Below are 115,343 nucleotides of genomic sequence, written 5' to 3'. Positions count from 1 at the left end.
CCAACGGCTGATATCGCCCGGCGTTGCGGCCCGAGCTTGGTCAGCCTCCAGCTCCTGACTGTATAACCTCAGGCGCACATCGCTCATACCGTTCATTTTTGCTGCCCCTCATTTGTCGGTTGCCATGAGTGACTAGAATGAGCGAGTGGACCAAACCATTACAGATTCAACAAGCGCTTATTAAATCCATACAGATACTGCCACTTGAAAGTTGAATCCTGTATTTTCCCAGGATCTGTACTGGTCCCCGGGAGCGACCGCCATGACCCTCTACGTCAACCTCGCCGAGCTGCTGGGCACTCGCATCGAACAAGGCTTCTATCGCCCAGGCGACCGGTTGCCCTCCGTACGGGCGTTAAGCGTGGAACATGGGGTGAGCCTGAGCACCGTGCAACAGGCCTATCGCCTGCTGGAAGACCACGGCCTGGCGACACCTAAACCCAAGTCTGGTTACTTCGTGCCCGCGAGCCGTGAGCTGCCTGCGTTGCCGGAGGTAGGACGGCCGGCACAGCGCCCGGTGGAAATCTCCCAGTGGGACCAGGTGCTGGAACTGATTCGCGCTGTGCCGCGCAAAGACGTCATACAGATGGGCCGTGGCATGCCCGATGTACTGTCGCCCACCCTCAAACCCTTGCTGCGCAGCCTGGCCCGCGTCAGCCGGCGCCAGGATCTGCCGGGGTTGTACTACGACAACATCCTGGGCTGTATGGAACTGCGCGAGCAGATCGCCCGGCTGTCATTGGATTCCGGCTGCCAACTGGGCGCCGAAGACATCGTGATCACCACCGGCTGCCACGAAGCGCTATCGGCCAGCATCCACGCCATCTGTGAGCCGGGCGACATCGTCGCGGTGGACTCACCGAGCTTCCATGGCGCCATGCAGACCCTCAAGGGGCTGGGCATGAAAGCCCTGGAGATCCCCACCGATCCGCTCACCGGCATCAGCCTCGAAGCCCTGGAGCTGGCCCTCGAACAATGGCCGATCAAGGTCATCCAGCTGACCCCCAACTGTAACAACCCCTTGGGCTACATCATGCCGGAAGCGCGCAAACGCGCGCTGCTGACCCTGGCCCAGCGCTTTGACGTGGCCATCATCGAAGACGATGTGTATGGCGAATTGGCCTACAGCTACCCGCGCCCGCGCACGATCAAGTCCTTCGACGAAGACGGCCGCGTGCTGCTGTGCAGTTCGTTCTCCAAAACCCTCGCCCCAGGCCTGCGCATTGGCTGGGTTGCGCCGGGCCGGTATTTGGAACGCGTGCTGCACATGAAATACATCAGCACCGGCTCCACCGCCACGCAGCCGCAGATCGCCATCGCGGAATTTCTCAAGGGTGGCCACTTCGAACCGCATTTGCGGCGGATGCGTACGCAATATCAGCGCAATCGCGACCTGATGCTCGATTGGGTCAGCCGCTATTTCCCGGCTGGCACACGCGCCAGTCGGCCACAGGGCAGCTTTATGCTGTGGGTAGAACTGCCGGAGGGCTTCGATACCCTCAAGCTCAACCGCACGTTGATGCAGCAAGGGGTACAGGTGGCGGTCGGCAGCATTTTTTCCGCGTCGGGCAAGTACCGCAATTGCCTGCGCATGAATTACTCGGCCAAACCCACCCCGCAGATTGAAGAAGCGGTGCGCAAGGTCGGAGCGGCCGCGACGGCGATGCTGGCAAGCGACTGACCCTCACTCCAGCTCAAAGCGCCCCACTGTTGCAAACCGCGTGATATCCCTGACATTCGCCGCCTGCCGAGGCACCAGTGGCTCGACCTCCAGCTCCAACTGCAAATGGCGACCTGCCAGCGCCTGGCCATTGTGCCAGGGCCGCACGCGGTCGCCTGGGCGCAATACGTTGTCCCGTGCAGCTGCATCCGCGTCGCGCCAGTCTTCGATCAAGCGCCCATCCACTCGCGCGGCACGCACGCGCACCTGCAAACGACCCACGCCGAAGCGATAGGCCTGGGCGTTCGCTGCAGGAGCCTCGAACCGCAAGCTCATCGGCTGCGATTGCCGGCACTGCGCGTTCAACCACACACGCCGCACGCCAAAACTCAGGTCACCGCCAGCGCTGCCGGGTCGCAGCGCCGAACGCGGGCCTGGTTCGAACACCACCTGAGGCGAACTCAACAGCAAGCTGCACTCAGCCTGGACTTGCGCAGCCGGGCCGTAGCAGAGCGCCACGGCGCAGAGGACGCCCTTCATCGTTGTGCCTGTCATTAGGGGCTCCTTTGGCTACAGGTCGTTTCGGCGCTTTGATACGGCGCCGCGGTTTGCGCAATGCGCCGGGTATCCAACTCGATAACGCAGCGCCGGTCGTCGGCCATGGAGACGTACAGCTTCAATTGCTCCGGTGCGTCGGCCAGGTACACCAGACCGGCGTCAACCACGTTGGTAAGGTAGGCACCCGTGGCACTGTCATACACCGCGCCGCCCTTGGGCACCCAACCCCCCGCGTCGGTGCGCACGCGCAGCAACAGGCGCCGGGCACTGGCCAGGGCAAATTCGACCCGTGGCACAGCGCCACGCCCGGCCTCGATCTCCCGGAACCCATTGAGCACGTCGGTGTTCCGTTTGAGGCTGCGAGGATCGACCTCCAACCGGCTCGCGGAAAATGCCGGCAGGCTCGCCGCCACGGCATGCCCCGAGCTATCGGTCCAGACCGGCCCCTGGGGTGTATTGACTTTGACGCCGGCGCCCTCGCCGACCTTGATCACACCAAAGGTATCGCGCACGGCGTATGGCGAAGGCGTCACGCCGTGCGCGTGCAGCGCCAGGCCGCCATTGAGCGACAGGTCATAGCTGCGTTGCCCCAGACCGCCGCGCGCATGCCCCAGCTCAACACTGGTGTAGCGCGGCAGCAGGCTCAGGCGCGCGGAAAGATCGGTGCGGCCGGTATCGCTGCGATCCGCGGCAAGGCTGTAGCTGGCGGTATCGCTGATGTGCTCGTTGTAACGCGCGCCGGTGCGCGTGCCCTGCCGCTCGTCATGGCGCGCCGAAACGCTCACGCGGCGATGCCCGAACGGCAGGGTCAGGCTTGTGTAGACACCGATCCCCCGGTCATCGCCGCCGCTGTCATGGCGAACGCTCAACGACAGGCTGGCGTCGGCAAAGGCGCGTGACCAGGCGACATTCACGCTCGTGCGATCCGCGGCGCCTGCCAGGCGGTACTGCGACACGGAAGACGTCAGGGCACCCCACGCCTGATCGGAATAGCTCAACGACGCCCCCCATTGTTGCTCCGCCCGCTCATAGGGATTGCTATCGCGGGCATCCAGCGCGACGTCATCCAGAGCCCGAAACCCCTGGCTGCGTCGCGTCCAGGTCAAGCCGGCGGAAACACCGGCGCCGAGCGATGTGTTCACGGCAGCATTAAGACTGTGCCCCGCCCCCGCCGTCGCGACATGAGAGCCCAGGTGCTGCGCGCTCACCGTGGTGTCGCGGCCCAACGCGTGCTGAACGCCAAGGCCGAGGGATTGATAGTCACCGGCGCCCATCCATCCTCCCGTCAGCAACGTCGAAGGGCTCAACAGCCAATCCTTGCTACCGACCGCAAACGACGGCTTTTCGCGCGTATCGTCGGCAAATCGGCGAACCTGCCCCGCCGCCAGGGCAAACCCGGGGGACGCCGCAATCGCCAGTGGGCGCAGGCTGTCGACGGGCACCCAGAAACGGCGGGGCTCGGCACCGTCCTCTATCACGCTGACTTCAAGGTCCAGCCGCCCGCTCAGCAGGGGCACATCGCGCAGGACGAAAGGCCCGCTGGGAACCAGCGTGGTGTGGATTAGCGCACCGCTTTGACGCACCTCGACACGGGCAGGCCCGTAGGCAATGCCTTCGACCTGCGTGCCATCGCCCAACTGCCCATCGAACCGTTGGGCGAGGCCTGCTTCGGGCAACATCTGGATCCCGGTGAAGGCCCCGCCTGCAAACAGCGGCGAGCGCAGTGTGAGCTGGCCCACCTGGACAGTGGCCTGGTAGCGCTCCAAGGTCCTTGAGGCGTGGGTGTAAAGGTTTTCGACCTGCGAGGCGTCGTTCGATCGGGTGTAACTTTGGCGGCTGCGCACCACCCAATCATTGGCGTTGAAGCCCCATTCCACCCCCACGTGACGAAACTGGCTGGAATAGGCAGGCCCTGCGCTGGCGGACACCAGCGCCGTGTAGTTCACCACCCCGGCCGTGCCGCCCGTCGTCCAGGTTTTGGACGCGCGCGCGCCGTTGCGCAGCAGTCCCGTGGGCACCAGCAACGACACCTGCTGGGTGCCAGGATCAAGCTGCACTTGTACGCCGGCAAGCGTCTCGGCCGGCAGCGCGCATTGCGTCGACGCGGCGTACGGTATGAACGCCTCATCGATACCTGCCTGCTCAAGCAGCGCGGCATCCAGGCACAGCCGGCCTTGCTCATCGAAGGTGGTCAGCACCTGTCCGGCGGACACACCGTTGACCCTCAGGGCGACCCGACTTTGCCCGGCGGTGAAGCGCGGGGCTGTTCTAAAGTACTCGGCGAGCTTCGGATCAAGGCCGCGCGCCTGCACCACCGAGAGGTCGAATTCCACCGCTGTTTCACCGAATGCATTCGCTGTGGTGCCGATAAACATCGCCACCGCCAGGCGCGAGACCGGCCAAGGGCCAAACCCACGTGGCATTACTGCGTGCTCAGCGGCGCGTCATGGCTGCTGACCGCGAACCCATAAGTGGTCGCCGGAAACAGTCGCACGTGGGTGCCCAGAAAAGCGTCACCTGCCGGCGTCAGCACCTCCCCCGGCAGAATATAAGTGCGCCGCAGGTCCAGCACTTCGCCACCCGGCAGCAGGCTGACGGATTTGGATAAACGAACCACATAGGGGCTGGGATTGCTCACCTGTACCTTGCCCTCGGTCACGCGCCAGACCAAGAGCTTCCAGGGCGCGCGCTCGATGGGCAGGTTGGCGGGCCGCAGGATCACCGGGATGTTCTGCCGCACGCCCAGGCTCACATGGGCACCCTCGGCGCTCTGGCGCGGCTTGATGCCCTCGAATACCGCGCGCTTGAGGCGCTCGGTGGTCAGTGGCGTTTCGCTGTGCAGGACAAACCTGACCTGCTGGCTCTGCCCGGCTTCGACCCTGATCACAGGCGGCGTCAGCAACAGGATCGGTGCCGGGTCCTCAGCGATGTGTTCGATGCTGCTGTAAAGCAACGCCGGCTGGTCATCGGTGTTCTTGACGATCAACGTAGCGTCCCCCGTCCCTTCGTCCACGATGACAACCGGGGTTTGCGGCACCATGCCTGCCGCCATCGTCGACAGACTGGCAAACGCCAGGCACGACAGGGCAACGGCGCTCAACGCGCGAAAACAATCATGGGATTTCATGCAGTGCTCCAGGGCACGTCAAGACGGCGTAACAGCCATGCCGCCCGACGTGTTTCGTTTGGCTGAGTCGCGTATTCAGGCCGACCGGGTCAGCGCCCCGTCATGCCTGGCGCGCGCTGCCTCAGAGGTAGAAGACGTTAAACGTGACGGACCCGGAGAGCTCGTACGAATCAGTGGTCTCCGGCAGCGCCGACGCACGGCGAATCGCTGGGAGAACCTGCATCGGGAACGAATGCAGACGCGCTGCCGCCGGCCCCGCAGCCGCACTCTCACCCCAGGAGTAGGACGTCGGCGAATTGGATACCAGGCCGCTGGTCGGCACGCGCCATACCGGGTTTTCCGGCGTACGCACCAGGAACGTCTGGGCCGTGCCGTCGGTGGTTGGCTGCCCCACCGACAGACCAAACCCGCCGATCGGCACGCCCTGGACACTGCCCAGGCCGTAATACAGGCCCACGCTCGGGTTATTTTTGAAGAGCATGCCGGGGGCCTTGGTTTCCGCGCGGTTATCCACGACGGCAATTTCCACCGGCGCCGGGGCGTCGCAGGCAATGATCAGGTTGATATCGCGCGGCGGCAGATCGGTCTGGCGCTCCTGGTTCAAACGGGAAGCTTCGACCTGGCCCAGGTTCACATGGGAGCCGCCCGCAAAGGACGGTACGCAGGAGGTGGGCACGACCGTACCGCTGACGGTCAGGTCGACACTGGCGGCATTGGCCGCAAGCGGCGCCATCGCGATGATGAGGGCGGTCAAGATACGTTGTTTTTTCATGTTGGTTTTTTCTTGATTGGATTAGTCGGACGCGCCGCACTCCGTCGGCCCAGATGCGCCGCGGGGCATCGGCGACGTCGAAATAATCCGGGCAGCGCCCCGCGCTGATCTGTAGGGAATGTCTCCAAATCAAAGGCAGGTGTGCTGCCTGGGCAACCTGCGCGTTCCAATCAACGCCCATGACATTTCGCAAAGCGTGTTGTCCAACGCCGCGCCCCCTCAGCGAGACACATCCCCTTGAGATTGCGACCTGCCCAGCTGTTCACATTGGTACTCGCCCTGGCCTTGGCTGGCTGCGCAACGGTGCATGCCCCGCGCATCCCCAGCGACGCCCTGCCCGCGACGGCGTCTTCGTTCGGCCGTTCGATCCAGGCCCAGGCCGCGCCTTACCAGGGCCGTTCGGGTTTTCGCCTGCTGCCCAACAGCAGCGAAGCGTTCATGGCCCGCGCCGAACTGATCCGCAACGCCCAGACCAGCCTCGACCTGCAGTACTACATCGTGCACGACGGCATCAGCACTCGCATGCTGGTGGACGAGCTGCTCAAGGCCGCCGACCGTGGCGTGCGCGTACGCATCCTGCTGGACGACACCACCAGCGACGGCCTCGACCAGATCATCGCCACCCTCGCCGCCCACCCCAAGATCGAGATTCGCCTGTTCAACCCGCTGCATCTGGGACGGAGCACGGGGGCCACGCGGGCCATGGGGCGCCTGTTCAACCTGTCGCTGCAACACCGACGCATGCACAACAAATTGTGGCTGGCGGACAACAGCGTGGCGATTGTCGGCGGGCGCAATCTGGGCGATGAGTATTTCGACGCCGAGCCCAATCTGAATTTCACCGACATCGACATGCTCAGCGTGGGGCCGGTGGCCGAGCAACTGGGGCACAGCTTCGATCAGTACTGGAACAGCGCCCTGAGCAAGCCCATCGACGACTTCGTTTCCAACCCGCCGTCAAAAGGCGACCTGGCCGTCGCACGCGTGCGCCTGGAGGCGTCGCTCGCCGAATCACGCCAGCAGAACCACGCGCTGTACAACCGCTTGCGCACCTACAAGACTCAGCCACGCATGGACATCTGGCGCCGCGAACTGATCTGGGCCTGGAACCAGGCGCTGTGGGACGCACCGAGCAAGGTGCTGGCCAAGGCGGACCCGGACCCGCAACTGCTGCTGACCACCCAACTGGCGCCGGAGCTGGAACGAGTCAACCGCGAACTGGTGATGATCTCAGCGTATTTTGTGCCCGGCCAGCCCGGCCTGGTGTACCTGACTGGACGCGCCGACGCCGGGGTTTCGGTGCGCCTGTTGACCAACTCCCTGGAAGCCACCGACGTGCCGGCCGTACACGGCGGCTACGCGCCCTACCGCAAAGCGTTGCTCGAACACGGCGTAAAGCTGTACGAATTGCGCCGTCAACCCGGCGACCCCAGCGCCGGCAGCGGACCGCACCTGTTCCGGCGCGGCACGTTCCGCGGTTCGGATTCGAGCCTGCACAGCAAGGCGATGATCTTTGATCGCGAAAAATCGTTTATCGGCTCGTTCAACTTCGACCCACGGTCGGTGCTGTGGAACACCGAAGTCGGCGTGCTGGTGGACAGCCCCGAACTGGCCGAGCACGTGCGTAACCTGGCGCTGCAGGGCATGGCGCCAGCACTCAGTTATGAGGCGAAACTGCAAGACGGCCAGGTGGTGTGGGTAACCGAGGATAACGGCCAACTGCACACCCTGACGCGCGAGCCAGGCAGTTGGTGGCGGCGTTTCAACGCATGGTTCGCCACCTCAGTCGGCCTGGAGCGCATGCTTTAAGAACACGGTTGTGTGGCGCCGAAAGCGCCTTGGCGCAGTAACAGCAGCACCAGCCCCACTGCCCCGGCCGCCATCAGCAACGGCAGCGCGTGTCCGCTGATCCACTGGCTGCCGGCGCCGGCCACCAGCGGCCCAATCAGACACCCGATGCCCCACAGCTGCGCGATATGGGCATTGGCCCGCACCAGCGCATCATCGCGATAGCGCTCGCCGATCAGAATCAACGACAGCGTGAACAATCCGCCGGCACTGGCGCCGAACAGCACCCACACCGGCCAGATCAACAGCGTGTGCATCAACGCAGGAATTGCCAGGCTCGACACCAGTAACAGCAGCGCACAGCCCAGAAACAATGTTCGGCGCGGCAGGTAATCGGCCAGCGCGCCGATGGGCAACTGCAGCAGCGCATCGCCAACGACAACGGCGCTGACCATCGCCAGGGCAGTTTCAGCGGTGAACCCCTGCTGCAGGCAATACACCGGCAGCAGCGTCAGGATCATTGCTTCGAACGCAGCAAACAGCGCCACCGCCCACGCAATCGCCGGCAGGCTGCGGCAAAAACGCCACAGGTCGACAAAGGTGACGCTGAACGCTTCGGCCGTGGGCGCGCCGGAGCGCCCCAGCAACAGCAGCGGCGCAACCATCAGAAGCCCCACGCCGACCCAAAAGCCGTAGTCATGCCCGGTGCCGATCACGCCCAGTAACAAAGGCCCCGACAACTGGCTCAACGCATAGCTGCAGCCGTACAACGCCACCAGCCGTCCACGCCACTGCTCGACCACCAATTGATTGATCCAGCTTTCGCCGAGGACAAACACGATGGTCAGGATCACGCCGATCATCAAGCGCAGCACCAGCCACACCGGGTAACTGGGCAGGATCGCCAGCAACCCGATGGACACCGCACCGGCCCACAGGCACAGGCGCATCAGGTTGGCGGTGCCCAGCCACGCCGCCAGGCGACTGGAGAGTTTGGCGCCGAGCAGTACACCAAATGCTGGCATCGCCGCCATTACGCCAATGGCGAAGCTGCCATAGCCCCAGCCTTCCAGGCGCAAGGACACCAGCGGCATGCTGACGCCCAGCGCCAGGCCCACGCTGAGTACCGAAGCCAGGACGGCAAAGTAAGTCGCCCAACGCATTGCCACGCTCCTGTGGATATCTACGGGTTCGTACAAAACAGTGTGGGAGCGGGCTTGCTCGCGAATGCGCTGTATCAGACGCGACAACGGCGACTGTCATACCGCATTCGCGGGCAAGCCCGCTCCCACATTTGGCCTGCAGGGGTGCTCAGAGCTTGATCCAGGTGGCCTTCAGCTCGGTGTACTTATCGAACGCATGCAGCGACTTGTCGCGACCGTTACCCGATTGCTTGAAGCCACCGAACGGCGCGGTCATGTCGCCGCCGTCGTACTGGTTGACCCACACGCTACCCGCGCGCAGCGCCTTGGCGGTCAGGTGCGCCTTGGAGATGTCCGCAGTCCACACCGCCGCGGCCAGGCCGTATTGGGTGTCGTTGGCGATCTTGATCGCTTCGTCGGCGTTGTCGAAGGTGATCACCGACAGCACTGGACCGAAGATTTCTTCCTGGGCGATTCTCATCGCATTGGTCACACCGTCGAAAATCGTCGGCTCGACGTAGGTACCGCCGGTCTCTTCCAGGGTGCGCTTGCCGCCCGCCACCAGCTTGGCGCCGTCGGCGTGGCCCGCCTCGATGTAGGACAGCACCGTGTTCATCTGCTGGGTGTCCACCAGGGCACCGACGTTGGTCGCCGGGTCCAGCGGGTTGCCGGGCTTCCAGCCTTTGAGGGCCTCGATCACCAGGGGCAGGAAGGTGTCCTTGATCGAACGCTCCACCAGCAGGCGCGAGCCGGCGGTGCACACTTCACCCTGGTTGAAGGCGATGGCACTGGCGGCCGACTCGGCGGCGGCCTGCAGATCCGGAGCGTCGGCAAACACGATGTTCGGGCTCTTGCCGCCCGCTTCCAGCCATACGCGCTTCATGTTCGATTCGCCGGAACGAATCAACAGTTGCTTGGCAATCTTGGTGGAGCCCGTGAACACCAGCGTGTCGACATCCATGTGCAACGCCAAGGCGTTACCCACAGTGTGACCGTAGCCTGGCAGAACGTTGAACACGCCTTTCGGGATACCGGCTTCAACGGCCAGGGCCGCGATGCGGATGGCGGTCAGCGGAGATTTTTCGGACGGCTTGAGGATCACCGAGTTACCGGTGGACAGCGCCGGACCGAGTTTCCAGCAGGCCATCATCAACGGGAAGTTCCACGGCACGATGGCGCCCACCACGCCGACCGGCTCACGGGTCACCAGACCCAGCTGGTCATGAGGCGTGGCCGCCACTTCGTCGTAAATCTTGTCGATGGCTTCCCCGCTCCAGCTCAAGGCGTTGGCGGCACCGGGAACGTCGATGTTCAGGGAATCGCTGATGGGCTTGCCCATGTCCAGGGTTTCGAGCAGCGCCAGCTCTTCGGCGTTGGCTTTGAGCAACGCGGCGAAACGGATCATGGTGGCTTTGCGTTTAGCCGGTGCCAGGCGCGACCACACACCCGAATTGAAGGTGGCGCGGGCGTTTTCCACGGCGCGCTGGGCATCGTCGGCGTCACAGCTGGCAACGGTGGTCAGCAGGCGGCCGTCCACCGGGCTGATGCACTCGAAGGTACTGCCGGAAACGGCGGTGGTGTATTCGCCATTGATATAGGCGCGGCCTTCGATCTTCAGATCCTTGGCGCGTTGTTCCCAGTCGGCACGGGTCAGGGTGGTCATGCGAGTGTCCTCCTCTTATTGAATACGAGGGCCAGGTGATGTCGCCCGGCAGCCTCAAAGAATTCTTGCCCGCCAGCCAACTGCTCGGCTCAAAGGCAGCTGCCACCCTAAACCAGCGGCCAGGGATGTTTCAATATATTTGACATAACGGCGGCAAACGCCCTTGCGATGTTCATTTTAATAAACATAGACTTTGGGCTCTCCAACCGCAGGCCAGACGGGACACGCATATGAGCATCCAGGACATCGTCGACTTCAGCCAGGCCAACACCGCCCCAGACCGCTACCGCCCTGCCGCAGAAAAAATCCTCAAGGGCGATCCCGAGCAGACCGTCTACAACCATTACAACAGCCCCTGCGGCCAGATGAATGCGGGCGTCTGGGAAGGTGAAGTGGGGCAATGGGCGGTTAATTACACCGAACATGAGTACTGCGAAATCGTGCAGGGTGTGTCGGTGCTGCGCGATGGCAAAGGCAACGCCAAGACCTTGCGCGCCGGTGACCGTTTCGTGATCCCCGCCGGATTCAGCGGAACCTGGGAAGTGCTCGAACCTTGCCGCAAGATCTATGTGGTATTCGAACAGAAAGCCTGATCAATAAATCGGACGCAAAAAAAAGCCCGTATCGTGAGATACGGGCTTTTTTTCACAAGGAAGCAAATCAATTACTTGATTTTGCCTTCTTTGTAGATCACGTGCTTGCGAACGCGCGGGTCGAACATTTTCTTTTCGAGCTTGTCCGGGGTAGTACGCTTGTTCTTGTCGGTAGTGTAGAAGTGACCAGTACCGGCGCTAGAGATCATTCGAATCAATTCACGCATGATATAGCTCCTTAAACCTTGCCAGCGCGGCGGATGTCGGCCAGCACGGCAGTGATGCCACGCTTGTCGATGATACGCATGCCTTTGGCGGATACGCGCAGACGCACGAAACGTTTCTCTTCTTCAACCCAGAAGCGGTGATGCTGCAGGTTCGGCAGGAAACGACGACGGGTTTTGTTATTTGCGTGGGAAATGTTATTCCCAGTCACCGGACCCTTACCGGTAACTTGACAGACTCTCGACATGCCTCAGCCCTCTAAAACCACATGCCCAACCCGGCATGGGTTGGCCGCTTAATCTCTCAGTCATTTGGCGCCAGGCGCCGCGTTTCTTTAGGGTCTTACCGGCTACACCTACAAGCGAAGGAACCGGGCCCCTAGAAAAGAGCGCTGCTTTATACCAGAAAGACCCAGGCGCAACAACAGCCCGTGTGTTTTTCCCAGCTTAATTCAACGCCACTGGCGCCCGAACCGCTGCCAGGAGGGGCCGCCCTTACCGCTGACCGCTCGTCGCACAGAATCAGTTTATGCCCTCATGCACGGTGCCGAGCGCACGGCGAAACGAACCGAGGCGCCATCAAAACAGCATTTGCCGCAAAAGCACAGGCAAAAATGGGCTAGTCATTTATCAATCAGACCTCTACGGTAGGACTTTTCCAGACTGCACTCGCAGATGGGCCTACGATCTGCAAAGGAAACCGAATATGCGCCTCGCAGCCCTGCCGCTCTTGCTTGCCCCTCTCTTTATTGCGCCGCTGGCCTCTGCCGCCAGTAATCTGAGCGTCTGCACCGAGGCCAGCCCCGAAGGGTTCGATGTGGTGCAGTACAACTCGCTGACCACCACCAACGCCTCGGCCGACGTGCTGATGAACCGTCTGGTCGACTACGACGCCGCCAGCGGCAAGCTCGTGCCAAGCCTGGCCGACAGCTGGGAAGTCTCGCCCGACGGCCTGACCTATACCTTCAAGCTGCATCCCGATGTGAAATTCCACCGCACCGAGTATTTCACACCGAGCCGGACGCTGACGGCCGAAGACGTACGCTTCAGCTTCGAGCGCATGCTCGACCCGGCCAACCCTTGGCATAAGATCGCCCAGAGCGGTTTCCCCCATGCCCAATCGCTTCAATTGCCCGCTCTGGTCAAGAAGATCGATGCTCTGGACCCACTCACCGTGCGCTTCACCTTGGACCACGCCGACTCCACGTTCCTTGCGGCCTTGAGCATGGGCTTCGCCTCGATCTACCCGGCGGAGTACGCCGACAAATTGCTCAAGGCCGGCACGCCGGAAAAGCTCAATAGCCACCCTGTCGGCACCGGCCCGTTCGTTTTCGTGCGGTTTCAGAAAGACGCCGTGGTGCGCTACAAAGCCAACCCGGACTATTTCGCCGGCAAACCGGCTGTGGATAACTTGATCTTCGCGATCACTCCGGACGCCAATGTGCGACTGCAGAAGTTGCACCGCGACGAATGCCAGATCGCCCTGTCGCCCAAGCCTCTGGATGTGGCGCAAGCCGAAAAGGATGCCGCCCTCAAAATCGAGAAAACCGCCGCGTTCATGACCGCCTTTGTGGCCATCAACAGCCAGCATCCACCGCTGGACAAACCCGAAGTGCGCCAGGCCATCAACCTGGCATTCGACAAGGGCAGTTACCTCAAAGCCGTGTTCGAAGGCACCGCCGAAGCCGCCAACGGGCCTTACCCGCCGAACACCTGGAGTTTTGCCAAGGAGTTGCCGGGCTATCCACAGGACCTCGCCAAAGCCAAGACGTTGCTGGACCGCGCCGGCCTCAAGGATGGCTTCAAAACCACAATCTGGACGCGCCCTACCGGCAGCCTGCTGAACCCCAACCCCAACCTGGGCGCGCAATTGCTGCAGGCCGACCTGGCCAAGGTCGGCATCCAGGCCGAGATCCGCGTCATCGAATGGGGCGAGTTGATCCGCCGCGCCAAGGCCGGCGAGCACGACCTGCTGTTCATGGGCTGGGCCGGCGACAACGGCGATCCGGACAATTTCCTGACCCCGCAGTTTTCCTGTGCAGCGGTGAAGTCCGGCACCAACTTCGCACGCTATTGCGACCCGACCCTGGACAAGCTGATCAATGCTGGCAAGACCACCAGCGAACAAGGCGTGCGCAGCAAGCTGTATCAACAGGCCCAGGCCCAGATCCAGCAACAGGCGCTCTGGTTGCCGCTGGCGCACCCCACCGCCTTCGCCCTGACGCGCAAAGGCGTCGAGGGGTATCAGGTCAGCCCGTTCGGGCGCCAGGACTTCTCCAAGGTCAGCGTCAAGCCTTGAGCCTGTGCCCCGCCCTTACCGGGCGGGGTCACATCCATCCATACTCGGCCATCGACAGCGGGTCGCCATCCCCGACGATGATGTGGTCCAGCACCCGCACATCCACGACTTCCAGAGCCTTTTGCAGCAGCTTGGTCAATTTTCGATCAGCCGCGCTGGGTTCAAGGCTGCCGGAAGGATGGTTGTGACACAGGATCAGCGCCGCCGCGTTATAGGCCAAGGCGCGCTTGACCACTTGCCGTGGATAAACCACCGCCGCATCGATGGTGCCTTCGGACAGCGCCTCGAAACCCAGCACCCGATGCCGCGAGTCGAGGAACAGGCAACCGAATATCTCGTGGGGCTCATGCCGTAACAGCGCCTTGAGGTAGTCGCGCACCGCTACCGGACTTTCCAGCACCGAGTCATGGCGCAGCCGTTCGGCCATGTGCCGCCGGGACATTTCCAGCACGGCCTGCAGTTGCGCATACTTCGCCGGCCCCAGCCCCAATTGCTGGTTGAACAGCGCCTGGCTGGCCTCGAGCAACGGGCGCAGGCCGCCGAACTGCGCCAACAAATGGCGCGCAAGGTCCACAGCGCTGCGCCCCGCCACCCCCGTGCGCAGAAAAATCGCCAGCAGTTCGGCGTCCGACAGACTCGCTGCGCCCCATTCCAAAAGTTTCTCCCGTGGTCGCTCTGCCGCCGGCCAATCGCGAATACTCATCCCACCTCCCTGTGCATGTGCGCCGCTGTTGCGTGGCGGTCGCTGTGTTATCGTAGGCCCTCTTTTTTGCCTGCGATTTCACCTGGGGAGGGGGCATCGCAGGCGTCACTGAACTGGCTTCACTGAACTGGAAAGGCAAACCAATGCAGCGTCTGTATCGGAAACGCATCGTTCTCGGCGTCGGCGGCGGCATTGCCGCTTACAAGAGCGCAGAGTTGGTTCGCAGGCTTCTCGACCAAGGCGCCGAAGTGCGCGTGGTCATGACCCGCGGCGGCAGTGAGTTCATCACCCCGCTGACCATGCAGGCCCTGTCCGGCCACCCGGTTCACCTGGACCTGCTCGACCCCGCCGCCGAAGCCGCCATGGGCCATATCGAGCTGGCCAAATGGGCCGACCTGGTGTTGATCGCCCCGGCCACCGCCGACCTGATCGCGCGCCTGGCCCAAGGTATCGCCGACGATCTGCTCACCACTCTGGTACTGGCCACCGACGCCACCGTTGCCATCGCTCCGGCCATGAACCAGGCAATGTGGCGCGACCCGGCAACCCAGTCCAACACTCAACTCCTGCAAAGCCGTGGCCTGAAGGTGTTCGGCCCGGCCTCCGGCAGCCAGGCCTGCGGTGACGTGGGCATGGGCCGCATGCTCGAAGCCACCGACTTGGCCCTGTGTGCCGCCGAGTGTTTCCAACACCTGGCCCTTACCGGTAAGCACGTGCTGATTACCGCAGGCCCGACCCAGGAAAACATCGACCCGGTGCGCTACATCACCAACCATAGCTCAGGGAAAATGGGGTTTGCCCTGGCCGAAGCAGCGGTTGAGGCAGGCGCGCGTGTCACGCTCATCACTGGCCCGGTGCATTTGCCGACGCCGGATCGCGTGACGCGCATTGATGTGGTCAGCGCCCGCGACATGCTGGCGGCCTGCGAAGCGGCCATTCCATGTGACCTGTTCATCGCCTCGGCAGCGGTTGCGGACTACCGTCCAGAAGTCGTCGCCCCGCAAAAACTCAAGAAAGACCCTACCAGCGGCGATGGCCTGCTCCTGCAAATGGTGCGCAACCCGGACATTCTGGCCACCATCGCCACACGCCCGGACCGCCCGTTCAGTGTCGGCTTTGCCGCCGAGACCGAAAACCTGCTGGACTATGCCGCGCGCAAGCTGAAAGACAAAAACCTCGACTTGATCGTTGCCAATGATGTCGCCAACCCGAGCATCGGCTTCAACAGCGAGGAAAACGCTTGCAGCGTGATCGACCGCGAGCTGCACGCCACCCTTTTCGCCCAGACCAGCAAGGGCAAGATTGCCCGCCAACTGATCTCTTTTATCGCCCAACGGCTGAACCAGGTTTAATTTCCATGCACGCTTTGCAAGCCAAGATCCTCGACCCCCGCCTCGGTACCGACTTCCCATTGCCGGCCTACGCCACACCAGGCTCCGCCGGCCTGGACCTGCGCGCCATGCTCAAGCAAGACACCGTGCTTGAACCGGGCCAGACCCTGCTGATCCCCACCGGCCTGTCGATCTACGTGGGCGATCCGGGCCTGGCGGCACTGATCCTGCCGCGTTCCGGCCTGGGCCATAAGCACGGCATCGTGCTGGGCAACCTGGTGGGCCTGATCGATTCGGACTATCAGGGCGAGCTGATGGTGTCGTGCTGGAACCGTGGGCAAACCGCCTTCAACATCGCCGTCGGCGAGCGCATTGCCCAATTGGTGCTGGTGCCGGTGGTGCAGGCGCACTTCGAACTGGTAGAGGAATTCGACGAAACCCAACGCGGTGCGGGCGGTTTTGGGCATTCCGGCAGCCACTGACTAAGCTGAATCGGGCCGGACACTGACGTCCGGCTTAACGCCCCTGGCAAGGTCATTCAGGACGAAGAATGCGTGAAGTTAAATGGCAATATTTTTCCATTAAAATCAAAGCATTATGCGGATACGGCGACGATGGGCGAGCGGCGATGGCATTTTTGCACCACGAACTCTCTGCCGAAAACGCCGTCATACCCTTCAGCTTGAGCCTGCCGGCCACCCCCAATTAGGCCAGCCTTGCCCCCCCTTCAGATGGAGTTTCCCCCCGCGATGAGTACCGCAGCCCGTGTAGCCCCGACGTTCCCAGACAGCATTTTTCGCGCCTACGATATTCGCGGCGTCGTACCCAAAACCCTGACCGCCGAAACCGCTTACTGGATTGGCCGCGCCATCGGTGCCCAAAGTCTGGCCCAAGGCGAGCCCAATGTCTGCGTCGGCCGCGATGGGCGCTTGTCCGGTCCGGAGCTGGTGGAGCAACTCATCCAGGGCTTGGCCGACAGCGGCTGCCATGTCAGCGATGTGGGCCTGGTGCCGACACCGGCGCTGTACTACGCGGCAAACGTCCTGGCCGGCAAGTCTGGCGTAATGCTCACTGGCAGCCACAACCCGTCGGACTACAACGGCTTCAAGATTGTCATTGCCGGCGACACCCTGGCCAATGAACAGATCCAGGCCCTGCACACACGCCTTAAAACCAATGACCTGACCAGCGGTCAGGGCAGCATCACCAAGGTCGACATCCTGCAGCGCTACTCCGATGAAATCACCGGCGACGTCAAACTGGAGCGCCGCCTGAAAGTGGTGGTGGACTGCGGCAACGGCGCGGCCGGTGTAATCGCCCCGCAATTGCTCGAAGCCCTGAACTGCCAGGTCGTCCCGCTGTTCTGCGACGTGGACGGCAACTTCCCCAATCACCACCCGGACCCGGGCAAACCTGAGAACCTGGTGGACCTGATCGCCAAGGTCAAGGAAACCGGCGCTGACGTCGGCCTGGCCTTCGACGGCGATGGCGATCGTGTGGGCGTGGTGACCAACACCGGCGTAAACGTGTTCGCCGACCGCCTGCTGATGCTGTTCGCCCGCGACGTGGTCAAGCGCAACCCCAACGCCGAGATCATTTTTGACGTGAAGTGCACCCGCCGCCTCACGCCGCTGATCAAGGAATATGGCGGTCGCCCGCTCATGTGGAAGACCGGTCACTCGTTGATCAAAAAGAAAATGAAGGAAACCGGCGCCCTGCTCGCCGGCGAAATGAGCGGCCACGTGTTCTTCAAGGAACGCTGGTTCGGCTTTGACGACGGCATTTACAGCGCCGCGCGCCTGCTGGAGATCCTCAGCAAGGAAAAATCCACCGCCGAAGAGCTGTTTCAGACCTTCCCGAACGATATTTCCACGCCAGAGATCAATATCCATGTGACCGAGGAGAGCAAATTCAGCATCATTGACGCTCTGCACGATGCGCAATGGGGTGAAGGCGCCAACCTGACGTCCATTGATGGTGTGCGAGTCGATTACGCCAAAGGCTGGGGCCTGGTTCGCGCCTCCAACACCACACCGGTGCTGGTGCTGCGTTTCGAGGCGGATACCGAGGCTGAGTTGCAGCGCATCAAGGACGTGTTCCACGCCCAGTTGAAACGTGTTGCCCCTGATCTCCAATTACCGTTCTGATTTTTACCGGAGCCCTGAATGACCCTCGAACGCGAAGCCGCTGCCAACACCGCCAAGGTCCTGTCCGAAGCGTTGCCTTACATTCGACGCTACGTCGGCAAGACGCTGGTGATCAAGTATGGCGGCAATGCCATGGAAAGCGACGAGCTCAAAACCGGCTTCGCCCGCGACATCGTGCTGATGAAGGCGGTGGGCATCAACCCGGTGGTCGTGCATGGCGGCGGCCCGCAAATCGGCGACCTGCTCAAGCGGTTGTCGATCGAGAGTCACTTTATCGATGGCATGCGCGTCACTGACGCGCAGACCATGGACGTCGTGGAGATGGTCCTCGGCGGCCAGGTAAACAAAGACATCGTTAACCTGATCAACCGTCACGGCGGCAGCGCCATCGGCCTGACCGGCAAGGACGCGGAGCTGATCCGCGCGAAAAAACTGACGGTGACCCGCCAGACGCCGGAAATGACTCAGCCGGAAATCATCGACATCGGTCAGGTGGGCGAAGTGATCGGCATCAATACCGATCTGCTGAACCTGCTGGTCAAAGGCGACTTCATCCCGGTGATCGCGCCAATCGGCGTAGGTGCCAACGGTGAGTCCTACAACATCAACGCCGACCTGGTGGCCGGCAAGGTGGCCGAGGCCCTGAAGGCTGAAAAGCTGATGCTGCTGACCAACATCGCCGGCCTGATGGACAAGCAAGGCAAGGTGTTGACCGGCCTGACCACCCAGCAAGTGGACGACTTGATCGCCGACGGCACCATCTACGGCGGCATGCTGCCCAAGATCCGTTGTGCACTGGAGGCCGTGCAGGGCGGGGTTGGCAGCTCGCTGATCCTGGATGGCCGGGTGCCGAATGCGATCCTGCTGGAAATTTTCACCGATACCGGTGTGGGCACGCTGATCAGTAATCGCAAGCGTCCTTAAACCGCTGACAACAAAAAGCCCCGCTCAACCTGATTGAGCGGGGCTTTTTAATGGTTCGGCGATTACTGAACGCCGAACTGCTCGCGGTATGCACGAACAGCAGGCAAGTGCTGCTTAAGCTGCGGATCATCTTCCAGGAACTGCAACACCTGGTTCAGCGACACGATGCTTACCACTGGAATGTCGAAATCGCGCTCCACTTCCTGGATCGCCGACAATTCACCGTTGCCGCGCTCCTGGCGGTTCAGTGCGATCAGCACACCGGCGGCCTTGGCGCCTTCCTGGGACGCGATGATCTGCATCACTTCACGGATCGCCGTGCCGGCAGTGATCACGTCGTCGATGATCAGCACATCACCGGTCAGTGGCGCGCCTACCAGGCTGCCGCCCTCGCCATGGGCCTTGGCTTCCTTACGGTTGAAGCACCACGGCAAATCGCGCCCATGATGCTCGGCCAGAGCCACGGCCGTAGCGGCAGCCAAAGGGATGCCTTTGTAGGCAGGGCCAAACAGCACGTCGAAGGCAATACCGCTTTCAACGATGGCCGCCGCGTAGAAACGACCCAGCTGCGCCAGGGCGGAACCGGAGTTGAACAAGCCGGCATTGAAGAAGTACGGGCTGGTGCGCCCGGACTTGAGGGTGAACTCACCGAAGCGCAAAACCCCGCGATCGATGGCAAAACGAATGAAATCGCGTTGATACGCCTGCATGAAAAAAGCCTCAGATACCACGGATTTAGCTAATTAGGTAGACGGCGTGTATCATACACGCACGCGATTTTTGGGGCCATTTATGCGGATCATCAGTGTGAACGTTAATGGTATTCAGGCTGCAGTCGAGCGTGGTTTGCTCAGTTGGCTGCAAGCCCAGAATGCCGACGTCATCTGCCTGCAGGATACCCGCGCCTCCGCCTTTGAACTGGACGACCCAGCCTTCCAATTGGATGGCTACTTCCTTTATGCCTGCGATGCCGAAGTGCCCACTCAAGGTGGCGTGGCTTTGTACTCGCGGTTGCAACCCAAGGCGGTCATCAGCGGCCTCGGCTTCGAGACAGCCGACCGCTACGGGCGCTACCTGCAAGCCGATTTCGACAAGGTCAGCATCGCGACCTTGCTGCTACCATCAGGGCAGAACGGCGATGAAGACTTGAACCAGAAATTCAAGCTAATGGACGATTTCGCCCGTTACCTGGATAAGCAGCGGCGCAAACGTCGCGAGTACATTTATTGTGGCTCGCTGTACGTGGCGCAACAGAAGCTGGATATCAAGAATTGGCGCGACAGCCAGCAATCTCCAGGCTTCCTGGCGCCGGAGCGGGCCTGGATGGACGAGATTGTCGGCAACATGGGTTATGTCGATGCCCTGCGCGAAGTCAGCCGTGAAGGCGACCAGTACAGCTGGTGGCCGGACAACGAACAGGCCGAAATGCTCAACCTGGGCTGGCGTTTCGACTACCAGCTGCTGACCCCAGGTCTGCGCCGGTTCGTTCGCAGCGCGCGCTTGCCGCGCCAGCCGCGTTTCTCGCAGCATGCGCCGTTGATCGTGGACTACGACTGGACACTGACCATCTAAGGTCTTTTTCCAGGCACAAAAAAACCGACATCACTGTCGGTTTTTTTGTGGGCGGTCATTATTTAACCAGACGCCAGGTCAGCGGATAGCGATAAGCGATGCCGTTGTTGGCCTTGATGCCGCCGATGATGGTCAGCACCACCGTGGCAATCGCCAGGGCCATCATCAGGAAAAACCCAATCACGGCGAACGCGAGCACGATGCAGACCAACCAGGCGATAGCCACGGTGATCTGAAAGTTCAAGGCTTCCTTCCCCTGATCGTCGATGAACGGGTCCACTTCCTTCTTCATCTGCCACAGGATCAGCGGCCCCACGACACTGCCGAAAGGGAACACAAACCCGAGGAACGCCGCGAGGTGGCACAACATTGCACTCTGCCGAACCTCGTAGGAAGGCGTAGGTACCGGCATTTGGCTGTCATTCATGGCGCTTCTCCTTGAGGCGGTTTCAGTCGGCCAGGGCGGCGTTCTGCAGTTCGAAAATTTCGCTCATGCCTTTCTGGGCCAAGGCCAGCATGGCGTTCAGGTCGGCCGGCTGGAATGGCGCGCCTTCAGCGGTGCCCTGCACTTCGATGAAACCACCGGTGCTGGTCATCACCACGTTGAGGTCGGTTTCGGCGGCAGAGTCTTCCAGGTAATCCAGGTCCAGCACAGGCTCGCCCTGGTACATACCGACCGACACCGCGGCAATCATCTGTTTGAGTGGATCGCCGGCCTTGAGGCCGCCACGCTTCTTGATCACTTTCAGGGCGTCGACCAGGGCCACCATGGCGCCGGTAATGGACGCGGTGCGAGTACCGCCGTCGGCCTGTATTACGTCGCAATCGACATACAGGGTCACGTCGCCCAGCTTGGACATATCCAGGGCGGCGCGCAGGGAGCGACCGATCAGGCGCTGGATTTCCAAGGTACGACCGCCCTGCTTGCCTCGGCTGGCCTCCCGCTGGTTACGCTCGCCGGTCGCGCGCGGCAACATGCCGTATTCGGCGGTCAACCAGCCCTGGCCCTGACCCTTGAGGAAACGCGGCACGCCATTTTCGACACTGACGGTGCAGATGACCTTGGTATCGCCAAACTCGACCAGTACGGATCCCTCGGCGTGTTTGGTGTAGTTGCGGGTGATGCGGATCGAGCGGAGCTGATCGGCAACGCGACCACTTGGACGTTTCATAGGGGATACCTGTACTGAGGACGAAAACTGCCGGGCATTATAGAGCCGCGAACCGCTTCGGGGCACTTCTAAAAATTCAGTTACGAATGCTCGGCCCGTCGCCCTTTGTTTGGGCGCATTCGTCCCACTGCGCTACAATCCTGCGCCTTCGCAGCCTGCCTGCTTCATTTACCCATCAGCCCGTGATCGCGGGACTGCAACGCGAGGTACCCGCATGGTGCACAGCATGACCGCCTTCGCCCGCGTCGAAAAAGCCGGCGTCCAGGGCACCCTGAGCTGGGAATTGCGCTCGGTCAACAGCCGCTACCTGGAGCCGCACCTGCGCCTGCCGGAGTCGTTCCGCGACCTCGAAGGCGCCGTGCGCGAAGCGCTGCGCCAGGGCATTTCCCGCGGCAAGCTGGAATGCACCCTGCGCTTTACCGAAGAAACTGCCGGCAAACCGCTGCAGGTCGACCGCGACCGCGCGGCACAACTGGTCGCCGCCGCCGAAACCATTGCCGGCCTGATCCAGCGGCCGGCCCCGCTCAACCCTCTGGAAGTGCTGGCCTGGCCCGGTGTATTGGTGGCCGACGCTGCCGACCCGCAGGCCCTCAATGCCGAGGCCCTCGCCCTGTTCAACCTGGGCTTGAAGGAGCTCAAGGCCGGTCGTGAGCGTGAAGGTGCCGAGCTGGCGCGCCTGATCAACGAGCGCCTGACCTCGATCGAGGAGGATGTGCTGATCCTACGCGACCTGGTGCCACAGATGCTCGCCACACAGCGCCAGAAGGTGCTCGACCGTTTCGCCGACATGAAGGCTGACCTCGATCCGATGCGCCTTGAGCAGGAAATGGTGCTGCTGGCACAGAAGAGCGACGTTGCCGAAGAGCTCGACCGTTTGAGTACCCACATCCTGGAAGTGCGCCGCGTACTCAAGTCCGGCGGTGCCGCTGGTCGGCGCCTGGACTTCCTGATGCAGGAACTCAACCGCGAAGCCAATACACTGGGCTCCAAAGCCTTCGATCCGCGCAGCACACAGGCGGCGGTCAACCTCAAAGTGTTGATCGAGCAGATGCGCGAACAAGTACAGAATATTGAGTAAGGCAACCTCCATGACCCATAGCACCGGCACCCTTTACATCATTTCCGCCCCTTCGGGCGCGGGCAAGAGCAGTCTGGTCAAGGCCCTGACCGACACCAACGATCAAATCCGCATCTCGGTTTCCCACACCACTCGTGCCATGCGCCCGGGTGAAGTGAATGGCGTGCACTATCACTTCGTCGAGCGCACCGAGTTCGTGAAGATGATCGAACACGGTGACTTCCTGGAGCGTGCCGAAGTGTTCGGCAACCTCTATGGCACCTCGCAAAGCCACCTGCAGCAGACCCTGGACGAAGGCCACGACCTGATTCTGGAAATCGACTGGCAGGGCGCCGAGCAGGTGCGCAAATTGATGCCCAACGCGCGCTCGATCTTTATCCTGCCGCCCTCGCTGGAAGCCTTGCACCAGCGCCTGACCAATCGCGGCCAGGACAGCGACGAGATCATCGACGGCCGTATGCGTGAGGCGGTCAGCGAAATGAGCCACTACGTCGACTACGATTACCTGATTATCAACGACGATTTTTCCCACGCGCTGGATGACTTGAAGGCGATTTTCCGTGCCAATCAGCTCCAGCAGAAGCGGCAACAGCAGCGTTTTGGCAAATTACTGGCCGAATTGCTCGGCTGATTGACGCTTCCCAAAACCCCTGCAAGGGCTTTACATTGGCGCTTGCAGCGGTTTGGCGAAGTTCCGCGAAAAATCAGCGCTTCCCTAAACGCTGGTGATTTTTTAAACTGCTCAGTCCGCTCGCCCAACCGGGCAGCGCGCATCTTGCATTCGCTCCGAGGAATACCATGGCCCGCGTAACCGTTGAAGACTGCCTAGAACACGTGGATAACCGCTTTGAGCTGGTCATGCTCTCTACCAAGCGTGCCCGTCAACTGGCCACTGGCGGCAAAGAGCCCCTGGTCCAGTGGGAAAACGACAAGCCGACCGTTGTCGCCCTGCGTGAAATCGCCGAGGGCCTGATGAGCTACGAGTTCATCGCCAACGCCGAAATCGTTGAAGACGAACCGCTGTTCGCAGCGTTCGAGGACGAGTCCAACGAGGCCGTCTAAGCCTATGCCTGGTCGACGTAGCACGGCGCGGGGTCACAGCCATCGGCAGGAGTTCACACTTTGCCGAGCATAGACGCCCTCGCCGATCGCTTATCGGCCTACCTCGGCCCAGACCAGGTCAATCTGGTCCGCCGAGCGTATTTCTACGCCGAACAAGCCCACGACGGCCAACGCCGCCGCAGTGGCGAGGCGTATGTCACCCATCCTCTTGCGGTGGCCAATATTCTTGCGGACATGCACATGGACCATCAGAGCCTGATGGCCGCGATGCTGCATGACGTGATCGAAGACACCGGTATCGCCAAGGAAGCGCTCAGTTCCCAGTTCGGCGAAACCGTGGCCGAACTGGTCGACGGGGTCAGCAAACTGACCCAGATGAACTTCGAGACCAAGGCCGAAGCCCAGGCGGAAAACTTCCAGAAGATGGCCATGGCCATGGCCCGCGATATCCGCGTGATCCTGGTCAAGCTGGCCGACCGGCTGCACAACATGCGCACGCTGGAAGTGCTGTCCGGCGAAAAACGCCGGCGCATCGCCAAGGAAACCCTGGAAATCTACGCCCCCATCGCTAACCGGCTGGGCATGCACGCCATTCGCATCGAGTTCGAAGACCTCGGCTTCAAGGCGATGCACCCGATGCGTTCGGCGCGCATCTACCAGGCGGTCAAGCGCGCCCGAGGCAACCGCAAGGAAATCGTCAACAAGATCGAAGAGTCATTGAGCCATTGCCTGGCGATTGACGAGATCGAAGGCGAGGTCAGTGGCCGACAGAAACACATCTACGGCATCTATAAGAAGATGCGCGGCAAACGTCGGGCCTTTAACGAAATCATGGACGTGTATGCGTTCCGGATCATCGTCGACAAGGTGGATACCTGCTACCGCGTACTCGGCGCTGTACATAATTTGTACAAGCCCCTGCCCGGCCGCTTCAAGGACTACATCGCCATTCCCAAAGCCAACGGCTATCAGTCGCTGCATACCACGCTGTTCGGGATGCATGGCGTGCCGATCGAGATCCAGATCCGCACTCGGGAAATGGAAGAGATGGCCAACAACGGCATCGCCGCCCATTGGCTGTACAAATCCAGTGGCGACGAACAGCCCAAGGGCACCCACGCCCGTGCTCGCCAGTGGGTCAAAGGCGTGCTGGAAATGCAGCAACGCGCGGGCAACTCCCTCGAATTTATCGAAAGCGTGAAAATCGACCTGTTCCCGGACGAGGTCTACGTGTTCACGCCCAAAGGCCGGATCATGGAGCTGCCCAAGGGCTCCACAGCGGTCGATTTCGCCTACGCGGTGCACACCGATGTGGGCAATAGCTGCATAGCCTGTCGGATCAACCGGCGCCTGGCCCCGCTGTCGGAGCCGCTGCAAAGCGGCTCCACCGTAGAGATCGTCAGCGCACCGGGCGCCCGCCCGAATCCGGCATGGCTCAATTTCGTGGTCACCGGCAAAGCCCGCACACACATTCGCCATGCTCTCAAACTGCAGCGCCGTTCCGAGTCCATCAGCCTGGGCGAACGCCTGCTGAACAAGGTGCTCAACGGCTTCGACAGCGCCCTGGACAAAATTCCCCAGGAGCGCGTGCAGGCGATGCTTCACGAATATCGCCAGGAAACCATCGAAGACCTGCTCGAAGACATCGGCCTGGGCAACCGCATGGCCTATGTGGTCGCCCGCCGCCTGCTGGGCGAAGGCGAACAACTGCCAAGCCCGGAAGGCCCACTGGCGATTCGCGGCACCGAGGGCCTGGTGCTCAGCTACGCCAAATGCTGCACACCGATCCCGGGCGATCCGATCGTCGGCCACTTGTCCGCCGGCAAAGGCATGGTGGTGCACCTGGACAACTGCCGCAACATCTCCGAAATCCGCCACAACCCGGAAAAATGCATCCAGCTCTCGTGGGCCAAGGATGTCACCGGCGAGTTCAATGTCGAGCTGCGCGTAGAGCTGGAACACCAGCGCGGCCTGATCGCTCTGCTGGCCAGCAGCGTCAATGCGGCCGACGGCAACATCGAGAAGATCAGCATGGACGAACGCGATGGTCGCATCAGCGTGGTCCAACTGGTGGTCAGCGTGCACGATCGCGTGCACCTGGCCCGCGTGATCAAGAAGCTGCGCGCCTTGACGGGAGTCATCCGCATCACCCGCATGCGTGCCTAGTGCGTCATACCCCGCCACTGCCTATTACAAGGAGTCATTCATGACCAAGACTGTTATCACCAGCGACAAAGCCCCGGCCGCCATCGGTACTTACTCCCAGGCAATCAAGGCAGGCAACACCGTCTACATGTCCGGCCAGATCCCACTGGACCCAAAGACCATGGAACTGGTGGAAGGCTTCGAAGCCCAGACCGTGCAAGTCTTCGAAAACCTCAAGTCCGTGGCCGAGGCCGCCGGCGGTTCGTTCAAGGACATCGTCAAGCTGAACATCTTTCTCACCGACCTGAGCCACTTCGCCAAGGTCAACGAGATCATGGGCAAGTACTTCGAACAGCCTTACCCAGCCCGCGCCGCCATCGGCGTGGCAGCTCTGCCAAAGGGCGCGCAGGTTGAGATGGACGCGATTCTGGTCATCGAGTAAAACACCCGGCGCAGCCCCCACAGGCTGCGCCGACTTCGTTTTAAAAGGATTTCATCATGCGCAAAGCGCTTGTAGCCTCTTCATTGCTCGCCCTGTTGCTCGGCGGCTGCGCCAGCAACCCCGCCGATCAGGATGTAAGCGGTACCTGGATCAACCAGGCCGCCATCGATGCGGCAGCCAAGGGCGGCCCTTTGCGTGAAGCGCTGCAAAGCTTCGGCCCGAATCTGGAATGGGAGGTCAATACCAAGGCCTCCCAAGCGCGCTACTACAACGGTTTTGAAGTGGCGGAAGGCAAACTGCTTGCGGAACAATCCGGCGCCTGGAGCGTAGGCTTCTACGGCAGCTCCGCCACCGAACTCAAGCGCAAAGGCAAGCAACTGCTGCAGGTGGCCAACGATAACGAGCCCGAGCAATTGTTCGCTCGCGCCAAGGACCCCGCCCCGGAAGGCGCGCCACTGGGCGCCAACTTCGAACGGGCGTTGTACGCCGCCTACCTGGGCGGCGACTGGAAGATCACCGACGGCTTCGGCAACGGCGCCATCGTGCAGTTCCAGGCCGATGGCAAGGTTGTCGGCCTGCCCAGGGTCGATCGGTATTCACTGTGCCTGGCCGGCGATTGCGCTTCCATGAGCGGCGGCTATGACAGCATCTGGCTGCAACTCAATGGTCAGGGCAACCCCTGGATTTTCATGCGCAAAGACAAGCAGTTGGAGATTTTCCAGGCGGTCAATACGGCGCAGGCGGACGAAGTACCTTCGTTTACGCCGGGCCCTCGCCAATGGCTGCTGGAAAAACAATAACCGCCCTGAATGAAAGTGAATGTGGGAGAGGGCAAACCCCTTCCCACCATTTTCAGACCGTGTTTCAGCCCTTGAGGATCGCCGCGTAGCCTTCCCGATACGTCGGGTATGTCGGCGTCCATCCCAAGGCCTTGATGCGCGCATTACTGCATTGCTTGCTCCCCGCACGCCGCACGCTCGCCTCGTCGGACCACTGCGTCACGCCCAGGTAATCGCGCAACCAGGCCACCACCTCGGCCAGCGGCGCCGGCGCGTCGTCCACACCGATGTAGACCTTATCCAGCGAACCGCCCTGCTCCACATGGCGCAGCAGGAATGCGAGCAAGCCCGCCGCATCATCCGCGTGGATCCGGTTGCCATATAAGGGCGGATCGACCGCCACCCGGTAACCCTTGCGCACCTGGGTCAGCAACCATTCGCGGCCAGGGCCATAAATACCGGTCAACCGCACGATGCTGGCCGCAATGCCGCTGTTCAAGGCGACCTGCTCGGCTTCGAGCATGATCTGGCCGGAGTAGCCTTTGGCCTGAGTTTCAGACGTTTCGTCGACCCACTCGCCGTTCTGCTGCCCATACACACTGCTGCTGGACACAAACAGCAGATGTTTGGGTTGCTGGCCATAATCGCCGAGCCACTCCAGCACATGCTGCAACCCTTGCACGTACGCCGCGCGATAGCCGGCTTCATCGTGATCGGTCGCGGCAGCGCAATACACCAGGTAATCCACTGCGCCGATCGGCCAGGTGTCCGGGCAGTCCTTTTTGAACAGGTCGCCGGCAATGCCGATCACTCCGTCGGGCAAGCGCGAAATGTCACGCCGCAGACCATGCACCTCCCATTCCGAGGCGAGCAATTGGCTGGCTAACCGACTCCCCACATCGCCACATCCGACAATCACAACAGAAGGCGCGGACATCATAAAACTCCGTATCGAAAGGTCTAGGTTAGCGCTGCCGGTTGACCGACGGCCAGAAAAACGGCAAATAAAGTTACTGTATTACTTCTGTTAACAAGAATTACTTGCAATAATGACCGCCCATTTGTCCTCGACCCTTGCTCAGGGTCTGGCAGGACAATCACTCATTCTTTCTCTCAGGTCCGGCCAGCATGACACGTAATACAACCCCCGCTTCGCCAACCAAGCCTCACAGTCCTTCCCGCGCCTGGCGCGCGATTGCTGCGGTGCTGTTCAGCGTTCTGCTGGCACCGACCGCCGCATTCGCCGACGCCACCGCGCCAGCCACGCCCACTGCCGCCGAGCAGAGCGCCGCCGCACCGGCTGCACCGGTTGCCGCGCCGGCCGCCACCGATCCGGCCGCAGCGGCCGCGGACGACACCGGCGTAGTGCTTGAAGAGAACAACACCCTGGGCATGGCCCATGACCTGTCGCCATGGGGCATGTACCAGAACGCAGACGTGGTAGTGAAGGCCGTGATGATCGGCCTGGCCATTGCCTCGATCATCACCTGGACCATCTGGATTGCCAAAGGCTTCGAGCTGTTGGGCGCCAAGCGCCGTCTGCGCACTGAAATCGTCCATCTGAAAAAGGCCGCCACCCTCAAGGAAGCCAGCGAAAGCGCCACCAAGAAAGGCACCCTGGCCAATACCCTGGTGCACGATGCGCTGGAAGAGATGCGCCTGTCGGCCAACACCCGCGAAAAAGAAGGCATCAAGGAGCGCGTAGCGTTCCGCCTGGAGCGCCTGGTGGCCGCCTGCGGTCGCAACATGAGCAGCGGCACCGGCGTGCTGGCGACCATCGGTTCAACCGCGCCGTTCGTCGGTCTGTTCGGCACCGTGTGGGGCATCATGAACAGCTTCATCGGCATCGCCAAAACCCAGACCACCAACCTCGCCGTCGTTGCCCCCGGCATCGCCGAAGCCTTGCTGGCAACCGCCCTCGGGTTGGTTGCCGCGATTCCTGCGGTGGTGATCTACAACGTCTTCGCCCGTTCGATTGCCGGCTACAAGGCTCAGGTATCGGACGCGTCGGCGGAGGTTCTGCTGCTGGTCAGCCGCGACCTCGATCACCTGCCTACCGAGCGCAGCTCGCAACCGCACATGGTGAAAGTGGGGTAATCGGCCATGGGCCTGCATTTGAATCAAGGCGACGACGAACTCGTCGAGAACCACGAAATCAACGTCACGCCGTTTATCGACGTGATGCTGGTGCTGCTGATCATCTTCATGGTGGCCGCACCGCTGGCAACTGTGGACATCAAGGTCGACCTGCCCGCCTCCAGCGCCAAACCGGCGCCACGCCCGGAAAAGCCGATCTTCCTCAGCGTCAAGGCGGATCAACGCCTGTTCCTGGGTGAAGAAGAAGTCAAGACCGAAACCCTGGGCCCGGTGCTCGACGCCAAGACCCAAGGCAAGAAAGACACGACGATCTTCTTCCAGGCTGACAAAGGCGTGGACTACGGCGATCTGATGAGCGTGATGGATGCCCTGCGCGCGGCCGGCTACCTCAAGGTTGGCCTGGTTGGACTTGAGACGGCAGCCAAGAAATGATCACGACGCGCCACAAACTGACGCGTTATGGCACCAGCCTCGCCGTCGTGCTGGGCGTGCATGCCATCGCGATTGCCATCGCACTCCATTGGTCGGCGCCGCGTACGGTGCAATTGCCGCCGGCGGCCATGGTCATCGACCTGGCGCCTGCGCCTGCGCCACCACCACCGCCGGCCCCGCCGAAGGTGGTGACGCCGCCGCAACCGCCCGCGCCGGTGGAAGAGTTGCCGCTGCCGAAAATGGCCGAGGCGCCCAAGCCGACGATCCAGGTGCCCAAGCCGGTCAAGCCCAAGCCCAAACCCCAGCCGCCCAAGCCGGTGGAAAAAAAGCCCGAGCCACCCAAGGAGAAACCGTCCGAGGAGCCGCCGAGCGATACGCCGCCGACCCAGGCGCCACCGCAGAAATCGGCACAGCCTGCTCCGGGGCCGTCGCCGCAACAGCTCGCGGCCAAGGCGTCCTGGGAAGGCACCTTGCTGGCGCATTTGCAGAAATACAAGAAGTACCCGCCAGGCGCGCAGGCACGTGGCAAGGAAGGCTTGAACCGCCTGAAGTTCGTGGTCGACGCTGAAGGCAATGTGCTGTCGTACGAGTTGGTGGGGCTCTCCGGCAACGCCGACCTGGACCGCGCCACTCTGGACATGATCCGTCGTGCCCAGCCGCTGCCCAAACCGCCGGCCGATATGGTCAAGAGCGGCAGCATCGAGATCGTTGCACCGTTCGTGTACAACATCGAAAAGCGTCGTCGCTGAACATGAGCATGGCGAGGGGTAACCCTCGCCACTTTCAGCAAAATCCTCGGCACTTCCCACTCAATCCCTTACAAACTTCTGATAACGTGCGTCTATCGATTGCAGCCGGTATGCTTGGCTCGCAACCTCATGGACGCCCGCTATGACTCTTACAGAATTACGCTACATCGTGACCCTCGCCCAAGAGCAACACTTTGGCCATGCGGCCGAGCGCTGCCATGTCAGCCAGCCGACGCTGTCGGTGGGCGTGAAAAAGCTTGAAGACGAACTCGGTGTGCTGATTTTCGAGCGCAGCAAGAGCGCCGTGCGCCTCACGCCAGTAGGCGAAGGTATCGTCGCCCAGGCCCAGAAGGTGCTGGAACAGGCGCAAAGCATTCGCGAGCTGGCCCAGGCCGGCAAGAACCAGCTCACCGCGCCGCTCAAGGTCGGGGCCATCTACACCGTCGGCCCGTACCTGTTTCCGCACCTGATCCCGCAACTGCACCGCGTCGCGCCGCAGATGCCGTTGTATATCGAAGAAAACTTCACCCACGTACTGCGCGACAAACTGCGCAACGGCGAGCTGGACGCAATCATCATCGCCCTGCCGTTCAACGAAGCGGATGTGCTCACCCTGCAGCTCTACGACGAGCCGTTCCAGGTGCTGATGCCCGCTTCCCACCCGTGGACCAAAAAAGCCACCATCGACGCCGCTCTGCTCAACGACAAGAGCCTGCTGCTGCTCGGCGAAGGCCATTGTTTCCGCGACCAGGTGCTGGAAGCCTGCCCGACCCTCACCAAAGGCAACGACGGCGCCAAGCACACCACGGTGGAATCCAGCTCCCTGGAAACCATTCGCCACATGGTCGCTTCGGGCCTGGGCATCTCGATCCTGCCGTTGTCGGCGGTGGACAGCCATCATTACGCCCCTGGCGTGATCGAAGTGCGCCCACTGACGCCACCGGTGCCGTTCCGTACCGTGGCGATCGCCTGGCGCGCCAGTTTCCCACGGCCCAAGGCGATTGAGATCCTCGCCGACTCGGTCCGCCTGTGCTCGGTGGCCAAGCCGCCTGCCGCCGCGAGCTGATCCGTCGTATGACTGAGCTGTCGCAGGTGTCGGTGACGGCACTCAAGGGTGTCGGGGACGCCATGGCCGAGAAGTTGGCCAAGGTCGGCCTGGAGAACCTCCAGGACGTACTGTTCCACCTGCCCCTGCGTTATCAGGACCGCACTCGCGTGGTGCCCATCGGCCAGCTTCGCCCTGGACAGGACGCGGTGGTCGAAGGTACGGTCAGCGGCGCCGACGTGGTGATGGGCAAGCGCCGCAGCCTGGTGGTGCGCCTGCAGGATGGTACCGGCGGCCTTAGCCTGCGCTTCTACCATTTCAGCAATGCACAGAAAGAAGGCCTTAAACGCGGTACTCGCGTGCGCTGTTACGGCGAAGCCCGCCCCGGCGCCTCGGGCCTGGAAATCTACCACCCGGAATACCGTGCAATCACCGGCGACGAACCGCCGCCGGTAGACACCACCCTCACTCCGATCTACCCGCTCACCGAAGGCCTGACTCAACAGCGCCTGCGCCAGTTGTGCATGCAGACGCTGACGATGCTCGGCCCGACCAGCCTGCCGGACTGGCTGCCCCTGGAGCTGGCCCGCGATTATCAACTGGCGCCGCTGGCCGATGCGATTCGCTACCTGCATCACCCGCCCGCCGACGCCGACGTGGACGAGCTGGCCCTGGGTCATCATTGGGCCCAGCATCGCCTGGCCTTCGAAGAGCTGCTGACCCACCAACTGTCCCAGCAACGCCTGCGCGAAAGCATGCGCTCGCTGCGCGCGCCGGCAATGCCCAAGGCCACGCGCCTGCCCGCGCAATACCTGGCCAACCTCGGGTTTGCGCCGACCGGCGCCCAGCAGCGCGTGGGCAACGAAATCGCCTACGACCTCAGCCAGCAGGAACCCATGCTGCGCCTGATCCAGGGCGACGTCGGCGCAGGCAAGACGGTGGTCGCCGCCCTCGCCGCGCTGCAGGCGCTGGAAGCCGGTTACCAGGTGGCGCTGATGGCGCCTACCGAGATTCTCGCCGAACAGCACTTCATCACTTTCAAGCGCTGGCTGGAGCCGCTGGGCCTGGAAGTCGCCTGGCTGGCCGGCAAGCTCAAGGGCAAGAACCGCGCCGCCGCGCTGGAGCAGATCGCCGCTGGCGCACCGATGGTGGTGGGCACCCACGCACTGTTCCAGGACGAAGTGCAGTTCAAGAACCTGGCCCTGGTGATCATCGACGAACAACACCGCTTCGGCGTGCAACAGCGTCTGGCCCTGCGCCAGAAAGGCGTGGGCGGGCGCATGAGCCCGCACCAACTGATCATGACCGCCACGCCGATCCCGCGCACCCTGGCGATGAGCGCCTACGCCGACCTCGACACCTCGATCCTCGATGAACTGCCGCCCGGCCGCACGCCGGTCAACACCGTGCTGGTCACCGACACGCGGCGGGTCGAGGTGATCGAACGCGTGCGTGGTGCCTGCGCCGAAGGCCGCCAGGCCTATTGGGTCTGCACCCTGATCGAAGAGTCCGAGGAACTGACCTGTCAGGCCGCCGAGACTACCTATGAAGACCTCACCAGCGCCCTGGGCGAGCTCAAGGTCGGGCTGATCCATGGCCGTATGAAACCGGCGGAAAAAGCGGCGGTGATGGCCGAATTCAAGGCCGGCAACCTGCAACTGCTGGTCGCCACCACGGTGATCGAGGTTGGCGTGGACGTGCCCAATGCCAGCCTGATGATCATCGAGAACCCCGAACGCCTGGGCCTGGCGCAGTTGCACCAGCTGCGCGGGCGCGTGGGCCGAGGCAGCGCCGCCAGCCACTGCGTGCTGCTGTACCACCCGCCGCTGTCGCAGATCGGCCGCCAGCGCCTGGGCATCATGCGCGAAACCAACGACGGTTTTGTGATTGCCGAAAAAGACCTCGAACTGCGCGGCCCCGGTGAAATGCTCGGCACCCGCCAGACCGGCCTGCTGCAATTCAAGGTAGCCGATCTGATGCGTGACGCCGACCTGCTGCCCGCCGTGCGCGATGCCGCCCAAGCCCTGCTGGAGCGCTGGCCGGATCACGTCAGCCCGTTGCTGGACCGCTGGCTGCGACACGGCCAGCAATACGGCCAGGTTTAACGCTGTCGAAGGAAAAACCGTCGCGGATCACCAACCTGGTCACAAACAGCACTTATCCGACCAACACTTGTACCAAGCTGGTTATACTTCGATGACTGTACGAAATTGGATCAGGCCATGTCAGAAGTTGCCCACGCCACAGCCCCACTGACCGCTCCGCCGGTCATTCGGGACCTGCTCGCCAAGCTAGCCGTCAGCTACACGGAAGTCGCCGAACAACCGGGCCTGAATCCTGCGCAAAAGGTCCAGGCCGTGCTGCTCGAAGATGCGGTGGGCGCATTGATGGTGCTGTTCCCGCAGAGCCAGTTACTGGACCTCAACCGCCTCGCCGAACTCACCGGCCGTCGCCTCACCGCCGTGGCGCCGGAGCGCGTCAAGCGCATGCTGGATAAACACAACCTGAGCCTGCTGCCAGGCCTGCCGCCGCTCACCAGTTCGCCCTGTCTGTATGAAGGCAGCCTGCTCAATCAACCGAGCCTGCTGGTGCATTCGGGCGAAGCCGGGCTGTTGCTGCAAATCGACACTGCAGCCTTCAAGACCCTGCTCACCAAGGCCAGCGCCGCGCAGTTCGGCGAGCCACTGAGCAACATTCGCCCGAACCTCGACCGCCCCAATGATGACCGCGAGGAAATCACCCAGGCGATGCAGGCCTTCACTGCGCGCCGTATCCAGCAACGCCTGGAAGCAACCATCGAGATTCCGCCGCTGGCCGACACCGCGCAGAAGATCATCAAGCTGCGGGTCGACCCCAACGCGACCATCGACGACATCACCGGCGTAGTGGAAACCGACCCCGCCCTGGCGGCGCAAGTGGTGAGCTGGGCCGCGTCGCCGTACTACGCGTCGCCGGGCAAGATCCGCTCCGTGGAAGACGCTATCGTGCGCGTGTTGGGTTTCGATCTGGTGATCAACCTGGCGCTCGGCCTGGCCCTGGGCAAAACCCTGAGCCTGCCCAAGGACAACCCACACCAGGCCACGCCGTACTGGCATCAATCGATCTACACCGCCGCCGTGATCGAAGGCCTGACCCGCGCCATGCCAAGGGCGCAGCGCCCTGAAGCCGGCCTGACTTACCTGGCCGGCTTGCTGCACAACTTCGGCTATCTGCTGCTGGCCCACGTATTCCCGCCGCACTTCTCGCTGATCTGTCGGCATCTGGAAGTCAACCCGCATCTGTGCCACAGCTATGTGGAGCAGCACCTGCTGGGCATCAGCCGCGAGCAGATCGGCGCCTGGCTGATGCGCTATTGGGACATGCCGGACGAACTGTCCACGGCCCTGCGTTTTCAGCATGACCCGACCTACGACGGCAACTACGCCGAGTACCCGAACCTGGTGTGCCTGGCCGTGTGCCTGCTGCGCAGCCGGGGGATCGGTTCCGGGCCGGACGAAACCATCCCGGATGCGCTGCTTGAGCGTCTGGGCTTGAGCCGGGACAAAGCTGACGAAGTGGTGGGTAAAGTACTGGACGCCGAAGTCTTGCTGCGCGAATTGGCCTCGCAATTCACTCAGGCTTGAATGTGGCGCCTGTCATATAGCAATCGGGGGCAAGCCCCCTCCCACATAGGAATGCATTCCAAATGTGGGAGGGGGCTTGCCCCCGATGAATCCAACTCGGCCTAGCTGAAAAGCCCTACTTCTTTTTCTTCGGCTTCAAGTACTTGGTCAAGCCCTGGAACCAGATCACCAGCGCCGGGTTGCCCTTGATCTGGATCGACTTGTCCTGAATCCCCGTCATGAACGCCAGTTGCTTATTCTTCGCCTGCATCGTGGCGAAGCCGTAGGCGGCATCTTTAAAGGCAATGGCAAACGCCGGCGCCGGGTGAACACCCGAACGGCTGGTGATGCGCTGGTCTTTAACAATGAAGTGACGGGCAACCTTGCCGTCGAGGGTCTGCAACTGAAACGCCAGGTCTTTGTCACCCAGCTGTTGCTGAAAGGCAGGGTTGGTGCGGCTGGCTTTGCCCATCATCAGGCCCAGCACCCACAACAGAAGACGAAATTTCATGCACACGGCCTCGGTGTAATTATTGAATGGCCGCAGCAGTGTAGCGATTTGCCGGAAGAACGCCACCGATCTCACGCTTTAGCGGGAGATCGGCTGGCGTTTAACGCTTATAGCAACATGTTACTTAAACGTTAGGGCAAGGCACCGGCGCCCAGTCGGCCAGGTTTGGATCGCGGCAGGTGCCTTCGATCTGTGCCTTACCGGCGTTGGCGACCTGCTTGCTTTCAGCTTGCTTGGTCTGCGCGGTCTGCAGGGTTTTCTCGGTCGCGACGGCTTCTTTCGGCACCACCGGCAATACCGGTTTCTTGGCCGGTTTGACAGCCTTCTTGCCCTTGGTCGGAGCAACGACCGGGGTGGTATCGGCGGTGGCCACCGTCACCACGTCGTTGCGCTGCACGCCCACCTGTTGCAGGTCTTTCTCGTAGGCCTGGGTGTAGTTGTTCAGGTCTTCAGCAGCTTTGCCGTTGACTGCCACGATCAGGTCGTTGGATTCCTTCAGGCCGGCGACGATTTCCGCCAGGCGCTTGCGGCCTTCGGTGTCGTTGACGGTCTTGGCCTTGCGGTCCGCGACGAGCTTGGTGAACGCGCTCTGGTAGCACTGCTGCGACGCTTTGGCGTAGGCGGTGCTGCGGTCGATGTCGGACGCGCTCTTGTTGACGTCAGCCGCGTAGGACGCAATGCGCTGGTTGTCGTCGGCAATCTGCTTCTGACGCTCGGTGTAGTAACCCGCCGCGCCGCCGGCCAGGGCACCGCCGGCAGCGCCGATGGCCGCGTTACGGCCACGTTTTTCCTTGTCACCGCTCAACACGCCGAGCAGTGCACCGCCGGCGGCACCGATGGCCGCGCCGGTCACAACCGACTTGGTCATGTCCGAATCGGTCGCACGCAGGTGCTGCACCGGCTCGTAGCAGCTCGGGTAATACTCGACCTTGGTGCTGGACGCGACCTTGGAGGCTGGCGACGTGGCGCAACCTGTCAGCACGGTGCTGAAACCGGCTGCGATCAGCAGCAGGTGACGCTTGGAAACCGCCTTACGGGAAAAAAGCATAAGTTGTGTTCTCTTCTAAGTTTGACTTGCCCAGCACGGCCCATGCCGCCTGAGTCCCTTCCAAGCTCGCCATACAGCCAACGATCAAGACCGCTGACCGCTCGCTGCGAGCAATTCCTTCAAGATCGTTGCCGGGTCGGCCCGCTGTTGCTTGCGGTAGTTGCCGACATGGCGAACGAACAGTGTTGCGCGCGTCACCAGGCTCTTACCGAGCACCGGCTTGCGATCCAACTCTTCCTTGATCCTTTGAAACTGCGCCTGGATCACCGCATCGGTATAGCGCGTGCCGGTGGCCAGGTTGTCAATATAGATCGCCACTGCGCCATCGAGCGCGCTGCGGCCGTTATCGATGGCCGTGGCGAACAGCTGCGCACTGGCGTCGTCCTTGGCGTCGACGGCCTGCTGACGACTCTTCTGCAGGTTCATCAAACGAATGTTGTAGTTACTGATGGTCTCGGCCACCAGGGCCGCCGACTGGATCAGATTACCCGCCGCCTCTTCGCGTTGCTGGGCGATCAGCGACACGTTGCGCTTGAGCTCCTCGTTGACCAGCCCCAATTCGGCTTGCAACTTGGGGTCGACGCTGGCGGCGATGATGCTGTCCAGGCGCTTGGTCGGGTCCTGAGCGTCGTCGATGGCGTCGGTCAGCGAAGCCAGGCGGCCTTCTTTCTGCCACTGCGCAAACAGCTCCTTGTAGCGCGAACGCGGCGCCGACAGTGCACCAATCGCCACGCGGAAACCGGTGGTCTCGTTGCTTTGCTCGGTGCCATCGGCGGCGAACAACGGATACTCGCGGCGCATGCCGGTGAACAACGTGCCCTCGCCTTCCAGGTAGTTGCCGCCCTTGACCACAAACCCGCCGTAAGTGCCCTGGCGGCGCCCGGCGTGGACCAGTTGGAAGGATTCCTGGACCATTTCCGCAGCGTTGCCAATCACATCGAACATGCCGATCGGGTTGGGCAGTTTGGTGCCGATGGGCATCAACCGCGCCGCCTGGCCGGTACCGCCGGCCACTTGGTTGAAGACGGCGTAGTCGCCCAGCGGGCCGTCACTGTCGCTGCCTTCGGCGCGGCGCGGGAACAGGCGGCCTTCCAGGTCCTGCCGGCTCACGGCCTGGGCGCCACGGGCGGCAAATTCCCACTCCACTTCGGTGGGCAGGCGCACAAATCCTACACCGCCATCATCCTCGGACGAACCGCGACCACTGACCGGCAGCGCATCGCGGTGATATTTGAGCAGCCAGGCGCTGTAGACCGCCGAGAACCGTTCGGCCTCGAACCTCGATAACTTCACCTTGGGCAAACGCGCGGCCATGCCGGTCGGCGCATCACAGGCCGGAGCCGGTTCGCCGCTGGCCAGGGATTGCGCCTGGGCCATCACCTGGGCGTACTGGCGCGCCGTCACTTCGTACTTGCCGATGAAGTACAGCATCGGCTTGAGCGGCGTCTTGGCGTCGGTCTTGGGCATCAACGGCGTGATGACCTTGCTCCAGTCCTTGGGCAGGTCCTTGAGGGTGAACTGACCGTTGATAAAGTCGCGACGGTAGCCGGAAATAAACGACTGTTGATAACCCGCTTCGCCTTCACTGAACGGATAGCCAAGGCTGATCTCGCGGTCGTCCAGAGTGCCTTGGGCCAGCACATAGGCGTAGCGGAAGACCATATTGCCTTCGCACGGCAGCGGCAGGCTCACGTCATCCGGCAACGGTTTGGGGTTGTCGAGTTTGTCGCTGGCTTCATCGGCCCAGGCCAGCGAGGCCAGGCTCAGCGCCACACAGGCGCCCAATAACTTATACATCTCTGATCCCTTCAGAAGCCTGGATACGCGCCACGCGCCAACCGCCACACGCCGCCGCCACGGCGCTGATGCCGAGCACGGCAACCAGGGCCAGGCCATAGTGATGCGCCAGCAGGCGGCTGGCGTGTTCGCCCGGCACCTGCACGAATAATTGATTCAACCCCGCCTCGGCCAGGCCATATAACCCGGCGCTGAGCACGGCGGCAAGGCTTGCGCTGTACAGCGCCTGCAGCACTACAAACAGCAACAGCGCGCCGGTGGAAAAACCCAGCAGGCGCAGCACCGACAACTCCCGTCGCTTGCGCGCCACAGCGGCCAGGGCGCCGGCAAAGATCGCCGCAAACGCCCCGGCCAAGGCCAACCCGGCGATGATCCAGAACACGATGGACAGGTTACGACTCAGAGATTGCACCTGAGCAATGTTCAATGCCTGGGTCGACACCAGCATGTTCTGTCTGGCAAAAAACACCCGTAACGGTTCCACGTCGTTGAGGCTACGCGCATACAAACGAAACGCCGGGTAGACGCGCTGCTCATTCGTGCCCACGGCCTCGCCCTCCCATCCCAGCGCCGGCACCGCCCGGCCGTCGCGATAATCTTCCGCCGCCTCGAGCAGGCCCAGCCCGGCGAACAATCCGTCGCGGGCAAACGCCTCCAGGGGCAACACCGCCAGCACCTGCAGCCGTGTATGGCGGGCCTCGACACGCCCGGCCACTTGCCGCGCGAAACTGGTCTCCAGCCAGTCACCGGGCCGCGCCGCAAGTTTCTCGGCGGCGGTGTGGCTCAGGACGATCTGCTCCAGCCCCCGAGGCACCGGCAAGCCGCCGAGCAGGGGATCGCCCGGCGCGGTCGGCAGCATCTCCAGCACCAAAGTGCCCACCTGCGCCGTCGCCGCAATCTGCCGCGTACGCGGGATGGCGAACGCCACGTCCGGCCGTTGACCCAGTTGCTCGATAAACTCGCTGCTGAATCGACCACCGCCCAGCGGAATAATTTCACGGGTGGCCGGGTCCGTCTCCAAACGTTGGGTCAAACTGCTGACCAGTCCGAATTTCAGGCCGAACAACACCAGCAACGGCGCGATCACCGCCACCAGCGCCAGCACCGAGCAGGCCGACAGCCAGGTGTCGTTGCGGTAGTCCTGCCAGGCGAGCGACGCCACCAAAGGAAAGCGCATCAGCCGGCCTCCCCCAGCGTGGCCGTGACGCCGCCGTCGCTGTCGCGCCGGCAACGAATACGCCGCACCTGCAAGCCACTGGCGCGCGCCAGGGGCTCATCGTGGGTGGCGATCACACAGGCGGCACGGTGTTCGCGGGCCTGGGCCAGCAACGCTTGCATGACCCGCTCGGCATTCAGCGGGTCGAGAGACGCCGTGGGCTCATCCGCCAATACCAGTTGCGGCGCGTGGGCCAGGGCCCGGGCGCAACTGACGCGCTGGCGCTGGCCCACCGACAATGCCGAGGGTTTCTTGGCCAACTGATCGCTGATCTCCAAGTGTTCGGCCAGGCGCGCCACGCTGCCGTCGTCCTTCAGGCCGAGCAGTTGGCGGGACAACGCGATATTGCCGCGCACATCCAGGAACCCCAGCAGCCCACCGGTCTGCAGTACATAACCCAGGTGCTGACTGCGCAACCGTGCCAGGGCCGATTGCTGATCGGCGCGCCACAACCCGGCGATATCCTGCTGATTGAACTCAAACCGGCCCACCTGATCCGGCGCCAGCACCAGTGCGAGCAGGTCCAGCAAGGTGCTTTTGCCGCAGCCGCTGGGCCCGACAATCGCCACTTGCTCGCCCGCGCGCAGGTGCAGTGCCGGAATCACCAGGCTGTAGCGCTGGCTGCCGGCGCCCCGGCTCTTGTGCACCGCGCTCAGGTTCAGCATCACGGCAGCGTCGACAATGGCACGCGGTACAACGCATCACCCGGCTCGGCATCGCCAAAGCGGACCCAGTTGGCCACGTCGTTGTGGAAGGTTTCGTAGAGGCGGATTTTCGAATCCAGCTCGTCGATGAAGTCTTCCTGCTCGGCCACGCTCAATGACAACCACAAATCCTGGGTCATGTTCAGCGACTTGCTGCGGTACGGCAGGCCTTCCAGGTATTCGCCGAGGATGCCGCCGTCGGCCAGATTGCCGCCCTTGCGCAGGGCCTGCGGGTCGCGGCTCATATAAGCCGACGCACTGGCGATTTCCTGGAAGAAGTCCTTGGGCGAGGTCTGGGTTTTGCGCGCCGCGTCGACGATCAGTTTCAGCGATTGCTGCAGGTCGTTGAGCTGCAGTTTGGTCAGCATCACGCACACCTGGAACGCCGGCAGCGCCGGGTTGGTCAGGTCGCGGTCGGCGGTCCAGGCGCTGACCAGTTGCGGCGCCTGGCTCGCGGTTTTGCGGCCGAGAAAGTCCATGTGCATCGCATAACCGACCGCCGCGGATTTGTCCGCCAGGCTCGGCGCGGCGCTGAGTGTCGGCACCGCTTGCGGCGTATTGCTGCGCACTTGGTGCACGAGGTTGGCGAACACCGTGCCGATCTCATCCACACGCTCGCCCAGCTTGCGCACATCGCCGCCGGGCACCGGTGTGTAAAGGTCGCCGATCTGTGGGTTGGCGTCGGCGGTAAGGATGCGGTACTGGCTTTCGGCGCCGGCGTGGGTTTTCTTGCCGGCGTCGGTGCGCAGGTGCAGGGCGTAGATTTTGATCTGCTTGCCCAACGCGGCCTGGCGCACTTCGGCTTCGTTCATCTGGGTGGCGGCGAACGGGTCGTTCTTGCGCAGCGCGCCGGCGTCGGTTACCAACAGGATGATGCGGCCACCGTAGCCGGACCAGTCCATGCCTTCGACCGCCTGCATCACCCCGGCAAACGCGTCCTCGTTGAACGAATGGCTGGAAACCGTCGAGGCCTTGACCTGGCGCGCCATGTCGAGAAAACGCTGCGGGTCGCGGCCCTGGTCGAGGGTGATCAGGGTCTTGGCCACGTATTCCAGGCCGGGCGTTTTCTTGATGCTGTTGCGAAAACCCACCAGCCCGAAGCTGACGCTGTCCAGCTCGCCGCGTTCGGCGATACGGGTTTGCAGTTCGTGCACCACGTCGCGGACCTGGTCGATATAGGGCTGCATCGACACGGTGGTGTCCACCACCAGTACCACGGCGGTGCGAAATGCATCGGCGTTGGCGTTGAGCACCGGCGTCGACGGCTTGGCCACCGGGCTGTTGCCTGGGTCGATGGAGGCCACGTTAAGCAACTGCACCGGCTGGCCGTTTTCGTCGAAACTCTCTTTGGAATCGAAGATCGGCAGCAGGTAGAACTGGTTCTGCGGCACGGCGCTGGCGGACGGTTCCAGGGCCAGCACCTGGCCGTTGTCTTCGCGGTTTTTCTGCGCCTTGACCAGCACGCCTTTGGCGGCGGCGGGGTCGGCGAGCAACTTCTCGACTTCGCCGGATTGACGCAGGAACATCACCGGCGCACGGCCCGAGCGTTCGGTGAACTTGAGCACCAGGCTCTGCTTCCAGTCGCTGACCTGGGCAGCCGGTAACCACCCGTCGCTGCGACCATCGGTGGCGGCGCCGACGCGCACCCACGGTTGGCCGTCGATGTCTTTACGCTGGTACACGTAGAGCACGGAGAACGCCGGCAGCGTTTTACCCGGTGCACCGCCGGCATCGCTGGAGAGTTTCGCGCCAGGCTTGCTCAGCACGCGCTGGAACAGGGTTTTCTTGCCCGCCATCAGCAACGGGCGGCCGCCGCCGTCCGCTTCGGCCACTGCCGGTTTCGCCTCTGGCGGCGCGGTCGGCGTCGCTGGCGGTTTCGGCAGGCTGGCGGTGGGCGCGGCCGCTGGCGTATCGCTGCGACTCATCCACCAGTAACTGCCCCCGCCGATGGCCAATGCCACCGCGACCGCCACGGCCGCCAAGGCCAGCACCGGTCCACGCCGCTGCTCGCCGTGCTGGGTTGGCGTGACCACCGGCTGACGCACCGGAGGCGGCGCGGGCTGGGGCTTGTCGGTGGGGATTTCGATGGATTGCGGCGTGATCCCCGCCAGATCGAAACTGAGCGGCAGCGGCGCCGGGCGCACCAGGGTCGCCTCCGGCGAATCGGCCGGCAGTTGATCCAGCGCCAGCAGCAACGCCGCCGCATCCGGGAAGCGATCGGCGGGGTCCTTGGCCAACAGTTTGCGCAACACCGCTTGATAACGGCCGTGGTGCACCGGCAACTCCGGCAACGGTTCGGTCAGGTGCGCCAGGGCGGTGGAGAGCGCATCGGTGCCGTTATACGGCAGCTCGCCCACCAGGATTTCATACAGCACCACGCCCAGGGCGTAGAGGTCGGCGCGCCCGTCGATCTCCTGCCCGCGTGCCTGCTCGGGGCTCATGTAGCTCGGGGTGCCCACGGCGAAACCGGCCTGGGTGAACTGGGTGCGGTCGTCAAGGGATTTGGCGATGCCGAAGTCGGACAACACCGCCGTGCCGTCGGCGCGGAACAGGATGTTCGCCGGCTTGACGTCACGGTGCACCAGGCCCTGGGCATGGGCGTAACCCAACGCCGAGGCGATCTGGCGGATCAACGTCACGCCCTGCTCCGGCGTCATGCCGGCGGCGATGCGCTCCTTGAGCGTGCCGTTGGGCAGGTATTCCATGGCCATGTAGTACAGCTCACCGACATTGCCGATGTCATGGATGGTCACGGTGTGCGGGTGCGAAAGGCGCGCCAGGGTCTTGCCCTCGCGCAGGAAGCGCTCGCAGAAACTCGGGTCGGCCGCCAGGGCCGCCGCCATCACCTTCAACGCCACCTTGCGCTCCAGTGAACGCTGGGTGGCAAGATACACATTGGCCATGGCGCCTTCGCCGATCTCGCCTTCGATGTCATAACCCGGAATCAGGATGTTCATGCCGATACCTTCACGACAATGGCGGTGATGTTATCCGGCGCGCCTCGGTTGAGGCCCAGATGCACCAGGCTGCGCACGATTTCATCCGGCGCGTCATGGCCCAGCACTTCGCGGATCTCATGGTCTTCGACGGTTTTGTTGAGGCCGTCGCTGCACAGCAGGTAAGTGTCGCCGGGGGCGATCAACAAGTCGACCACCGCCAGGTCCAGGTGCGCCTCCACACCGATGGCGCGGGTGACGATGTTGGCGCGCGGGTGCACACGAGCGTCGGCTTCGCTGAGCAAACCGCTGTCTTGCAGGTCCTGCACGTAGCTGTGGTCGCGGGAAATGCCTTCGAGCACGCCGTCGCGCAGGCGATACAGGCGACTGTCGCCGGCCCACAGGCACACGCCGCGCAGGCCACGGGCAGCGAAAACCACCACCGTGCTGCCCATCATGGTCACGCCACGGTTGGCGGTTTCCTCGCGCACGGCGGCGTTGATACGGACCAGGTCGTTGCGCAGCGCCGCCGTGTATTCATCCAGCGAGCGACCCAGCGGCACGTTGCGCAGGCTGTCGACGATCAGGCTGCTGACGTAATCGCCCGCCGCATGCCCGCCCATGCCATCGGCCACCACCCACAGGCGGTTCTCCGGCAGGTCCAGGCACGCATCTTCATTGACCTGCCGCACCATGCCCACATGGCTTTTGCTCGCGGATTTGTACGTCGACCCCATCTACACCACACCTTCTTGTCCGAGCAAAAACTGCGCAAAATCGCTGGCGGCAGGCAGGCCCTGACACCGCAATAAACCAGGAGAAATCTGTTGCGAGCCGCGCCCCCACCACAGGCTGGCGCCTTCGCATGCCTGTTCGGCCAGCGCGGCCAGGCGGCCTTGGGGCTCGGTCGCGACGACGCGCTGCAGACCGGCGAAACGGCCGTCGAGGGCGCGCGGCTCGGCGGTCGGCACACCCAGACGGTCGAGCCCCTCGTTGAAGCCTTCAAAGGTCGCGCCGCTGTCCAGGGTACCCAGCAGCAACGCTTCGACCTGCTCGAACCAGGCGTCCGGCCCGCCCACCAGCGAGGCGGGGTTGGTGTTGTGATCCAGCAGCGCCACCACCGCCAGCGGGAAGTACCGCCCGACCCGGTCGATGCTCGGCATCACTACCCCTGCGGCCGCGTCCGGCCCGCAGACGCCCGGCGCCAGCACAAAACGCCACAGCGGGCTGACCAGGTACGCATTGAGCCAGCCAGCGCCCAGGCTGTTCTGGCTGGCGAGCAACCCCGCCGCCAGCCAGCTGTCCCACGGGCCGATAAAGCTCTGGGGCAAGGCGCGGCTGACGAAATCGCCACGGCTGGCCAATTTGCCGTAGAAGCCCAACGTCGTCATAGCCGCTCCGGCAGGCTGAAGCCGCTGAGCACGCGACTCTTGAACGGGTTGAAGGCACTGTTGGCGCGCAGCTCGTAAGCGATACTCGCGCCATCGACGCGCAGGCGCAGGTTGAAACGGTCCGGTGAGTTGCCGGGGGTCAGGTCCGACTGTTCCAGCAGGCGGAACCAGGCCCACGGGCCGTCGAGGGTTACGCCGGAACGGCCACTGGCCGACGGCGGCATGATGGAGATACGCACCACGCCAATACTGCCGGGGTTCGGCCATTGCATCGCCACCGGACGACTCGGGCCATGGTCGTAGCTCAGTTGCTGGCCGTCCAGGTCGAGCAGGAACTGGGTGATGCTTGGGTCCATCGACACCGGCTTAAGCTCGAAACGCACAATCGGTTGGGTGCCCCCGGAGCGGAAGAACGCATCGCGAATCGTCGCGGCGCGCTGGAAGGTCTGCAGCACGCCCGGCGCGATCCCCAGTTTCTGCGCCGCGCCCGGCTGCCAGCGCCAGGTTTGCGCGGAGGTGTCCACGTAGGGCTGCAGGTATTTGCGGAAATAATTGTCCATCACCCCGCCGACGCCGAAGAACTGGCCGAAATCATCCAGCGTGGCGTCCCGCGCGCTGCCGGGTGACATCGGATAACGCCCCGCCAGCGACTGGCGATACACGTTGACCACTTCGCTGACCCAGGCCGCGTTCAGTTGGTTACGCACCCCGCCCATCATGCTGTTGGTGGTGGAGTTGACCACCGACTTGACCATGCCCTGCACCAGCGGCGGCTGGCGTTCGGCATTCAGGCTGACGCGCGTAGCCGCAGCCGCTGCCTGGTTCTTGGCCTCGCCGAGCAGCGCGTCGCCACTGGCGCCGACCATGGCGCTGACCTGCACATACAGCGCATTCATGTCCGCCAACAGGCCGTCGATGGCCGCCGGCTCGCCTTCATTTTTACTGACGATGCTGTTGAGTTCGGCGAAGTGCGCGGTGACCGGATCGTCCGTCGCCGCCGGCGCGTTGGTTGTGGGTTGCTCCTGACCCAGCAAGCTGCCGAGGCGCTCCTTGAGCTTGTCGACGCCGCCTTCCACCGGCGCGCCTTTGGCCGCCAATTGGCGTTCTTCGGCTTGCAGGTCGGTTTCCTTGGCCACCGCCACCAGCAGCTTTTTCAGCGGCGAGGTCGGCCCGGAAATCACCCGCAGCACATCGGCGGCCTGGGCCACGCTGGTGATCGGCACAAAGTCGATGTCGGCGAGCAAGGCGTCCCATTGGCGCTGGTAGTCCTGGAAATACAGGCGGCGCACATCGGCGGCCAGGCTCACCACGTTCTGCTGATCGGCCTGCTCGCGGCCCAGCACCCACTGTTCTTCGGCCAGCGTGCCGGTCTGGTTCAGGCTGCTCAGCAGGAACGCCTGACGATAACCCTTGGCGGTAAAGAACCCACTCAACGGCTCGCCCAGGGGCTTGCCGCTCTTGCGGCTGAACACCAGCGCGGCATCACGCCCGGCGGCTTCGTTGATGCGAAAGTCCGGGATGCCTTCGGGCAGTTTCTGGCGTTTGACCCGGTCATACACACGCTGCGCCACCGGCAACTGTTGCAGTTGGCGGCGCAGGTCGTCGATCAGGCGTGGGTCCAGGCGTGCGTTCGGCGGATGCCGTTCGAACAGGGCCTGCAAATGCCCGGCCAGTGCCTGGCGTTGATCGGCCGGCAGATCCCGTGGCAGGTTGCGGTCCCAGTCCAGGGCGATCCACGCCTTGATGAAATCCGGGTCGTAATGCTCGCTGTCGGCAAGCATCAGGTAAGCCTTGAGGCCTTCGTAGAGGAAGTCGGAGTTGCCGCCGCCGTGCAGTTGCTCCTCGATGCGCGTCACCAGTCGCGGGGCGAATACGGCGATCAACAATTTGCGGTAGACGCTGGCGGACTCGGCTTCGAGCATGTCGCCCTGGTACAACCCCAGGCCCTCGGACCAACTCGGCGAATCCCCCGCCAGGTTTTTCACCGCATTGAGCAGCGGCAGCACCGCGAGCACGTCGCGCTGCGCCGGGCTGAGGTTCTGTACGGTCTGGCCCAAGGGCGCGACCTTCTGGTCGACCTGGGCGATATAGGCCTGGTTGGCGCGATAGCTCACCCACCACAGGCTGCTGACCACGATCACCAAAGCCACGGTGGCCGCGAGTACACCGCGCGCAATCCACTTGCGCCGGCGTTCGACTTTCGGGTTCACACCCACCAGCCCACGCTCGGCAAAGGCCACGGCGGTAAAGAGTTTTTCGATGAAATAACTGCGCCCGGTGCCGCTCTGGCGCGCCAGGTGCTGGCGGTCCAGGTTCATGCTCTGGGCCATGGCGCCGATCAGGCGGTCAATCGGGCTGCCTTCCTGGGTGCCACTGGTGAAGTACACGCCACGCAGCAATACACGCTCTTCAAAGGCGTTGGGTTTAAACACGCCCTCAAGGAAACTCTGCAGGCAATCCTTCAAGGCGCCGAATTGCTGCGGGAAGCCGTAGATCAGGTCGCGCCGCGCCGGGTCGCGCTCTTGTTGCAGACGTTCCACCAGGCGCTCGTTGAGACGCTGTTCGAGTCCGGCGAACTCGCTCTGCAGGTGCGCCAGCGGGCTGTCATTGTTTTTACCGTCGTCCAGGGCAAAGGTCATGCCCCACACCTGGGCGCGCTCTTCCTTGCTCAGGTTGTCGAAGAACTCCATGAAGCCGGGGACCAGATCGAGCTTGGTCAGCATCAGGTAGATCGGAAAGCGCACGCCCAATTGCGTATACAGCTCCTGGATCCGCAGGCGAATCGCCGCCGCGTGGGCGGCGCGCTCGGCGTCGGTGCCGAGCAGCAGATCCGAGAGGCTGATCGCAATGAATGCGCCGTCGATGGGGCGGCGCGAGCGTTGTTTTTTCAGCAGGTCGAGAAAGCCCAGCCACGCAGCTTTATCCACCGTGGAGTTGCTGTCCTGGGTGGTATAGCGACCGGCGGTGTCGAGCAGTACGGCCTGGTCGGTGAACCACCAGTCGCAGTTACGCGTACCGCCGACACCGCGCACCGCACCGGCGCCCAGCTGCGCGGCCAGCGGAAAGTGCAGGCCGGAGTTGACCAGCGCGGTGGTCTTGCCCGAACCCGGTGGGCCGATGATCACGTACCACGGCAGTTCGTAGAGGTTGCGCCGCTCGTCGCCGCCCAGTTTGGCTTTCTTGAGCAGCGTCAGGGCCTCGTCCATGCGCTGGCGCAGGGTGGCGAGTTCTTCGGCGGTGGCCACGCTGTTGGGGTCCACCGGCGTATCCGCCGCCAGGCTGCGCATCACTTCGGCGGCCTGGCGGCGCGCCTGGATAATGCGGAACACGCGGTAGGCGATCCACACCGCGAACATCAGGACGATCAACGCCCAGCGGCGGCCTTCCGGCACCAGCACGTCGAGCAGCGGCCCGACAAACCAGATGATCAGGCTCAGGGCGATCAGGCCCAGCACCGGGATCACCCAGCGAATCATGAAACTGAAAAACGCCTTCACTCGACGCCCTCCGCCAATACGGTGATTTCAACCCGACGATTGCGGGCGCGGCCTTCGGCTGTGCTGTTGGTGGCCAGCGGCTCGGTGTCGCTTCTGCCCTCGGCACTGAAGCGTTCGGCCTGGCCGGTCTTGGCGGCAAGAATCTCCAGCACCGACTTGGCCCGCGCTTCCGACAACGCCCAGTTGGACGGGAAGCGCAGCGTGGCAATCGGACGGTTGTCGCTGTGGCCCGTGACGCGGACCTGGCCCTTGACCTTACGCACGGCGTCGGCAATGCGCAGCATCAACGGCTGGTAGTCATCGACGATGCTGGAGCTGGCGGACGCGAACAACTCGTCGCCACGAATGGTCACCACGGAGCGGTCGACCTTGTCTTCCACCGCGACGCGCCCGGCCTTGATGTCTTCCGCCAGGAAGCCGGCCAGACGCGGCCGCTCAATGACCTTGGGCTGCGCCACCGGACGGTCGATGGCCTGCACCGGGATCTCGCCCAGGGCATGGATATTCTTGAACACCGGTTCGGCCTGCGCCGCCAGCAGCATGCGCAACACGAACAGCAGCGCCAGCAGCAGCGCCAGGCCGATGGCCACGGCGATCCACGGCGGCATGAATTGCGCCAGGCGATCTCGCGCCACGGTCACACCGCGCCAATGCGGCGACAGCTCGCGCTCGTGCTCGCCACGGGCACTGCGAATGGCCGCGGCGGTGCGTTCGCGCAGGGCTTCCAACTGGCTGCGGCCGTCGTTCATCACGCGGTAGCGACCTTCGAAACCCAGGCACATGCACAGGTACAACAGCTCCAGCAGGTACAAGCGTTCCCGTGGGCTTTGCAGGCAATGGTCGAGCAACTGGAAGACTTTTTCGCCGCCCCAGGCTTCGTTATGCACGGTGATCAACAGGCTCTGCTTGCCCCACTCGCTGGTGCTGCCCCACGGCGTGCTCAACACCGCCTCATCCAGAGCGGTGCACAGCGCGTAGCGCGCCAGCAGCACTTCGTTGCGCGCCACGCCGGCGGCCTCGGCACGTTCTTCGAACTGGCGCAGGTAGGCCAACAGTTGCGCGCGCAGGCTGGCCGGCGCCGGGTGGGCGATGGTGTTGCGCAGCCGCGTCAGCAATGCCAGCAACGGGCCGGCGGCGCTTTCCAGCGGGTTGAGGCCCTGGCTCTTGCCGGTGAGCATCGGCGCGGCCGGCACTGACAAAGGCGCGGGCTCTGCACGCGCGGGTTCCGGCGCACGGCCCCCCGGGCGCGGCATGAACTGGGTGCGGTCGTCATCATTGGGATGCATCGCGGATTATCCTCGGATCGCCCAGAAGGCCAGGTTCAAGCCCGGGAACTGCCCGGCGATGTGGAAAGCAAAACCACCGGAGTTGCTCAGTTGCTGCCAGTGCTCGCTGCCCCGGTCCAGCTCGTAGTAAGTCGAGCCTGCGTGATACGGCAGTTGGCGTGGCGCCACCGGCAACGGCACCAGACCGATGCCCGGCAACTGCAGGTTGACCATGTCGCGGATGTGTTCAACCGACCCTACCTTGCTCTGCTGGCCGAAGCGCGCGCGCAGGGTTTCGCCGGGTACATCGGCACGCACCACCAGGATGAAACTGGCGTTGTCGAGCAGGGTTTTGTCGGCCAGCATTGCCACGTGGATGCCATAAGCTTTTTCCACAATCGGGATTGGCGTGGCTTTACTGTCAATCAGCATCGACAACGCTTCGCGCAATGCCGCCATTACCGGGGCGAAGCTGACGGCCAGATCGTCGTGCTGGTATTGCGGGTATTCCTGAGGACGACGGCCCGAGGTGGAGAACGTGGAAAACTCCCCGGCCAGGCCCACCAGTTCACTGAAGAAACGCTCCGGGTGCAGCGGGCTCAACTGGCTGAAATGCTGGATCAGCGGCTGGGCGCGGTTGACCAGTTGCAGCAGCATGAAGTCGGCGATCTCCGAGGCGCCGCCGGCGCCCGAGGCCACCACGCGGCCGGCCAGGGCCTCGCCACGCTGGTGCAGCAGGCCCAGCAATTCGCTGCGAAACGCGGTGAGCGGTTTGCTCGCGGCCACGTCCAGCACCGGTGGGATGTAGCTGTCATCGAGCACCAGCGCGCGGTCGGCGCGTTTTTCCTTGATGCGTACCACACCGATGGCGGCGTAATCGCTGATGCCATCCTGGGCGGTGAGCAGGCGCAGCGCCCGAGAACCCACGGCCACCGGCGCGCGGTTTTCGAACGGTGCGTTGTCATCGCGTACTTCGCGCACCTGGCTCACGTAACGCGCGGCTTCCAGGGCTTCGCCCTCGTCGACGGTGTCGCGCACGCCGGCCCGCTTGAGTGGCAAGGCCAGGTAGACCAGGCCGTCGCGCAGGTTGTCATCGATGTTCAGCGGGCTGGGCGCCAGGTCGTCCTGGGGAATATTGAACGGTGTGCCGTCAGGCAACAGGCCCCGCGCCGAGACGATGGCCAGCTTGCCCTGGGCCAACAGGCCTTGGTCGATCAGCAACTCGGAAAAGCCCCAGGCACCGGCGGACAGCGGGCGGCTGCGGGCGTCGATCAGGTTTTCCAGGTAACGGTCATGCTGCTGGAAGTGCTGCGTTCCGATGAACATGCCTTCCGACCAGACCACGCGATTGTTCCAGGACATGGGGGCTCCGATTGCTTATTGGGCAGGGCTGGATGGGGTAACCACGACGTCGGCGCGCACCGCGCGCACATCGAGGCTGATCTGGTATTCGGTGTATTGACGCGCCGGCACATTGATCACCGTGCGCCACTGCGCGCGATCGAGTTCGCGGTAGCCCACCAGCAAGCCGATCTGGCGCGTCGACGGGTCGAGGTCACGCTGAATGCTCAGTTGCTGACCGGGCTGCACCATCACTTCGTCCTGGTCCAACAAGTCCAGGCCCAGGGTCGATTGCGCACGGTCGGCCAGGGCGAAATAGTCGGAGCGGGCAAAGGTGGCGGCATTCTTCAGTTCGAAAATCCGCACGCGCACCGGGGCGGCCTGGCCATTGGCGCCGGGGTTGAGCCCGGCAATGGCGTGAAAGTGCAATTCGACCGCAGCCGTATCCGCTTCAGCCTCGGCGGCGGCTTCGGGTTTGGCGGCGTCTTTGGCACACGCCGTCAGCAGAAGCGCGGTGGCGACTGCGAGTAAAAACCTGGGAATCATCCTGCGTCCTCAATGACGTACTTAGCTATCCGTTAATCCGTGTGTGCGGTTCAGCGCCGCTGTCGTGCGCTGTGTTCTTCATAGGCCCGACTGAACTCGCGGCCGAACAGGTCCTGGAAGTCTTCCTGGGCCTCACGGGAAATATTGCCGTAGAGCTCGGTGAACTGCTGCCAGTACTGGGCCTGGCGTGACCCGTTGAAAATACTCGACAGCCCACCGGGCTTGCCCATGCGTTCTTCCAGTTGCGCCGGTTCGAAGCGCTTGAGCAGGTGTTTGATCGCCGCTTCCACACCGGCCATCACCGCCAGTTGGTGGGCGCGCAGGTCGTCGAAACTTTCCTTTACCGCGACATCGGGCGCCATAAACGCCTGGTTGCCGTGACGCAGCAGCAGCAGTAACGCTTCGTCGGCATTCGGTGCGAACTTCAACGGATTGTTTTCAGCGGGCTGGATCATGGTCTGCTGCATGCGGAACTCGCCTTTGAGGCTGGCCCGGGCGCGCAGGACGTCGATCAAGCCTTCGACCATCAGCCGGTAGCTGCGACCGATGCTTTCCATCTGCGCGCAGGCGTCGGCCTTGTCCAGGCGCAATTGGTCGAGGCCGGCACCGCGCAGGAAGGCTTGCAGCAGGTCCGGTTGCCCGGCATTGACCACCGGCGGTGCCACCTCGGGCATGGGCGCGGATGGCGTCACTGGCGGTGGCGGTGGCGGTGGCGGCGATGGAGTCGGTGCCGGCGCGCTGATAATCGGCGGCGGCGCGTCGCTGAGCAGGTCCCAATCTTCGGGGATCACTGAACCGGACGCCACCGGCGCCTCGGGCACCGGCACGCTCACCGGCGTCGGCGGGCGGAAGTCGTGTTGTTCACTGGGCACATGATCGGCCACGGTCGGCGGCGGCACGGCGGTGGGGCTGAGGAAGTCGAACAGGTCCGGCAGGGTGTCCATCGACGACGCACCCTGGAACTGCGGCGCGATCGCTGGCTGCGGCATCGGCGCGGGCGTCACGGGGCCGGCCACGGCGCCCATCAGCGCTTCGAAACTGTTCGGCGACTCACCGGCAAAGGGCTGGCTTTCAACGCCTTGCACGCTGAAATCGATGCGTGCCTGGATTTCGTAATCGCCGATACGGATCAGTTCGCCATCCTGCAGCAGCTCGCTGTTGCCGCGGCGCATGCGGATGCCGGCGTTGACCAACTCCACGCCGTTGGTGCTGTTATCGGTTAAATAATAACGGCCGTCTTTGTATTGAATAACGCAGTGTTGCGAAGACACGAGGCGCTCGGGGTCGGGCAATACCCAGTCATTATCCGAGCTGCGGCCGATCGCCATCGAGCCCTGGTTCATGGACTTTTCGGGGCACTGCCCGGGGGTAATCTTGTGATAACTAGTGATAGTCAAACACAGCGACATCTTGCCTCCTTGCTGATACTTCGCGCGCAGTCGATTCCCGGGCTGAACATTCCCGGGAAATCCCATCGGGCCATGCAATCGACCCTTTACAACCCGCTGTTGTCAGCATGATCGCTGATGTTAACTGGGCCGCATGACAAAAATCCTGCCTCGGTGCGTGCTTCGACCCGTCAGTCGCACAGGTTGTTAAGCACCGCACATCTGTCACAGAGGGCGAATAGCTTACCTTGACAAGGCATAAGTACTACACCAAAAATGCACAACTTCTTGAACACCAATGATGGCACATTAATAGCACTGTGCTTATATGACCAAGAAAACATGCAAAGTTCCTTGCGCAACTAATGCATGAATAGCCCGTCATCTTAACGGGCGGATAGGGAGATCGATTTCAGTGGATGTGCCTTTGCTGCTCGCCGCCGTTTCCGCGAACTCGCCGTGTGGCGAAGACATGGAATATGACGCGGACTTTCTCCAGCTTGAGCGTGACGCCAAGGGGCAACCCGAGCGCAGCATGGGTGATGCCATCCTGCCCGCCGAACCGCCGGAATGGCGCAGCATCCAGCAGCAGAGCCTCGACTTGCTGCAGCGCAGCAAAGACCTGCGCATCACTCACTTTCTGCTGCAAAGTTCCCTGGCCCTGCAAGGCGTGGCCGGGCTGGCCGAAGTCCTCACACTGATCGACGCGTTGTTGCGCCAATACTGGGCCGACCTGCACCCGCGCCTGGACGCCGACGACGATAACGACCCCACCGTGCGCATCAATGCACTGGCCGGCCTGACCAGCGACGCAACCATCCGCCTGCTGCGCGAAAGCATCCTCACCCGCTCGCGCACGTTCGGCCCGGTGAGCCTGCGCGCGGCGCTCAACGCCAGCGGCCTGATGCACTTCCCGGATGAACAACTGGGCGCCCAGCAACTCAACGCGGCGTTCCTCGACAGCGACCCCGATCACCTGCAAGCCACCCGCGAGGCCTTGAGCGCCGCGCGGGCTGCCTGCGAAGCCATTGAACAACAGGTCAACGAGCAGGTCGGCTCCGCCCAGGGCGTGGACCTCAGCGCGTTGAAGCAGCCGCTCAAGCAAGCGCTGCAAATACTCAATCAAGCGGTGCCGGGCACCGACAGCAGCAGCGAACCCGAGGCCGTCAGTGAAGACAATGCCCCCTCGGCCGACTTCGCCCCTGCCCCAGCGGCGCCACGCCCGGTCGGCGATATCGCCAGCCGCGACGACGTGCTGCGCAGCCTCGACAAGATCCTCGCGTACTACACCCGGCACGAGCCTTCGAGCCCGCTGCCGGTGTTATTGAACCGGGCCAAAAATCTGGTCCATGCCGATTTCGAAGCAATCGTGCGCAACCTGATTCCCGACGGCATGTCCCAATTTGAAAACCTGCGTGGCCCGGACGGCGAATAAACCGCCCGGCTGTGCAGTAACAACACCGTCGCTCAAGCGACCAGGAGCAGCAACGTGGCGAAGCAAAGTTCTCAGAAATTCATCGCGCGCAACCGCGCGCCTCGAGTGCAGATCGAGTACGACGTCGAGCTCTACGGCGCCGAGAAAAAGGTCCAGCTGCCCTTCGTGATGGGCGTGATGGCCGACCTCGCCGGTAAGCCTGCCGAGCCTCTGGCGCCGGTGGCCGACCGCAAATTCCTTGAAGTGGATGTCGACAACTTCGACTCCCGCCTCAAGGCCATGCAGCCGCGCGTGGCATTCCACGTGCCGAACGAACTGACCGGCGAAGGCAACCTGAGCCTGGACATGACCTTCGAAAGCATGGACGACTTCAGCCCGGCCGCCGTGGCCCGCAAGGTCGACGCGCTGAACCAGCTGCTCGAAGCCCGCACTCAGTTGGCCAACCTGCTGACCTACATGGACGGCAAGACCGGCGCTGAAGAAATCATCATGAAGGCAATCAAGGACCCGGCACTGCTTCAGGCACTTGCCAGCGCGCCGAAGCCTGCAGGGGATCAGTAATCATGACCGACAACACCGCACGCGAAGGCGTCCAGAGCCTGGGCGCTACTGAAGAAACCAGCGAGTTCGCATCCCTGCTGATGCAGGAATTCAAACCCAAGACCGAACGTGCCCGCGAAGCCGTAGAAACCGCCGTGCGCACCTTGGCCGAACAAGCCCTGGCGCAGACCGACCTGGTGTCCAACGATGCGATCAAGTCGATCGAATCGATCATCGCCGCGATCGATGCCAAGCTGACCGCCCAGGTCAACCAGATCATCCACCACCCGGACTTCCAGCAGCTGGAAAGCGCCTGGCGTGGCCTGCACTATCTGGTCAACAACACCGAGACCGATGAGCAGCTCAAGATCCGTGTGCTCAACATCTCCAAGCCGGACCTGCACAAGACCCTGAAGAAATTCAAGGGCACTGCGTGGGACCAGAGCCCGATCTTCAAGAAAATGTACGAAGAAGAATACGGCCAGTTCGGCGGCGAGCCATACGGCTGCCTGGTGGGCGACTACTACTTCGACCAGTCGCCACCCGACGTCGAACTGCTCGGCGAGCTGTCGAAAGTCTGCGCGGCCATGCACTCCCCGTTCATCGCCGCGGCGTCGCCGACCGTGATGGGCATGGGCTCGTGGCAGGAACTGTCGAACCCGCGCGACCTGACCAAGATCTTCACCACTCCGGAATACGCCGGCTGGCGTTCGCTGCGCGAATCGGAAGACTCGCGCTACATCGGCCTGACCATGCCGCGCTTCCTGGCGCGCCTGCCGTACGGCGCCAAGACCGACCCGGTGGAAGCCTTCGCGTTCGAAGAAAACACCGACGGCGCCGACAGCTCCAAGTACACCTGGGCCAACGCCGCTTACGCGATGGCGGTGAACATCAACCGTTCGTTCAAACACTACGGCTGGTGCTCGCGCATCCGTGGCATTGAATCTGGCGGTGAAGTGGAAAACCTGCCGGCCCACACGTTCCCGACCGATGACGGCGGCGTGGACATGAAGTGCCCGACCGAGATCGCCATCAGCGACCGCCGTGAAGCGGAACTGGCGAAGAACGGTTTCATGCCGCTGCTGCACAAGAAAAACACCGATTTCGCCGCCTTCATCGGCGCGCAATCGTTGCAGAAACCGGCCGAATACGACGACCCGGACGCCACCGCCAACGCCAACCTGGCCGCGCGCCTGCCGTACCTGTTCGCCACTTGCCGTTTCGCTCATTACTTGAAGTGCATCGTGCGCGACAAGATCGGTTCCTTCAAAGAGAAGGACGAGATGCAGCGCTGGTTGCAGGACTGGATCCTCAACTACGTGGACGGCGATCCGGCGCACTCCACCGAAACCACCAAGGCCCAGCACCCATTGGCAGCCGCCGAAGTGATCGTCGAAGAAGTAGAAGGCAACCCGGGTTACTACAACTCCAAGTTCTATCTACGCCCGCACTACCAGCTCGAAGGGCTGACCGTGTCGTTGCGTCTGGTGTCGAAGCTGCCTTCGGCGAAAAGCGCCTGACCCACGGATGAGCTGGCTCTTCTGTGGGAGGGGGCTTGCCCCTCGATAGCATCACCGGGGTGTGGCTGACACACCGAGGTGCCTGCATCGGGGGCAAGCCCCGCCCGCACAAAAGCATTGCCCATTTGGAGTCACTCAAATTCAGTGGCAAGAGCCACACAGGGAGAAAACATGGCTGTTGATATTTTCATCAAGATCGGCGACATCAAGGGCGAGTCCATGGACAAGGCCCACAAAGACGAAATCGACGTGCTGAACTGGAGCTGGGGCATGTCCCAGTCCGGCAACATGCACGTTGGCGGTGGCGGCGGCGCGGGCAAGGTGAACATCCAGGACCTGTCGCTGACCAAGTACGTCGACAAGGCGTCGCCAAACCTGATGATGCTGTGCGCCAGCGGCAAGCACATCGACAAGGTCAAGCTGACCGTGCGCAAGGCCGGTGGTGAAAGCCAGGTCGAGTACATGGTGATCAACCTGGAAGAAGTGCTGGTAACGTCGCTGAGCACCGGCGGTTCGGGCACCGATGACCGCCTGACCGAGAACGTCACCCTGAACTTCGCCCAAGTGATGGTGGACTACCAGCCGCAGAAAGCCGACGGCACCAAAGACGGCGGCGCGGTGAAGTTTGGCTGGAACATCCGTTCCAACACCAAGCGCTGATAGCCCTTGTGCCGTGGCCCCGCGCCACGGCACTACAGCCTCACATGCAGCATCTTGTTCCTCTCGCAATCCGTCCGTGGAGCTGCTTTGGTGGTAACTGAAATCGCTTCCCGCGACCGTCTGCAACCGTCCCTGCTGGATCGGCTGACCGACGACGACCCAACCAACCCCAAGGAAAGCGCCGACAAACGCGTGCTGTCCCTGACTCAATTGAAAGCCTCGGTGCTGCGCGACCTGGCGTGGCTGCTCAACACCACGTCGTTGCTCGACGCCGATGCAACGCTGCACACCCCGGCCGGCACCTCCGTGGTCAATTACGGCCTGCCGGCGCTGGCGGGCAACAGCGTGTCCAGCGTGGATATCAAAGCGCTGGAGGCCCTGATTTATCAGGCTATCGCCACATTCGAACCGCGCATTCTGCGCCATACCCTGCGCGTCAAAGCCCGGGTCGGCCAGGGCGAGATGAACCACAACGCCCTGAGTTTCGAAATCGAAGGCGACCTGTGGGCACAACCGGTGCCGTTGCGCCTGCTGCTGCAGACCGACCTGGACCTGGAATCCGGCCATGTACGCGTGGTCAATGCCGACCAGCGGAGGCGCCCATGAACCCGCGCCTGCTGGAGCTGTACAACCAGGAATTGCACCACGTGCGCGAAAGCGCCGCCGAGTTCGCCAAGGAATACCCAAAGATCGCCAGTCGGCTGACCCTGTCCGGTATGGACTGCGCCGACCCGTACGTCGAACGCCTGCTCGAAGGCTTTGCCTACCTCACCGCCCGCGTGCAGCTCAAGCTCGACGCCGAGTACCCGACGTTCACCCACAACCTGCTGGAAATCGCCTACCCGCACTACCTGGCGCCGACGCCGTCGATGACCGTGGTGCAGTTGCAGACCGACCCCGACGAAGGTTCCCTGGTCGGTGGTTTCCCGTTGCCGCGCGACACCGTCCTGCGCGCCGCCCTGGGCCGCGAGACCCAGACCTGCTGCGAGTACCGCACCGCTCATCCGGTAACGCTGTGGCCACTGCAGGTGAGCAACGCCGAGTACTTCGGCAACCCGGCCACCGTGCTCGGGCGCCTGGCCGCCAGCGAGCCGAAGGCCAAGGCCGGTCTGCGCCTGACCTTGCGCACCGGCGCCGAACTGCCGTTCAACAGCCTCGATCTGGACAGCCTGCCGCTGTACCTCAGCGGTGCCGACGAGCAACCGTTCCGCCTTTACGAACAACTGCTGGGCAACGCCTGCGCGGTATTCGCACGCAAGCCCGGTGGCGATTGGGTCGAGCGTCTACCGCAGGACGCACTGCGTTCACGCGGGTTCGACGACGCCGATGCGGCCATGCCGGTAGTGGCGCGAGCGTTCCAGGGTTATCGGTTGTTGCAGGAATACTTCGCCCTGCCCCAGCGGTTCCTGTTCGTGGAGTTCGCCGAGCTGAGCCGTGCGGTCAAGCGCTGCGACGGCCAGGAGCTGGAATTGATCGTACTGTTTGACCGTCACGAGCCGAGCCTGGAAGGCAGCGTCGGCGCGGCGCAGTTCCTGCCGTTCTGCACCCCGGCGATCAACCTGTTCCCCAAGCGCCTGGACCGTATTCACTTGTCCGACCGCGTCAACGAACACCACGTGATCGCCGACCGCACCCGGCCGATGGATTTCGAGGTGCATTCCCTCACCGGCCTGACCGGCCATGGCACCGGGCCGGAGCAGCCGTTCCTGCCGTTTTATGCGGTGCGCGACCCATCGCGCTATGGCCGTGACAAGGCGTACTACACGGTGCGGCGCGAGCCCCGCGTGCTCTCCAGCGACCAGCGCCGCAATGGCCCGCGCTCCACGTATGTGGGCAGCGAGACCTTCGTCAGCCTGGTGGACAGCCAACAAGCGCCGTATCGCCACGACCTGCGCCAACTCGGCGTGACCGCGCTGTGCACCAACCGCGACCTGCCGCTGTTCATGAGCGTGGGCAACGGCAAGACCGACTTCACCCTGGCCGACAGCGCGCCGGTACTGGCCGTGCGCTGCGTTGCCGGCCCGAGCCGCCCGCGTGCCAGCCATGCCCATGACGCCAAGGCGTGGCGCCTGATCAGCCAGCTGTCGCTCAATTACCTGTCCCTGAGCGAACAGGGCCAGGGCGCCGGCGCCTTACGCGAACTGTTGCGCCTGTATGGCGACAGCAACGACGCCGCCCTGCAGTTGCAGATCGAAGGCCTGCGCGAAGTCAGCAGCAAAGCGGTGACCCGGCGCCTGCCGATGCCCGGCCCGATCGTGTTTGGCAGAGGCTTGGAAATTACACTGGAATTCGATGAAAACGCGTTTCGTGGCACCGGCGTATTCCTGCTCGGTGCGGTACTGGAGCGCTTCCTGGCACGCTACGTGTCGATCAACAGCTTTACCGAGACGGTGATCCGTACCACCGAACGCGGCGAGATCATGCGATGGAAAGCCAAGCCCGGACGTCGTCCGACCCTGTGAGTACCCTGGAAGCGATGCACCAGGAGCCCTGGGAATACGATTTCTTCCAGGCCCTGCGACGCATCGAATGCGAGTCACCGCACCTGCCGCGCCTGGGCCATTCCCTGCGTCTGGCGGACGACCCGTTGCGCCTTGGGCAACAGGCCGACTGCACCTTCGCCCCGGCAACCCTGGCCTCGGTGGCGCCGGGCGGCGATGGCCGGCCGGCGCGGCTGGAGCAGTTCTTTTTCGGCCTCGGCGGCCCCAACGGCCCGCTGCCGCTGCACATCACCGAATACGTGCGCGAGCGTCAGCGCAACAACGCCGACAGCACCAGCAAAGCGTTCCTGGACGTGTTCCACCATCGCCTGCTCAGCCTGTTTTACCGGGCCTGGGCCGAGGCGCGGCCGACGGTCAGCCACGACCGCCCGGACGATGACTACTGGTCCGCGCGCCTCGCCGCCTTGAGCGGTCGCGGCATGCCGAGCCTGCTCAACCAGGGGCTGATTCCCGACACGGCCAAGCTGCATTACAGCGGCCACCTGTCGGCACAGACCCGCTATCCGGACGGGCTGAAAGCCATCCTCAGCGAGTACTTCGGCCTGCCGGTAGAGATCGAGGAATACGTCGGCCAATGGCTCGAACTGCCCGAACGCAGCCGTGTGGGCGTCAACGCCACCCGGCTGGGCGTGGACCTGTGCCTGGGCAGCCATGTATGGGACCGCCAGCATAAATTCCGTATCCGCCTGGGCCCGCTCACGCTCGATGACTACATGGGCATGCTGCCCGGCCACCAGCCGTTCAACGAACTGGTGGCATGGGTGGCCGAGTACCTGGGCCACGAATTGGACTGGGACCTGAACCTGGTCCTGCAACAACCCGAAGTCCCGGCGCTGCGGCTTAACGGCCAGTTCCGCCTGGGCTTCAACACGTGGCTCGGCCAACCTGCGGTTGACGCCAACGACCTAATCCTGGCCCGGCATTACGCCGATCAAGCCACCACCTCAAGGAATCCAGAGCATGGGTGAAATCAGTCGCGCCGCACTGTTCGGCAAACTCAACAGCGTGGCCTACAAAGCCATCGAAGCCGCCACCGTGTTCTGCAAGTTGCGGGGCAATCCTTACGTGGAACTGGCCCACTGGTTCCACCAGTTGCTGCAACTGCAGGACTCGGACCTGCACCGCATCATCCGCCAGTTCAACGTCGAACCGGCGCGCCTGGCCCGCGACCTGACCGAAGCCCTGGACCGCCTGCCGCGCGGCTCGACCTCGATCACCGACCTGTCGTCCCACGTGGAAGAAGCCGTGGAACGCGGCTGGGTGTACGGCAGCCTGATGTTCGGCGAAAGCCAGGTGCGCACCGGTTACCTGGTGCTGGGCATTCTCAAGACGCCGAGCCTGCGCCATGCGTTGCTGGGCCTGTCCGGCGAGTTCGACAAAATCAAGGCCGAGGCCCTGAGCGAGCGCTTTGACGAATACGTCGGCGACTCGCCGGAAAACGCCCTGACCGCCAGCGACGGTTTCAACGCCGGAGCCGTCCCAGGCGAAGCCAGCGGCGCCATGGCACCCAGCGCAATGGGCAAGCAGGAAGCGCTCAAGCGTTTTACCGTGGACCTGACCGAGCAGGCGCGCAGCGGCAAGCTCGACCCGATCGTGGGGCGTGACGAAGAAATTCGCCAGTTGGTCGACATCCTCATGCGTCGCCGCCAGAACAACCCGATCCTCACCGGTGAAGCCGGCGTCGGCAAGACCGCCGTAGTCGAAGGCTTCGCCCTGCGCATTGTCGCCGGTGACGTGCCGCCCGCGCTCAAGGACGTGGAACTACGCAGCCTGGATGTGGGCCTGCTGCAAGCCGGCGCCAGCATGAAAGGCGAGTTCGAACAGCGCCTGCGCCAGGTGATTGAAGACGTGCAGGCCTCGCCCAAGCCGATCATCCTGTTCATCGACGAAGCCCACACCCTGGTGGGTGCCGGTGGCGCCGCCGGGACGGGCGACGCGGCCAACCTGCTCAAACCCGCATTGGCGCGCGGCACCCTGCGCACCGTGGCCGCCACCACCTGGGCCGAGTACAAGAAGCACATCGAGAAAGACCCGGCCCTGACCCGCCGCTTCCAGGTGGTGCAGGTGGCCGAGCCGTCGGAAGACAAGGCGCTGCTGATGATGCGCGGCGTGGCCTCGACCATGGAGAAGCACCACCAGGTGCAGATCCTCGACGAAGCCCTGGAAGCCTCGGTGAAGCTGTCCCACCGCTACATTCCGGCGCGCCAGTTGCCGGACAAATCCGTAAGCCTGCTGGACACCGCCTGCGCCCGCGTCGCCATCAGCCTGCACGCGGTACCGGCGGAAGTGGACGACAGCCGTCGTCGCATCGAAGCCCTGGAAACCGAGCTGCAGATCATCGCCCGCGAGCACGCCATCGGCATCGACACCGGCGCGCGCCAGAGCAACAGCGAAGCCTTGCTGAGCGCCGAACGTGAGCGTCTGGCCGCTCTCGAAAGCCGTTGGGCCGAAGAAAAAACCCTGGTGGATGAGTTGCTCGCGACCCGAGCAACGCTGCGTGAAAAGGCCGGGGTGGTGGACAGTGGCAACGACGAATTGCGCGCTCAATTGGTCGACTTGCAACAACGCCTCACTGCGCTGCAAGGCGAAACTCCGTTGATCCTGCCGACCGTGGATTACCAGGCCGTAGCCTCGGTGGTCGCCGACTGGACGGGCATTCCGGTGGGCCGCATGGCACGCAACGAATTGGAAACCGTGCTGAACCTGGATCAGCACCTGAAAAAACGCATCATCGGCCAGGACCATGCCTTGCAGATGATCGCCAAGCGCATCCAGACCTCCCGCGCCGGCCTCGACAACCCGAGCAAGCCGATCGGTGTGTTCATGCTGGCCGGCACCTCCGGCGTGGGCAAGACCGAAACCGCCCTGGCCCTGGCCGAAGCCATGTATGGCGGCGAGCAGAATGTGATCACCATCAACATGAGCGAGTTCCAGGAAGCCCACACCGTGTCGACCCTCAAGGGCGCGCCACCGGGCTACATCGGCTACGGCGAAGGCGGCGTGCTGACCGAAGCGGTACGGCGCAAGCCCTACAGCGTAGTGCTGCTGGACGAGGTGGAAAAAGCCCACCCGGACGTGCATGAGATCTTCTTCCAGGTGTTCGACAAGGGCGTGATGGAAGACGGCGAAGGCCGTGTGATCGACTTTAAGAACACCTTGATCCTGCTGACCACCAACGCCGGTACCGAGTTGATTTCCCAGGTCTGCAAAGACCCGGCGAACATCCCCGAGCCGGAAGAAATCGCCAAGGCCCTGCGCCAGCCGCTGCTGGAGATCTTCCCGCCTGCCTTGCTCGGCCGTCTGGTAACCATTCCGTACTACCCGCTGAGCGATGAAATGCTCAAGGCGATCACCCGCCTGCAACTGAACCGCATCAAAAAGCGCGTGGAGAATACCCACAAGGTTGCCTTCGACTACGACGACGCGGTGGTCGACCTGATCGTCTCGCGCTGCACCGAGACCGAAAGCGGCGGACGCATGATCGACACCATCCTCACCAACAGCCTGCTGCCGGACATGAGCCGTGAGTTCCTCACGCGCATGCTCGAAGGCAAGGCACTGGCGGGGGTGCGGATCAGCAGTCGGGATAATGAGCTGCACTACGACTTCAACGACGCCGAATAACGACTGTTGAAATAAGGTTTAAATGTGGGAGGGGGCAAGCCCCCTCCCACATTTGGACTGGGTTCCTTCAGTTATTAGGGTACTTCGATGCTATTCAACCAAGCCTCACGCCTGGCCAAGATCACCAGCCCTCTCGGGCCGGATGTGCTGCTGCTCAATGAAATGGGCGGCGGTGAAGAGCTTGGCCGCCTGTTCAATTACGAGCTGCAGCTGACGTCCCTGGACGCCAACATCGACCTCAACCAGTTGCTCGGCAAACCCATGAGCGTCGGCCTGCAATTGGCGGACGGCGGCGAGCGGCACTTCCACGGTATCGTCGCGCGCTGCAGCCAGAACATCGACCAAGGCCAGTTCGCCAGTTACCAGGTGACGCTGCGCCCGTGGCTGTGGCTGCTGACCCGCACCTCGGATTGCCGGATTTTCCAGAACCTGAGCATCCCGCAGATCATCAAGCAGGTGTTCCGCGACCTGGGCTTTTCCGACTTCGAAGACGCCCTGAGCCGGCCGTACCGCGAGTGGGAATACTGCGTGCAGTACCGCGAGACCAGCTTCGATTTCGTCAGCCGCCTGATGGAACAGGAAGGCATCTACTACTTCTTCCGCCATGAACAGGACCGCCATGTGCTGGTGCTGGCCGACGCCTACGGCGCCCACACCACGGTGCCGGGCTACGCGTCGGTGCCGTACTACCCCAAGGACGAGCAGCAGCGCGAACGCGACCACATGCATAACTGGCACCTGGCGCAGGAGGTACAGCCGGGCTCGCTGGAGCTCAACGACTATGACTTCCAGCGCCCCAGCGCCAGCATCGACGTGCGCTCGGCCATGCCGCGCCCGCACACCGCCGGCGACTACCCGCTGTACGACTACCCCGGCACCTACGTGCAAAGCGAAGACGGCGAACACTACGCGCGCACCCGCATCGAAGCGCTGCAAACCCTGCACGAACAGATCGAGTTTGCCGGCAATGCACGCGGCCTAGGATCGGGCCACCTGTTCAGCCTCACCGGCTTCAGCCGCCAGGACCAGAATCGCGAATACCTGATCGTTGGCATCCGCTACTACATCGTCCAGGAAAACCTCGAAAGCGGCGGCGGCTCGGCCTCGGCGCAGTTCGAAAGCAGCCTGACCTGCATCGATGCCCAGCAAAGCTTCCGCCCGTTGGCCACCACTCACCGGCCCATCGTCAAAGGCCCGCAGACCGCGCTGGTGGTCGGCCCCAAAGGCGAGGAGATCTGGACCGACCAGTACGGCCGCGTGAAAGTGCATTTCTATTGGGACCGTCACGACCAATCCAACGAAAACAGCTCGTGCTGGATTCGGGTGTCGCAATCCTGGGCCGGCAAGAACTGGGGCTCCATGCAGATTCCACGGATTGGCCAGGAAGTGATTGTGAGCTTTCTGGAAGGCGACCCGGACCGGCCGATCATCACCGGCCGCGTGTACAACGCCGAGCAGACCGTGCCCTATGACTTGCCCGAGAACGCGACCCAGAGCGGCATGAAAAGTCGTTCGAGCAAGGGCGGCACGCCGGCCAACTTCAATGAAATCCGTATGGAGGACAAGAAGGGGTTGGAGCAGTTGTATATCCATGCCGAGCGTAACCAGGACATTGTGGTGGAGGTGGATGAGAGCCACTCCGTCGGGCATGACCGCAACAAAAGCATCGGCCATAACGAGACGGTGACCATCGGCAACAACCGCCTGCGCATCGTCAAGCAGGAAGACATCCTCTCGGTGGGCCAGCGCAAGACCGACAGCATCAGCCAGAGCTATGTGATCGAGGTGGGCGAAAACCTGCGCCTGGTCTGCGGCGAAAGCATCCTGGAGTTGAATGCCAGCGGGCAGATCAACCTCACCGGCGTGAACATCAGCTTCTATGCCAGCGGCGACGCCGAGTTCAATACCAAGGGCGTGCTGCACCTCAATAACGGCGGCGGCCCTGGCGCCACGCCCGATGGACAGGGCCAGAAAGCCAGCATCGACGCCAATATCAAAGCCGCGTTCCCCGCGCCGAAAAGCTCCTGACGAGACCCGTTTGCCATGACGTACCGAATCAACGAATTCCAGTTCCAACTGCCGGCGAGCGAGCTGCAGGACGCGACGATCAATATCCTCAAATTCCCTGAGCTGGGCACATCCCTGATCGTCAGCCGCAGCCTGCTGGCCGACGGCGAAACCCTGCACAGCAACTTCAACGATCAACTCCAGCGCCTGGAAAAACAAGTGCAGGAGCTGCGCTATCAACCGGGCGTGGACGTGCGCTTGGGCGCCGCGCAGGAAGTGGAAGGCATCGAGCTGCGCAGCCAGTTCAACAAGGGCAACGACAAGGTGTTCCAGTATCAGCTGGCGCTGGTGATACCGGGCACGCGCAAGATGCTCGCCTTGAGTTATGTGAAGGCGGACAAGCTTGGGGATGCCGAGGCGGCGCATTGGGCGCTGATTAAAAATTCGCTGTCGTTCGACGCTATTTCCTGATGAGTTGCCTGCATGTCTGACGCACTCTGGGCCGCCCGCATGGGCGATGCGCTCTCCCACACCTCGATGATGGCCGACATCCTCGGCGGTGTGCTGGAAGTGGCGGCTAACATCGCGATCACGGCGGTGGCGACTGCGGCGGTGGTTGCCGCCACCGGGATTACCGTGGCCACTGGCGGGCTCGGTTGTTTCCTGCTGGGCGCCGTGGTGGGCACGGTTGTCGGCCTGGCCATGAGCAAGACCGGCGCGGACAAAGGCTTATCGAATTTATGCGAGAGCTTCAGCAACGCCCTGTTTCCGCCCACGGTGCAGGCGAACATCCTCACTGGCTCCACCAACACCCTGACCAATAATATTCCGGCCGCGCGCGCCGCCGGGGCGATCACCTCTCACGTCGCACCCGCCGGCACTGAGCTGGAAGAGCCCGCGCCCGAGCCGGAAGCCAGCTTCCTGGACATGGCCGAGAGTTTCTTCTCGCAGATGTGGCGCCCCACGGTGGCCACGCCCGCCCCCGGCGCCGAACCCAAGCCGCTGGATCAGGTGACGTGCACAAAGCATCCGCCGATGCCGCCGCAGTTTCTGGCCGAGGGGTCGGAAAAAGTCACCATCAATGGCCAGCCGGCGGTGCGCAGCGGTGACCGCAGTACGTGCGACGCGACGGTGGTGTCGTCGGGGCTGATCTCCTCCAACGTGACGATTGGCGGGGGTTCGGTGGTGGTGCGTGAGATTCGCAGCGGCAAGACACCGGGCGTCGGGCTGGCGGTGACGGCGTTGCTGATGCTCAAGGGCGGCAAGGGCAAGTTCTTCAGCAAGTTGCCCTGCATGTTGATCAGCAGTGCGAGCTCGATGGCTGTCAGCAGCGCGATGGGAGCGATGGCCAATGCAGCCATGGGCTCGTCGAACCCGGTGCATGCAGCGACGGGTGCGAAAGTATTGGGAGATGTCGAAGATCGGGATTTTGTGCTGCCGGGCATCTTGCCGATTGAGTGGCAACGCGTCTACAACAGCCGCGACGAACGCCAAGGTAGCCTGTTCGGCCCAGGCTGGAGCGTGACCTACGAAATGTGTGTAGAGCTTCGGCATTATCCCGAAGGCGGCAATACGCTGGTCTACACCGACGAACAGGGGCGGCCTATTGATATGGGCACCATTCCCCTGGGCGGCGCAGTGTTCAGCTCCGGTGAAGGGCTCGCCGTAAGGCGGCACCTCAACGGGCAATTGTTGATTGAAAGCGACGACGGTCTGTACCGCCTGTTCGAGCCCTCGCCGGCCAATACCTCCCTGCTACGCCTGATTCAGCTCGGTGACCGCAACAATAACCGCATTTATATGGACTATGACGAAGCCGGGCGTCTGGTACGGCTGCGCGATACCTTCGATCAGGTACAGATCGAGCTGGCCCGCGACGGCAGCCGCCTGACCCAAATCGAACGCCTGTACCCCGATCAAAGTCGCGAAGTGCTCGTGCGCTATGGCTATGACACCATTGGCAACCTGGTTGAGGTACGCGATGCCACTGAACAGGTGCAGCGTCGCTTCAGCTACGACGGTGGCCGGCGCATGGTGGAGCATCAGTTGCCTACTGGTTTGCGCTGCTTCTACGAGTGGGCCTTGATTGAAAATCAAGAATGGCGGGTTGTTCGGCACTGGACCGACGAAGGCGATGCGTACCAGTTCGACTATGACTTGAACGCCGGTCTTACTCGCGTCACCGACGGCTTGCAGCGCGTCAGCACGCGGCATTGGAACACGCAACACCAGATCATTCGATACAGCGACAACCTCGGGCAAACCTGGCTATTCGAGTGGAATGACGAGCGCCAGTTGCTCAGCGCCACCGACCCCCAGGGCGGTCGCTTTGAATACAGCTACGATGAGGCCGGCAACCTGATCGGCGAGACCGACCCTCTGGGCCGCAGCGACTCCACCCTATGGCTGGAGCACTGGGCATTGCCACTGGTGGAAACCGACGCCGCCGGTAATAGCTGGCAGTATCGCTACGATCCGCGTGGCAACTGCATCGCCGCGATCGATCCGCTGGGCTACGTCACCCAGTATCGCTATGACGCCCATGGCCAGCCAGTAGAGATCATCGACGCTACCGGCAAAAGCAAAAAACTGCGCTGGAATTCGTTCGGACAGTTGATCGAGCACATCGATTGCTCGGGTTACGCGACACGCTTCAACTATGACGAGCGCGGCTATTTGCAGGTGATTACCAACGCCCTCGGTGAGCGTACGCAGTTCAGCTACGACGCCCAAGGGCGTTTACTCGGCAGCTTACTACCGGACGGTCGTACGGAGCAGTACCAGCGAAATATCCGCGGTCAATTGGTCGGTTACACCGACCCGGCCGGACACACCACGCTTTACCAGCACAATCGTCGCGGCCAGGTCAGCCAGCGCACTGACGCCCATGGTCGGCAAGTTCAATTCGGCTATGACAGCTATGGACGCCTGCAGACACTGACCAACGAGAACGGCGAACGTTATCGGTTTGCATGGGATGCCGGGAATCGGATGACGGAACAACAAGATCTCGACGGCAGCGCCAAGCATTACAACTACGACCAGCTGGACAACATCACAACAGTAACTGCCGTTCCCGCGCCTTACGGCAACGGCTTGGCGGTAGTGCCCGAAACACCACCGGCCCCCATCGTTCATCGGCTGGAGCGCGACGCGGTTGGTCGACTGGTTGCAAAAACCACCGACGATGGTCGAACCGACTACTGCTACGACGCAGTGAACCAACTCACAGCGGTAACTTTCACCGACCTACAAGGCAATGCACAAGCCTTGGGCTTCGCTTACGACGCCCTCGGCCAGCTAGTTGCCGAACAGAGCTCAGCAGGTAACCTGAAACACCACTACGACGAACTCGGCAACCTGATCCAGACCCAACTGCCCGACGGCCGCTGGCTCAACCGCCTGTACTACGGCAGCGGCCACCTGCATCAGATCAACCTCGACGGTCAGGTGATCAGCGACTTCGAACGCGACCGCCTGCACCGCGAAGTGCTGCGCACCCAAGGCCAGCTCAGCACCCGCAGCGAATACGACCGCAGCGGCCGTCTGCGCGCACGTCAACGTCGTCTGGCGGGCCAACCGTCGCTGCTACCGGCAGCCGCACAGAAACAATTCGAATACGACCCCGCCGACAACCTGATCGGCAAACTCGACCAGCAACCCGCCACTCAACACCGTCAGTTGCTGCACTACGACGCCACCGGCCGCATCATCGCCAGCCAGGACAACCTGCACGGCCAACGCGAAACCTTCGCTTACGACGCCGCCGCCAACCTGCTCGACGGCCCGCAGGCCGGTGCAGGGTTGGTGGTACATAACAAGTTGCTGACGTATCAGGACAAGCGTTATCGCTATGACGCGTTCGGTCGGACTATCGAAAAACGCAGCGCCGCGAGGGGTTTGCAGCGTTTTGCCTACGACGCCGAAAGTCGGTTGATTGAAGTACGTAATGAAAATGGCAGCGTGGTCAGGATGACCTACGATCCGCTGGGCCGACGCATTGAGAAAACTGAGCATGGCAGTAACGACTATCCACTAGGGGCAACCCGGTTCACGTGGAGCGGCCTGCGCCTGTTACAGGAGTACAAACACAGCCAAACCAGCCTTTACATCTACGAAGACGAAGGCTATCAGCCCATGGCCCGTGTAGACGGTACCGGGCCGCTGCAAAAAATTCGCTACTACCACAACGACCTGAACGGCCTTCCGGAACAGCTGACTGAGGCTGACGGTCACCTTATCTGGCGAGCGACTTATCGTGTGTGGGGCAACACCTTGGAGGAGACGCGCGAGCCGTACTACATCGAAGAGCAGAATCTAAGGTTCCAAGGGCAGTATCTGGATCGGGAAACAGGTTTACATTACAACCTGTTCCGCCATTACGACCCTGACATTGGACGATTCTCAACCCCGGACCCAATCGGTCTGGAGGGTGGGTTCAACCTGTACGCATTCGTTCTGAATCCGTTCACTTGGACGGACCCGCTAGGCCTTGCCGGGTGTACCGTGAGCAAGGCGCGTTCGAAGCAGTACGACTACAAGTTACGCTTAAAACGCTCGGAATATCCGGAAACATTCGGCCATATCGAAGGCGCCATCAAGAAAGGCCACCCTTACATTGTGACCATTCAGCGTGATACCGCTAAGCTCAATCGCAAACTCAGTCTGAAAGACATCAAAACCAAAACAGGCAAGGATCGGGACGAATGGCCGATGGCGATGTTCAAGGAAGGTGGTAGCGGCGCAAGCGTTAAGTACATCGACCCTAGTGATAATCGGGGGGCTGGCTCGAGCATTGGCAACGCTCTGTCCGACCTCCCCAACGGAACCAGAATCAAGATCGAGGTTTATTGATGAAAAATACCACCCAATCCGTGGATCTACTGATCTCCCACAGCCAAATCCAGTTTCGTTCGCGCCCCTTCGACGAGGCGTCAAGTCAATGGGGCAAGGTCAACCTGGCGCAGGGTGCGGTCCTGCATAGCGACTACGTTGTCTTTGACCCTCTGCCCGAAGACGCTTTCGGCGCGAATGTGAACCTGAATCTCACAAACCATTTCACCCCTGATGAAACCGCCCAGCGCTGCATCGTCGTGCCATTTCATGTCACAGACCCCAATCAGGTGGAAGTAGCCTCGGCGTCTGAAAAATTCAACGTTACGCTGGATCTGGAGAAGCGCGACTATGCGTTGTACTTCGAGGTCTGCGAAGGCGACGAGATTTTCTACAAGATCACCTTGGTCCCAACTGACACCGAAGTCGCTGCCAAGTATCTGCTGGACGATCCGTGGGGTGGCGAGAAAGACCAGGAACTCGTCGAAGGCATTCGTTAAAGCACTTAGTAAGCGTCCATAAAAAAGGGCACCCGACCCAGTCGGCGTGCCCATTTTCCTACTGCCCCGCCCCCTGTCGAGACGGCACTGTTTACGCGTTAACGGTGTCTTTAAGCGACTTACCCGGCTTGAACGCAACAGTGTTGCTCGCCTTGATCTTCACAGGCTCGCCGGTTTGCGGGTTTTTGCCGGTGCGGGCGCCGCGGTGGCGTTGCAGGAAGGTGCCGAAGCCCACCAGGGTGACGCTGTCCTTGCGGTGCAGGGCGCCGGTGATTTCTTCGAGAACGGCGTTAAGGACGCGGTTGGCCTGTTCCTTGGTGAGATCGGCTTTTTCAGCGATGGCGGCTGCGAGTTCTGGTTTACGCATAAGTGAAGCCTCTTTGACGGTTTTTTGTTGTTATGTCCGTGCCGCTCTCTGACGGAGCGGCGCCCAAAGCGCCGCAGGCTCTACTCTGCGGCAGACGGAAGTGAGGATGGCATGCCCTCGAACGCCGCGCCAGTCTGGCGGCGACCTTTCTAAGTGGAAAAATGTGCTGAATCCGACAGAACGACCGGTATTTATGCCAGCAACGGCGGAAGCTCTTTGTTGAGCGCGAGTTTTTCCATCACGGCGGTGCCCGTCAGCGCGTAGCCCAGCAGCCGGCCGCTGGCGTCGCGGCACAGCGCCTTGATATCAGCGCCCTGCCCTTCGACGCTCCACACGCCCTCGGCGCCGCGTGGCGGAGGGGAGACCACCAGCGGGCAGACCGGCGTTTTCACGGTGACGGGCATCGGCCCGTAGCTGACGGCCGTGGCGTTGCCGGCCAGCGTCTGGGCCAGGGCGCGGGCGCAAGTCATCAGGGGCATGACGTACAGCAGGTTAAGACCGTCGACCTCGGCGCAGTCGCCCAGGGCGTAGATGTTGGCGTGGGACGTTTTGAGGTGGCGATCAACCATGATGCCGCGGTTGATCTGCAGGCCAGCGGCGGCGGCCAGGTCGATGCGTGGGCGCAGGCCGATGGCCGAGACCACCAGGTCGCAGTGGATCACTTCGCCGTCAGACAGGTGCGCTTCCAGGCCGTCAGCCGTGCGTTGCAGGCGGTTGAGCACCGGGCCCAGGTGGAAACGCGCGCCAAGGCTTTCCAGGCCGGCTTGCACCGCCGCCGCCGCTGACGGGTGCAGCAAGGTCGGCATGACTTGCTCGCACGGCGCGACCAGGTCGATTTCATAGCCGCCCAGGATCAGGTCATTGGCGAATTCGCAGCCGATCAGGCCGGCGCCAAGTACCAGCACGCGGCGCTTGCCGGCGGCAGCGGCGCGAAAGCGCGCGTAGTCTTCAAGGTCGTTGATCGGGAAAATCAGCTCGGCGGCGTCGCCCTCGACCGGTACGCGCACGGTTTCGGCGCCCCAGGCCAGGATCAGGTCACGGTAGGCTACCGCTTCCTCGCCGATCCACAGGCGCTTGTGGCCAGGGTCGATGCCGCTGACGCGGGTGTGGGTACGCACTTCGGCCTTAAGTTGCTCGGCCATGGCGCCAGGTTCAGCCATGCTCAGGCCATCGGCTTCCTTATTCTTGCCAAAACCGGTGGAGAGCATGGGCTTGGAGTAGGAGCGCCCGTCATCCGCGGTGATCAGCAGCAATGGGGTCTCGCTGTCGAGCTTGCGAAACTCTCGGGCCACGTTGTAACCGGCCAACCCTGTGCCGATGATCACGACAGGTGCGTTCATTCCTTTCTCCTTGTAGTACGTTTCTTAATTTTCAGATCAGCCGATTTCGATCATTTCGAAATCCATTTTGCCCACGCCGCAATCCGGGCACAGCCAGTCTTCCGGGACGTCCTGCCAAGCAGTGCCCGGCGCGATGCCGTCATCAGGCCACCCGTCCGCTTCGTTGTAGATAAGGCCACAGACGATACATTGCCACTTCTTCATTACTCGCTTCCTCAGGGTCCAGGCATATTGGCCGGCGGTCGATGGATCCAGCGTTGCCACGCGGCTCAGGGCGTTTTGTACTGATCGGGGCCTGCAGATGCAAGCGCGATCGACTCAACGGGACGGTTGAGCCCGGCAAAAGACCGGGACGCCATGGTAAGCTCGCCGCCTCTTTTGCTGCCAATACTGACTCGCCGTGCCGCACTCACTCACCCGCCCCGCTGTCTGCCGATGGCTGCCCCAGAGCCTTCTGAACCCTGCGCCCGCGCCGTCGACCCTCGACTGGTTGTTCGACGAAGGCTCACTGACGCGGCGGTTGACCGGGTTGTCCAACGGTGCCTTCAGCGTGACGCCGCTGTTGGAGGGCTGGCAGCCGCTGCGCGAGGACGAGTGCGCCGCGCTGGAACTGCCCCCGGCCAGTATCGGTTGGGTACGCGAGGTGTATCTGCGCGGGCATGGCCAGCCCTGGGTATTTGCCCGCAGCGTGGCGGCGCGCAGTGCCTTGCAGGGCGACGGGCTGCAGATGGACGAATTGGGCAGCCGTTCGCTGGGTGAATTGCTGTTCTGCGACCGCGCGTTCACCCGCCAGGCCATTGAAGTGTGCCACTACCCCCGGCACTGGCTGCCTACGGTGGATCAGGTCGATGGGTTATGGGCCCGCCGCTCACGTTTCGACCGGGGCGCACTGAGCGTGCTGGTGGCGGAAGTCTTCCTGCCGAGCTTCTGGGATGCACTGCACGCCCCTTCGGAGAACCGCTGATGTACCAACGCCTGCTCCAATCCCTGAACCGCCTGAATCCCAGGGCCTGGGACTTCGTTCAGTTGACCCGCATGGACAAGCCCATCGGTATCTACCTGTTGATGTGGCCGACACTGTGGGCATTGTGGATTGCCGGCAAGGGCTCGCCCTCGCTGATCAATATCGTGATTTTCGTGCTGGGCGTTACGCTGACGCGCGCTGCCGGTTGCGTGATCAACGACTGGGCTGATCGCAAGGTCGACGGCCATGTGAAGCGCACCGCGCAGCGCCCGTTGGCCAGCGGCAAAATCAGTTCCAAAGAGGCGCTGGTGTTCTTTGCGGTACTGATGCTGATCAGTTTCCTGCTGGTATTGCTGACCAACGCCACCACCATCTGGCTGTCGCTGGGCGGCCTGGCGCTGGCGGTCAGCTACCCGTTCATGAAGCGCTACACCTATTACCCACAGGTGGTGCTGGGGGCGGCGTTTTCCTGGGGCATGCCCATGGCATTCACTGCCGAGACCGGTCATCTGCCCGCCACGGCCTGGCTGCTGTATATCGCCAACCTGCTGTGGACGGTGGCCTACGATACCTACTACGCCATGACTGACCGCGATGACGATTTGAAGATCGGCGTGAAATCCACCGCCATTCTGTTTGGCGATGCTGACCGCGTGATCATCCTGACGCTGCAAGGCCTTTCACTGGCGTGCCTGTTGCTGGCCGGCGCACGGTTTGAGCTGGGGGGCTGGTTCCACCTGGGCTTATTGGCGGCGGCTGGGTGTTTTGCCTGGGAGTCCTGGTACACCCGCGATCGCGATCGCATGAAGTGCTTCAAGGCGTTCTTGCACAACCATTGGGCCGGGCTGGCGATTTTTCTCGGGATTGTGGCGGATTACGCGTTTCGCTGAGGTTTTTGCGCTGTCTGATCGGGCCTCATCGGGGGCAAGCCCCCTCCCACCTTTTGATGTGTGAATACATTCAAATGTGGCAGGGAGCTTGCCCCCGATGGTTTGAGCAGCGCCCAGAAATCAGGGCTTGATTACATGCCACACGCCACCCTTGCCATCGCCGGACTTGTCACCGGCCTTTTTGTCATCCTTGTAGGTGTACACCGGCTTGCCTTTGTAGGCCCACTGGCTGGTCTGGTCGTCGCGGGTGATGACCGTCCAATCGCCTGTCGACTTGTCAGTGGACTCTGCCTTCAGCGGCGGCCAGTTGGTCGCGCACTGGTCCTTGCACACGGACTTGCCATCGGCGTCCTTATCGAAGGTGTAAAGGGTCAACCCCTTGTGATCCACCAACAACCCACCTTGGGTCATCGCCGGCTCCGCCGCGAACGCCAGGCCTGGCAGGGTCAACGCTGCCGTTACCATGAGGGCTTTCCAGGAAACAGTGCTGTAAGTCATCGGAACCTTCCTTTTGTGGTTGTCAGGATTCGGACCCAAAGGGTAGTCCAGAGTGCCGCTAATTGCCCAGGCGACTAAATTACTGTCACACGACTGCAATAATTCCGTTATCTAATGCGGCGCAAGACAGTTAAATGACAAGAGGATTTTGAGCATGGTTGGCAGGAGCATTCTGATTGTTGACGACGAAGCGCCCATCCGCGAGATGATCGCCGTTGCGTTGGAAATGGCCGGCTATGACTGCCTGGAGGCAGAGAACTCTCAGCAGGCCCATGCCATTATCGTCGACCGCAAGCCGGACCTGATCCTGTTGGACTGGATGCTGCCCGGCACGTCCGGCATTGAGTTGGCCCGACGCCTCAAGCGTGACGAACTCACCGGGGATATCCCGATCATCATGCTTACCGCCAAGGGCGAAGAAGACAACAAGATCCAGGGCCTGGAAGTCGGTGCCGATGACTACATCACCAAACCCTTTTCCCCACGGGAACTGGTCGCACGGCTCAAGGCTGTGTTGCGCCGTGCCGGCCCTACCGACGGCGAAGCGCCGATTGAAGTCGGCGGCCTGCTGCTGGACCCGATCAGCCACCGCGTGACCATCGACGGCAAACCGGCCGAGATGGGCCCCACCGAATACCGCCTGCTGCAATTTTTCATGACCCACCAGGAACGCGCCTACACCCGCGGTCAACTGCTGGACCAGGTGTGGGGCGGCAACGTGTATGTGGAAGAACGCACCGTGGACGTCCATATTCGCCGCCTGCGCAAAGCCTTGGGTGATGCCTACGAGAATCTGGTACAAACCGTGCGCGGTACCGGCTATCGGTTTTCGACCAAAAGTTGAGCAGCAAGCAGTCAGCTACAAGCGGCAAGAGAACGCCGCATCGCTCTAACTTGAAGCTTGCAGCTTGCACCTTGAAGCTGCCCCAAGGACGTATTTTCAAGTGAATTCGAATTGGCATGGCACCTTGATCCGCCACATGCTCCTGTTGGTCACCGGTTGCCTGTTGGTGGGCCTGATCAGTGGTTATTACGGCTGGAGCCTGGCGATCGGCATCGGCCTGTACCTGGCCTGGACCCTCAAGCAACTGCTACGCCTGCATGAATGGCTGCGCCAGCACAAACCCGACGAAGCACCACCCGACGGCTACGGCCTGTGGGGCGAAGTGTTCGACAGCATCTACCACCTGCAACGTCGCGACCAGCGGGTACGCGGGCGCCTGCAGGCGGTGATCGACCGCGTGCAGGAATCCACCGCGGCCCTCAAAGACGCTGTGATCATGCTCGACAGCGACGGCAACCTGGAATGGTGGAACCGCGCCGCCGAAACCCTGCTGGGCCTCAAGACGCCCCAAGACAGCGGCCAACCGGTGACCAACCTGGTACGCCACCCACGTTTCAAGGAATATTTCGAGCAGGACAATTACGACGAAGCGCTGGAAATCCCCTCACCCACCAACGACCGTGTGCGTATCCAGCTGTACCTGACGCGTTACGGCAACAACGAGCACCTGATGCTGGTGCGTGACGTCACGCGCATCCACCAGTTGGAACAGATGCGCAAGGACTTCGTCGCCAACGTGTCCCACGAGCTGCGCACCCCTTTGACGGTGATCTGCGGTTACCTGGAGACGCTGCTGGATAACGTCGATGAGATCAACCCACGCTGGAGCCGCGCGCTGCAGCAGATGCAGCAGCAGGGCTCGCGGATGCAGACCCTGCTCAACGACCTGTTGCTGCTGGCCAAGCTGGAGGCCACCGACTACCCCTCCGACAACCATCCGGTGGCGGTGCAAAGCCTGCTGCAGACCATCAAGAATGACGCCAAGGCCCTCTCGGGCGAGCGCGGGCAGCAGATCAGTCTGGAAGCCGACCCGGCGGTGCTGCTCAAGGGCAGCGAAGGCGAGTTGCGCAGCGCGTTCTCCAACCTGGTGTTCAACGCGGTGAAATACACCCAGGATCAGGGCACCATTCGCATCCGCTGGTGGGCCGACGAGCAAGGCGCGCACCTGAGCGTGCAGGACTCCGGCATCGGCATCGATGCCAAGCACCTGCCGCGTCTGACCGAGCGTTTCTACCGCGTCGACTCCAGCCGCAACTCCAACACCGGCGGCACCGGGCTGGGCCTCGCCATCGTCAAGCACGTGCTGCTGCGCCATCGCGCGCGCCTGGAGATCAGCAGTGTGCTGGGGCACGGCAGTACGTTCACCTGCCACTTTCCGCCCGCTCAGATGACCCGCTCGCGGGCGATCGGCCTAGATGAATAACCCAAAAACACCATAAGACTAATGTGGGAGGGGGCTTGCCCCCGATGACGGGAGTGAAGTCAACTTATCCATAACTGATCCACCGCCATCGTGGGCAAGCCCCCTTCCACGGTGGATCTTCAGCGTCTCGGGAAATACATTCCATGTCCCACCCGGCGGCGGGCACTAGGCAAGCGCCCCGTCAGCCGCTACATTGGCCGACTTGCGCCTGCCTTTCAGGCGTGCCTGTCACCCCTTATTGAACACATGGAACCTGCAAAACCCCATCATGGACCCTTCCCCTGGTATCACCTTCGCCACACTCTTCGCCGACTTCGGCATGATTCTTTTTGCTCTGATCCTGGTACTGCTCAACGGTTTTTTCGTTGCGGCGGAATTCGCCATGGTCAAACTGCGCTCGACCCGCGTTGAAGCCATTGCCCACACCAACGGTTGGCGCGGGCAGATCCTGCGCACCGTACACAGCCAGCTCGACGCTTATCTGTCGGCGTGCCAGCTGGGTATCACCCTCGCCTCCCTGGGGCTGGGCTGGGTCGGTGAGCCTGCGTTTGCGCACATCCTCGAGCCGCTGTTGGGCGCGGTGGGCGTAGAGTCGCCGGAAGTGATCAAGGGTGTGTCGTTCTTTGCGGCGTTCTTCGTGATTTCCTACCTGCACATCGTGGTCGGCGAGCTGGCGCCCAAGTCCTGGGCGATCCGCAAGCCCGAGTTGCTGTCGCTGTGGACGGCCGTGCCGCTGTACTTGTTCTACTGGGCCATGTACCCGGCGATCTACCTGCTCAACGCCAGCGCCAACGCGATCCTGCGTATCGCCGGCCAAGGCGAGCCAGGCCCGCACCACGAGCATCATTACAGCCGCGAAGAACTCAAGCTGATCCTGCACTCCAGCCGTGGTCAGGACCCGAGCGACCAAGGCATGCGGGTACTGGCATCGGCCGTTGAAATGGGCGAGCTGGAAGTGGTGGACTGGGCCAATTCCCGTGAAGACCTGGTGACACTGGACTTCAACGCTCCGCTCAAGGAAATTCTCGCGCTGTTCCGCCGCCACAAGTTCAGTCGCTACCCGGTATACGACGCGGTGCGCAATGAGTTCGTGGGCCTGTTGCACATCAAGGACCTGCTGCTGGAACTGGCGGCGCTGGACCACATCCCCGAATCCTTCAACCTGGCCGAGCTGACCCGTCCGCTGGAACGCGTGTCTCGGCATATGCCGTTGTCGCAGTTGCTGGAGCAGTTTCGCAAGGGCGGTGCTCACTTCGCTCTGGTGGAAGAAGCTGATGGCAAGATCATCGGCTACCTGACCATGGAAGACGTGCTGGAAGTGCTGGTCGGCGATATCCAGGACGAACACCGCAAGGCCGAGCGCGGCATTCTTGCGTACCAGCCGGGCAAGCTGCTGGTGCGCGGCGACACCCCGCTGTTCAAGGTAGAACGCCTACTGGGCGTGGACCTGGACCACATCGAAGCCGAGACCCTGGCCGGGCTGATCTACGACACGCTCAAGCGCGTGCCGGAGGAAGAAGAGGTGCTGGAGGTTGAGGGCCTGCGGATCATCATCAAGAAGATGAAAGGGCCGAAGATCGTACTGGCCAAGGTGCTGCTGCTGGATTGACCGTCAGTTGCCCGTAGCAAAGCCGGCTTAGGTCGCCGACGGGCTGAGCACTCATGGCAACGTTGTATGCTGCAATGAAGATCAAACGTGGGAGCGGGCTTGCTCGCAACGCGGTGTGTCAGCCACTGATCCGGGACTGACACCCCTATGCGCAAGCAAGCCGGCTCTCACACTCACGCGTGCGCCGCTTGAGAATCAGGCACCCGGCACAAAATGCTTCTGCGCCGTGCCCCGTGCGATCAGGCGCGAGATGTAGTCCAGCTTCTGTGCGTCCTGGTCAATGAAGCGGAAGGTCAGTTGCAGCCAATCGCTGTCCGGCTTGGGCTCGAAGGCGACGATGGCGTGCAGGTAGCCGTTGAGGCGCGCCACTTCGGCGTTCTCGCCTTGTTCCAGGTCCAGCACTGCGCTTTCCAGCACTTGTGGCAGGATCTCGCCACGGCGTACTACCAGCAGCGCTTCCTTGATGCTCAGCGCCTTGATGACGCATTGCTGAGTGCCGCTGGACAGCCGCAACTGGCCCTGGCCACGCCCGGACTGGGCCGGCGATGCGGCCGGCGCTTGTACCGGTGGCGTGTTGAGCAGGCCACGGTTGGGCGCGGCGGCGGCGACGGGGGCGGCGCCCTTGACGGCTTCGGGCTTACCGCCGGTCAGGGCGCTGAGCGAGTCATTACCGAACGCCGAATTCATCTTGGTTGGCGCACTGGCGACCAAAGCATCGAGACGGCCAACCTTGTGCAGGGCCTGCTTGACCTTGTTCAACAATTGCTCGTTGGTAAACGGCTTGCTGACGTAGCCGGACACGCCGGCCTGAATTGCCTGGACTACGTTCTCCTTGTCACCCCGGCTGGTCACCATCACAAACGGCATGGCCTTCAGATGGGCCTGCTCGCGGCACCAAGTCAGCAGCTCCAGCCCGGACATTTCCGGCATTTCCCAATCGCACAGCACCAGGTCGAACGACTCGCGCATCAGGATGGTCTGGGCCTTCTTGCCGTTCACCGCATCTTCAAGCTTGATCCCGGGGAAGTAATTACGCAGGCACTTCTTCACCAGGTCGCGGATAAACGAGGCGTCATCCACCACCAATACACTGACTTTACTCATCGACCCTTTATCCTATAAAAACCGCGGCACGCAGAACGCCTGACTGATGGCATTTTGCCAAAAACTCTGCAGTCACGTCGGGACTTTCTTTCACCCGCCGCGCAAATAATTCAGATGCCACAAACAAAAACGCCCGACCAAAGGCCGGGCGTTAATTTCTCGGGCAACTTACTTATCGTCAGGTTCGCCCGGAACATTAGGGATTTGGTCGGCTGAGCCCTCAACTTCGGCTTTCATGCGCTTGAGCCCCATGTGCCGTACGTCGGTACCACGCACCAGGTAAATCACCAGCTCCGAGATATTGCGCGCGTGGTCGCCGATGCGCTCCAGCGAACGCAGCACCCAGATAATGCTCAAGACCCGCGAGATAGAGCGTGGGTCTTCCATCATGTAGGTAGCCAGCTCGCGTAGGGCGGTCTTGTATTCGCGGTCGATGACCTTGTCGTACTGGGCCACCGACAGTGCCAGGTCGGCGTCGAAGCGAGCAAACGCGTCCAGGGCATCGCGCACCATGTTGCGCACTTGGTCGCCGATGTGCCGCACCTCTACGTAACCACGCGGCGCTTCGCCTTCTTCGCAGAGTTGGATGGCACGGCGCGCGATCTTGGTGGCTTCGTCGCCGATGCGCTCCAGGTCGATCACCGACTTGGAGATGCTGATGATCAAACGCAAATCCGATGCCGCCGGCTGGCGACGGGCGAGAATGCGCAGGCATTCTTCGTCGATGTTGCGTTCCATCTGGTTGATCTGGTCGTCGATTTCCCGCACCTGCTGGGCCAGGCCCGAGTCGGCCTCGATCAGCGCGGTGACCGCATCGTTGACTTGCTTCTCCACCAGCCCGCCCATCGCCAGGAGGTGGCTGCGCACTTCCTCAAGCTCGGCGTTGAACTGCGCAGAGATGTGATGGGTAAGGCCTTCTTTGCTAATCATGCGTTTGCTCCGCAAAAGCTGTAAGCCGCAAGCTACAAGCCGCAAGCTGATGTGTGTCGTTCCGTTGAACTGCTTTTACTTGCCGCTTGAAACTGGCGGCTTGCAGCTGCCCCAACTAGCCATAGCGACCGGTGATGTAGTCTTCGGTCTGTTTCTTTGCCGGATTGGTGAACAGGGTATCGGTGTCGCCGAACTCCACCAGCTTGCCCATGTACATGAACGCGGTGTAGTCGGAAACGCGCGCCGCCTGTTGCATGTTGTGGGTCACGATGACGATGGTGAACTTGGATTTAAGCTCGTAGATCAGTTCTTCCACTTTCAGCGTCGAGATCGGGTCAAGGGCCGAGCAGGGTTCGTCCAGCAGCAGCACTTCCGGCTCCACGGCGATGGTTCGCGCGATCACCAGCCGTTGCTGCTGACCGCCGGACAAACCGAGCGCCGAATCGTGCAGGCGGTCCTTGACCTCGTCCCACAGCGCCGCGCCCTTGAGCGCCCACTCGACGGCTTCGTCAAGGATGCGCTTTTTATTGATGCCCTGGATGCGCAGGCCATAGACCACGTTTTCATAGATGGTCTTGGGGAACGGGTTGGGCTTCTGGAACACCATGCCGACCCGGCGACGCAGCTCGGCCACGTCCTCGCCCTTGCGGTAGATGTTGCTGCCGTAGAGGTTGATGGCACCTTCCACGCGGCAGCCGTCCACCAGATCGTTCATGCGGTTGAAGGTACGCAGCAGCGTGGACTTGCCGCAGCCCGACGGGCCGATGAAGGCGGTCACGCGCTGCTTGGGAATGTTCATGCTGACATCGAACAGCGCCTGCTTTTCACCGTAGTACAGGCTCAGGCCCGGCACTTCGATGGCCACGGTTTCCTGGGCCAGGCTCAGGCTCTGCTTGTCGCGACCCAGGGCAGACATGTTGATGCCGTGGGAATGGGTTTCGTGTTGCATGGTCTCACTCCGTTCGAAGCTGCAAGCTTTTAGCTGCAAGCTGCAAGATTTGAGCAAAAGCGGCTTGTAGCTTGCCGCTTGTGGCTAATAGATTCAGCTGTCCAACGCCTTGTACTTCTCGCGCAGGTGGTTACGAATCCACACCGCCGACAGGTTGAGCGTGGCGATCACCAGCACCAGCAACAGCGCGGTGGCGTACACCAGCGGTCGCGCGGCTTCGACGTTGGGGCTCTGGAAGCCGACGTCATAAATATGGAAGCCCAGGTGCATGATCTTCTGGTCCAGGTGCAAGTACGGGTAGTTGCCGTCCAGCGGCAGCGACGGCGCCAGTTTCACCACGCCTACCAGCATCAGTGGCGCCACTTCACCGGCGGCGCGGGCCACGGCGAGGATCATGCCGGTCATCATGGCCGGGCTGGCCATCGGCAGTACGATCTTCCACAGCGTCTCCGCCTTGGTCGCGCCCAGCGCCAGCGAACCTTCACGCACGGTGCGCGGGATCCGCGCCAGGCCTTCTTCGGTGGCCACGATCACCACCGGTACCGCCAGCAGCGCCAGGGTCAGCGAGGCCCACAGCAGGCCCGGTGTACCGAAGGTCGGCGCCGGCAGTGCTTCGGCGAAGAACAAGCGGTCGACCGAGCCCCCCAATACATACACGAAGAAACCCAGGCCGAACACGCCGTAGACGATGGCCGGTACACCCGCCAGGTTGTTCACGGCGATGCGGATGATGCGGGTCAGGGTGTTCTGCTTGGCGTATTCGCGCAGGTACACCGCCGCCAGCACACCGAACGGGGTGACGATCATCGCCATGATCAGGGTCATCATTACGGTGCCGAAAATAGCCGGGAAGATGCCGCCTTCGGTGTTGGCTTCCCGCGGGTCATCGCTGAGAAATTCCCAGACTTTGCTGAAGTAGAAGCCGATCTTGGTCATGGTGCCCATGGCGTTGGGCTGGTAAGCGTGCACCACTTTGCCGATGCCGATTTCCACTTCCTTGCCATTGCCGTCACGGGCCGTCAGCGCATCGCGATTGAATTGCGCGTGCAGGTCGGCCAGGCGTGCTTCGATGTCCTGGTAGCGTGCATTCAGCTCGGCGCGGTCGGCGTCCATATCGGCCTGGGCGGCGGCGTCGAGCTTGCCTTCCAGCTCCAGCTTGCGGCCGTGCAGGCGGATGCGTTCCAGGCCGGCGTTGATCGCGCCGATATCGGTTTTTTCCAGGCTCTTGAGCTGAGCGGCCAGCTTGTTGACGCGCTCGACCCGCGCCTGCAGCTCCGGCCACGCGGCCTCGCCTTCAGCGATGACCTTGCCGTCCTGCTTGACGTTGACCAGGGTGCCGTAGAAGTTGCCCCACTCACGACGCTCGATCGTCATCAGCTCTTTCGGCTTGGTCTGGTCCTGCAACCACTCGCCGACGATCCAGGTGAAGTCGTTGCCGTTCAAGTCCCTGTTACCGACCTTGATCAGCTCGCGGGTCATGAACTCCGGGCCCTCTTCGGGCACCGGCAGGCCTGCGCTTTTAAGCCGTTCGCGCGGCACTTCTTCTTTCTGCACCACTTCGCCGATAACGATGTGGTTGGCCTGGCCCGGCACGTTGTAATTGGCCTGGATCAGGTCGGCCGGCCAGAAGTGGCCCAGACCACGCACCGCGATCACAGCCAGCAGGCCAATGGTCATGATGACCGCGATGGATACCGCGCCACCGCTGATCCAGACGCCGGGGGCGCCGCTCTTGAACCATCCATTCAGGGAGTTCTGTTTCACAGACTTCTACCTTTCTTAAAGCGACGAGTATTTCTTGCGCAGACGCTGACGAATCAGCTCGGCGAGGGTGTTCATGATGAAGGTGAACAGCAGCAGCACCAGCGCCGAGAGGAACAGCACGCGGTAGTGACTGCCGCCCACTTCCGACTCGGGCATTTCCACCGCAACGTTAGCCGCCAGGGTGCGCAGGCCTTCGAACAGGTTCATCTCCATCACCGGGGTGTTGCCGGTGGCCATCAGCACGATCATGGTCTCGCCCACGGCGCGGCCCATGCCGATCATCAGCGCCGAGAAGATGCCTGGGCTGGCGGTCAGGATTACCACGCGGGTCATGGTCTGCCACGGCGTGGCGCCAAGGGCCAGGGAGCCCAGGGTCAGGCCGCGCGGCACACTGAACACGGCGTCTTCGGCAATGGAATAGATGTTCGGAATTACCGCAAAACCCATGGCCAAGCCCACCACCAGAGCATTGCGCTGGTCGTAGGTGATGCCCAGGTCGTGGGAGATCCACATGCGCATGTCGCCGCCGAAGAACCAGGTTTCCAGGTACGGGCTCATGTACAGCGACAGCCAGCCCACGAACAGGATCACCGGGATCAGGATCGCGCTTTCCCAGCCATCGGGCACACGCAGGCGCAGGGATTCAGGCAGGCGGCTGAAGATAAAACCGGCCACCAGGATGCCAATCGGCAACAGCATCAGCAGGCTGAAAATCCCCGGTAGATGCCCCTCGACATACGGCGCCAGGAACAGCCCGGCGAAGAAGCCCAGGATCACCGTCGGCATCGCTTCCATCAGCTCGATCACCGGCTTGACCTTGCGACGCAGGCTCGGGGCCATGAAGTATGCGGTGTAGATCGCGGCGGCAACGGCCAGCGGCGCGGCCAGCAGCATGGCGTAGAACGCAGCTTTGAGCGTGCCGAATGTCAGCGGCGCCAGGCTCATCTTGGGTTCGAAGTCGGTGTTGGCGGCGGTTGATTGCCAGACGTATTTAGGCTCGTCGTAGTTCTCGTACCAAACCTTGCTCCACAGCGCGCTCCAGGAGACTTCCGGGTGCGGGTTGTCCAGCACCAACGGCTGCAGTTTGCCGCCGGCTTCCACGATGACGCGGTTGGCTCGTGGCGACAGGCCGAACACGCCCTGGCCGTCGACCACCGGGTCCACCAGCAGGGTGCGGTGCGCGGTGCTGTGGAACACACCGAACTTGCCGGCGGCATCCAGGGCGGTGAAGCCTTTGCGACGTTCCTCGGCGGTAATTTCCACAATCGGCGCGGTGCCCATCTGGAAGGTGCGGATCTGCTTGAGACGCTGTTCGCCGTCCGGGTCGCGGGCCATGAACCACTGGGCCAGGCCGCCCTTGGAGTTACCGACGATCAGCGAAATGCCGCCCACCAGTTGCGTACTGGCGGTAATTTCAGCGTTGCCATCTTCCAACAATTTGTATCGACCGTTGAGACTCTTGTCGCGCAGGCTGAATACGTCGGCCAGGGCGCGGCCGTTGATCACGTATAGCCATTGCTGGCGCGGGTCGATGAAGATCGCCTTCACCGGCTCGGTCATCTGCGGCAGCTCGATACGCTTCTGCTCGCTGGTGACTTCACCGGTCATCATGTTTTCTTCGCGGCTCAGGGTCAGCACGTTCAGGTGCGAACCGGCCGAACCTGCGGCTACCAGCGAGGAATCGGTGGCGTTGAGCGCTACGTGCTCCAGCGGGCGACCGGCATCGTCCAGTACGATCGGCGTTTCACCGTAGGGGTATTCGATGGCGGGAGTGATGGTCTTCTTGCCGTCCGGGTAGGACACCTTATAGGTGTGGCGGAACACCATGGCCTGGCCATTGGACAAACCGAGAATCACCAGCGGGCTGCCCGGCTGGTCTTCACCAATGGACGCTACGCTCGCGCCGACCGGCAATGGCAGGTCGACGCGCTTGAGCTCGGCACCCGTGTCCACTTCAAAGAACAGCGCCTGGCCTTTGTCGGAAACCCGCATGGCGACCTGGTTCTGTTCTTCCAGGGAGATCAGCAACGGCTTGCCGGCGTCTTGCATCCACGCGGGCGTGAGAGCGTCTTCCTTGGTCAACGAAGCACCTTGGAACAACGGCGCCACCACGTAGGCCAGGAAGAAAAAGATCAGGGTGATGGCGGCCAGCACGGCAAGGCCGCCGACCAGCACATACCAGCGAGTGAAGCGATCCTTGAGCGCGCGGATGCGGCGCTTGCGTTGCAGCTCAGGCGTATTGAAATCAATGCGCTTGGGAGGAGAAGTCGTCGTCATGGTGGAATTGGCCAGATCATTCATGCGCACACCCTAGCGATCCTGTATGACAGAAAGATGACAATGCAGTGACGCAGGAAATCCGCCGCGTAGCAGGGCTGGCAGCGGACTAGAAATTAGGAGGCAAGGTCCAGCTCCTTCGGACCTGCCCGGCCTTGAACCCAGCCAAGCGGCGGGCTCAAGGCGATTTTACCGGTGGCTTACTTGCCGCCTTCCTGCAGACCCAGGTCAGCCAGTGCCTTGGCGGCAACTTTAGCTGGCAGTGGGATGTAGCCGTCTTTCACCACAACTTCCTGGCCCTGTTTCGACAGAACCAGCTTCACGAACTCAGCTTCCAGCGGAGCCAGCGGCTTGTTCGGGGCTTTGTTGACGTAGACGTAGAGGAAGCGCGACAGCGGATATTTGCCGTTCAGGGCGTTTTCTTCACTGTCTTCGATGAAGTCGGTGCTGCCTTTTTTGGCCAGGGCCACGGTCTTCACGCTGGCAGTCTTGTAGCCGATGCCCGAGTAGCCGATGCCGTTGAGCGAGGAACTGATCGACTGCACGACCGACGCCGAGCCTGGTTGCTCGTTCACGTTAGGCTTGTAGTCGCCTTTGCACAGGGCCTCTTCCTTGAAGTAGCCGTAGGTACCGGATACCGAGTTACGACCGAACAGTTGCACCGGCTTGTTGGCCAGGTCACCGGTCACGCCCAGGTCGCCCCAGGTTTTCACGTCAGCTTTGCCACCGCACAGGCGGGTCGAGGAGAAGATCGCGTCGACCTGCTCCATGGTCAGGTGCTGGATCGGGTTGTCCTTGTGCACGAACACCGCCAGGGCGTCCACGGCCACCGGGATAGCGGTTGGCTTGTAGCCGTACTTCTGCTCGAAGGCCGCCAGTTCGGTGTCCTTCATCTTGCGGCTCATCGGGCCCAGGTTGGAGGTGCCTTCAGTCAGCGCAGGTGGCGCAGTGGCGGAACCGGCAGCTTGAATCTGGATGTTGACGTTCGGGTATTCCTTTTTGTAACCCTCAGCCCACAGGGTCATCAGGTTGGCCAGGGTGTCGGAACCGACGCTGGACAAGTTGCCCGACACACCCGTGGTCTTCACATACGCCGGAATCGCCGGGTCAACACCAGCGGCCACCGCGTTGGCGGTCGCAACGCCAGCAGCGACAAACGTCATTGCCGCCATCAAACGTTTCAGTTTCATGCCTTGCTCCTAGCAGATAGGGATAGTTGGATCGGGGCCAAGTATCGGTAGGCCGTGTGAACACTCTATGTCTGGAATGTGACAATTAGATGAAAGGCCAGTATGGGGAGCAAAGACCGAGGGCGGGGTGCAGTGCCCTGAATACGGGAGAATGTGAGGCGAGGAGGTAGCGCGCGGCAGTTTTTGAAATACCCTGTAATTGTTGTAGCAAGCAACCTCTGTGGCGAGCTTGCCCACTCGCCACAGATTATCGTTGCGTGTCAGCAGGGTTCAGCGCCCACGCTTCCACAGATACCCACCCACCAACATCCCCATCACACACAGCACGGCCACGTAGTAAGCCGGGCCCATCGGGCTTTCCTTCATCAGCAGTGACACCACCAACGGCGTCAGCCCGCCGAACACTGCGTAGGCCACGTTGTAGGAGAACGACAGTCCGCTGAAGCGCACCACCGGTGGGAAGGCCTTGACCATCACGTAAGGCACCACGCCGATGGTGCCGACGAACAGACCGGTCAGGGCGTAGAGCGGGAACAGCCAGTCGGGATGAGTGATGAGACTGTGGTAGAGCGTCCAGGAGGTCGCCAGCAGCAACGCACACCCGGCGGTCAGCACGCGCCCGGCGCCGAAGCGGTCGGCCAGGGCGCCGGAGCCGATGCAGCCCAGGCTCAGGGTCACGATGGCCAGGCTGTTGGCTTGCAGCGCAACGGTGGGGCTGAAGTGATAGATGGTCTGCAGCACGGTCGGGGTCATCAGAATGACCACCACCACGCCGGCCGACAGCAGCCAGGTCAACAGCATCGACAGCACGATGGCGCCACGGTGGTCACGCAGCACCGCGCGCAGCGGCAGCTCGGCGGCCAGGGTCTTGCGTTGCTGCATCTCGGCGAAAATCGGCGTCTCATGCAGCCAGCGACGCAGGTACACCGACAACAGGCCAAACACGCCACCGAGCAGGAACGGGATACGCCAGGCGTAGTCCGACACCTGTTCCGGGCTATACAGGGTGTTGATGGCGGTGGCGACCAGCGATCCGAGCAGAATACCGGCGGTCAGGCCGCTGGTCAGGGTGCCGCAGGCGTAGCCGATATGCCGTGGCGGCACGTGTTCGGACACAAATACCCACGCCCCCGGCACCTCGCCGCCGATCGCCGCGCCCTGGATGACGCGCATCAGCAGCAACAGCAGCGGCGCCCAGAGGCCGATCTGCGCATAAGTCGGCAGCAGGCCCATGATCAAGGTCGGCACGGCCATCATGAAGATGCTCAAGGTGAACATCTTCTTGCGCCCCAGCAGGTCGCCGAAGTGCGCCATGATGATGCCGCCCAGAGGACGCGCCAGGTAGCCGGCGGCAAAGATACCGAAGGTCTGCATCATGCGCAGCCACTCGGGCATGTCGACGGGGAAGAACAGCTTCCCGACCACGGTGGCGAAAAACACGAAAATAATGAAGTCGTAGAACTCCAGCGCCCCGCCCAAGGCGGACAGCGACAGGGTTTTATAGTCGTTGCGGGTCAGCGGGCGCGAAGGTTGCGCACTGCTTGCAGGCACGGAGGACATGGCAAGGCTTCTCTTATTAGTCAGAACGGCAGATCCGGGGTGCTGGCTGCGCCAGGACGGGTTCGGCAAGATAGCAAATCGCCTGGAAAAGCACACCAGAAGCACAGTTGCCGGAAAAAGCTCCATTACAGCGGCTAAATGCCGACCAAATGAGCGACGGGAGGTCGTCGCAGCGCATGGGTGTCGATATACTCGCCCCTTGCACGCGCCAGACCCGCAGTCTTGAGGGCTGCTGTGCCAAAACGACGTTGGCGCCACCCAGCCGTTTTGGCAGAGTTTCCCTTTAGTACGCCTTACGAGAAACGCATCAGGCGGGGTATGGTGCTGAAACGTTTTTCCCAAAGACGGCTATCCACTTGAAATACCCATGAAGCGTCACGGGTCAGAGGCACCCTCGGCATGATCGAACTCGAACAAGAAGATCCTATCCCGCAAGGCGATCTCGCCCTGCAAATCACGGCTCTGCCGCGTGAAACCAACGGTTTTGGCGACATCTTCGGCGGCTGGCTGGTCGCGCAGATGGACCTGGCCGGCACCGCCATGGCCAGCAAGGTCGCCGGTGGGCGCGTGGCTACCGTGGCCATCGATCGCATGGCGTTCCTGGTGCCGGTCGCGGTGGGCGCGCAATTGTCCTTTTATACCCAGGCCCTGGAAATCGGCCGCAGCTCGATCCAGATGATGGTCGAAGTGTGGAGCGACGATCCGCTGTCCAGCGAATGGCGCAAAGTGACCGAGGCGGTGTTTGTGTTCGTCGCCATCGACGGCAGCGGCCGCACCCGTTCGGTACCGTCGCGCGCGCGTTAAACCTCATCGGATTTTGACGGTCAATTGCCCCATTGCCTGCCATTGAGAGTGCTTCGTATGCCTACGCCACACGTTGAAACCGTGACAATCGACGAGCTGGACTGCTGGCGCATCCGCCACAACGGCGCCGAGCTGATGGTGGCCCGGCAGGGTGCGCATATCTTCAGTTACCAGCGCGAGGGCGAACAGCCGCTGATCTGGCCGAACCCCGCCGCCGTGTTCAAGCAAGGCAAAGGCATCCGCACCGGCGTGCCCGTGTGCTGGCCGTGGTTTGGCGTGTTCGACCGCAACCCGGACAGCGTCAAAGCGATGCGCCGGAGCGACCAACCAGCCGGTGCCCACGGGTTTGCGCGCACCGCACGCTGGGAATTGGCCGGAACCGAGCTTGAGGGCGACGCCTTGCGCATCGACCTGGCGCTGCCGATACCTGCGGGCGGCTTCCCCGGCTGGCCCCATCAGGTCGAACTTACCCTGAGTCTGCTGCTGGACGAGCAACTGCACATCCGCCTGACCAGCCACAACCGTGGCACCGACACCGTGACTCTCAGCCAGGCGCTGCATACCTACTTCGCCGTCAGCGATGTGCGCCACGTGCAGGTCGAAGGATTGGACGGTACGACGTATATCGACACCGCCGACGGCTGGACCACGAAGACCCAGTCCGGCCCGCTGCACTTCAGCGCCGAGACCGACCGCATCTACCTCGACACGCCGAAGCAGGTGAGCATCGTCGACAAAGACTGGCAGCGCCGCATCCAACTCACGGCCCAGGGCTCCACATCGACAGTGATCTGGAACCCCTGGACCGAGCGGGCTAAGGCCTTCGACGATATGGCCGACGACGGCTGGCAAAACATGCTGTGCATCGAGACGGCGAATGTGCTGGATGATGTGGTGACACTGGCGCCCAACGAACGCCATACCCTGGGCGTAAGCATCGCCGGCATCGCCCTGTAGATAAAGAGTCCATTGTGGGAGGGGGCTTGCCCCGATAGCGGTGAGTCAGCCAGCTCGAGGGTGACTGGCACCCTGCTATCGGGGGCAAGCCCTCTCCCACATTGATTTGTGTTGAGGCTTAGAGATCGGCTTCCTTGACTACTCGCACCTTGCCCGCGTCCAGCGCATAGGCCGCATCCGCCAAATCGTTATTCACCGTCTCCACCTTCAACGTGCCGGTAACCCAGAGCGGCGTGTAGATATCGTCCAGCTTCAACCCCTTGGGATAACGCACCAGCACCAGCTGGTTTGGCGGCGGTGGCGGCACGTGGATACAGGCGCCTGGGTACGGCACCAGGAAGAACAGTGTGCTGCGGCCCTTGGCGTCGGTCTCCAGCGGAACCGGATAACCGCCGATGCGGATATTCTTGCCGTTCATGGCGGCCACGGTTTTGGTGGAATACATCACCGCCGGCAGGCCTTTGCTCTGCTTCAAGCCGCCTTTGTCGGTAAAGGTGCCCTGGGCTTCGGGGGAGTTGTGGTCGATCTCGGGCATGGCCTCAAGGGCCTTCTGGTCCGACAGCGGCATCAGGTCGAGCCAGTCGGTTTCCGGCAGTTCGCCGGCGTGCGCCAGGCCAGTGCCCAGCACGAGGAAAATCAATAGAAAACGGCGCATGGAGAGGCTCGGCAAGTACAAGTGGCGAGCATTCTAGCCCTCTGCGCCTGCGCAGCGCAGAGGACTTTGTCGGCTGATTACTTCTTTCTGATCAGGCCGTAGATCACCAACAGGATGATCGCGCCGACCAGCGCACCGATGAAGCCGGCACCTTGACCCGCCTGGTAGATACCCAGCGCCTGGCCACCGTAGGTCGCGGCCAGGGAGCCGGCGATGCCCAACAGAATAGTCATGATCCAGCCCATGCTGTCGTCGCCTGGCTTGAGGAAACGCGCGAGCAGACCGACGATCAGGCCGATAAAGATGGTTCCGATGATACCCATGGCATTTCCCTCTGAATGAATGTGTGTCATGGCAAAGCCTAGCCAGGCTTTACCATCCTGCAATCAGAGAGACGGCGGGGCCCAATGGTTCCCGCCGCGCCGAGGCTTATTGCTCGGCGATCAGCGCTTCGACCTTGAGGATCTGCGCCTGCAGCGTCGCACGGTCCTGGCAACGCAGGTTGGCGTGACCGACTTTACGCCCGGCCTTGAAGGCCTTGCCGTAGTGATGCAGGTGGCAGTCGTCGATCGCGATCACGCGCTCCACCGGCGGGACCACGCCAATGAAATTGAGCATCGCACTCTCGCCCACCTTGGCCGTGGAACCCAGCGGCAAGCCCGCCACCGCCCGCAGGTGGTTCTCGAACTGGCTGCACTCAGCGCCTTCGGTGGTCCAGTGCCCGGAGTTGTGTACACGCGGGGCGATCTCGTTGGCCTTGAGGCCGCCGTCGACTTCAAAGAACTCGAACGCCATCACGCCGACGTAATCCAGCTGCTTGAGCACACGGCTGGAATAGTCTTCGGCCAAGGCCTGCAACGGATGGTCGGTGCTGGCCACCGACAGTTTAAGGATGCCGTTGACGTGAGTATTGTGCACCAGCGGGTAGAAGCGCGTTTCGCCATCACGGGCGCGCACGGCGATCAGCGAGACTTCACCGGTGAACGGCACGAAACCTTCCAGCAGGCAGGCGACGCTGCCCAGTTCGGCGAAAGTACCGACCACATCCGCTTCGCTGCGCAGCACTTTCTGACCCTTGCCGTCGTAACCCAGGGTGCGGGTTTTCAGCACGGCCGGCAGGCCGATGCGGGCGACGGCGGCGTCCAGGTCCGCCTGGGACTGGATATCGGCGAAGTCCGGCGTCGGGATGCCCAGGTCCTTGAACATGCTCTTTTCGAACCAGCGATCGCGAGCGATGCGCAGGGCCTCGGCACTGGGGTACACCGGCACGAACTGCGACAGGAAGGCCACGGTTTCCGCCGGAACGCTTTCGAACTCGAAAGTCACCAGGTCCACTTCGTCGGCCAGTTGGCGCAGGTGGTCCGGGTCACTGTAGTCAGCGCGCAGGTGTTCACCCAGAGCCGCCGCACAGGCGTCCGGCGCCGGGTCCAGGAAAGCGAAATTCATCCCCAGCGGGGTGCCCGCCAGGGCGAGCATGCGGCCCAGCTGGCCGCCACCGATTACACCGATCTTCATGGTCTACAACCTCAGGCGATGCGTGGGTCTGGATTGTCCAGCACGCTGTCTGTCTGTTCAGCACGGAATTTTTTCAGCACCGCGTGGAACTGTGGGTGCTTGGCGCCCAGGATACTGGCGGACAGCAACGCGGCGTTGATCGCGCCGGCCTTGCCGATCGCCAGGGTCGCCACCGGGATGCCGGCCGGCATCTGCACGATCGACAACAGCGAATCCACGCCCGAGAGCATCGACGATTGCACCGGCACACCGAGCACCGGCAGATGGGTCTTGGCCGCACACATGCCTGGCAGGTGCGCTGCGCCACCGGCGCCGGCGATGATCACCTCGATGCCACGGGATTCTGCTTCATCGGCATACTGGAACAGCAAGTCCGGGGTGCGGTGGGCGGAAACCACCTTCACTTCGTACGGAATGCCGAGTTTTTCCAGCATATCGGCGGTGTGGCTAAGGGTGGACCAATCGGACTTGGAGCCCATGATCACGCCAACCAATGCACTCATCGTCGTGCCTCTTCTCTCTGGGCGCCCGCAGGCGCGTCAAAAAACAACAAGCCACGCGGGAAATCCGGCGTGGCTTGTTGTACGAATGTTGGCCGGTTGGACCGGCCGAAGGCCGCGCAGTATACCGTAATAATTAAGATAAACAGCCCCTGGAACGACCATCTGTCCAGTGGTGAAAGCGGCGGTTTTATTGACTTTCAAGTCAGCCAAACCACCACAAAGCGCCTTCCCACATTTGCCCTGCATTCGGCTTGAGATTGGGCTCAGGTGTTCTGCGCCGCACCACCTTCCAACTTGCGCCACAACAACCGCACATTGGCCTTGCGCACCAACGCACAGCGGTACAAGCGAATTTCCAACGGTACATGCCATTGCGGCCCGCCGCAGACCACCAGCTCGCCGCGCGCCAGTTCGGCACGCACGCTCAACTGCGGCACCCAAGCAATGCCCAGGCCTTCCAGGGCCATGCTTTTGAGGCTGTCGGCCATGGCGGTTTCGTACACGGTGGTAAAGCGCAGGGCGCGCTGGCGCAGCAACAGGTGCACCGAACGGCCGAGGAAAGCGCCGGCGCTGTAGGCCAGCAACGGTACGCTGCCCTCGCCTTCCAGGTCGAACAACGGCTTGCCGTCGGCGTCGGCGGCGCACACCGGGAGCATTTCGGTGTTGCCCAGGTGCAGGGACGGGAAGATCTCGGCGTCCATCTGCATGGCGGCATCGGGGTCGTAGAACGCCAGCATCAAATCGCAGCCGCCTTCACGCAGGGCGTGCACCGCATCGCCGACGTTGGTGGCGACCAGCCGCGTGGCGATGTTCAGGCCTTCGTTGCGCAGTTGTGCGATCCAGCGCGGGAAGAAACCCAGCGCCAGGGAGTGTGCGGCGGCCACTTGCATGACTTCGCCCTGCCCGCCTTCCAGGTGATGCAAATGACGCAGGACTTCACCCAACTGTTCGACCACGGTGCGTGCGGTGACCAGGAACAACTGCCCCGCCGCCGTCAGCTCGACCGGCGTACGCGAGCGGTTGACCAGGGTCAGGCCCAACGCCGCTTCCAGGCTGCGGATGCGTCGGCTGAACGCCGGCTGGGTGACAAAACGCCGCTCCGCCGCCTGGGAAAAGCTGCGGGTCGCGGCCAGGGCGCTGAAGTCTTCCAGCCACTTGCTCTCAAGGTTCATCACTGCCTCCCACGGGAACGCACCATTTTGGCACACACGCCCGCCATCATAGCCGGGTCACACTCACATTATGCCGTTTATGCATAGGCCAGTGTTTAACAGCATTGGCCCAAAAATTCGTACAAGCCTAGCATTCGCAGCGTTCCGGCCAGTTCCGGGTCCATATCGAGATGATTTCCGTCATGTCCTCCGCTGCATCATTCCGCACAGAAAAAGACCTGCTTGGCGTACTTGAAGTACCTGCTCAAGCGTATTACGGCATCCAGACCCTGCGAGCGGTGAACAACTTCCGCCTCTCGGGCGTTCCGATTTCGCATTACCCGAAATTGGTGGTCGGCCTGGCAATGGTCAAGCAAGCCGCCGCTGATGCCAACCGCGAGTTGGGCCAGCTCAGCGAAGCCAAGCACGCCGCCATCAGCGAAGCCTGTGCCCGTCTGATCCGCGGCGATTTCCACGAAGAGTTCGTGGTGGACATGATTCAAGGCGGCGCCGGCACTTCAACCAACATGAATGCCAACGAAGTCATCGCCAACATCGCGCTGGAAGCCATGGGCCACCAGAAAGGCGAATACCAGTACCTGCATCCCAACAACGACGTGAACATGGCGCAGTCGACCAACGACGCCTACCCCACCGCGATCCGCCTGGGTCTGCTGCTGGGCCATGACGCGCTGTTGGCCAGCCTCGACAGCCTGATCCAGGCGTTCGCCGCCAAGGGCGAAGAGTTCAGCCACGTACTGAAAATGGGCCGCACCCAACTGCAAGACGCCGTGCCGATGACCCTCGGCCAGGAATTCCGCGCCTTCGCCACCACCCTCGGTGAAGACCTGGCCCGCCTGAAAACCCTGGCGCCAGAGCTGCTGACCGAAGTGAACCTGGGCGGCACCGCCATCGGCACCGGCATCAACGCCGACCCGCGCTACCAGGCCCTGGCCGTACAGCGCCTGGCCGTCATCAGCGGCCAACCCGTGGTTCCGGCGGCCGACCTGATCGAAGCCACTTCCGACATGGGCGCCTTCGTGCTGTTCTCCGGCATGCTCAAGCGTACGGCAGTGAAGCTGTCGAAGATCTGCAACGACCTGCGCCTGCTCTCCAGCGGCCCACGCACCGGGATCAACGAGATCAACCTGCCGGCGCGCCAGCCAGGCAGCTCGATCATGCCCGGCAAGGTCAACCCGGTGATCCCGGAAGCGGTCAACCAAGTGGCGTTCCAGGTCATCGGTAACGACCTGGCCCTGACCATGGCGGCCGAAGGCGGCCAACTGCAACTGAACGTGATGGAGCCGCTGATCGCCTTCAAGATCTTCGACTCGATCCGCCTGCTGCAACGCGCCATGGACATGCTGCGCGAGCACTGCATCGTCGGCATCACCGCCAACGAAGCCCGCTGCCGCGAACTGGTGGAGCACTCCATCGGCCTGGTGACCGCGCTGAACCCTTACATCGGCTATGAAAACGCCACCCGTATCGCGCGCATCGCCCTTGAAAGCGGCCGCGGGGTACTGGAACTGGTGCGCGAAGAAGGCTTGCTCGACGACGCCATGCTCGACGACATCCTGCGCCCCGAAAACATGATCGCTCCACGTTTGGTCCCATTGAAGGCCTAAGCGTTTGTTGCACCGCTCACCAGGTTGAGGGACTAGACACCTCTCACCTTTTGAGGGCCTGAAGGCTCGTTCTTCAGGCCCTTTTTTTTGCTTCGAGGTTGTGAAATGACGCTCATAAAAAATCCAATATCGCACCGCTTACCCACCGCCCCTGTAACCGCCTGGCTGAAACCTTTAATCGGCCCGGGCAGACGGATCACGTTCGCCTAGGTATAGTGCCGCCCCTCTTCGCGTCTGCGGCTGTCGGTAACGAAGCCGGGATAACCCGCGAAACCGCATGAATAACAACCCGCAAAAGGAATGGGGTCGAACCGTCGCGCACTGCCTGGTGCGATGCGACGTTTTTGAACCGTCCTGCGTTTGCCATTAGAAAAATCAGCGAGGAACACTCCATGCTCGAAGTCATCAACGACTTCCTCTCAGGGAAAGTACTGATCGTGCTCATTGTCGGGCTCGGCGGTTATTTCACGATCCGCTCGCGTTTCGTACAGCTGCGCCACTTTTTCCACATGTTTTCGGTGTTTCGCGACAGCCTCAAGAGCAGCTCCGGCCAGCTCAGTTCGTTCCAGGCGCTGATGCTCAGCCTGGCCGGCCGCGTAGGCGCCGGTAACATCGCCGGTGTCGGCATTGCCGTGACCCTCGGCGGCCCGGGCGCCGTGTTCTGGATGTGGGTCACCGCACTGGTGGGCATGTCCTCGAGCTTTATCGAATGCTCCCTCGGCCAGTTGTACAAGCGCACCGACGCCGAAGGCACCTACCGTGGCGGCCCGGCTTATTACATCCAGCACGGCCTGCACAAGCGCTGGCTGGGCATGGTCATGGCGTTCCTGCTGCTGGTGACCTTCGGCTTTGCCTTCAACGGCCTGCAGGCCCATGCCGTGACGCACTCGCTGAATAACGCGTTCGGCCTGGACACCACCTACACCGGCCTGGCCCTCGCAGTCTTGCTGGGCCTGGTGTTCATCGGCGGAATCAAGCGCATCGCCTCGATCGCCGACCTGCTGGTGCCGGTCAAGACCCTGGTCTACATCGCCGTGACCCTGTACGTGATCGTGCTGCAGTTCGACCACGTGCCGGCCATGCTCGCGACCATCGTCAAGAGCGCCTTCGGCCTCGACCAAGCCTTCGGCGGCCTGGTAGGCAGTGCAATCATCATGGGCGTGAAGCGCGGCGTGTTCGCCAACGAAGCCGGCCTGGGCAGTGCGCCCAACGTGGCGGCAGTCGCTTCGGTTGAGCATCCGATCGCCCAAGGCGTGGTTCAAGCGTTCAGCGTGTTCCTCGACACCTTCGTGATCTGCACCTGCACCGCGCTGCTGATCCTGCTCTCCGGTTTCTACACCCCAGGCTTTGAAGGCGACGGCATTGCCCTGACCCAGAACTCCCTGGCGGCGGTGGTCGGCGACTGGGGCCGCATGTTTATCTCGGTGGCCCTGGCGTTATTCGTGTTCACCTCGATCATGTACAACTACTACCTCGGCGAGAGCAACCTGCGCTTCCTGGTGGGCAACAACCGCAAGGTGCTGATGGGCTACCGCACGCTGGTGCTGGTGCTGATCTTCTGGGGTTCGATCGAGAACCTGAGCACCGTATTCGCCTTCGCCGACATCACCATGACCATGCTGGCGTTCGTTAACCTGTTCGCCCTGGCGTTCCTGTTCAAGATCGCCATGCGCATCCTCAAGGACTACGACGACCAGCGCGCAGCGGGCATCAAGACCCCGGTGTTCGATTCCAGCCAGTTCCCGGATCTGGACCTGGACCGCAAGGCCTGGCCGGCCAACCCGGTCAAGTCCGAGCCGGCGGCAAAGGTGTCGGCTGAACTGAACGCTCAAGCGCAACGCTGAGCGTAGATAGATGACACGCCGCCCGGCCTTGGGCATGCTCGGGGCCCGGCGGCGTTTTTCGTTCAGGAGAATTCTCGATGTCCCCAGCCAATAACATCATGGTGCTCTACACCGGCGGCACCATCGGCATGCAGGCCAGCGCCAATGGCCTGGCGCCCGCTTCGGGTTTCGAAGCGCGCATGCGCGAGCACTTTGCCGGGGCGAAGCTGCCCTCCTGGCGCCTGCGCGAAATGTCCCCGCTGATCGACAGCGCCAATATGACCCCGGCCTACTGGCAGCGCCTGCGCACAGCAGTGGTCGAGGCGGTGGACGAAGGCTGCGACGCGGTGCTGATCCTGCACGGCACCGACACCCTGGCCTACAGCGCGGCCGCCATGAGTTTTCAACTGCTGGGGCTGCCGGTGCCGGTGCTGTTCACCGGCTCCATGCTGCCGGCGGGCGTGCCCGACAGCGATGCCTGGGAAAACGTCAGCGGCGCCCTGACGGCGTTGGGCGCAGGCCTGGCGCCGGGGGTGCAGTTGTACTTCCACGGTGCGCTGATGGCGCCGACCCGTTGCGCGAAGATCCGCAGCTTCGGCCGTCATCCGTTCGCGGCGCTGCAGCGCCAGGGCGGCGCAGCCAAGGCCGATGCGATTCCGGATGCTTTGGACTATCGCCAGCAGAAAGCGTTGGCGAACGTCGGCGTGCTGCCGCTGGTGCCCGGCCTTTCAGCGGTGCTGCTCGACAGCCTGATCGACAGCGGCATTCAAGCACTGATCCTGGAATGCTATGGCAGCGGCACCGGGCCCAGCGACAACCCGGCATTCCTCGCCAGCCTGCAGCGCGCACAGGACCGGGGCGTGGTGGTGGTCGCCATCACCCAATGCCATGAAGGTGGCGTAGAGCTGGACGTGTATGAAGCCGGCAGCCGCCTGCGCGGGGTTGGCGTGCTGTCGGGTGGCGGCATGACCCGTGAAGCGGCGTTCGGCAAGCTCAATGCCCTGATCGGCGCGGGTCTGCCTAATGCCGAGATCCGCCGCCTGGTCGAACTGGACCTGTGCGCCGAGCTGAGCTGACTGTCGTTCCACCATACATAGTCACTCCCGCCGCTGACCTGGCGCTGCCTAGCATGGAAAACCCGAGCCTTTGACTCGGTTTTTTCATGCAACGGCACCACAGGAACGCCCCATGACCTCTTCAACTTCCGCTTCCCAGCCGCACCCCAGGCGCAGTGACCTGACCTTGGAACTGATCGCCCAATTCCACGCCGGGCCCTCCTTCAGGGCCACCGCCACCCAACTGTTGCGCCAGGCGCTGAACGAACTCTACCCGGACCTGAACATCGACCCGGACAGCACCCTGATGGGTTCGCCGACCTGGACGCTCATCGAGGGCCAACCGGTCGCCGGACCGACCACCTATCGCGCGCTCAGCGACCTGCTGGCGCGCCAAGCCGTCCTCCAAATACCGGTGCTGTGCATCGAGGGCGAGCACTTCCTGACGCGGCAGCCGATCACCGCGCCACCTGAGCACCTGCCCGTACGCATGACCGACATCGCCAGGATCATCAACACCCAGGCACCGGTGATGCTCAGCGCGTTTCAGGCGTACCTGGTGGATTTCTGGAACGAGAGCAACGCCAAGGGCCCGCGCTGGCAGGAATTGTCCAGCACCCTGCGCAGCGGCTGGGGCACTGCGCAGGTGGAAGAATGGGATGAGACCGATCGCGCCATGGCAGATCGACTGTATCGCTTCCCCGACCGCGCCGCCCGGCAAATCGATGACCCCTATGCGAGCAAAGCCTGCATTGTCGAAATCGAACAGGTCGAGGACGGCGCTGCCACGCGCTTCAGCCCGCTGATGCTGGCGGTGCTGCTGGGCGAGCACCTGGGCCGCGCAATCATCCTCACTTACTCGCCGCGCAACGGCTACGAAAAATTCGACTCTCTGGACCAGTTGGGCGAGTCGCTGCCTACGCATGCCGGGTCGCAGACGCATCGCACATCGCTGCAATGGCGTTTATCCGAGCCCCAGGGCAACTTCTTCGATCAGTTGGCCTGCGTGTTTATCAGTGCACAGGTCGAAGCCGTGGGCGCGCTGGATTTTTCGAACTTGCTCCAGAGCAATTCGGCCCAAGTTAATCAGGCATTGAATGCAGGTCCGGGTGCCATTTACACGCCAGCGCACCAAGGGCCCAACCTCGACTGGTATCACCATGCGCTTCCCGACTGGCTGAAAAACGCCTCGGTCGGCGACCAGAATAACTTCGCTCAGCACCTCAAAGATCTCGCGGCCCTCAACAGCCTGAATATGGGCGCCTCCTACCTGGACGGTATCCCCGGCATTGAGCAGTACGCGCTTGAGCAAATCAGGCAACAGGTCCTACTGGATCATCCGGACGCCCTGCACGTGCCGTTGGAAAAAATCGTCTTCAAGGTGCAAAGCGTGGTGGTCTGGGGATTGTTCGTCGTGCCCGGGAGTGTTGAAACCACCTCCTTTACCCTCGTTGAGCTGGCCCTGCAGAACCTCATCGCACTGCCCCTGGGCAACAAAACCATAGAGCTGCGCAACGGTGCCAACTTGCCCGACTGGCTGACGGTCGATTATGTCGAAGACATCATTCAACGGGTCGACGTCGGTCAAACCTACCCAGCCCTGATCAAACAGAATTTGCTGGAGCTGCGCCATGAGTCGGCCCGTCGCAAAAAGCTCTACAGCGAACAGCTGCGTATCCAGCTACCGTTGATGGCTTTGCAGAGCAAGCTGCGACGGCAAGACGGGATCGATGAGCAGGGTTACCGTTACCTCGTCGCGCTGATGCAGGCCGAGGAACACGACCGCAAGGTCGATGGCCAGGATATCGTCCTTCACCAATTGGCTTTCTACCCCACTCGCCGCGCGGACCAGAGCTACGACATCGTGGCGAACATGTACGTGATCGGCCTGCGCAATCTGAGCGGCGGGCCCTGCCTGCTCTATCGCCCGTTATTCAACCCGCCACTGATTCAATACGCCTCCTCCGCCAACCTGATCTATGACGTCATGCAGTCGTCCACATTGCGCAGCTCGATACTGCCCTGGCTGCCCGATGACGTGCGCGACGACTACGCAAACCTCGTCTTTCCAGGCGACGTACCCTCCCCCTGGGAGGTCTTCAACTACCTGGTAGATCCGCTCAGAGTGTTGATTTTGAGCGGTCCTGTGGCACTGGCCAATCCCGTCGTCGGCAGCGACATGCTGGGTGCACTGTTTAATGCCAACGCCCAGGCGCTGTTCACCCTGGCCGATCGACAATCGGTTTCCAACGCGGAGAACCGCTGGGCGACGCTCAAGCAGATCGGCTGGGTGTTGCTCAATGCCGTGCTGCCCTTCCTAAACCCGACCCTGGGCACCGCCGCCTGGATCTGGCAGATTTTCGATCAAGTGCAAGCGCTCGTCGAAGCGAGCGAACAGCAGGACAAACCTGCGCAATGGGCTGCCCTCACTGACGTTTTGCTCAACATTGGCATGGCGATCACCTTGCACACCGTCACGCGGCGGCAGAGCATCGGCAAGTCGCTTACCCACGAACCCGGCACGCCGGTCAAACCGCCGCTGATCAAACGATTGCCCCTCCAGACCGCATCCGCGCGGCCGACTGAACGAGCAGGCCCGCTCAGTACCAGCGGTGCCCTCAACCGCTTGCCCGGCCCGTTGGCGACCGTGCTGGACAGCTTCCATGTGGTAAAACCCAAGAACCTGGGCCAGCCCATTACCGAAGCGGGCACCTACCAGCACCTCTATCGATCAGGCCGGAAATATTACGTATCCCTGGGGCAACGCTGGTTCGAGGTATCGGCGCAGGCGGACGAGCCCGTGGTGATCATCGATCCCAACCAACCGGAGCGCAGCGGCCCGGCGCTGATACACAATGCAGCCGGCCAATGGTTCATCGACACGCGCCTGCGATTGCGTGGCGGCGGCCCCAAGCATGCAAGCCGGCGGGCGAGTCTGCTGGCCACGGAAAAAGCCAAGCAGCTGCGCGACAAACTGCAGACATTCGAAACAGGCAAAAAGGCCGCATCACTTGAATTGGAGCAAGCCCGCACAGCAATGACAGAAGCACCCGGTACGTCGGCCGCTGCCAGGCGCGAAGGCTATCTGCAAGCACTCGACAGCCAACGCTCGGACTATGAAACGGCCCTGCAGGACCTCAAGAAACTGAATGTCTTCGAACCCCTTGCCGACTATCCGCCCAAAGCGCTGAGCTACCTGAGGGCACAGCTGGAGTTAACCGAGTTCGGTATCCGCGAAACCCAGCAGACATTCACCCCAGGCCTTAGAACAATAATGGATCAGGTCACACGCCAGGCCGAGTCGCCTGGAGAGCGGCACATCGAGGACGCGCAGCATTTCAGCCAGATAAACCAGGACATGATCGAACGCCTTGATTACGTCGAGTCGCGTTTCGAAGAGCTGCGCGAACTGGGCCAGCAAGGCTACCGTGAGATCAGCCAACACAAAGGACTGTTGCCCAGTTACACCAGCTCAAACCTTAAGGCCCTGCAATTAACTACGTCACGCAACCTGTGCCTGAGCGAGTCGTCGCTCAATAGCACTCCGCAGGCGTGGTCGACCCTGGATGACATCGTCAACACCGCCGATGTTGCAGCCCAGACCCTGCACGATACGCTTTTCGAGCGAAGCGAAGCACGCCTGGACGAGCGTATCGAAGCGCTCGGCAGCCTGACTGAGCAGTTTGCGGTCGTAGATGAGCGCCTGGAAGACCTGTCGCAGGAATTTTCCGCCGAAATCATTCCCGAACAGTTGCAACGCCTGCGCGCGCAGATACACCGATACTCCCAGGACACCCAGTTGCACCTGGCACGGCTGCACCTGGAACGTGACAATCTCAGGCATCGCCCCACCCCGCCGCCGACTCCGCCGGCTCAGCGTAAAATGTTCATCCGCACCCGCTATGACGGCCTGTTGATCGGCGAGCCACGCTCGACGCAGTTGGGGCATGAGCCCGACTTCGTGGACATCAAATCGCCCATCACTCAACACATCATCGCCACCTACCACAAAAAGGATCAGGCCCAGTGGGTCAGACGCATCACCGCACCCGCTGCCCCTGCGCCTGTGGCGCCGGACCTTACGGCATCCCTCGATCAGGCCCAGGCTTTTCTGGACGGATTGAGCGCGTTCAAGGCTCGCGCCCACGAGCAAGCGGCCAAGCCGGCACGTACTGCGGTCGGTATCGAATACCTGTATCACCAGCACGCCCTGCGGCTGGAGGAAACCCAGCATGCCATCGACCACGCCTTGTCATCGCCCGGCGTAGTGAAGAATGAACTGCGCTCCGCCACCCTCGCCAGTCAGAAACTCAAGGAGGCCACGGCAGACCTCTACCTGGAAGCCAACCAGCAGGTGCGACGCATGATCATAGAGCGACCGCCCACTGTCGAGGGCGTGGAATGGCTCCTGCAGCGCAAAGAAGTCACCCTTAAAAAGACCATCAGCCGGCGTCGGATCAAAGGTGTCCAGGAGGACTACCTGGATGAATACACCATCGCCGACCGCGCGCGGCATAACGTGCTCTGGTATGCCCATTTCCATTACTCGGCGTCGTGGACGCCGCCCAGGACGTTTATCTCGGCACGCCTGAAAACCCCGGCCGAGCATCGGATGGGCGCAGCCGCCGATACCGTCAATGGGTTCAACCAGCAGCAACGGCTTGACTACTACCGCAGCGAAATCAACCTGGAACAGGCCCGCCGGTTGTTTTTCAATCTCTGATCGAACGGCCAGGGCGGTTCAGCAATCCCGAGTGGAAGCCGGGCCGCCTACTTATCTACCTCCGCGGCGTTCCTTGAGTGGTTAGTTTGCAGGTCCACCGCCTGTGATCACCAAGGAGCTGACATGCCCAACGACTCTACTCAATCCGCCCCCACGCCAACCGCCCCCGGCTACGGGCTGCTCACCCAGCTGACCACCGGCCCCTCCAGCCGGGAAGTGGCTTCCAACCTGCTGCGCGAAGCCCTCGCAGAACTGTACCCCAAGCTCAATCTCAATCCGGATTTCTGCATGCTGGTCACTCCGCGCTGGCAAGTGACAGAGCAGGCGCTTGAACGCGGCGAGCCGCAGGTCGAATCCCTCACCAGTATCCTCGCGCGCCAGGCGCTCATGCCCAAGCCGCTGGTCTACATCGAGGGCGAGCATTACCTGACCCTGCAACCCAACGTGCGGTCGCCGGTGCATTTGCCGGTTGCCATCGACGCCATCGCGCGCCTGATGAACGAGCTGTCGACGCTGCTGTACGTCGCGTTCCAGGAGCAGCAGTTGAATTACTGGAATACGTCCTACAACAGCGCAGGGGTGCGCTGGAAAGTATTCGCTAACGCCCTGGGCAAAGCATGGAATGTCACCACCGCTGAAGGTTGGGATGAGGACGAATGCAAGATGGCCCGCCTGCTGTACCACGCACCCGACCGTGCCAACCGAGCCTCCGATGCCCCCTACAACCTTCGCGCGTGCCTGATCGACGTCGATGTAGTGTTGCCCGACCGCCACGCGCACGTGGGGTTGTTGGGTATTGCCGTGCTGATCGGCACACTCCAGGAGCGCCAGGCCATCCTCACGTTCTCGCTGACGGACGGTTACAGCCGCTATGACTCACTGGACGAGTTGGGGAAGATATTACCGGGCACGCTCGACCCTCTGTACGCCGGTGCCGAGATCCAGTGGCGATTGTATGAACCCCACGGCAACTATTTCGAAAGCCTGGCCTGCACACTGATCGGCCTGCAGGTCGAGGCCATCGGCCTGATGGGCGATGACGTTGCGCAGGACCAAACCGAGTTGCCACTGCGCCATTCGGCCGTCTCCCGAATCATGCCCAGCCTTGAGGATCTGAGCGATGAGCATCTCTCGCGGATCTTCGACATCCACCAGCATTTACCCGACTGGCTGACGGCCGCCTCGGACGCGGACATGGCAGCCTACAGCCGCTTGATGATCGACCTCGCCGAGCTCAACGCCCACTGGCACGGACGCGCCTTCAACGACGGTATCGCGCCGATCCGCGACTATGCCCGCGAACAGTTGCAGAGCCGCATCAACGCCCGTGCTCAGGACGCGCCCCTGAACCTGGACAAGGTGCAGATTGAAATTCGCTCGCCGGTGATCTGGGGTTCCTTCCCGATCCCCGGCGCGCAAGACATCACTCGGCGTAACCTGATCGACCTGGCGCTGGAGAACCTCACCGGCCTGCCCATCGGTGTCGTCAGCGTGACCTACAACGGCGGCGACGCCCCGCAATGGCTGTCCTATGACTACCTCAAGGAGGTGATCGAGGGGCTTGATATCGGCGCGACCTACCCGGCGCTGATCAAGCAAAAACTGCTCGATGACCCGCAGCAATCGGCGCAACGCTCACGCCTCTACACCGCGCATTTACGCGTACAACTACCGTTGCTGGCCCTGCAGTTGAAATTGCAGCGGCGAAATGGCCTGGATGAACGTGGCTTCCGCTACGTTGCCGCCGTGATGCAAACCGAGGCGCACGAACGCAACGTAGATGCGCAGCCGGCTGTGATTCGTCGCCTGGCCTTTGCTCCCAGGCTGCGCCCTGGCAACGGTCACGACATCGTCGCCAACATGTACGTGATCGAGCCGAAGGACCCTGGCGCCGGCCCGTGTATCCTGTATCGCCCATTGCTGGAGCCGATGCTGCTGCAGTTTCCCTCGCGCCAGAACCTCCTGTACGCCATCAAGCAAGACCCGGCGCTGCGTGAGTCGGTGCTGGCCTGGCTGCCTGAGGAGGTGCGTTTCAACTACACGCAATACGTATTTCCCGACACTCTGCCGTCACCCTGGACGGCCGCGCGCCTGCTGGTCGAGCCGGCAACCGTGCTGCAGATGAGCGGGCCGATCGACTTGAGCAACGCAACCCTGGGCGATGACGCGCTGGACACGCTGTTCAGCGCCAATGCCAAGGCGATGGTTGAGCTGGCGACTCGGCAATCGGTATCCAATGTGAAGAAACGCTGGGACACGTTTCGCCGCACGGGTTGGCAGCTGTTGACCGCCGTCTTGCCGTTCCTGGGTCGTACCCTCGGCATCGCCGCCTGGATCTGGCAAATCATGGACGACCTGGAGCAGGCCGAACGGGTCGTCGACACGCCGCAGGCGCAGGCCCCGTGGACCGCGCTGGTGGACATGTTGCTCAATGTGGGGATGGCGCTGACGCTGCATGTCACGCTGCGCCATCCTCCCTCCCAGGCACTGGACGAACCCCTCAAGCCTCTGGCCGCAGAGCGCATGGAGGTGCTGGAGGAGACCGAAAAGCCCCCGGTAAAGGCACCGGCAAAGGTCCCTGTGAAGCGCCAGTCGGACGTTCCCGACAGCCAATTGCCACCCTCGCATCAAGGCCCTCTGAATGTCAGCGGCCCGCTGCACAGTACGCCGACACGCCTGGCCACACTGCTGAGCAGCTTCGCCGTACCCAAACCCGAGGGGCTGGGCGAGCAAAACACCAGCGCCGGCACCCACCTGTACCTCTACCCATTGAGTGAAAAATGGTATGCGCCGGTGGCCCAGCGCTGGTTCGAAGTCACGCTGGATGCCAATGACAACGTGATGGTCGTCGATCCCAGGGAGCCAACCCACACCGGCCCGCTGCTGGTGAATAACCGCGCCGGGCAGTGGTTCATCGATTCTCGCCTGCGCCTGCGTGGCGGTGGCTTCAGAAACCGTCGCCGGACCGCTCAGGAGCAGAAGCCCTCGCGCATCGAGAGCCTGCGCAAGGACCTCATTGCCTTTAGCGAAAATGATGAACGCACCCAATCGCAACTGTACGAAGCGCAGGTGGCCATCGGCTCGGAGCCGGGGCCGTCCACGGCCCAGCGTCGCGAGGCGTTCATCAGCCAGGCGGATGAGCGGGTAGGTGCCTACGACACCCCCATCCGTCAGCTCAGGGCCTTGAGCATCATCGACACCGTGCCCAATTACCAGAGCCTGATGAGCGGCTACTTGAACAAACAGCTGATCCTCACGCGCTCGGTGATCGAAGAGCGTGTCGGCCCTTTTCGCGACACGATGGAAGCCACCATGAACGTGCTCGACCCTTCGGCGACAGACACCACGCAACAGCAGGTGGAACAGGCGCAGGCCATGTCGAACATGAGCATGGACATGATCCGGCGCATGGAATATGTCGACTCGCGCTATCGGGAATTGGAGGAACTGGGTGTCGCAGGCGCCGACGTCATTCAGCGCACCCGGCAACGCGTGCCCAACATCCAGGTGATCGACCTCAAGGCGCTGCAAATCACCGTCGCGCGTTTCCTGTGCGTCGCTCTTACCGAGGACACAACCGAAACGCGGCGGCGGCTCAACCGCATCATCGATGACCTGGATATCAGCATCCAAAGCTTCATCGAGCTGCTCGGCAAAGTCGGCGGCGTGCCCCTGGATCAACGCATCGAAGTGCTCAACAGCATGGTTGAGCAATTCGCCCTCGGCGACCAGCGCCTGCTCGACCTGCATGCCGACGCACCGCAAAAACTGCTGCGCGAGCCCTTGGAGACGCTGCGCGGCTACATCAATGACTTTCAGCAACAGGCCACGCAGGACTTGGTCAGGCTGCTGCGCGAACGCCGCGCCATGGAGCCCAAGCCCGGGCCATCCAGATCACCGACGACGCCCCAACGCAAAGTCATCAAGACCCGCTACAAAGGCGTGATCGTGGGCGAACCGCGCGAAGCCGACAGCCATCTGGTGGACATCAAGGCACCGCTGACCGGCAAGGTCATCGCCACCTTCCACGAGAAAACCCCAGGCGTCTGGCTGGAACATGAACCGTCGGCCTCGCGCCCCCCGAAACCCGAGTCGATCGACCTGGACACCAGCCTCAACAGCGCACAAGACCTGCTGGATGCGGAGCCTGCCGAATCCCGGCGCATCCTCAACCATTCGCGCAAGGCCGGGTGCATTCCGGTGGAAATAGAAGAGATGTTCCACCAATACGCGATGCGCCTGGAAATGGCCGCCGATCAGATCGAGGAAGCGCTGACCCAACGCAATCTGATCGAGAGCGATCGCCCGTCCGCGGTCATCCTCAGAAAAGCCCTGGCCGATCATGCGACGCGGCTCTTCGCGTTAGGTACCGACACCCGAATCAACATGACCAAGCAGCAACCGCCCACCGCGGCCCGCCTGGAATGGCTGCATCAAGAGGGGCAAGTGGCAATCAGAAAAACCGTCACCCGGCGACGCCTCAAAGGCCCCGGCAAGGACTACCTGGACGAGTACGAGATTCGCGGCACCAAGGACAATGCCGTGCTGTGGTACGCGCACTTCCACTACCCATCGCCCCAGGCCGCCGATGAAGCGTTCGGCGCCGCGCACCTCAAAACCCGCGAACAACAGAAGCTCGGCGGCGCCGTAGAACGCAAGGACGTCAGTGCCCGCGACCAGATCGCGATTTATCGCAGCGAGATCAGCCCGGCGCTGGCCGGTTCGCTGTTTTTTCCCCAGTTGAAGCCGGCGGCTGCGCCTGGCGCATCAAAATCGTAGGTGCCGATCAACACCGCCAGGCCTCGCGTAAACGTTCCAGCGCCTGCGCGATAGCGGGCTCTGGCACTGCGGCAAAGCCCAGCACCAGGCCGGCGCCCTGGTCCGGCGCCAGCGTGGATGGCGCCAGCCAGTAATTGCTCAAGCCATTGATCTCAACGCCCACGGCATGGGCCTGTGCAAGCAATTGCTGCTCGCGGGCAAGGTTGTCGACACGCACGGTGATGTGCAGCCCTGCGGCGACGCCGGGCAATTGGCCGACGCCGGGCAAACCGCGCGGCCAACCGGCGAGCAATGCATTGCGCCGACTCAATGCCGCACGCCGCATACGTCGAATATGGCGCTGGAAGTGCCCGGCCGCCATGAACTCGGCCATCACCGCCTGCGTGCTGACTTCCGAGTGGCGCATGTCCACGGCGCGACGCCGGGAAAAGGCCTCTACCAGGCCTGGCGGCAGCACCAGGTAGCCCAGGCGCAGCGCCGGGAACGCCACTTTACCGAAGGTGCCCACGTACAACACGCGCCCGCTGCGGTCCAGCGCGGCCAGGGGCGACAGCGGTGCGCCGCTGTAGCGGTACTCGCCATCGTAGTCGTCTTCGATGATCCAGCCGCCGGTGCGTTCGGCCCAGGCCAGCAGCTCCAGGCGGCGCGCCAGGCTCATCACCACGCCCAACGGGTATTGGTGCGACGGCGTAACGTAGGCCAAGCGGCAATCGGCCAGGGTGTTGAGCACGCCACAGTCAATCCCCTCCTCATCAACCGGGACGCCATGCAGGCACGCACCGGCCAGGGCGAACGCATGCCCGGCGGCGCGGTAGCCCGGGTTTTCCACCGCCACGCCGTCGCCGGGCGCCACCAGCAACTGTGCACAAAGGCTGATTGCCTGTTGCGCGCCGCTGGTGATCACAATTTGTTCAGCGGTGCATTGCATGCCGCGTGAACTGCGCAGATAGGCGGCGATCAACCCACGCAGGCGAGCGTCTCCGGCAGGGTCGCCGTAGCACAGCTGCTCCAGGTTAGGCCTGCGCCAGAAAGCCCCGTTGAGCTTGGCCCAAACCTCAAACGGAAACAGATCAAAGGCCGGCACGCCGACACGAAAGGCCTTGGGCGGCCCCACCGGCGGTTGAGACAAATGGTGGGTTTCCAGACGCTCCAGCGCCGCGCTGTGGATAACTTTCAGGCTCGAATTAACCGATGAATTTCCGCAATTTGTGGATAAAGCTGGGGATAAGCCTGGTGATAACCCTGTGGATGGTTTTGTGGATAGTTTTTTCGCCGTCGGTAATTGGGCGACATAGGTGCCGTCTCCGACGCGCGCTTCGATAAAGCCTTCGGCGTACAACTGATCGTAGGCCCGCACCACGCTGTTGCGGGAAATCGACAAGGCCGCCGCCAGGTCGCGGCTGGCGGGCAGGCGCGTGCCACTCACCAGGCGTCCGTCCAGCACACGTTGGCGCAGGGCGTCGTAGAGCTGGCGTGTCAGGCCCTGGCGAGGGTCCAACTCAATACCGGCGGGGTTGAAGGACAACGGCGGCGACGCAGGCGGCATATTGGACCTATGAAATTGACCCTGGATGGCTCTTACCACAGACCATTAGCCTGCCTAGGATGGCGCCATTCGCCAAGGAAAATAATCATGTACACACCGCGCGCCTTTGCCCTCGATGACTTGCCCGAAATCCAGCAACTGATCCAGCACACGCGCCTGGCGCAACTGGTGACCCTGGGCGACGACGGCCTGCAAGCCAGCCACCTGCCGCTGCTGCTCAACCCTGATGAAGGCTCGAACGGCACGTTGTACGGGCACATGGCCAAGGCCAACCCACAGTGGCGCGACCTGCAAAACGGCAGCGAAGCCCTGGTGATTTTTGCCGGCGCCGACGCCTACATCAGTCCATCGTTCTACCCGACCAAGGCCGAGCACGGCAAAGTGGTGCCCACCTGGAATTACCTGGCGGTACATGCCTACGGCAAGGCCGAGGTGTTCACCGATGCCGAGCGCTTGCTGGCGGTGGTCAGTGCGTTGACTGACCGCCACGAAAGCCGTCGCGCCCAACCATGGGCCGTCAGCGATGCCCCGGCCGACTACATCGACGGCATGCTCAAGGCCATCGTCGGTTTCTCGCTGCCCATCGAGCGCCTGATCGGCAAACGCAAACTCAGCCAGAACCGCAGCTCGGCGGATATCGCCGGTGTGCGCGACGGCCTGGCCGCCAGCAGCGACGTGCGCGACCAGACCCTCGCCCGATTTATTCCCAAAGGAGCCACAGAATGAGTCCTATCGATATCCGCCCCGTCACCGCCGCCGACCACGCGGCGTGGTTGCCGTTGTGGCAGGCGTATTTGCAGTTCTACAACACCGAACTGCCGGACGCGGTGAGCCACAGTACCTGGCAGCGTTTGATCGACCCCAGCGAACCGACTCATTCGGCGCTGGCCTGGCAGGACGGCAAGGCGGTGGGTATGGTCAACTTCATCTACCACCGCTCCAACTGGAGCATCGAGAACTCCTGCTACCTGCAGGACCTGTTGGTGGACCCGTCCCAGCGCGGCACCGGTGTCGGTCGCAAACTGATCGAATTCGTCTACGCCACCGCCAAGGCCGACGGTTGCTGCAAGGTGCACTGGCTGACCCACGAGACCAACTCCACCGCGATCCAGCTGTATGAGCGGATCGCCGAGCGCCCGGGTTTCATTCAATTTCGCAAAGGTCTTTAAGGAGCGCAGCATGTCCACTTCCCTCGCCGACTGGAAAGGTGCTCCGGCGCCCTCGGCTCAACTGCTCGAAGGGCGCTTTATCCGCCTGGAAAAACTCGATCCCGCACGCCACGCCGATCAACTCTGGCAAGCGCTGGAAGGCCCCGGCGCCGACCCCAAGCTGTGGGATTACTTGCCCTATGGTCCGTTTGCCGAGCGCGCGGCCTTCGATGCCTGGCTGAACAATCATGCGGCCAACAGCGACCCGTATTTTTTCAGCGTGATCGACCGTGTCAGCGGCGATGTACAAGGCATCCTCAGCCTGATGTCGATCGTGCCGGCCCAGGGCCGCATCGAAATCGGCCACGTCACCTTCGGCGCACCGATGCAGCGTTCGCCGAAAAGCACCGAGGCGGTGTACCTGCTGGCCAAATACGCGTTCGAGCAGGGTTATCGCCGCCTGGAATGGAAGTGCAACAACGGCAATGCCCGTTCCAAATACGCGGCCGAGCGCCTGGGGTTCAGTTTTGAAGGGGTGTTCCGCCAGCATATGGTGGTCAAGGGGCAGAACCGGGATACGGCGTGGTATTCGATTTTGGACGGGGAATGGCCGGTGGTGGCGGCGGCTTTTGAGCAATGGTTATCCCTGGCGAATCAGACGGCTTCCGGGCAGCTCAAGGGCCTGGCGGAGTGCCGCCAGGCGCTTTAAGCGTCAGTTCAGCTTCTGCGCCAGCACCGCAATATGCTCCGGCCCGATCCCGCAGCAGCCGCCCAGATGGCTGGCGCCACGCGATTGCCAGTCGGCCGCCCACTGCAGGTAGCCCGGCGGGTCGAGGTCGTCGCGCAGCGGGTCCAGGCCGTCGTTGGCCGTGGCTTCCTTGGGTTGCGGCGGGAAGGCATTGGCATAGGCGCCGATCTGGATCTGCACGCCCAGGCGTTCGAAGGTCTGGCGAGCCGCATCGATCGCCGCGCCAATCACTTCAGGCTGGCTGCAGTTGAACAGCAGCACCTGTACACCCCATTGCGCCGCCGCTTCGGCGGCGTCCGCCACCGGCTCGCCGGAACGCAGGCGCGGCACTTCATCGGTGTCTTCGTCTTTCAAGGTAAACGACAGCCAGAACGGCTTGCCGTCCTTCGGCAAACCAGCGTGGATCGCTCGCGCCTCAGCGATGGAGCTCTGGGTTTCCGCCAGCCACAGGTCGACATGGGGCGCCAGGCCCTGCACCAGGGGCGTCAGCAGCTCGGACACCCGCGCCGGCTCGAACAGGTCGGGCCGGTAGGAGCCGAATAACGGCGGCAACGAACCGGCCACGCGCACGGGTTTGCCCGAAGCCTCTACTGCTCGGCGCGCCAACTCCCCCGCCAGCGCCGCCAGGGCCTGGCCCTCGGCAGCAAAACGCGCTTCACCGATGTGAAACGGCACCACCGCATAACTGTTGCTGGTAATGACGTCGGCGCCGCTGTCGATATAGGCCGCATGCACCGCCTCCACCGCCTGCGGGGCTTCGCTCAGGGCCAGTGCCGACCACTCCGGCTGCCGGAAAGGCGCGCCACGGCGTTGCAGTTCACGGCCCATGCCGCCGTCGAGAATTACTGTGATTTCAGCGCCCATATAGCTTTTACTCATATGCTTATGAAAATAACTCACTATGAGAGTCGTTCTTATAACTATTTAATGCGTACCATTCGGTTAATAACAACCTCTTTTTTATTCAGGTGTTCATTTTGAAATTCAAACCGCTATGGGCCTTGGGCCTGACGATGCTGGCTGCTTCAACCCAAGCCTTTGGCGGCGCCACCCTGGACCGCATCGAACAGAAAAAAGAACTGGTGGGCGTGCTGATGGAAAGCTACCCACCGTTCTCTTTTCTCAACGATCAGAACCAGCTCGACGGCTTCGACGTCGACGTGGCCAAGGCCGTGGCACAGAAACTGGGCGTTAAGCTGCGCCTGGAAACGCCGTCCTGGGATGTGATCGCCGCCGGCCGCTGGAGCGGGCGCTATGACATTTGCATCTGTTCCATGACCCCGAGCAAGGCCCGCGCCGAGGTGTTCGACTTCCCGGTGGAGTACTACGCGTCCCCTGCGGTCATTGTGGTCAACGCCAAGGACGACCGCATCCACGGCGCCAAGGACCTGAGCGGCAAGAAAGTCGGCCTGACCAGCGCCTCCAGCTATGAAAGCTACCTGAATAAAAATCTGCTGATCGAAGGCGCCGAAGACACGCAGTTGCAGTACCCGTTCGAGGACGTCCAGATCGCTCCATACGACACCGACAACGTAGCGTTCCAGGACCTCGGCCTGGGTGCCGGCGTGCGCCTGGATGCGATCCTCACCAACCTGGTCACCGCCCAGCCGCGCCTGGACCAGGACAAGCGCTTCAAGCTGGCCGGCGAGCCGCTGTACGCCGAGCCCAACTCGGTGGCCATCGAAAAAGGCGACCCGCAGTGGGACAGCAAAGTGCGTGACGTCTTTGCGCAGTTGAAACAGGACGGCACGTTGAGCACGCTGTCGAAAAAATGGATCGGTGCCGACATCAGCCAATGAGTCATCTGCCAAAACCCGCGCGCGCGCTGCTCGGCTTTCGCGCACGCCTGTACCTGACCTGGGCGGCGTTGTTCGCCCTGTTCGCCAGCTTCTTCCTGAGCTTTGACCTGAAGTTCTCGATCATCCTCGACAAGCTGCCCAACCTGATCGGCGTGCACCTGGCGCCCAACGGTTTCCTGCAAGGCGCGGCGCTGACGCTGTTCCTGTGTCTGTGCTCGATGGCGGCATCGTCGGTGCTGGGCTTTGTCACCGCCCTCGCACGCTTGTCGAAAAGCGCCGTGGCATTTGGCATCGCCAGTTTTTATGCGTCGTTTTTTCGCGGCACGCCGCTGCTGATCCAGATACTGCTGATCTACCTCGGTCTGCCGCAACTGGGCGTGGTGCCGGGCGCAATCGTCGCCGGCATCATTGCGCTGTCGCTGAACTATGGCGCCTACCTCAGCGAGATCTTCCGCGCCGGCATCCTCGGTGTGCCCCAGGGCCAGCGGGAGGCCGCCCTGGCCCTGGGCATGCGCGACCGGGAGATCTTCTGGCATGTCACCCTGCCCCAGGCCATGCGCACCATCATCCCGCCGGCCACCAACCAGTTCATCTCGATGCTCAAGGACTCGTCACTGATTTCGGTGATGGGCGTTTGGGAGGTGATGTTCCTGGCGCAGTCCTACGGCCGTTCGAGCTACCGCTACATCGAAATGCTCACCACCGCCGCGATCATCTACTGGGTATTGTCCCTGGGCCTGGAGCTGATCCAGGCACGCATGGAGCGGCACTACGGCAAGGGCTATGCGGGGCGGGGGTGAGGGAGCGTCGATCGCGCCTGATTCAGGCGTGCACTCAATGCTGTGCAGATTTAACGAATTGTTTTATCGCAACGCACTAGAGACATCTCCCGCAAACCCGCAGCACCCGGCCTGACAGTTATCACTCTGTCACCTCGCTAAATTCCCCGCCTCATACATCAGAGGTGGGTTTGCATGCCGTTCATACACAAGCAATTGGCAGTCGCCATCATCCTGGCGCTGGGCACAATCGGGGCTTCATACGCACACACTCGCGGCGACATGGAGCCGGACAGCGAGTGGCTGCAACCGCTCAGCGGCAACGGAGCGGCAGGTCATTCAGGGCTGGTCATTGCCAAGCCTCGGGACGCCAGCTTCGCCAACCGCGCCACCAGCCGTAATGGCCTGAACGTCGCCCGTATGCTGGACTCCGCAGTCAGCCAACTGCTGGCTTCGGACCAGCTCGACTATTGGGACAAACACCAACTGCGGCAATACGTGCATTACCTGGCGGGTCTGGAGCCGGGCCGCGTCGGCGCATTGCTTGAACAATTGGCGGGCAGCCAGAACGCCAACCTGGGCACGGCCACCCAGGCCAGCATGAAACAATTGAACGCCAGTCTGCTCGCGGCGATTCGTCAATTGGACACCTCTGAACAAGCAAGCCGTGTGTGGGTGCAAGGCGTGGGCAGCGGCGGCAAACTCGACGCACAGCACGGCAGCGCCGGCCTCAAACGGCGCAGCCAAGGGCTTTTGCTGGGCGCCGACTGGTCGTTGGCCAACGCCTGGCGGTTCGGCGTGGTGGGCGGCAAATCCGACAGTGACCTGAGTGCCAAACGCTTCAAGGGTGACCTGGACAGTTGGCACCTGGGCACTTATGCGGCACGCCAGGACGGCCCGTTCGCGCTGCGCCTGGGCGCGCTTTACAGCAGTCACGCGGGGCAGAACAAACGCTACGTGGATGTCGACTTCATCAATTATCGCGAACGCCTCACCGGCCACTACAAAGCTCAGAGTCAGAATGTATTCGCCGAACTGGGTTATCCGCTGGTCATCGCTGACCTGCGCGCCGAACCCTTTGCCGGACTGGGTCTGCAGCGCTATCACCGCCAGGGCTTTCGCGAAAAGGGCGGCTACAGCGCGCTGGATGTGCGGGCGCAGACCCAGCAAAACCTCAACACCACCTTCGGCCTGCGCCTGGCCCGAGACTTCAGGCTGGATAACCAGATGGCCCTCAAGCCGCATTTGAGCGCCAGTTGGACGCACCTGTACGGCAACGTCGAAAGCCGCGTGAAACAATCCTCGGCCTGGAGAGAACCTGAACACGTCAACAGCGAGTTCTCCATCAGCGGTACCTCACTGGCGCGAGACAGCCTGGCCGTGCGCACCGGCCTGGACGTGGCGCTGTCGGCTGAACACAGTGTGGGCCTGACCTATACCGCCGAACGTGGCAGCCACAGCCGCAACCAGGGACTGGCGGGGCAATGGACGATGGCGTTCTAAGCCGCTGAATCCAATGCAAAAAAAAGGTTCTTCACGGAATCCCGGGAAACATAGAAACAAGAACGCCGATTTGATGGATGATGTTCGTGCGAGCAAACACATCTAAAAAACCGGCGTTCTTATGCGCGATATTAATACTTTCCTTCCTTTTT

96 protein-coding genes and 1 pseudogene (1 of these 97 running past the window's edge) are annotated in these 115,343 nt (G+C 62.4%); 52 read left to right on the top strand and 45 right to left on the bottom strand.

Going from position 1 to position 115,343, the window contains the following annotated elements; translation table 11 throughout:
* Positions 1 to 96, bottom strand: the start of a protein-coding gene (locus tag G7025_RS02165) for a DUF1127 domain-containing protein (RefSeq protein WP_181076289.1). The gene continues 129 nt to the left of window position 1, outside the view; 96 of the gene's 225 nt are visible here — the first part of the coding sequence; its start codon is at positions 94 to 96; its stop codon lies beyond the left edge, outside the window.
* 166 nt (positions 97 to 262) lie between these two features.
* Between G7025_RS02165 and G7025_RS02160 the strand changes: the two genes are divergently transcribed.
* Positions 263 to 1,681 (top strand): aminotransferase-like domain-containing protein, encoded by a 1,419-nt coding sequence (locus tag G7025_RS02160; RefSeq protein ID WP_181076287.1) that lies wholly within the window; start codon positions 263 to 265, stop codon positions 1,679 to 1,681.
* 3 nt (positions 1,682 to 1,684) lie between these two features.
* Here the strand turns inward: G7025_RS02160 and G7025_RS02155 are convergent, their stop codons facing one another.
* From G7025_RS02155 to G7025_RS02140, 4 genes are all read right to left on the bottom strand, one after another.
* Positions 1,685 to 2,215 carry a hypothetical protein gene (locus tag G7025_RS02155; protein WP_181076286.1) on the bottom strand — a complete coding sequence of 177 codons (531 nt, stop codon included), beginning with the start codon at positions 2,213 to 2,215 and terminating at the stop codon, positions 1,685 to 1,687.
* A complete protein-coding gene (locus G7025_RS02150; protein ID WP_258197631.1) occupies positions 2,215 to 4,641 on the bottom strand; it encodes a fimbria/pilus outer membrane usher protein in 2,427 nt (808 codons plus the stop codon). The genes G7025_RS02155 and G7025_RS02150 overlap by 1 nt, the downstream gene beginning before the upstream one ends.
* The gene (locus tag G7025_RS02145; RefSeq protein WP_181076284.1) at positions 4,641 to 5,345 is read right to left on the bottom strand and encodes a fimbria/pilus chaperone family protein; all 705 of its coding nucleotides are present in this window, start codon (positions 5,343 to 5,345) and stop codon (positions 4,641 to 4,643) included. Before G7025_RS02145 ends, G7025_RS02150 begins: the two co-directional genes overlap by 1 nt.
* A gap of 121 nt (positions 5,346 to 5,466) precedes the next feature.
* Positions 5,467 to 6,117, bottom strand: a complete 651-nt coding sequence (locus G7025_RS02140) for a DUF1120 domain-containing protein (protein WP_181076283.1) — start codon at positions 6,115 to 6,117, stop codon at positions 5,467 to 5,469.
* Between the two features lie 243 nt (positions 6,118 to 6,360).
* Between G7025_RS02140 and G7025_RS02135 the strand changes: the two genes are divergently transcribed.
* Complete coding sequence (locus tag G7025_RS02135) at positions 6,361 to 7,926, top strand: phospholipase D family protein (protein ID WP_181076576.1); 1,566 nt, start codon at positions 6,361 to 6,363, stop codon at positions 7,924 to 7,926.
* Here the strand turns inward: G7025_RS02135 and G7025_RS02130 are convergent.
* Positions 7,923 to 9,068 (bottom strand): MFS transporter, encoded by a 1,146-nt coding sequence (locus G7025_RS02130; RefSeq protein WP_181076281.1) that lies wholly within the window; start codon positions 9,066 to 9,068, stop codon positions 7,923 to 7,925. The two genes, G7025_RS02135 and G7025_RS02130, sit on opposite strands and share 4 nt — an antisense overlap.
* 148 nt (positions 9,069 to 9,216) lie before the next feature.
* The gene (locus tag G7025_RS02125) at positions 9,217 to 10,710 is read right to left on the bottom strand and encodes an aldehyde dehydrogenase (protein WP_181076280.1); all 1,494 of its coding nucleotides are present in this window, start codon (positions 10,708 to 10,710) and stop codon (positions 9,217 to 9,219) included.
* A 230-nt stretch (positions 10,711 to 10,940) separates the two neighbouring features.
* Here G7025_RS02125 and G7025_RS02120 point away from each other — a divergent pair, with 230 nt between their 5' ends.
* The gene (locus G7025_RS02120; RefSeq protein ID WP_181076278.1) at positions 10,941 to 11,303 is read left to right on the top strand and encodes a cupin domain-containing protein; all 363 of its coding nucleotides are present in this window, start codon (positions 10,941 to 10,943) and stop codon (positions 11,301 to 11,303) included.
* 71 nt (positions 11,304 to 11,374) lie between these two features.
* On the opposite strand, the gene rpmG is transcribed toward G7025_RS02120, so the two are convergent.
* Positions 11,375 to 11,530 (bottom strand): 50S ribosomal protein L33, encoded by a 156-nt coding sequence (gene rpmG / locus G7025_RS02115; protein WP_003176906.1) that lies wholly within the window; start codon positions 11,528 to 11,530, stop codon positions 11,375 to 11,377.
* 11 nt (positions 11,531 to 11,541) lie between these two features.
* Positions 11,542 to 11,775: a 50S ribosomal protein L28 gene (gene rpmB / locus G7025_RS02110; protein WP_181076277.1), complete on the bottom strand. Its 234-nt coding sequence runs from the start codon at positions 11,773 to 11,775 to the stop codon at positions 11,542 to 11,544.
* A 458-nt stretch (positions 11,776 to 12,233) separates the two neighbouring features.
* Here rpmB and G7025_RS02105 point away from each other — a divergent pair, with 458 nt between their 5' ends.
* Positions 12,234 to 13,826 carry an ABC transporter substrate-binding protein gene (locus tag G7025_RS02105; protein WP_181076275.1) on the top strand — a complete coding sequence of 531 codons (1,593 nt, stop codon included), beginning with the start codon at positions 12,234 to 12,236 and terminating at the stop codon, positions 13,824 to 13,826.
* A 28-nt stretch (positions 13,827 to 13,854) separates the two neighbouring features.
* On the opposite strand, the gene radC is transcribed toward G7025_RS02105, so the two are convergent.
* On the bottom strand, positions 13,855 to 14,529 hold the full coding sequence (gene radC / locus G7025_RS02100) for a RadC family protein (RefSeq protein ID WP_181076273.1): 675 nt from the start codon (positions 14,527 to 14,529) through the stop codon (positions 13,855 to 13,857).
* Between the two features lie 143 nt (positions 14,530 to 14,672).
* Here radC and coaBC point away from each other — a divergent pair, with 143 nt between their 5' ends.
* The 5 genes and pseudogenes from coaBC to argB all read left to right on the top strand — a co-directional run bounded on the left by coaBC (position 14,673) and on the right by argB (position 18,931).
* On the top strand, positions 14,673 to 15,881 hold the full coding sequence (gene coaBC, locus G7025_RS02095; RefSeq protein ID WP_181076272.1) for a bifunctional phosphopantothenoylcysteine decarboxylase/phosphopantothenate--cysteine ligase CoaBC: 1,209 nt from the start codon (positions 14,673 to 14,675) through the stop codon (positions 15,879 to 15,881).
* A 5-nt stretch (positions 15,882 to 15,886) separates the two neighbouring features.
* Positions 15,887 to 16,342 carry a dUTP diphosphatase gene (gene dut, locus G7025_RS02090; RefSeq protein ID WP_181076270.1) on the top strand — a complete coding sequence of 152 codons (456 nt, stop codon included), beginning with the start codon at positions 15,887 to 15,889 and terminating at the stop codon, positions 16,340 to 16,342.
* 68 nt (positions 16,343 to 16,410) lie between these two features.
* The gene (locus G7025_RS02085) at positions 16,411 to 16,569 is read left to right on the top strand and encodes a hypothetical protein (RefSeq protein ID WP_181076590.1); all 159 of its coding nucleotides are present in this window, start codon (positions 16,411 to 16,413) and stop codon (positions 16,567 to 16,569) included.
* Positions 16,570 to 16,585: 16 nt separating this feature from the next.
* A pseudogene (locus G7025_RS02080) lies at positions 16,586 to 18,007 on the top strand (phosphomannomutase/phosphoglucomutase); the annotation flags it as partial.
* Between the two features lie 18 nt (positions 18,008 to 18,025).
* Positions 18,026 to 18,931, top strand: coding sequence for an acetylglutamate kinase (gene argB, locus G7025_RS02075; RefSeq protein ID WP_003176913.1), 906 nt, complete (start codon positions 18,026 to 18,028; stop codon positions 18,929 to 18,931).
* Between the two features lie 62 nt (positions 18,932 to 18,993).
* On the opposite strand, the gene pyrE is transcribed toward argB, so the two are convergent.
* On the bottom strand, positions 18,994 to 19,641 hold the full coding sequence (gene pyrE / locus G7025_RS02070; protein WP_181076267.1) for an orotate phosphoribosyltransferase: 648 nt from the start codon (positions 19,639 to 19,641) through the stop codon (positions 18,994 to 18,996).
* A gap of 82 nt (positions 19,642 to 19,723) precedes the next feature.
* Between pyrE and G7025_RS02065 the strand changes: the two genes are divergently transcribed.
* Positions 19,724 to 20,503: an exodeoxyribonuclease III gene (locus G7025_RS02065; RefSeq protein WP_003195493.1), complete on the top strand. Its 780-nt coding sequence runs from the start codon at positions 19,724 to 19,726 to the stop codon at positions 20,501 to 20,503.
* 58 nt (positions 20,504 to 20,561) lie between these two features.
* On the opposite strand, the gene G7025_RS02060 is transcribed toward G7025_RS02065, so the two are convergent.
* Entirely contained in the window at positions 20,562 to 20,930 is a 369-nt protein-coding gene (locus G7025_RS02060) for a DUF4870 domain-containing protein (protein ID WP_181076266.1), read from the bottom strand.
* A gap of 22 nt (positions 20,931 to 20,952) precedes the next feature.
* Entirely contained in the window at positions 20,953 to 21,675 is a 723-nt protein-coding gene (gene rph / locus G7025_RS02055) for a ribonuclease PH (RefSeq protein WP_034101482.1), read from the bottom strand.
* Between the two features lie 214 nt (positions 21,676 to 21,889).
* Here rph and G7025_RS02050 point away from each other — a divergent pair, with 214 nt between their 5' ends.
* The 6 genes from G7025_RS02050 to G7025_RS02025 all read left to right on the top strand — a co-directional run bounded on the left by G7025_RS02050 (position 21,890) and on the right by G7025_RS02025 (position 27,202).
* A complete protein-coding gene (locus G7025_RS02050) occupies positions 21,890 to 22,753 on the top strand; it encodes a YicC/YloC family endoribonuclease (protein WP_181076264.1) in 864 nt (287 codons plus the stop codon).
* A gap of 10 nt (positions 22,754 to 22,763) precedes the next feature.
* On the top strand, positions 22,764 to 23,384 hold the full coding sequence (gmk, locus tag G7025_RS02045) for a guanylate kinase (RefSeq protein ID WP_181076262.1): 621 nt from the start codon (positions 22,764 to 22,766) through the stop codon (positions 23,382 to 23,384).
* A gap of 167 nt (positions 23,385 to 23,551) precedes the next feature.
* Positions 23,552 to 23,815, top strand: a complete 264-nt coding sequence (gene rpoZ, locus G7025_RS02040; protein WP_003176920.1) for a DNA-directed RNA polymerase subunit omega — start codon at positions 23,552 to 23,554, stop codon at positions 23,813 to 23,815.
* A gap of 60 nt (positions 23,816 to 23,875) precedes the next feature.
* Positions 23,876 to 25,981: a bifunctional GTP diphosphokinase/guanosine-3',5'-bis pyrophosphate 3'-pyrophosphohydrolase gene (gene spoT, locus G7025_RS02035; RefSeq protein ID WP_181076261.1), complete on the top strand. Its 2,106-nt coding sequence runs from the start codon at positions 23,876 to 23,878 to the stop codon at positions 25,979 to 25,981.
* 40 nt (positions 25,982 to 26,021) lie between these two features.
* On the top strand, positions 26,022 to 26,402 hold the full coding sequence (locus G7025_RS02030; protein WP_003176922.1) for a RidA family protein: 381 nt from the start codon (positions 26,022 to 26,024) through the stop codon (positions 26,400 to 26,402).
* 56 nt (positions 26,403 to 26,458) lie between these two features.
* Positions 26,459 to 27,202 carry a hypothetical protein gene (locus tag G7025_RS02025; RefSeq protein WP_181076259.1) on the top strand — a complete coding sequence of 248 codons (744 nt, stop codon included), beginning with the start codon at positions 26,459 to 26,461 and terminating at the stop codon, positions 27,200 to 27,202.
* Positions 27,203 to 27,266: 64 nt separating this feature from the next.
* On the opposite strand, the gene G7025_RS02020 is transcribed toward G7025_RS02025, so the two are convergent.
* The gene (locus G7025_RS02020) at positions 27,267 to 28,118 is read right to left on the bottom strand and encodes an SDR family oxidoreductase (RefSeq protein WP_181076257.1); all 852 of its coding nucleotides are present in this window, start codon (positions 28,116 to 28,118) and stop codon (positions 27,267 to 27,269) included.
* A gap of 191 nt (positions 28,119 to 28,309) precedes the next feature.
* Here G7025_RS02020 and exbB point away from each other — a divergent pair, with 191 nt between their 5' ends.
* The 6 genes from exbB (at position 28,310) to G7025_RS01990 (ending at position 35,127) form a co-directional block, all read left to right on the top strand.
* Complete coding sequence (exbB, locus tag G7025_RS02015; protein ID WP_181076255.1) at positions 28,310 to 29,278, top strand: tonB-system energizer ExbB; 969 nt, start codon at positions 28,310 to 28,312, stop codon at positions 29,276 to 29,278.
* A gap of 6 nt (positions 29,279 to 29,284) precedes the next feature.
* Complete coding sequence (gene exbD, locus G7025_RS02010; protein WP_017526806.1) at positions 29,285 to 29,710, top strand: TonB system transport protein ExbD; 426 nt, start codon at positions 29,285 to 29,287, stop codon at positions 29,708 to 29,710.
* Positions 29,707 to 30,459 (top strand): TonB family protein, encoded by a 753-nt coding sequence (locus G7025_RS02005; RefSeq protein WP_034101489.1) that lies wholly within the window; start codon positions 29,707 to 29,709, stop codon positions 30,457 to 30,459. The genes exbD and G7025_RS02005 overlap by 4 nt, the downstream gene beginning before the upstream one ends.
* A 142-nt stretch (positions 30,460 to 30,601) precedes the next feature.
* A complete protein-coding gene (locus G7025_RS02000) occupies positions 30,602 to 31,525 on the top strand; it encodes a hydrogen peroxide-inducible genes activator (RefSeq protein ID WP_181076254.1) in 924 nt (307 codons plus the stop codon).
* An 8-nt stretch (positions 31,526 to 31,533) separates the two neighbouring features.
* The gene (gene recG, locus G7025_RS01995; protein WP_181076252.1) at positions 31,534 to 33,609 is read left to right on the top strand and encodes an ATP-dependent DNA helicase RecG; all 2,076 of its coding nucleotides are present in this window, start codon (positions 31,534 to 31,536) and stop codon (positions 33,607 to 33,609) included.
* Positions 33,610 to 33,726: 117 nt separating this feature from the next.
* Entirely contained in the window at positions 33,727 to 35,127 is a 1,401-nt protein-coding gene (locus tag G7025_RS01990) for an aminoacyl-tRNA deacylase and HDOD domain-containing protein (RefSeq protein ID WP_181076251.1), read from the top strand.
* 115 nt (positions 35,128 to 35,242) lie between these two features.
* Here G7025_RS01990 and G7025_RS01985 read toward each other — a convergent pair whose 3' ends face one another.
* The 13 genes from G7025_RS01985 to tagH all read right to left on the bottom strand — a co-directional run bounded on the left by G7025_RS01985 (position 35,243) and on the right by tagH (position 52,767).
* Entirely contained in the window at positions 35,243 to 35,617 is a 375-nt protein-coding gene (locus G7025_RS01985) for a hypothetical protein (RefSeq protein ID WP_003195530.1), read from the bottom strand.
* A gap of 124 nt (positions 35,618 to 35,741) precedes the next feature.
* On the bottom strand, positions 35,742 to 36,665 hold the full coding sequence (gene tagQ, locus G7025_RS01980; RefSeq protein ID WP_181076249.1) for a type VI secretion system-associated lipoprotein TagQ: 924 nt from the start codon (positions 36,663 to 36,665) through the stop codon (positions 35,742 to 35,744).
* An 84-nt stretch (positions 36,666 to 36,749) separates the two neighbouring features.
* Positions 36,750 to 38,462: a formylglycine-generating enzyme family protein gene (locus tag G7025_RS01975; RefSeq protein ID WP_181076247.1), complete on the bottom strand. Its 1,713-nt coding sequence runs from the start codon at positions 38,460 to 38,462 to the stop codon at positions 36,750 to 36,752.
* Positions 38,455 to 39,639 (bottom strand): ABC transporter permease, encoded by a 1,185-nt coding sequence (locus G7025_RS01970; RefSeq protein WP_181076246.1) that lies wholly within the window; start codon positions 39,637 to 39,639, stop codon positions 38,455 to 38,457. The genes G7025_RS01975 and G7025_RS01970 overlap by 8 nt, the downstream gene beginning before the upstream one ends.
* Positions 39,639 to 40,343: an ABC transporter ATP-binding protein gene (locus G7025_RS01965; RefSeq protein WP_181076575.1), complete on the bottom strand. Its 705-nt coding sequence runs from the start codon at positions 40,341 to 40,343 to the stop codon at positions 39,639 to 39,641. Before G7025_RS01965 ends, G7025_RS01970 begins: the two co-directional genes overlap by 1 nt.
* On the bottom strand, positions 40,343 to 43,339 hold the full coding sequence (locus G7025_RS01960; RefSeq protein ID WP_181076244.1) for a serine/threonine-protein kinase: 2,997 nt from the start codon (positions 43,337 to 43,339) through the stop codon (positions 40,343 to 40,345). Before G7025_RS01960 ends, G7025_RS01965 begins: the two co-directional genes overlap by 1 nt.
* Positions 43,336 to 44,055 carry a PP2C family protein-serine/threonine phosphatase gene (locus G7025_RS01955; RefSeq protein WP_181076242.1) on the bottom strand — a complete coding sequence of 240 codons (720 nt, stop codon included), beginning with the start codon at positions 44,053 to 44,055 and terminating at the stop codon, positions 43,336 to 43,338. The genes G7025_RS01960 and G7025_RS01955 overlap by 4 nt, the downstream gene beginning before the upstream one ends.
* Positions 44,056 to 44,709, bottom strand: coding sequence for a type VI secretion system-associated protein TagF (gene tagF, locus G7025_RS01950; protein WP_181076241.1), 654 nt, complete (start codon positions 44,707 to 44,709; stop codon positions 44,056 to 44,058).
* Entirely contained in the window at positions 44,706 to 48,206 is a 3,501-nt protein-coding gene (gene tssM / locus G7025_RS01945; protein ID WP_181076239.1) for a type VI secretion system membrane subunit TssM, read from the bottom strand. The genes tagF and tssM overlap by 4 nt, the downstream gene beginning before the upstream one ends.
* Positions 48,203 to 49,492, bottom strand: a complete 1,290-nt coding sequence (locus G7025_RS01940; RefSeq protein WP_181076237.1) for a DotU family type VI secretion system protein — start codon at positions 49,490 to 49,492, stop codon at positions 48,203 to 48,205. The genes tssM and G7025_RS01940 overlap by 4 nt, the downstream gene beginning before the upstream one ends.
* 6 nt (positions 49,493 to 49,498) lie before the next feature.
* On the bottom strand, positions 49,499 to 50,833 hold the full coding sequence (gene tssK / locus G7025_RS01935) for a type VI secretion system baseplate subunit TssK (RefSeq protein WP_181076236.1): 1,335 nt from the start codon (positions 50,831 to 50,833) through the stop codon (positions 49,499 to 49,501).
* A 15-nt stretch (positions 50,834 to 50,848) separates the two neighbouring features.
* Positions 50,849 to 51,358, bottom strand: a complete 510-nt coding sequence (gene tssJ, locus G7025_RS01930; protein ID WP_181076234.1) for a type VI secretion system lipoprotein TssJ — start codon at positions 51,356 to 51,358, stop codon at positions 50,849 to 50,851.
* Positions 51,359 to 51,408: 50 nt separating this feature from the next.
* The gene (gene tagH, locus G7025_RS01925; RefSeq protein WP_181076233.1) at positions 51,409 to 52,767 is read right to left on the bottom strand and encodes a type VI secretion system-associated FHA domain protein TagH; all 1,359 of its coding nucleotides are present in this window, start codon (positions 52,765 to 52,767) and stop codon (positions 51,409 to 51,411) included.
* 394 nt (positions 52,768 to 53,161) lie between these two features.
* Between tagH and tssA the strand changes: the two genes are divergently transcribed.
* From tssA to comJ, 12 genes are all read left to right on the top strand, one after another.
* A complete protein-coding gene (tssA, locus tag G7025_RS01920) occupies positions 53,162 to 54,181 on the top strand; it encodes a type VI secretion system protein TssA (RefSeq protein ID WP_181076231.1) in 1,020 nt (339 codons plus the stop codon).
* A gap of 54 nt (positions 54,182 to 54,235) precedes the next feature.
* Positions 54,236 to 54,742, top strand: a complete 507-nt coding sequence (tssB, locus tag G7025_RS01915; RefSeq protein WP_034101506.1) for a type VI secretion system contractile sheath small subunit — start codon at positions 54,236 to 54,238, stop codon at positions 54,740 to 54,742.
* Between the two features lie 2 nt (positions 54,743 to 54,744).
* Positions 54,745 to 56,241 (top strand): type VI secretion system contractile sheath large subunit, encoded by a 1,497-nt coding sequence (gene tssC, locus G7025_RS01910; RefSeq protein WP_181076229.1) that lies wholly within the window; start codon positions 54,745 to 54,747, stop codon positions 56,239 to 56,241.
* Between the two features lie 171 nt (positions 56,242 to 56,412).
* Positions 56,413 to 56,901 (top strand): Hcp family type VI secretion system effector, encoded by a 489-nt coding sequence (locus G7025_RS01905; RefSeq protein ID WP_017526783.1) that lies wholly within the window; start codon positions 56,413 to 56,415, stop codon positions 56,899 to 56,901.
* Between the two features lie 90 nt (positions 56,902 to 56,991).
* Positions 56,992 to 57,507: a type VI secretion system baseplate subunit TssE gene (gene tssE / locus G7025_RS01900; RefSeq protein ID WP_042945974.1), complete on the top strand. Its 516-nt coding sequence runs from the start codon at positions 56,992 to 56,994 to the stop codon at positions 57,505 to 57,507.
* Positions 57,504 to 59,363, top strand: coding sequence for a type VI secretion system baseplate subunit TssF (tssF, locus tag G7025_RS01895; RefSeq protein WP_034101508.1), 1,860 nt, complete (start codon positions 57,504 to 57,506; stop codon positions 59,361 to 59,363). Before tssE ends, tssF begins: the two co-directional genes overlap by 4 nt.
* Complete coding sequence (tssG, locus tag G7025_RS01890) at positions 59,327 to 60,370, top strand: type VI secretion system baseplate subunit TssG (protein ID WP_181076228.1); 1,044 nt, start codon at positions 59,327 to 59,329, stop codon at positions 60,368 to 60,370. Before tssF ends, tssG begins: the two co-directional genes overlap by 37 nt.
* Entirely contained in the window at positions 60,363 to 63,026 is a 2,664-nt protein-coding gene (gene tssH / locus G7025_RS01885; protein WP_181076226.1) for a type VI secretion system ATPase TssH, read from the top strand. The genes tssG and tssH overlap by 8 nt, the downstream gene beginning before the upstream one ends.
* Positions 63,027 to 63,113: 87 nt before the next feature.
* Complete coding sequence (locus G7025_RS01880) at positions 63,114 to 65,054, top strand: type VI secretion system Vgr family protein (protein ID WP_181076225.1); 1,941 nt, start codon at positions 63,114 to 63,116, stop codon at positions 65,052 to 65,054.
* Between the two features lie 15 nt (positions 65,055 to 65,069).
* The gene (locus G7025_RS01875; RefSeq protein ID WP_065879244.1) at positions 65,070 to 65,504 is read left to right on the top strand and encodes a DcrB-related protein; all 435 of its coding nucleotides are present in this window, start codon (positions 65,070 to 65,072) and stop codon (positions 65,502 to 65,504) included.
* A gap of 12 nt (positions 65,505 to 65,516) precedes the next feature.
* Positions 65,517 to 69,887 carry an RHS repeat-associated core domain-containing protein gene (locus G7025_RS01870; protein WP_258197630.1) on the top strand — a complete coding sequence of 1,457 codons (4,371 nt, stop codon included), beginning with the start codon at positions 65,517 to 65,519 and terminating at the stop codon, positions 69,885 to 69,887.
* Complete coding sequence (gene comJ, locus G7025_RS01865) at positions 69,887 to 70,366, top strand: competence protein ComJ (RefSeq protein WP_181076223.1); 480 nt, start codon at positions 69,887 to 69,889, stop codon at positions 70,364 to 70,366. The genes G7025_RS01870 and comJ overlap by 1 nt, the downstream gene beginning before the upstream one ends.
* 91 nt (positions 70,367 to 70,457) lie before the next feature.
* Here the strand turns inward: comJ and G7025_RS01860 are convergent, their stop codons facing one another.
* From G7025_RS01860 to G7025_RS01850, 3 genes are all read right to left on the bottom strand, one after another.
* A complete protein-coding gene (locus G7025_RS01860; RefSeq protein WP_003176958.1) occupies positions 70,458 to 70,733 on the bottom strand; it encodes an HU family DNA-binding protein in 276 nt (91 codons plus the stop codon).
* Between the two features lie 191 nt (positions 70,734 to 70,924).
* Complete coding sequence (locus tag G7025_RS01855; protein ID WP_181076222.1) at positions 70,925 to 72,073, bottom strand: NAD(P)/FAD-dependent oxidoreductase; 1,149 nt, start codon at positions 72,071 to 72,073, stop codon at positions 70,925 to 70,927.
* A gap of 36 nt (positions 72,074 to 72,109) precedes the next feature.
* Positions 72,110 to 72,277 (bottom strand): rubredoxin, encoded by a 168-nt coding sequence (locus G7025_RS01850; protein ID WP_122849948.1) that lies wholly within the window; start codon positions 72,275 to 72,277, stop codon positions 72,110 to 72,112.
* 196 nt (positions 72,278 to 72,473) lie between these two features.
* Between G7025_RS01850 and G7025_RS01845 the strand changes: the two genes are divergently transcribed.
* Together G7025_RS01845 and ubiA are read left to right on the top strand one after the other, a co-directional pair.
* Positions 72,474 to 73,037: a chorismate--pyruvate lyase family protein gene (locus G7025_RS01845; protein WP_181076220.1), complete on the top strand. Its 564-nt coding sequence runs from the start codon at positions 72,474 to 72,476 to the stop codon at positions 73,035 to 73,037.
* Positions 73,037 to 73,927 carry a 4-hydroxybenzoate octaprenyltransferase gene (ubiA, locus tag G7025_RS01840; RefSeq protein WP_181076218.1) on the top strand — a complete coding sequence of 297 codons (891 nt, stop codon included), beginning with the start codon at positions 73,037 to 73,039 and terminating at the stop codon, positions 73,925 to 73,927. The genes G7025_RS01845 and ubiA overlap by 1 nt, the downstream gene beginning before the upstream one ends.
* Positions 73,928 to 74,047: 120 nt before the next feature.
* Here the strand turns inward: ubiA and G7025_RS01835 are convergent, their stop codons facing one another.
* Positions 74,048 to 74,425 (bottom strand): COG4315 family predicted lipoprotein, encoded by a 378-nt coding sequence (locus G7025_RS01835; RefSeq protein ID WP_181076217.1) that lies wholly within the window; start codon positions 74,423 to 74,425, stop codon positions 74,048 to 74,050.
* 154 nt (positions 74,426 to 74,579) lie between these two features.
* Between G7025_RS01835 and phoB the strand changes: the two genes are divergently transcribed.
* From phoB to G7025_RS01820, 3 genes are all read left to right on the top strand, one after another.
* On the top strand, positions 74,580 to 75,269 hold the full coding sequence (gene phoB / locus G7025_RS01830) for a phosphate regulon transcriptional regulator PhoB (RefSeq protein WP_016703132.1): 690 nt from the start codon (positions 74,580 to 74,582) through the stop codon (positions 75,267 to 75,269).
* 136 nt (positions 75,270 to 75,405) lie between these two features.
* Entirely contained in the window at positions 75,406 to 76,692 is a 1,287-nt protein-coding gene (gene phoR, locus G7025_RS01825) for a phosphate regulon sensor histidine kinase PhoR (protein WP_219855147.1), read from the top strand.
* 268 nt (positions 76,693 to 76,960) lie between these two features.
* Positions 76,961 to 78,301 carry a hemolysin family protein gene (locus G7025_RS01820; RefSeq protein WP_053127585.1) on the top strand — a complete coding sequence of 447 codons (1,341 nt, stop codon included), beginning with the start codon at positions 76,961 to 76,963 and terminating at the stop codon, positions 78,299 to 78,301.
* Positions 78,302 to 78,496: 195 nt separating this feature from the next.
* On the opposite strand, the gene G7025_RS01815 is transcribed toward G7025_RS01820, so the two are convergent.
* From G7025_RS01815 to G7025_RS01785, 7 genes are all read right to left on the bottom strand, one after another.
* Positions 78,497 to 79,405, bottom strand: a complete 909-nt coding sequence (locus tag G7025_RS01815; RefSeq protein ID WP_181076214.1) for a response regulator — start codon at positions 79,403 to 79,405, stop codon at positions 78,497 to 78,499.
* 168 nt (positions 79,406 to 79,573) lie between these two features.
* Positions 79,574 to 80,335: a phosphate signaling complex protein PhoU gene (gene phoU, locus G7025_RS01810; protein WP_053127580.1), complete on the bottom strand. Its 762-nt coding sequence runs from the start codon at positions 80,333 to 80,335 to the stop codon at positions 79,574 to 79,576.
* A 115-nt stretch (positions 80,336 to 80,450) separates the two neighbouring features.
* Positions 80,451 to 81,284 carry a phosphate ABC transporter ATP-binding protein PstB gene (gene pstB, locus G7025_RS01805; RefSeq protein WP_016971675.1) on the bottom strand — a complete coding sequence of 278 codons (834 nt, stop codon included), beginning with the start codon at positions 81,282 to 81,284 and terminating at the stop codon, positions 80,451 to 80,453.
* 93 nt (positions 81,285 to 81,377) lie between these two features.
* Complete coding sequence (pstA, locus tag G7025_RS01800; protein ID WP_181076212.1) at positions 81,378 to 83,048, bottom strand: phosphate ABC transporter permease PstA; 1,671 nt, start codon at positions 83,046 to 83,048, stop codon at positions 81,378 to 81,380.
* 15 nt (positions 83,049 to 83,063) lie between these two features.
* Positions 83,064 to 85,097 (bottom strand): ABC transporter permease subunit, encoded by a 2,034-nt coding sequence (locus tag G7025_RS01795; RefSeq protein ID WP_181076573.1) that lies wholly within the window; start codon positions 85,095 to 85,097, stop codon positions 83,064 to 83,066.
* Between the two features lie 428 nt (positions 85,098 to 85,525).
* A complete protein-coding gene (locus G7025_RS01790) occupies positions 85,526 to 86,515 on the bottom strand; it encodes a phosphate ABC transporter substrate-binding protein PstS (protein ID WP_181076211.1) in 990 nt (329 codons plus the stop codon).
* A gap of 270 nt (positions 86,516 to 86,785) precedes the next feature.
* Positions 86,786 to 88,075 (bottom strand): MFS transporter, encoded by a 1,290-nt coding sequence (locus G7025_RS01785; RefSeq protein ID WP_181076209.1) that lies wholly within the window; start codon positions 88,073 to 88,075, stop codon positions 86,786 to 86,788.
* A gap of 399 nt (positions 88,076 to 88,474) precedes the next feature.
* On the opposite strand from G7025_RS01785, the gene G7025_RS01780 reads away from it, so the two are divergent.
* Together G7025_RS01780 and G7025_RS01775 are read left to right on the top strand one after the other, a co-directional pair.
* Positions 88,475 to 88,879: an acyl-CoA thioesterase gene (locus tag G7025_RS01780; protein WP_003176975.1), complete on the top strand. Its 405-nt coding sequence runs from the start codon at positions 88,475 to 88,477 to the stop codon at positions 88,877 to 88,879.
* A gap of 57 nt (positions 88,880 to 88,936) precedes the next feature.
* Positions 88,937 to 89,836, top strand: coding sequence for a D-hexose-6-phosphate mutarotase (locus G7025_RS01775; protein WP_181076208.1), 900 nt, complete (start codon positions 88,937 to 88,939; stop codon positions 89,834 to 89,836).
* A 118-nt stretch (positions 89,837 to 89,954) separates the two neighbouring features.
* Here G7025_RS01775 and G7025_RS01770 read toward each other — a convergent pair whose 3' ends face one another.
* The 5 genes from G7025_RS01770 to G7025_RS01750 all read right to left on the bottom strand — a co-directional run bounded on the left by G7025_RS01770 (position 89,955) and on the right by G7025_RS01750 (position 93,681).
* Positions 89,955 to 90,491 carry a DUF3299 domain-containing protein gene (locus G7025_RS01770; RefSeq protein WP_181076206.1) on the bottom strand — a complete coding sequence of 179 codons (537 nt, stop codon included), beginning with the start codon at positions 90,489 to 90,491 and terminating at the stop codon, positions 89,955 to 89,957.
* Positions 90,492 to 90,568: 77 nt separating this feature from the next.
* Positions 90,569 to 90,814, bottom strand: coding sequence for a GlsB/YeaQ/YmgE family stress response membrane protein (locus G7025_RS01765; RefSeq protein ID WP_181076205.1), 246 nt, complete (start codon positions 90,812 to 90,814; stop codon positions 90,569 to 90,571).
* Between the two features lie 106 nt (positions 90,815 to 90,920).
* On the bottom strand, positions 90,921 to 92,006 hold the full coding sequence (locus tag G7025_RS01760) for a 5-(carboxyamino)imidazole ribonucleotide synthase (protein WP_181076203.1): 1,086 nt from the start codon (positions 92,004 to 92,006) through the stop codon (positions 90,921 to 90,923).
* An 11-nt stretch (positions 92,007 to 92,017) separates the two neighbouring features.
* Entirely contained in the window at positions 92,018 to 92,509 is a 492-nt protein-coding gene (gene purE, locus G7025_RS01755; RefSeq protein WP_003195648.1) for a 5-(carboxyamino)imidazole ribonucleotide mutase, read from the bottom strand.
* 263 nt (positions 92,510 to 92,772) lie between these two features.
* A complete protein-coding gene (locus G7025_RS01750) occupies positions 92,773 to 93,681 on the bottom strand; it encodes a LysR substrate-binding domain-containing protein (protein ID WP_010566930.1) in 909 nt (302 codons plus the stop codon).
* Positions 93,682 to 93,863: 182 nt separating this feature from the next.
* Here G7025_RS01750 and aspA point away from each other — a divergent pair, with 182 nt between their 5' ends.
* The 5 genes from aspA to G7025_RS01725 all read left to right on the top strand — a co-directional run bounded on the left by aspA (position 93,864) and on the right by G7025_RS01725 (position 107,668).
* Positions 93,864 to 95,288 carry an aspartate ammonia-lyase gene (aspA, locus tag G7025_RS01745; protein ID WP_034101530.1) on the top strand — a complete coding sequence of 475 codons (1,425 nt, stop codon included), beginning with the start codon at positions 93,864 to 93,866 and terminating at the stop codon, positions 95,286 to 95,288.
* Between the two features lie 392 nt (positions 95,289 to 95,680).
* Positions 95,681 to 97,132, top strand: a complete 1,452-nt coding sequence (locus G7025_RS01740) for an alanine/glycine:cation symporter family protein (protein WP_181076201.1) — start codon at positions 95,681 to 95,683, stop codon at positions 97,130 to 97,132.
* A 77-nt stretch (positions 97,133 to 97,209) separates the two neighbouring features.
* Entirely contained in the window at positions 97,210 to 98,187 is a 978-nt protein-coding gene (locus tag G7025_RS01735; RefSeq protein WP_181076200.1) for an asparaginase, read from the top strand.
* 112 nt (positions 98,188 to 98,299) lie between these two features.
* Positions 98,300 to 102,889 (top strand): hypothetical protein, encoded by a 4,590-nt coding sequence (locus G7025_RS01730; protein WP_181076198.1) that lies wholly within the window; start codon positions 98,300 to 98,302, stop codon positions 102,887 to 102,889.
* A 123-nt stretch (positions 102,890 to 103,012) separates the two neighbouring features.
* A complete protein-coding gene (locus G7025_RS01725; protein ID WP_181076196.1) occupies positions 103,013 to 107,668 on the top strand; it encodes a dermonecrotic toxin domain-containing protein in 4,656 nt (1,551 codons plus the stop codon).
* A 7-nt stretch (positions 107,669 to 107,675) separates the two neighbouring features.
* Here the strand turns inward: G7025_RS01725 and pdxR are convergent, their stop codons facing one another.
* Positions 107,676 to 109,214: a MocR-like pyridoxine biosynthesis transcription factor PdxR gene (gene pdxR / locus G7025_RS01720; protein ID WP_181076195.1), complete on the bottom strand. Its 1,539-nt coding sequence runs from the start codon at positions 109,212 to 109,214 to the stop codon at positions 107,676 to 107,678.
* Positions 109,215 to 109,301: 87 nt separating this feature from the next.
* On the opposite strand from pdxR, the gene G7025_RS01715 reads away from it, so the two are divergent.
* Genes G7025_RS01715 through G7025_RS01705 form a run of 3 tightly spaced genes read left to right on the top strand, consistent with a single transcriptional unit; the run spans position 109,302 to position 111,071 of the window.
* Positions 109,302 to 109,940 carry an FMN-binding negative transcriptional regulator gene (locus tag G7025_RS01715; protein WP_181076193.1) on the top strand — a complete coding sequence of 213 codons (639 nt, stop codon included), beginning with the start codon at positions 109,302 to 109,304 and terminating at the stop codon, positions 109,938 to 109,940.
* Positions 109,937 to 110,383 (top strand): GNAT family N-acetyltransferase, encoded by a 447-nt coding sequence (locus G7025_RS01710; RefSeq protein ID WP_181076192.1) that lies wholly within the window; start codon positions 109,937 to 109,939, stop codon positions 110,381 to 110,383. Before G7025_RS01715 ends, G7025_RS01710 begins: the two co-directional genes overlap by 4 nt.
* A gap of 10 nt (positions 110,384 to 110,393) precedes the next feature.
* Positions 110,394 to 111,071, top strand: a complete 678-nt coding sequence (locus tag G7025_RS01705; protein WP_181076190.1) for a GNAT family N-acetyltransferase — start codon at positions 110,394 to 110,396, stop codon at positions 111,069 to 111,071.
* A 3-nt stretch (positions 111,072 to 111,074) separates the two neighbouring features.
* Here G7025_RS01705 and G7025_RS01700 read toward each other — a convergent pair whose 3' ends face one another.
* The gene (locus tag G7025_RS01700) at positions 111,075 to 111,974 is read right to left on the bottom strand and encodes a homocysteine S-methyltransferase family protein (RefSeq protein ID WP_181076189.1); all 900 of its coding nucleotides are present in this window, start codon (positions 111,972 to 111,974) and stop codon (positions 111,075 to 111,077) included.
* A 113-nt stretch (positions 111,975 to 112,087) separates the two neighbouring features.
* On the opposite strand from G7025_RS01700, the gene G7025_RS01695 reads away from it, so the two are divergent.
* The 3 genes from G7025_RS01695 to G7025_RS01685 all read left to right on the top strand — a co-directional run bounded on the left by G7025_RS01695 (position 112,088) and on the right by G7025_RS01685 (position 115,191).
* Complete coding sequence (locus G7025_RS01695) at positions 112,088 to 112,909, top strand: ABC transporter substrate-binding protein (RefSeq protein WP_181076187.1); 822 nt, start codon at positions 112,088 to 112,090, stop codon at positions 112,907 to 112,909.
* A complete protein-coding gene (locus G7025_RS01690; protein WP_181076185.1) occupies positions 112,906 to 113,709 on the top strand; it encodes an amino acid ABC transporter permease in 804 nt (267 codons plus the stop codon). Before G7025_RS01695 ends, G7025_RS01690 begins: the two co-directional genes overlap by 4 nt.
* Before the next feature lie 174 nt (positions 113,710 to 113,883).
* Positions 113,884 to 115,191, top strand: a complete 1,308-nt coding sequence (locus G7025_RS01685; RefSeq protein ID WP_181076184.1) for an autotransporter outer membrane beta-barrel domain-containing protein — start codon at positions 113,884 to 113,886, stop codon at positions 115,189 to 115,191.
* Positions 115,192 to 115,343: the final 152 nt, after the last annotated feature.

Origin of the sequence: Pseudomonas lurida, assembly GCF_013522705.1 — a bacterium.
GTDB lineage: Bacteria > Pseudomonadota > Gammaproteobacteria > Pseudomonadales > Pseudomonadaceae > Aquipseudomonas > Aquipseudomonas quebecensis.
Note: the sequence above shows the minus strand (reverse complement) of the source record. Positions and strands in the feature narration are given on the sequence as shown.

What these genes read in the sequence shown, in the direction of transcription:
- G7025_RS02160 (WP_181076287.1), top strand. Translation starts at nt 263, where the DNA reads ATGACCCTCTACGTCAACCTCGCCGAGCTGCTGGGCACTCGCATCGAA.
- G7025_RS02155 (WP_181076286.1), bottom strand. Translation starts at nt 2,215, where the DNA reads ATGACAGGCACAACGATGAAGGGCGTCCTCTGCGCCGTGGCGCTCTGC.
- G7025_RS02150 (WP_258197631.1), bottom strand. Translation starts at nt 4,641, where the DNA reads ATGCCACGTGGGTTTGGCCCTTGGCCGGTCTCGCGCCTGGCGGTGGCG.
- G7025_RS02145 (WP_181076284.1), bottom strand. Translation starts at nt 5,345, where the DNA reads ATGAAATCCCATGATTGTTTTCGCGCGTTGAGCGCCGTTGCCCTGTCG.
- G7025_RS02140 (WP_181076283.1), bottom strand. Translation starts at nt 6,117, where the DNA reads ATGAAAAAACAACGTATCTTGACCGCCCTCATCATCGCGATGGCGCCG.
- G7025_RS02130 (WP_181076281.1), bottom strand. Translation starts at nt 9,068, where the DNA reads ATGCGTTGGGCGACTTACTTTGCCGTCCTGGCTTCGGTACTCAGCGTG.
- G7025_RS02125 (WP_181076280.1), bottom strand. Translation starts at nt 10,710, where the DNA reads ATGACCACCCTGACCCGTGCCGACTGGGAACAACGCGCCAAGGATCTG.
- G7025_RS02120 (WP_181076278.1), top strand. Translation starts at nt 10,941, where the DNA reads ATGAGCATCCAGGACATCGTCGACTTCAGCCAGGCCAACACCGCCCCA.
- rpmG (WP_003176906.1), bottom strand. Translation starts at nt 11,530, where the DNA reads ATGCGTGAATTGATTCGAATGATCTCTAGCGCCGGTACTGGTCACTTC.
- rpmB (WP_181076277.1), bottom strand. Translation starts at nt 11,775, where the DNA reads ATGTCGAGAGTCTGTCAAGTTACCGGTAAGGGTCCGGTGACTGGGAAT.
- G7025_RS02105 (WP_181076275.1), top strand. Translation starts at nt 12,234, where the DNA reads ATGCGCCTCGCAGCCCTGCCGCTCTTGCTTGCCCCTCTCTTTATTGCG.
- radC (WP_181076273.1), bottom strand. Translation starts at nt 14,529, where the DNA reads ATGAGTATTCGCGATTGGCCGGCGGCAGAGCGACCACGGGAGAAACTT.
- coaBC (WP_181076272.1), top strand. Translation starts at nt 14,673, where the DNA reads ATGCAGCGTCTGTATCGGAAACGCATCGTTCTCGGCGTCGGCGGCGGC.
- dut (WP_181076270.1), top strand. Translation starts at nt 15,887, where the DNA reads ATGCACGCTTTGCAAGCCAAGATCCTCGACCCCCGCCTCGGTACCGAC.
- G7025_RS02085 (WP_181076590.1), top strand. Translation starts at nt 16,411, where the DNA reads ATGCGTGAAGTTAAATGGCAATATTTTTCCATTAAAATCAAAGCATTA.
- argB (WP_003176913.1), top strand. Translation starts at nt 18,026, where the DNA reads ATGACCCTCGAACGCGAAGCCGCTGCCAACACCGCCAAGGTCCTGTCC.
- pyrE (WP_181076267.1), bottom strand. Translation starts at nt 19,641, where the DNA reads ATGCAGGCGTATCAACGCGATTTCATTCGTTTTGCCATCGATCGCGGG.
- G7025_RS02065 (WP_003195493.1), top strand. Translation starts at nt 19,724, where the DNA reads ATGCGGATCATCAGTGTGAACGTTAATGGTATTCAGGCTGCAGTCGAG.
- G7025_RS02060 (WP_181076266.1), bottom strand. Translation starts at nt 20,930, where the DNA reads ATGAATGACAGCCAAATGCCGGTACCTACGCCTTCCTACGAGGTTCGG.
- rph (WP_034101482.1), bottom strand. Translation starts at nt 21,675, where the DNA reads ATGAAACGTCCAAGTGGTCGCGTTGCCGATCAGCTCCGCTCGATCCGC.
- G7025_RS02050 (WP_181076264.1), top strand. Translation starts at nt 21,890, where the DNA reads ATGGTGCACAGCATGACCGCCTTCGCCCGCGTCGAAAAAGCCGGCGTC.
- gmk (WP_181076262.1), top strand. Translation starts at nt 22,764, where the DNA reads ATGACCCATAGCACCGGCACCCTTTACATCATTTCCGCCCCTTCGGGC.
- rpoZ (WP_003176920.1), top strand. Translation starts at nt 23,552, where the DNA reads ATGGCCCGCGTAACCGTTGAAGACTGCCTAGAACACGTGGATAACCGC.
- G7025_RS02030 (WP_003176922.1), top strand. Translation starts at nt 26,022, where the DNA reads ATGACCAAGACTGTTATCACCAGCGACAAAGCCCCGGCCGCCATCGGT.
- G7025_RS02025 (WP_181076259.1), top strand. Translation starts at nt 26,459, where the DNA reads ATGCGCAAAGCGCTTGTAGCCTCTTCATTGCTCGCCCTGTTGCTCGGC.
- G7025_RS02020 (WP_181076257.1), bottom strand. Translation starts at nt 28,118, where the DNA reads ATGTCCGCGCCTTCTGTTGTGATTGTCGGATGTGGCGATGTGGGGAGT.
- exbB (WP_181076255.1), top strand. Translation starts at nt 28,310, where the DNA reads ATGACACGTAATACAACCCCCGCTTCGCCAACCAAGCCTCACAGTCCT.
- exbD (WP_017526806.1), top strand. Translation starts at nt 29,285, where the DNA reads ATGGGCCTGCATTTGAATCAAGGCGACGACGAACTCGTCGAGAACCAC.
- G7025_RS02005 (WP_034101489.1), top strand. Translation starts at nt 29,707, where the DNA reads ATGATCACGACGCGCCACAAACTGACGCGTTATGGCACCAGCCTCGCC.
- G7025_RS02000 (WP_181076254.1), top strand. Translation starts at nt 30,602, where the DNA reads ATGACTCTTACAGAATTACGCTACATCGTGACCCTCGCCCAAGAGCAA.
- recG (WP_181076252.1), top strand. Translation starts at nt 31,534, where the DNA reads ATGACTGAGCTGTCGCAGGTGTCGGTGACGGCACTCAAGGGTGTCGGG.
- G7025_RS01990 (WP_181076251.1), top strand. Translation starts at nt 33,727, where the DNA reads ATGTCAGAAGTTGCCCACGCCACAGCCCCACTGACCGCTCCGCCGGTC.
- G7025_RS01985 (WP_003195530.1), bottom strand. Translation starts at nt 35,617, where the DNA reads ATGAAATTTCGTCTTCTGTTGTGGGTGCTGGGCCTGATGATGGGCAAA.
- tagQ (WP_181076249.1), bottom strand. Translation starts at nt 36,665, where the DNA reads ATGCTTTTTTCCCGTAAGGCGGTTTCCAAGCGTCACCTGCTGCTGATC.
- G7025_RS01975 (WP_181076247.1), bottom strand. Translation starts at nt 38,462, where the DNA reads ATGTATAAGTTATTGGGCGCCTGTGTGGCGCTGAGCCTGGCCTCGCTG.
- G7025_RS01970 (WP_181076246.1), bottom strand. Translation starts at nt 39,639, where the DNA reads ATGCGCTTTCCTTTGGTGGCGTCGCTCGCCTGGCAGGACTACCGCAAC.
- G7025_RS01965 (WP_181076575.1), bottom strand. Translation starts at nt 40,343, where the DNA reads ATGCTGAACCTGAGCGCGGTGCACAAGAGCCGGGGCGCCGGCAGCCAG.
- G7025_RS01960 (WP_181076244.1), bottom strand. Translation starts at nt 43,339, where the DNA reads ATGAACATCCTGATTCCGGGTTATGACATCGAAGGCGAGATCGGCGAA.
- G7025_RS01955 (WP_181076242.1), bottom strand. Translation starts at nt 44,055, where the DNA reads ATGGGGTCGACGTACAAATCCGCGAGCAAAAGCCATGTGGGCATGGTG.
- tagF (WP_181076241.1), bottom strand. Translation starts at nt 44,709, where the DNA reads ATGACGACGTTGGGCTTCTACGGCAAATTGGCCAGCCGTGGCGATTTC.
- G7025_RS01940 (WP_181076237.1), bottom strand. Translation starts at nt 49,492, where the DNA reads ATGCATCCCAATGATGACGACCGCACCCAGTTCATGCCGCGCCCGGGG.
- tssK (WP_181076236.1), bottom strand. Translation starts at nt 50,833, where the DNA reads ATGTCCTGGAACAATCGCGTGGTCTGGTCGGAAGGCATGTTCATCGGA.
- tssJ (WP_181076234.1), bottom strand. Translation starts at nt 51,358, where the DNA reads ATGATTCCCAGGTTTTTACTCGCAGTCGCCACCGCGCTTCTGCTGACG.
- tagH (WP_181076233.1), bottom strand. Translation starts at nt 52,767, where the DNA reads ATGTCGCTGTGTTTGACTATCACTAGTTATCACAAGATTACCCCCGGG.
- tssC (WP_181076229.1), top strand. Translation starts at nt 54,745, where the DNA reads ATGACCGACAACACCGCACGCGAAGGCGTCCAGAGCCTGGGCGCTACT.
- G7025_RS01905 (WP_017526783.1), top strand. Translation starts at nt 56,413, where the DNA reads ATGGCTGTTGATATTTTCATCAAGATCGGCGACATCAAGGGCGAGTCC.
- tssF (WP_034101508.1), top strand. Translation starts at nt 57,504, where the DNA reads ATGAACCCGCGCCTGCTGGAGCTGTACAACCAGGAATTGCACCACGTG.
- tssG (WP_181076228.1), top strand. Translation starts at nt 59,327, where the DNA reads ATGGAAAGCCAAGCCCGGACGTCGTCCGACCCTGTGAGTACCCTGGAA.
- tssH (WP_181076226.1), top strand. Translation starts at nt 60,363, where the DNA reads ATGGGTGAAATCAGTCGCGCCGCACTGTTCGGCAAACTCAACAGCGTG.
- G7025_RS01880 (WP_181076225.1), top strand. Translation starts at nt 63,114, where the DNA reads ATGCTATTCAACCAAGCCTCACGCCTGGCCAAGATCACCAGCCCTCTC.
- G7025_RS01875 (WP_065879244.1), top strand. Translation starts at nt 65,070, where the DNA reads ATGACGTACCGAATCAACGAATTCCAGTTCCAACTGCCGGCGAGCGAG.
- G7025_RS01870 (WP_258197630.1), top strand. Translation starts at nt 65,517, where the DNA reads ATGTCTGACGCACTCTGGGCCGCCCGCATGGGCGATGCGCTCTCCCAC.
- comJ (WP_181076223.1), top strand. Translation starts at nt 69,887, where the DNA reads ATGAAAAATACCACCCAATCCGTGGATCTACTGATCTCCCACAGCCAA.
- G7025_RS01860 (WP_003176958.1), bottom strand. Translation starts at nt 70,733, where the DNA reads ATGCGTAAACCAGAACTCGCAGCCGCCATCGCTGAAAAAGCCGATCTC.
- G7025_RS01855 (WP_181076222.1), bottom strand. Translation starts at nt 72,073, where the DNA reads ATGAACGCACCTGTCGTGATCATCGGCACAGGGTTGGCCGGTTACAAC.
- G7025_RS01850 (WP_122849948.1), bottom strand. Translation starts at nt 72,277, where the DNA reads ATGAAGAAGTGGCAATGTATCGTCTGTGGCCTTATCTACAACGAAGCG.
- ubiA (WP_181076218.1), top strand. Translation starts at nt 73,037, where the DNA reads ATGTACCAACGCCTGCTCCAATCCCTGAACCGCCTGAATCCCAGGGCC.
- G7025_RS01835 (WP_181076217.1), bottom strand. Translation starts at nt 74,425, where the DNA reads ATGACTTACAGCACTGTTTCCTGGAAAGCCCTCATGGTAACGGCAGCG.
- phoB (WP_016703132.1), top strand. Translation starts at nt 74,580, where the DNA reads ATGGTTGGCAGGAGCATTCTGATTGTTGACGACGAAGCGCCCATCCGC.
- phoR (WP_219855147.1), top strand. Translation starts at nt 75,406, where the DNA reads ATGCTCCTGTTGGTCACCGGTTGCCTGTTGGTGGGCCTGATCAGTGGT.
- G7025_RS01820 (WP_053127585.1), top strand. Translation starts at nt 76,961, where the DNA reads ATGGACCCTTCCCCTGGTATCACCTTCGCCACACTCTTCGCCGACTTC.
- G7025_RS01815 (WP_181076214.1), bottom strand. Translation starts at nt 79,405, where the DNA reads ATGAGTAAAGTCAGTGTATTGGTGGTGGATGACGCCTCGTTTATCCGC.
- phoU (WP_053127580.1), bottom strand. Translation starts at nt 80,335, where the DNA reads ATGATTAGCAAAGAAGGCCTTACCCATCACATCTCTGCGCAGTTCAAC.
- pstB (WP_016971675.1), bottom strand. Translation starts at nt 81,284, where the DNA reads ATGCAACACGAAACCCATTCCCACGGCATCAACATGTCTGCCCTGGGT.
- G7025_RS01795 (WP_181076573.1), bottom strand. Translation starts at nt 85,097, where the DNA reads ATGCAAGACGCCGGCAAGCCGTTGCTGATCTCCCTGGAAGAACAGAAC.
- G7025_RS01790 (WP_181076211.1), bottom strand. Translation starts at nt 86,515, where the DNA reads ATGAAACTGAAACGTTTGATGGCGGCAATGACGTTTGTCGCTGCTGGC.
- G7025_RS01785 (WP_181076209.1), bottom strand. Translation starts at nt 88,075, where the DNA reads ATGTCCTCCGTGCCTGCAAGCAGTGCGCAACCTTCGCGCCCGCTGACC.
- G7025_RS01780 (WP_003176975.1), top strand. Translation starts at nt 88,475, where the DNA reads ATGATCGAACTCGAACAAGAAGATCCTATCCCGCAAGGCGATCTCGCC.
- G7025_RS01775 (WP_181076208.1), top strand. Translation starts at nt 88,937, where the DNA reads ATGCCTACGCCACACGTTGAAACCGTGACAATCGACGAGCTGGACTGC.
- G7025_RS01770 (WP_181076206.1), bottom strand. Translation starts at nt 90,491, where the DNA reads ATGCGCCGTTTTCTATTGATTTTCCTCGTGCTGGGCACTGGCCTGGCG.
- G7025_RS01765 (WP_181076205.1), bottom strand. Translation starts at nt 90,814, where the DNA reads ATGGGTATCATCGGAACCATCTTTATCGGCCTGATCGTCGGTCTGCTC.
- G7025_RS01760 (WP_181076203.1), bottom strand. Translation starts at nt 92,006, where the DNA reads ATGAAGATCGGTGTAATCGGTGGCGGCCAGCTGGGCCGCATGCTCGCC.
- purE (WP_003195648.1), bottom strand. Translation starts at nt 92,509, where the DNA reads ATGAGTGCATTGGTTGGCGTGATCATGGGCTCCAAGTCCGATTGGTCC.
- G7025_RS01750 (WP_010566930.1), bottom strand. Translation starts at nt 93,681, where the DNA reads ATGAACCTTGAGAGCAAGTGGCTGGAAGACTTCAGCGCCCTGGCCGCG.
- aspA (WP_034101530.1), top strand. Translation starts at nt 93,864, where the DNA reads ATGTCCTCCGCTGCATCATTCCGCACAGAAAAAGACCTGCTTGGCGTA.
- G7025_RS01740 (WP_181076201.1), top strand. Translation starts at nt 95,681, where the DNA reads ATGCTCGAAGTCATCAACGACTTCCTCTCAGGGAAAGTACTGATCGTG.
- G7025_RS01735 (WP_181076200.1), top strand. Translation starts at nt 97,210, where the DNA reads ATGTCCCCAGCCAATAACATCATGGTGCTCTACACCGGCGGCACCATC.
- G7025_RS01730 (WP_181076198.1), top strand. Translation starts at nt 98,300, where the DNA reads ATGACCTCTTCAACTTCCGCTTCCCAGCCGCACCCCAGGCGCAGTGAC.
- G7025_RS01725 (WP_181076196.1), top strand. Translation starts at nt 103,013, where the DNA reads ATGCCCAACGACTCTACTCAATCCGCCCCCACGCCAACCGCCCCCGGC.
- pdxR (WP_181076195.1), bottom strand. Translation starts at nt 109,214, where the DNA reads ATGCCGCCTGCGTCGCCGCCGTTGTCCTTCAACCCCGCCGGTATTGAG.
- G7025_RS01715 (WP_181076193.1), top strand. Translation starts at nt 109,302, where the DNA reads ATGTACACACCGCGCGCCTTTGCCCTCGATGACTTGCCCGAAATCCAG.
- G7025_RS01710 (WP_181076192.1), top strand. Translation starts at nt 109,937, where the DNA reads ATGAGTCCTATCGATATCCGCCCCGTCACCGCCGCCGACCACGCGGCG.
- G7025_RS01705 (WP_181076190.1), top strand. Translation starts at nt 110,394, where the DNA reads ATGTCCACTTCCCTCGCCGACTGGAAAGGTGCTCCGGCGCCCTCGGCT.
- G7025_RS01700 (WP_181076189.1), bottom strand. Translation starts at nt 111,974, where the DNA reads ATGGGCGCTGAAATCACAGTAATTCTCGACGGCGGCATGGGCCGTGAA.
- G7025_RS01690 (WP_181076185.1), top strand. Translation starts at nt 112,906, where the DNA reads ATGAGTCATCTGCCAAAACCCGCGCGCGCGCTGCTCGGCTTTCGCGCA.
- G7025_RS01685 (WP_181076184.1), top strand. Translation starts at nt 113,884, where the DNA reads ATGCCGTTCATACACAAGCAATTGGCAGTCGCCATCATCCTGGCGCTG.